119 protein-coding genes, 4 tRNA genes and 3 pseudogenes (2 of these 126 cut by a window edge) are annotated in these 111,186 nt (G+C 70.1%); 98 read left to right on the top strand and 28 right to left on the bottom strand.

Annotation, left to right across the window (positions count from 1 at the left end; all coding sequences use genetic code 11):
• The 3 genes in view from htpX to ACH54P_RS26410 are tightly spaced (at most 52 nt apart) and all read left to right on the top strand, a layout consistent with a single transcriptional unit that may run on beyond the window.
• On the top strand, window positions 1-783 hold the 3' portion of the coding sequence (gene htpX / locus ACH54P_RS26420; RefSeq protein ID WP_489906039.1) for a zinc metalloprotease HtpX. It extends 69 nt beyond the left edge of the window; the window shows 783 of its 852 coding nt (coding positions 70-852); the start codon falls outside the window, past its left edge; the stop codon is at window positions 781-783.
• A 52-nt stretch (window positions 784-835) separates the two neighbouring features.
• Window positions 836-1,921, top strand: a complete 1,086-nt coding sequence (locus tag ACH54P_RS26415) for an LLM class flavin-dependent oxidoreductase (RefSeq protein WP_489906038.1) — start codon at window positions 836-838, stop codon at window positions 1,919-1,921.
• A 1-nt stretch (window position 1,922) separates the two neighbouring features.
• A complete protein-coding gene (locus tag ACH54P_RS26410) occupies window positions 1,923-3,233 on the top strand; it encodes an NtaA/DmoA family FMN-dependent monooxygenase (RefSeq protein WP_489906037.1) in 1,311 nt (436 codons plus the stop codon).
• On the opposite strand, the gene rfbA is transcribed toward ACH54P_RS26410, so the two are convergent.
• Together rfbA and ACH54P_RS26400 are read right to left on the bottom strand one after the other, a co-directional pair.
• Complete coding sequence (rfbA, locus tag ACH54P_RS26405) at window positions 3,230-4,111, bottom strand: glucose-1-phosphate thymidylyltransferase RfbA (RefSeq protein WP_489906036.1); 882 nt, start codon at window positions 4,109-4,111, stop codon at window positions 3,230-3,232. The genes ACH54P_RS26410 and rfbA overlap by 4 nt on opposite strands.
• A 75-nt stretch (window positions 4,112-4,186) precedes the next feature.
• On the bottom strand, window positions 4,187-5,326 hold the full coding sequence (locus ACH54P_RS26400) for a sialidase family protein (RefSeq protein WP_489906035.1): 1,140 nt from the start codon (window positions 5,324-5,326) through the stop codon (window positions 4,187-4,189).
• A 198-nt stretch (window positions 5,327-5,524) separates the two neighbouring features.
• On the opposite strand from ACH54P_RS26400, the gene ACH54P_RS26395 reads away from it, so the two are divergent.
• A complete protein-coding gene (locus ACH54P_RS26395) occupies window positions 5,525-6,196 on the top strand; it encodes a hypothetical protein (RefSeq protein ID WP_489906034.1) in 672 nt (223 codons plus the stop codon).
• Between the two features lie 39 nt (window positions 6,197-6,235).
• Here the strand turns inward: ACH54P_RS26395 and ACH54P_RS26390 are convergent, their stop codons facing one another.
• Window positions 6,236-6,727, bottom strand: coding sequence for a YajQ family cyclic di-GMP-binding protein (locus ACH54P_RS26390; RefSeq protein ID WP_489906033.1), 492 nt, complete (start codon window positions 6,725-6,727; stop codon window positions 6,236-6,238).
• 129 nt (window positions 6,728-6,856) lie between these two features.
• Here ACH54P_RS26390 and ACH54P_RS26385 point away from each other — a divergent pair.
• Window positions 6,857-6,939, top strand: a tRNA-Tyr gene (locus ACH54P_RS26385).
• 149 nt (window positions 6,940-7,088) lie between these two features.
• Here the strand turns inward: ACH54P_RS26385 and lon are convergent.
• The 4 genes from lon to ACH54P_RS26365 form a co-directional block, all read right to left on the bottom strand.
• A complete protein-coding gene (lon, locus tag ACH54P_RS26380; protein WP_489906032.1) occupies window positions 7,089-9,491 on the bottom strand; it encodes an endopeptidase La in 2,403 nt (800 codons plus the stop codon).
• A gap of 100 nt (window positions 9,492-9,591) precedes the next feature.
• Entirely contained in the window at window positions 9,592-10,437 is an 846-nt protein-coding gene (locus ACH54P_RS26375) for an SAM-dependent methyltransferase (RefSeq protein WP_489906031.1), read from the bottom strand.
• A 53-nt stretch (window positions 10,438-10,490) separates the two neighbouring features.
• Window positions 10,491-11,345, bottom strand: coding sequence for an SAM-dependent methyltransferase (locus ACH54P_RS26370; protein WP_489906030.1), 855 nt, complete (start codon window positions 11,343-11,345; stop codon window positions 10,491-10,493).
• A gap of 72 nt (window positions 11,346-11,417) precedes the next feature.
• Window positions 11,418-12,356, bottom strand: a complete 939-nt coding sequence (locus ACH54P_RS26365) for a GNAT family N-acetyltransferase (protein ID WP_489906029.1) — start codon at window positions 12,354-12,356, stop codon at window positions 11,418-11,420.
• 239 nt (window positions 12,357-12,595) lie between these two features.
• On the opposite strand from ACH54P_RS26365, the gene ACH54P_RS26360 reads away from it, so the two are divergent.
• From ACH54P_RS26360 to ACH54P_RS26335, 6 genes and pseudogenes are all read left to right on the top strand, one after another.
• Window positions 12,596-15,244 carry a putative bifunctional diguanylate cyclase/phosphodiesterase gene (locus tag ACH54P_RS26360; RefSeq protein ID WP_489906028.1) on the top strand — a complete coding sequence of 883 codons (2,649 nt, stop codon included), beginning with the start codon at window positions 12,596-12,598 and terminating at the stop codon, window positions 15,242-15,244.
• 80 nt (window positions 15,245-15,324) lie between these two features.
• A tRNA-Thr gene (locus ACH54P_RS26355) sits at window positions 15,325-15,397 on the top strand.
• 128 nt (window positions 15,398-15,525) lie between these two features.
• Window positions 15,526-15,598: transfer RNA gene (locus ACH54P_RS26350), tRNA-Met, on the top strand.
• Between the two features lie 50 nt (window positions 15,599-15,648).
• Window positions 15,649-15,813, top strand: a complete 165-nt coding sequence (gene rpmG, locus ACH54P_RS26345; RefSeq protein ID WP_005152047.1) for a 50S ribosomal protein L33 — start codon at window positions 15,649-15,651, stop codon at window positions 15,811-15,813.
• Between the two features lie 79 nt (window positions 15,814-15,892).
• A pseudogene (locus ACH54P_RS26340) lies at window positions 15,893-16,333 on the top strand (MaoC family dehydratase N-terminal domain-containing protein); the annotation flags it as partial.
• Window positions 16,334-16,336: 3 nt separating this feature from the next.
• Window positions 16,337-16,735, top strand: coding sequence for a MaoC family dehydratase (locus tag ACH54P_RS26335; protein WP_489916647.1), 399 nt, complete (start codon window positions 16,337-16,339; stop codon window positions 16,733-16,735).
• An 84-nt stretch (window positions 16,736-16,819) separates the two neighbouring features.
• On the opposite strand, the gene ACH54P_RS26330 is transcribed toward ACH54P_RS26335, so the two are convergent.
• The 4 genes from ACH54P_RS26330 to ACH54P_RS26315 form a co-directional block, all read right to left on the bottom strand.
• Complete coding sequence (locus ACH54P_RS26330; protein ID WP_489906027.1) at window positions 16,820-17,725, bottom strand: SGNH/GDSL hydrolase family protein; 906 nt, start codon at window positions 17,723-17,725, stop codon at window positions 16,820-16,822.
• A gap of 35 nt (window positions 17,726-17,760) precedes the next feature.
• Complete coding sequence (locus ACH54P_RS26325) at window positions 17,761-18,717, bottom strand: hypothetical protein (protein ID WP_489906026.1); 957 nt, start codon at window positions 18,715-18,717, stop codon at window positions 17,761-17,763.
• Window positions 18,714-19,064: a GntR family transcriptional regulator gene (locus ACH54P_RS26320; protein WP_489906025.1), complete on the bottom strand. Its 351-nt coding sequence runs from the start codon at window positions 19,062-19,064 to the stop codon at window positions 18,714-18,716. The genes ACH54P_RS26325 and ACH54P_RS26320 overlap by 4 nt, the downstream gene beginning before the upstream one ends.
• Window positions 19,065-19,134: 70 nt before the next feature.
• The gene (locus ACH54P_RS26315; RefSeq protein WP_489916645.1) at window positions 19,135-20,025 is read right to left on the bottom strand and encodes a TIGR03619 family F420-dependent LLM class oxidoreductase; all 891 of its coding nucleotides are present in this window, start codon (window positions 20,023-20,025) and stop codon (window positions 19,135-19,137) included.
• A 271-nt stretch (window positions 20,026-20,296) separates the two neighbouring features.
• Here ACH54P_RS26315 and ACH54P_RS26310 point away from each other — a divergent pair.
• The 6 genes from ACH54P_RS26310 to ACH54P_RS26285 all read left to right on the top strand — a co-directional run bounded on the left by ACH54P_RS26310 (window position 20,297) and on the right by ACH54P_RS26285 (window position 23,936).
• Window positions 20,297-20,369, top strand: a tRNA-Trp gene (locus tag ACH54P_RS26310).
• A gap of 26 nt (window positions 20,370-20,395) precedes the next feature.
• The gene (gene secE / locus ACH54P_RS26305) at window positions 20,396-20,836 is read left to right on the top strand and encodes a preprotein translocase subunit SecE (protein WP_489906024.1); all 441 of its coding nucleotides are present in this window, start codon (window positions 20,396-20,398) and stop codon (window positions 20,834-20,836) included.
• 73 nt (window positions 20,837-20,909) lie between these two features.
• Window positions 20,910-21,773, top strand: a complete 864-nt coding sequence (gene nusG / locus ACH54P_RS26300; RefSeq protein ID WP_489906023.1) for a transcription termination/antitermination protein NusG — start codon at window positions 20,910-20,912, stop codon at window positions 21,771-21,773.
• 74 nt (window positions 21,774-21,847) lie between these two features.
• Complete coding sequence (gene rplK / locus ACH54P_RS26295) at window positions 21,848-22,285, top strand: 50S ribosomal protein L11 (protein ID WP_043781763.1); 438 nt, start codon at window positions 21,848-21,850, stop codon at window positions 22,283-22,285.
• 79 nt (window positions 22,286-22,364) lie between these two features.
• Window positions 22,365-23,084, top strand: a complete 720-nt coding sequence (gene rplA / locus ACH54P_RS26290) for a 50S ribosomal protein L1 (RefSeq protein ID WP_489906022.1) — start codon at window positions 22,365-22,367, stop codon at window positions 23,082-23,084.
• Between the two features lie 78 nt (window positions 23,085-23,162).
• On the top strand, window positions 23,163-23,936 hold the full coding sequence (locus ACH54P_RS26285) for an alpha/beta fold hydrolase (RefSeq protein WP_489906021.1): 774 nt from the start codon (window positions 23,163-23,165) through the stop codon (window positions 23,934-23,936).
• Window positions 23,937-23,940: 4 nt separating this feature from the next.
• Here ACH54P_RS26285 and ACH54P_RS26280 read toward each other — a convergent pair whose 3' ends face one another.
• The gene (locus tag ACH54P_RS26280) at window positions 23,941-24,756 is read right to left on the bottom strand and encodes a hypothetical protein (protein ID WP_489906020.1); all 816 of its coding nucleotides are present in this window, start codon (window positions 24,754-24,756) and stop codon (window positions 23,941-23,943) included.
• Window positions 24,757-25,217: 461 nt separating this feature from the next.
• Here ACH54P_RS26280 and rplJ point away from each other — a divergent pair, with 461 nt between their 5' ends.
• The 17 genes from rplJ to ACH54P_RS26195 all read left to right on the top strand — a co-directional run bounded on the left by rplJ (window position 25,218) and on the right by ACH54P_RS26195 (window position 48,465).
• Window positions 25,218-25,772, top strand: coding sequence for a 50S ribosomal protein L10 (rplJ, locus tag ACH54P_RS26275; RefSeq protein ID WP_410668475.1), 555 nt, complete (start codon window positions 25,218-25,220; stop codon window positions 25,770-25,772).
• Window positions 25,773-25,821: 49 nt separating this feature from the next.
• Window positions 25,822-26,208 carry a 50S ribosomal protein L7/L12 gene (rplL, locus tag ACH54P_RS26270; protein WP_489906019.1) on the top strand — a complete coding sequence of 129 codons (387 nt, stop codon included), beginning with the start codon at window positions 25,822-25,824 and terminating at the stop codon, window positions 26,206-26,208.
• A 124-nt stretch (window positions 26,209-26,332) separates the two neighbouring features.
• Window positions 26,333-26,479, top strand: coding sequence for a hypothetical protein (locus tag ACH54P_RS26265; protein ID WP_489906018.1), 147 nt, complete (start codon window positions 26,333-26,335; stop codon window positions 26,477-26,479).
• A 302-nt stretch (window positions 26,480-26,781) separates the two neighbouring features.
• Window positions 26,782-27,963, top strand: coding sequence for an ABC transporter ATP-binding protein (locus ACH54P_RS26260; RefSeq protein WP_489906017.1), 1,182 nt, complete (start codon window positions 26,782-26,784; stop codon window positions 27,961-27,963).
• Between the two features lie 38 nt (window positions 27,964-28,001).
• Entirely contained in the window at window positions 28,002-28,754 is a 753-nt protein-coding gene (locus ACH54P_RS26255) for an MlaE family ABC transporter permease (protein WP_285456228.1), read from the top strand.
• A gap of 4 nt (window positions 28,755-28,758) precedes the next feature.
• Window positions 28,759-29,595: an MlaE family ABC transporter permease gene (locus ACH54P_RS26250; protein ID WP_003060266.1), complete on the top strand. Its 837-nt coding sequence runs from the start codon at window positions 28,759-28,761 to the stop codon at window positions 29,593-29,595.
• Window positions 29,592-30,929, top strand: coding sequence for an MCE family protein (locus ACH54P_RS26245; protein WP_489906016.1), 1,338 nt, complete (start codon window positions 29,592-29,594; stop codon window positions 30,927-30,929). Before ACH54P_RS26250 ends, ACH54P_RS26245 begins: the two co-directional genes overlap by 4 nt.
• Window positions 30,926-31,954: an MCE family protein gene (locus ACH54P_RS26240; protein ID WP_489906015.1), complete on the top strand. Its 1,029-nt coding sequence runs from the start codon at window positions 30,926-30,928 to the stop codon at window positions 31,952-31,954. The genes ACH54P_RS26245 and ACH54P_RS26240 overlap by 4 nt, the downstream gene beginning before the upstream one ends.
• Window positions 31,951-32,937 (top strand): MCE family protein, encoded by a 987-nt coding sequence (locus ACH54P_RS26235; RefSeq protein WP_489906014.1) that lies wholly within the window; start codon window positions 31,951-31,953, stop codon window positions 32,935-32,937. Before ACH54P_RS26240 ends, ACH54P_RS26235 begins: the two co-directional genes overlap by 4 nt.
• Complete coding sequence (locus ACH54P_RS26230; protein ID WP_489906013.1) at window positions 32,934-34,118, top strand: MCE family protein; 1,185 nt, start codon at window positions 32,934-32,936, stop codon at window positions 34,116-34,118. Before ACH54P_RS26235 ends, ACH54P_RS26230 begins: the two co-directional genes overlap by 4 nt.
• A complete protein-coding gene (locus ACH54P_RS26225; RefSeq protein ID WP_489906012.1) occupies window positions 34,115-35,293 on the top strand; it encodes an MCE family protein in 1,179 nt (392 codons plus the stop codon). Before ACH54P_RS26230 ends, ACH54P_RS26225 begins: the two co-directional genes overlap by 4 nt.
• Window positions 35,293-36,558, top strand: coding sequence for an MCE family protein (locus ACH54P_RS26220; protein WP_489906011.1), 1,266 nt, complete (start codon window positions 35,293-35,295; stop codon window positions 36,556-36,558). The genes ACH54P_RS26225 and ACH54P_RS26220 overlap by 1 nt, the downstream gene beginning before the upstream one ends.
• 36 nt (window positions 36,559-36,594) lie before the next feature.
• Window positions 36,595-37,170, top strand: a complete 576-nt coding sequence (locus ACH54P_RS26215; RefSeq protein WP_489906010.1) for a hypothetical protein — start codon at window positions 36,595-36,597, stop codon at window positions 37,168-37,170.
• An 82-nt stretch (window positions 37,171-37,252) separates the two neighbouring features.
• On the top strand, window positions 37,253-38,224 hold the full coding sequence (locus ACH54P_RS26210; protein WP_489916643.1) for a hypothetical protein: 972 nt from the start codon (window positions 37,253-37,255) through the stop codon (window positions 38,222-38,224).
• An 804-nt stretch (window positions 38,225-39,028) separates the two neighbouring features.
• Window positions 39,029-42,532, top strand: coding sequence for a DNA-directed RNA polymerase subunit beta (rpoB, locus tag ACH54P_RS26205; RefSeq protein ID WP_489906009.1), 3,504 nt, complete (start codon window positions 39,029-39,031; stop codon window positions 42,530-42,532).
• An 88-nt stretch (window positions 42,533-42,620) separates the two neighbouring features.
• Window positions 42,621-46,532: a DNA-directed RNA polymerase subunit beta' gene (locus ACH54P_RS26200; RefSeq protein WP_489906008.1), complete on the top strand. Its 3,912-nt coding sequence runs from the start codon at window positions 42,621-42,623 to the stop codon at window positions 46,530-46,532.
• Between the two features lie 166 nt (window positions 46,533-46,698).
• Entirely contained in the window at window positions 46,699-48,465 is a 1,767-nt protein-coding gene (locus ACH54P_RS26195) for an SdrD B-like domain-containing protein (RefSeq protein ID WP_489906007.1), read from the top strand.
• Window positions 48,466-48,526: 61 nt separating this feature from the next.
• On the opposite strand, the pseudogene ACH54P_RS26190 reads toward ACH54P_RS26195, so the two are convergent.
• From ACH54P_RS26190 to ACH54P_RS26180, 3 genes and pseudogenes are all read right to left on the bottom strand, one after another.
• Window positions 48,527-48,719: pseudogene (locus ACH54P_RS26190) on the bottom strand (IS481 family transposase); the annotation flags it as partial.
• 60 nt (window positions 48,720-48,779) lie between these two features.
• The gene (locus ACH54P_RS26185; protein ID WP_489906006.1) at window positions 48,780-49,565 is read right to left on the bottom strand and encodes a M15 family metallopeptidase; all 786 of its coding nucleotides are present in this window, start codon (window positions 49,563-49,565) and stop codon (window positions 48,780-48,782) included.
• Between the two features lie 47 nt (window positions 49,566-49,612).
• The gene (locus tag ACH54P_RS26180; protein WP_489906005.1) at window positions 49,613-50,113 is read right to left on the bottom strand and encodes an Lrp/AsnC family transcriptional regulator; all 501 of its coding nucleotides are present in this window, start codon (window positions 50,111-50,113) and stop codon (window positions 49,613-49,615) included.
• Window positions 50,114-50,208: 95 nt separating this feature from the next.
• Between ACH54P_RS26180 and ACH54P_RS26175 the strand changes: the two genes are divergently transcribed.
• The 7 genes from ACH54P_RS26175 to ACH54P_RS26145 all read left to right on the top strand — a co-directional run bounded on the left by ACH54P_RS26175 (window position 50,209) and on the right by ACH54P_RS26145 (window position 56,892).
• Complete coding sequence (locus ACH54P_RS26175; protein ID WP_489906004.1) at window positions 50,209-51,387, top strand: MFS transporter; 1,179 nt, start codon at window positions 50,209-50,211, stop codon at window positions 51,385-51,387.
• 118 nt (window positions 51,388-51,505) lie between these two features.
• Window positions 51,506-51,874, top strand: coding sequence for a hypothetical protein (locus tag ACH54P_RS26170; RefSeq protein WP_489906003.1), 369 nt, complete (start codon window positions 51,506-51,508; stop codon window positions 51,872-51,874).
• A gap of 441 nt (window positions 51,875-52,315) precedes the next feature.
• Window positions 52,316-54,163, top strand: coding sequence for a hypothetical protein (locus ACH54P_RS26165; protein ID WP_489906002.1), 1,848 nt, complete (start codon window positions 52,316-52,318; stop codon window positions 54,161-54,163).
• 54 nt (window positions 54,164-54,217) lie between these two features.
• Window positions 54,218-55,903 carry a hypothetical protein gene (locus ACH54P_RS26160; RefSeq protein ID WP_489906001.1) on the top strand — a complete coding sequence of 562 codons (1,686 nt, stop codon included), beginning with the start codon at window positions 54,218-54,220 and terminating at the stop codon, window positions 55,901-55,903.
• A 26-nt stretch (window positions 55,904-55,929) separates the two neighbouring features.
• Complete coding sequence (locus tag ACH54P_RS26155; protein WP_489906000.1) at window positions 55,930-56,136, top strand: hypothetical protein; 207 nt, start codon at window positions 55,930-55,932, stop codon at window positions 56,134-56,136.
• A 12-nt stretch (window positions 56,137-56,148) separates the two neighbouring features.
• On the top strand, window positions 56,149-56,376 hold the full coding sequence (locus ACH54P_RS26150) for a hypothetical protein (protein WP_489905999.1): 228 nt from the start codon (window positions 56,149-56,151) through the stop codon (window positions 56,374-56,376).
• A gap of 54 nt (window positions 56,377-56,430) precedes the next feature.
• On the top strand, window positions 56,431-56,892 hold the full coding sequence (locus tag ACH54P_RS26145; RefSeq protein ID WP_489905998.1) for a hypothetical protein: 462 nt from the start codon (window positions 56,431-56,433) through the stop codon (window positions 56,890-56,892).
• Here ACH54P_RS26145 and ACH54P_RS26140 read toward each other — a convergent pair.
• Window positions 56,885-57,364, bottom strand: coding sequence for a GNAT family N-acetyltransferase (locus tag ACH54P_RS26140; RefSeq protein WP_489905997.1), 480 nt, complete (start codon window positions 57,362-57,364; stop codon window positions 56,885-56,887). The two genes, ACH54P_RS26145 and ACH54P_RS26140, sit on opposite strands and share 8 nt — an antisense overlap.
• A gap of 58 nt (window positions 57,365-57,422) precedes the next feature.
• On the opposite strand from ACH54P_RS26140, the gene ACH54P_RS26135 reads away from it, so the two are divergent.
• Entirely contained in the window at window positions 57,423-57,647 is a 225-nt protein-coding gene (locus ACH54P_RS26135) for a hypothetical protein (RefSeq protein ID WP_489905996.1), read from the top strand.
• A gap of 4 nt (window positions 57,648-57,651) precedes the next feature.
• Here the strand turns inward: ACH54P_RS26135 and ACH54P_RS26130 are convergent, their stop codons facing one another.
• The 4 genes and pseudogenes from ACH54P_RS26130 to ACH54P_RS26115 form a co-directional block, all read right to left on the bottom strand.
• Window positions 57,652-58,260 carry a hypothetical protein gene (locus ACH54P_RS26130; RefSeq protein WP_489905995.1) on the bottom strand — a complete coding sequence of 203 codons (609 nt, stop codon included), beginning with the start codon at window positions 58,258-58,260 and terminating at the stop codon, window positions 57,652-57,654.
• Between the two features lie 2 nt (window positions 58,261-58,262).
• Complete coding sequence (locus ACH54P_RS26125; RefSeq protein WP_489905994.1) at window positions 58,263-59,489, bottom strand: hypothetical protein; 1,227 nt, start codon at window positions 59,487-59,489, stop codon at window positions 58,263-58,265.
• 10 nt (window positions 59,490-59,499) lie between these two features.
• Complete coding sequence (locus ACH54P_RS26120; RefSeq protein ID WP_489917141.1) at window positions 59,500-59,844, bottom strand: hypothetical protein; 345 nt, start codon at window positions 59,842-59,844, stop codon at window positions 59,500-59,502.
• Between the two features lie 319 nt (window positions 59,845-60,163).
• Window positions 60,164-60,316 (bottom strand): annotated as a pseudogene (locus ACH54P_RS26115) (YbaB/EbfC family nucleoid-associated protein); the annotation flags it as partial.
• Between the two features lie 259 nt (window positions 60,317-60,575).
• Here ACH54P_RS26115 and ACH54P_RS26110 point away from each other — a divergent pair.
• The 41 genes from ACH54P_RS26110 (at window position 60,576) to truA (ending at window position 86,597) form a co-directional block, all read left to right on the top strand.
• Complete coding sequence (locus tag ACH54P_RS26110; protein WP_086857727.1) at window positions 60,576-60,731, top strand: hypothetical protein; 156 nt, start codon at window positions 60,576-60,578, stop codon at window positions 60,729-60,731.
• 763 nt (window positions 60,732-61,494) lie between these two features.
• Entirely contained in the window at window positions 61,495-61,869 is a 375-nt protein-coding gene (rpsL, locus tag ACH54P_RS26105; RefSeq protein WP_003102113.1) for a 30S ribosomal protein S12, read from the top strand.
• Window positions 61,869-62,339 carry a 30S ribosomal protein S7 gene (rpsG, locus tag ACH54P_RS26100; RefSeq protein WP_003102106.1) on the top strand — a complete coding sequence of 157 codons (471 nt, stop codon included), beginning with the start codon at window positions 61,869-61,871 and terminating at the stop codon, window positions 62,337-62,339. The genes rpsL and rpsG overlap by 1 nt, the downstream gene beginning before the upstream one ends.
• Before the next feature lie 63 nt (window positions 62,340-62,402).
• Complete coding sequence (fusA, locus tag ACH54P_RS26095) at window positions 62,403-64,502, top strand: elongation factor G (RefSeq protein WP_489905993.1); 2,100 nt, start codon at window positions 62,403-62,405, stop codon at window positions 64,500-64,502.
• Window positions 64,503-64,629: 127 nt separating this feature from the next.
• A complete protein-coding gene (gene tuf / locus ACH54P_RS26090) occupies window positions 64,630-65,823 on the top strand; it encodes an elongation factor Tu (protein ID WP_489905992.1) in 1,194 nt (397 codons plus the stop codon).
• A gap of 404 nt (window positions 65,824-66,227) precedes the next feature.
• Entirely contained in the window at window positions 66,228-66,533 is a 306-nt protein-coding gene (rpsJ, locus tag ACH54P_RS26085) for a 30S ribosomal protein S10 (protein ID WP_003102098.1), read from the top strand.
• Between the two features lie 34 nt (window positions 66,534-66,567).
• Complete coding sequence (gene rplC, locus ACH54P_RS26080) at window positions 66,568-67,224, top strand: 50S ribosomal protein L3 (RefSeq protein WP_013222604.1); 657 nt, start codon at window positions 66,568-66,570, stop codon at window positions 67,222-67,224.
• Window positions 67,221-67,910, top strand: coding sequence for a 50S ribosomal protein L4 (gene rplD, locus ACH54P_RS26075; protein ID WP_489905991.1), 690 nt, complete (start codon window positions 67,221-67,223; stop codon window positions 67,908-67,910). Before rplC ends, rplD begins: the two co-directional genes overlap by 4 nt.
• The gene (gene rplW / locus ACH54P_RS26070; RefSeq protein ID WP_003102087.1) at window positions 67,907-68,218 is read left to right on the top strand and encodes a 50S ribosomal protein L23; all 312 of its coding nucleotides are present in this window, start codon (window positions 67,907-67,909) and stop codon (window positions 68,216-68,218) included. The genes rplD and rplW overlap by 4 nt, the downstream gene beginning before the upstream one ends.
• A 15-nt stretch (window positions 68,219-68,233) precedes the next feature.
• Window positions 68,234-69,070, top strand: a complete 837-nt coding sequence (gene rplB, locus ACH54P_RS26065; RefSeq protein ID WP_489905990.1) for a 50S ribosomal protein L2 — start codon at window positions 68,234-68,236, stop codon at window positions 69,068-69,070.
• Between the two features lie 18 nt (window positions 69,071-69,088).
• Complete coding sequence (gene rpsS, locus ACH54P_RS26060; protein WP_003102083.1) at window positions 69,089-69,370, top strand: 30S ribosomal protein S19; 282 nt, start codon at window positions 69,089-69,091, stop codon at window positions 69,368-69,370.
• 31 nt (window positions 69,371-69,401) lie between these two features.
• Window positions 69,402-69,821 (top strand): 50S ribosomal protein L22, encoded by a 420-nt coding sequence (gene rplV / locus ACH54P_RS26055; RefSeq protein WP_308669974.1) that lies wholly within the window; start codon window positions 69,402-69,404, stop codon window positions 69,819-69,821.
• A complete protein-coding gene (gene rpsC, locus ACH54P_RS26050; RefSeq protein ID WP_348954113.1) occupies window positions 69,821-70,639 on the top strand; it encodes a 30S ribosomal protein S3 in 819 nt (272 codons plus the stop codon). Before rplV ends, rpsC begins: the two co-directional genes overlap by 1 nt.
• 3 nt (window positions 70,640-70,642) lie before the next feature.
• Complete coding sequence (gene rplP, locus ACH54P_RS26045; RefSeq protein WP_004558864.1) at window positions 70,643-71,062, top strand: 50S ribosomal protein L16; 420 nt, start codon at window positions 70,643-70,645, stop codon at window positions 71,060-71,062.
• Window positions 71,062-71,307, top strand: coding sequence for a 50S ribosomal protein L29 (gene rpmC / locus ACH54P_RS26040; protein WP_086675500.1), 246 nt, complete (start codon window positions 71,062-71,064; stop codon window positions 71,305-71,307). Before rplP ends, rpmC begins: the two co-directional genes overlap by 1 nt.
• Window positions 71,304-71,582, top strand: a complete 279-nt coding sequence (rpsQ, locus tag ACH54P_RS26035; protein ID WP_285456195.1) for a 30S ribosomal protein S17 — start codon at window positions 71,304-71,306, stop codon at window positions 71,580-71,582. The genes rpmC and rpsQ overlap by 4 nt, the downstream gene beginning before the upstream one ends.
• A 77-nt stretch (window positions 71,583-71,659) precedes the next feature.
• Window positions 71,660-72,028 (top strand): 50S ribosomal protein L14, encoded by a 369-nt coding sequence (rplN, locus tag ACH54P_RS26030; protein WP_004558867.1) that lies wholly within the window; start codon window positions 71,660-71,662, stop codon window positions 72,026-72,028.
• Window positions 72,028-72,342 carry a 50S ribosomal protein L24 gene (gene rplX, locus ACH54P_RS26025; RefSeq protein ID WP_013222610.1) on the top strand — a complete coding sequence of 105 codons (315 nt, stop codon included), beginning with the start codon at window positions 72,028-72,030 and terminating at the stop codon, window positions 72,340-72,342. Before rplN ends, rplX begins: the two co-directional genes overlap by 1 nt.
• Window positions 72,342-72,905, top strand: coding sequence for a 50S ribosomal protein L5 (rplE, locus tag ACH54P_RS26020; RefSeq protein ID WP_489905989.1), 564 nt, complete (start codon window positions 72,342-72,344; stop codon window positions 72,903-72,905). Before rplX ends, rplE begins: the two co-directional genes overlap by 1 nt.
• Before the next feature lie 4 nt (window positions 72,906-72,909).
• Entirely contained in the window at window positions 72,910-73,095 is a 186-nt protein-coding gene (locus ACH54P_RS26015) for a type Z 30S ribosomal protein S14 (RefSeq protein ID WP_004558870.1), read from the top strand.
• 85 nt (window positions 73,096-73,180) lie between these two features.
• Window positions 73,181-73,579, top strand: coding sequence for a 30S ribosomal protein S8 (rpsH, locus tag ACH54P_RS26010; protein ID WP_364557762.1), 399 nt, complete (start codon window positions 73,181-73,183; stop codon window positions 73,577-73,579).
• A gap of 16 nt (window positions 73,580-73,595) precedes the next feature.
• Window positions 73,596-74,135, top strand: a complete 540-nt coding sequence (gene rplF / locus ACH54P_RS26005; protein ID WP_489905988.1) for a 50S ribosomal protein L6 — start codon at window positions 73,596-73,598, stop codon at window positions 74,133-74,135.
• 2 nt (window positions 74,136-74,137) lie between these two features.
• Entirely contained in the window at window positions 74,138-74,536 is a 399-nt protein-coding gene (rplR, locus tag ACH54P_RS26000; protein WP_167379724.1) for a 50S ribosomal protein L18, read from the top strand.
• 34 nt (window positions 74,537-74,570) lie between these two features.
• Window positions 74,571-75,218, top strand: a complete 648-nt coding sequence (gene rpsE / locus ACH54P_RS25995) for a 30S ribosomal protein S5 (protein ID WP_155548876.1) — start codon at window positions 74,571-74,573, stop codon at window positions 75,216-75,218.
• 2 nt (window positions 75,219-75,220) lie between these two features.
• A complete protein-coding gene (gene rpmD / locus ACH54P_RS25990) occupies window positions 75,221-75,406 on the top strand; it encodes a 50S ribosomal protein L30 (RefSeq protein WP_005166796.1) in 186 nt (61 codons plus the stop codon).
• Window positions 75,403-75,849, top strand: a complete 447-nt coding sequence (rplO, locus tag ACH54P_RS25985) for a 50S ribosomal protein L15 (RefSeq protein WP_489905987.1) — start codon at window positions 75,403-75,405, stop codon at window positions 75,847-75,849. The genes rpmD and rplO overlap by 4 nt, the downstream gene beginning before the upstream one ends.
• A gap of 99 nt (window positions 75,850-75,948) precedes the next feature.
• A complete protein-coding gene (locus ACH54P_RS25980) occupies window positions 75,949-76,563 on the top strand; it encodes a hypothetical protein (RefSeq protein WP_489905986.1) in 615 nt (204 codons plus the stop codon).
• A 681-nt stretch (window positions 76,564-77,244) separates the two neighbouring features.
• Window positions 77,245-77,790, top strand: a complete 546-nt coding sequence (locus ACH54P_RS25975) for a hypothetical protein (protein ID WP_489905985.1) — start codon at window positions 77,245-77,247, stop codon at window positions 77,788-77,790.
• Window positions 77,791-77,829: 39 nt separating this feature from the next.
• Window positions 77,830-78,462 carry a LysE family translocator gene (locus ACH54P_RS25970; protein WP_489905984.1) on the top strand — a complete coding sequence of 211 codons (633 nt, stop codon included), beginning with the start codon at window positions 77,830-77,832 and terminating at the stop codon, window positions 78,460-78,462.
• A gap of 283 nt (window positions 78,463-78,745) precedes the next feature.
• A complete protein-coding gene (gene secY, locus ACH54P_RS25965) occupies window positions 78,746-80,053 on the top strand; it encodes a preprotein translocase subunit SecY (RefSeq protein ID WP_489905983.1) in 1,308 nt (435 codons plus the stop codon).
• A complete protein-coding gene (locus ACH54P_RS25960) occupies window positions 80,050-80,604 on the top strand; it encodes an adenylate kinase (RefSeq protein WP_489905982.1) in 555 nt (184 codons plus the stop codon). The genes secY and ACH54P_RS25960 overlap by 4 nt, the downstream gene beginning before the upstream one ends.
• Window positions 80,605-80,648: 44 nt before the next feature.
• The gene (map, locus tag ACH54P_RS25955) at window positions 80,649-81,425 is read left to right on the top strand and encodes a type I methionyl aminopeptidase (RefSeq protein WP_489905981.1); all 777 of its coding nucleotides are present in this window, start codon (window positions 80,649-80,651) and stop codon (window positions 81,423-81,425) included.
• Between the two features lie 318 nt (window positions 81,426-81,743).
• Window positions 81,744-81,965 (top strand): translation initiation factor IF-1, encoded by a 222-nt coding sequence (infA, locus tag ACH54P_RS25950; RefSeq protein WP_004558881.1) that lies wholly within the window; start codon window positions 81,744-81,746, stop codon window positions 81,963-81,965.
• A gap of 37 nt (window positions 81,966-82,002) precedes the next feature.
• Window positions 82,003-82,116, top strand: a complete 114-nt coding sequence (gene rpmJ / locus ACH54P_RS25945; protein ID WP_004558882.1) for a 50S ribosomal protein L36 — start codon at window positions 82,003-82,005, stop codon at window positions 82,114-82,116.
• A gap of 205 nt (window positions 82,117-82,321) precedes the next feature.
• On the top strand, window positions 82,322-82,702 hold the full coding sequence (gene rpsM / locus ACH54P_RS25940; RefSeq protein WP_034285908.1) for a 30S ribosomal protein S13: 381 nt from the start codon (window positions 82,322-82,324) through the stop codon (window positions 82,700-82,702).
• Window positions 82,699-82,884 (top strand): hypothetical protein, encoded by a 186-nt coding sequence (locus ACH54P_RS25935; protein WP_013222623.1) that lies wholly within the window; start codon window positions 82,699-82,701, stop codon window positions 82,882-82,884. The genes rpsM and ACH54P_RS25935 overlap by 4 nt, the downstream gene beginning before the upstream one ends.
• Window positions 82,885-82,902: 18 nt before the next feature.
• The gene (gene rpsK, locus ACH54P_RS25930; RefSeq protein WP_004558885.1) at window positions 82,903-83,310 is read left to right on the top strand and encodes a 30S ribosomal protein S11; all 408 of its coding nucleotides are present in this window, start codon (window positions 82,903-82,905) and stop codon (window positions 83,308-83,310) included.
• A 23-nt stretch (window positions 83,311-83,333) separates the two neighbouring features.
• Window positions 83,334-83,939 carry a 30S ribosomal protein S4 gene (gene rpsD, locus ACH54P_RS25925; RefSeq protein WP_489905980.1) on the top strand — a complete coding sequence of 202 codons (606 nt, stop codon included), beginning with the start codon at window positions 83,334-83,336 and terminating at the stop codon, window positions 83,937-83,939.
• 93 nt (window positions 83,940-84,032) lie between these two features.
• Window positions 84,033-85,103 carry a DNA-directed RNA polymerase subunit alpha gene (locus tag ACH54P_RS25920; RefSeq protein WP_004558887.1) on the top strand — a complete coding sequence of 357 codons (1,071 nt, stop codon included), beginning with the start codon at window positions 84,033-84,035 and terminating at the stop codon, window positions 85,101-85,103.
• A gap of 44 nt (window positions 85,104-85,147) precedes the next feature.
• Window positions 85,148-85,696: a 50S ribosomal protein L17 gene (gene rplQ, locus ACH54P_RS25915; RefSeq protein WP_489905979.1), complete on the top strand. Its 549-nt coding sequence runs from the start codon at window positions 85,148-85,150 to the stop codon at window positions 85,694-85,696.
• A gap of 73 nt (window positions 85,697-85,769) precedes the next feature.
• Window positions 85,770-86,597, top strand: coding sequence for a tRNA pseudouridine(38-40) synthase TruA (gene truA, locus ACH54P_RS25910; RefSeq protein ID WP_489916641.1), 828 nt, complete (start codon window positions 85,770-85,772; stop codon window positions 86,595-86,597).
• Between the two features lie 61 nt (window positions 86,598-86,658).
• Here truA and ACH54P_RS25905 read toward each other — a convergent pair whose 3' ends face one another.
• From ACH54P_RS25905 to ACH54P_RS25895, 3 genes are read right to left on the bottom strand one after another with little or no spacing between them, the layout of a single operon-like run.
• Window positions 86,659-87,378, bottom strand: coding sequence for a hypothetical protein (locus tag ACH54P_RS25905; protein WP_489905978.1), 720 nt, complete (start codon window positions 87,376-87,378; stop codon window positions 86,659-86,661).
• Entirely contained in the window at window positions 87,375-88,556 is a 1,182-nt protein-coding gene (gene eccE / locus ACH54P_RS25900) for a type VII secretion protein EccE (RefSeq protein ID WP_489916639.1), read from the bottom strand. Before eccE ends, ACH54P_RS25905 begins: the two co-directional genes overlap by 4 nt.
• 17 nt (window positions 88,557-88,573) lie before the next feature.
• Window positions 88,574-88,936, bottom strand: coding sequence for a hypothetical protein (locus tag ACH54P_RS25895; RefSeq protein ID WP_489905977.1), 363 nt, complete (start codon window positions 88,934-88,936; stop codon window positions 88,574-88,576).
• 253 nt (window positions 88,937-89,189) lie between these two features.
• On the opposite strand from ACH54P_RS25895, the gene eccB reads away from it, so the two are divergent.
• The 3 genes from eccB (at window position 89,190) to ACH54P_RS25880 (ending at window position 92,285) form a co-directional block, all read left to right on the top strand.
• A complete protein-coding gene (eccB, locus tag ACH54P_RS25890) occupies window positions 89,190-90,824 on the top strand; it encodes a type VII secretion protein EccB (RefSeq protein WP_489905976.1) in 1,635 nt (544 codons plus the stop codon).
• Window positions 90,825-90,888: 64 nt separating this feature from the next.
• A complete protein-coding gene (locus ACH54P_RS25885; RefSeq protein ID WP_489905975.1) occupies window positions 90,889-91,209 on the top strand; it encodes a hypothetical protein in 321 nt (106 codons plus the stop codon).
• Window positions 91,206-92,285, top strand: a complete 1,080-nt coding sequence (locus tag ACH54P_RS25880; RefSeq protein ID WP_489905974.1) for a WXG100 family type VII secretion target — start codon at window positions 91,206-91,208, stop codon at window positions 92,283-92,285. Before ACH54P_RS25885 ends, ACH54P_RS25880 begins: the two co-directional genes overlap by 4 nt.
• A gap of 35 nt (window positions 92,286-92,320) precedes the next feature.
• On the opposite strand, the gene ACH54P_RS25875 is transcribed toward ACH54P_RS25880, so the two are convergent.
• Together ACH54P_RS25875 and eccD are read right to left on the bottom strand one after the other, a co-directional pair.
• The gene (locus tag ACH54P_RS25875; RefSeq protein WP_489905973.1) at window positions 92,321-93,943 is read right to left on the bottom strand and encodes a S8 family serine peptidase; all 1,623 of its coding nucleotides are present in this window, start codon (window positions 93,941-93,943) and stop codon (window positions 92,321-92,323) included.
• A 20-nt stretch (window positions 93,944-93,963) separates the two neighbouring features.
• Window positions 93,964-95,328, bottom strand: a complete 1,365-nt coding sequence (eccD, locus tag ACH54P_RS25870; protein WP_489905972.1) for a type VII secretion integral membrane protein EccD — start codon at window positions 95,326-95,328, stop codon at window positions 93,964-93,966.
• A 324-nt stretch (window positions 95,329-95,652) separates the two neighbouring features.
• Here eccD and eccCa point away from each other — a divergent pair, with 324 nt between their 5' ends.
• The 5 genes from eccCa (at window position 95,653) to ACH54P_RS25845 (ending at window position 103,334) form a co-directional block, all read left to right on the top strand.
• Entirely contained in the window at window positions 95,653-99,666 is a 4,014-nt protein-coding gene (gene eccCa, locus ACH54P_RS25865; RefSeq protein ID WP_489905971.1) for a type VII secretion protein EccCa, read from the top strand.
• A gap of 385 nt (window positions 99,667-100,051) precedes the next feature.
• Window positions 100,052-102,040 (top strand): type VII secretion-associated protein, encoded by a 1,989-nt coding sequence (locus tag ACH54P_RS25860; protein ID WP_489905970.1) that lies wholly within the window; start codon window positions 100,052-100,054, stop codon window positions 102,038-102,040.
• A 16-nt stretch (window positions 102,041-102,056) separates the two neighbouring features.
• Entirely contained in the window at window positions 102,057-102,410 is a 354-nt protein-coding gene (locus ACH54P_RS25855; protein WP_489905969.1) for a hypothetical protein, read from the top strand.
• 251 nt (window positions 102,411-102,661) lie between these two features.
• A complete protein-coding gene (locus ACH54P_RS25850) occupies window positions 102,662-102,979 on the top strand; it encodes a WXG100 family type VII secretion target (protein WP_489905968.1) in 318 nt (105 codons plus the stop codon).
• A 61-nt stretch (window positions 102,980-103,040) separates the two neighbouring features.
• Window positions 103,041-103,334: a WXG100 family type VII secretion target gene (locus ACH54P_RS25845; RefSeq protein WP_489905967.1), complete on the top strand. Its 294-nt coding sequence runs from the start codon at window positions 103,041-103,043 to the stop codon at window positions 103,332-103,334.
• Between the two features lie 78 nt (window positions 103,335-103,412).
• Here ACH54P_RS25845 and ACH54P_RS25840 read toward each other — a convergent pair whose 3' ends face one another.
• Complete coding sequence (locus tag ACH54P_RS25840) at window positions 103,413-104,219, bottom strand: DUF4333 domain-containing protein (RefSeq protein WP_489905966.1); 807 nt, start codon at window positions 104,217-104,219, stop codon at window positions 103,413-103,415.
• A gap of 29 nt (window positions 104,220-104,248) precedes the next feature.
• Complete coding sequence (locus tag ACH54P_RS25835; protein ID WP_489905965.1) at window positions 104,249-105,142, bottom strand: hypothetical protein; 894 nt, start codon at window positions 105,140-105,142, stop codon at window positions 104,249-104,251.
• A gap of 275 nt (window positions 105,143-105,417) precedes the next feature.
• On the opposite strand from ACH54P_RS25835, the gene rplM reads away from it, so the two are divergent.
• From rplM to glmM, 3 genes are all read left to right on the top strand, one after another.
• Window positions 105,418-105,870, top strand: a complete 453-nt coding sequence (gene rplM, locus ACH54P_RS25830; RefSeq protein WP_489905964.1) for a 50S ribosomal protein L13 — start codon at window positions 105,418-105,420, stop codon at window positions 105,868-105,870.
• Between the two features lie 62 nt (window positions 105,871-105,932).
• Window positions 105,933-106,415: a 30S ribosomal protein S9 gene (gene rpsI / locus ACH54P_RS25825; RefSeq protein WP_489916637.1), complete on the top strand. Its 483-nt coding sequence runs from the start codon at window positions 105,933-105,935 to the stop codon at window positions 106,413-106,415.
• 185 nt (window positions 106,416-106,600) lie between these two features.
• Window positions 106,601-107,935, top strand: coding sequence for a phosphoglucosamine mutase (gene glmM, locus ACH54P_RS25820; protein ID WP_489905963.1), 1,335 nt, complete (start codon window positions 106,601-106,603; stop codon window positions 107,933-107,935).
• Here glmM and ACH54P_RS25815 read toward each other — a convergent pair.
• Window positions 107,921-108,808 (bottom strand): cytochrome P450 family protein, encoded by an 888-nt coding sequence (locus tag ACH54P_RS25815; protein ID WP_489905962.1) that lies wholly within the window; start codon window positions 108,806-108,808, stop codon window positions 107,921-107,923. The two genes, glmM and ACH54P_RS25815, sit on opposite strands and share 15 nt — an antisense overlap.
• A gap of 30 nt (window positions 108,809-108,838) precedes the next feature.
• On the opposite strand from ACH54P_RS25815, the gene ACH54P_RS25810 reads away from it, so the two are divergent.
• The 4 genes from ACH54P_RS25810 to ACH54P_RS25795 form a co-directional block, all read left to right on the top strand.
• Window positions 108,839-110,437: a fatty acyl-AMP ligase gene (locus tag ACH54P_RS25810; RefSeq protein WP_489905961.1), complete on the top strand. Its 1,599-nt coding sequence runs from the start codon at window positions 108,839-108,841 to the stop codon at window positions 110,435-110,437.
• The gene (locus tag ACH54P_RS25805) at window positions 110,430-110,690 is read left to right on the top strand and encodes an acyl carrier protein (RefSeq protein WP_489905960.1); all 261 of its coding nucleotides are present in this window, start codon (window positions 110,430-110,432) and stop codon (window positions 110,688-110,690) included. Before ACH54P_RS25810 ends, ACH54P_RS25805 begins: the two co-directional genes overlap by 8 nt.
• A gap of 188 nt (window positions 110,691-110,878) precedes the next feature.
• On the top strand, window positions 110,879-111,160 hold the full coding sequence (locus ACH54P_RS25800) for a hypothetical protein (RefSeq protein WP_489905959.1): 282 nt from the start codon (window positions 110,879-110,881) through the stop codon (window positions 111,158-111,160).
• A protein-coding gene (locus ACH54P_RS25795) for a WXG100 family type VII secretion target (RefSeq protein WP_489905958.1) crosses the window boundary here: on the top strand, window positions 111,160-111,186 show its 5' end (the start). 2,535 nt of this gene lie beyond the right edge of the window; only the first 27 of its 2,562 coding nucleotides appear in the window; it begins with the start codon at window positions 111,160-111,162; its stop codon lies off the right edge, out of view. The genes ACH54P_RS25800 and ACH54P_RS25795 overlap by 1 nt, the downstream gene beginning before the upstream one ends.

The raw sequence follows: 111,186 nt of genomic DNA, 5'->3' as shown, positions 1-111,186 counted from the left end.
ATCAGCGGGCTCTTCGGCCGCGGTGCCCTGGTCATCGGCCTGGTCATCGCGCTGGGGATGAACGCGTACGCCTACTTCAACTCGGACAAGCTGGCGCTGCGGGCGATGCACGCGCGACCGGTGTCCGAGGTCGAGCAGCCCGCGATGTACCGGATCGTGCGCGAGCTCGCCCAGGTCGCCCGCCAGCCGATGCCGCAGCTCTACCTCAGCCCGACCGTCGCGCCGAACGCGTTCGCGACCGGCCGCAGCCCGCGCCACGCGGCCGTCTGCTGCACCACCGGCATCCTCGACCTGCTGGACGAGCGCGAGCTGCGGGCCGTGCTCGGCCACGAACTTTCCCACGTCTACAACCGCGACATCCTGATTTCGTGCGTCGCCGGGGCACTGGCCAGCGTGATCAGCGTGCTCGCGAACATCGCCCTGTTCTTCGGCGGCAACAACCGCGACGGCAGCCCGCTGGTCAGCCTGATGCTGGTCTTCGTCGGCCCGATCGCGGCGGCGGTCATCCGGATGGGCGTCAGCCGGTCGCGGGAGTACCAGGCCGACGCGTCCGGCGCGGAGCTGACCGGTGACCCGCTGGGCCTGGCTTCGGCGCTGCGGAAGCTGGACGCGGGGACGCGCGCCCGCCCGCTGGTGGCCGAGCCGCAGCTGGTCTCGCAGTCGCACCTGATGATCGCGAACCCGTTCCGCCCGGGCGAGGGCCTGAGCAAGCTCTTCTCGACCCACCCGCCGATCGCCGACCGCATCGCCCGGCTCGAGGAAATGGCCCGCCGCCCGTTCTGATCCCAGCTGGTGGGAGCGGGAATCCGGATCGCCCGGCGGAAGTTGCGCAGGCATGGTCTCCGCAGAGCTGCACCTGGGCGTCGCCATCGACGGGGCCGGGTACCACCCGGCCGCGTGGCGTGTCTCCGCGGTCGAGCCCGCCGCGTTGTTCACCTCCGGCCACTACCTCAACTACGCGAAGCAGGCCGAAGCGGCTTCGCTCGACTTCGTCACCCTCGACGACTCGCTGGCGCTGCAGTCCGGCGGCGAGGAGGTCGTCCGCGGGCGCCTCGACGCGCTGCTGACGCTGTCCGCGATCGCGCCGTCGACCAGCCGGATCGGCCTGGTCCCGACCGTCACCACGACGCACACCGAGCCGTTCCACGTGTCGACGTCGGTCGCGACCCTGGACTACGCGAGCCGCGGTCGCGCCGGCGTGCTCGCGGTGCCGTCCCTGACCGACGCCGAGGCCGCCCACTTCGGCCGTCGCCCGGCTCCTTCGCCGGAGGACGGCGACGCCGAGACGGCCGAGGTCCTCGACGTCATCACCCGGCTGTGGGACAGCTGGGAGGACGACGCGATCATCCGCGACGCGGCCACCGGCCGGTTCATCGACCGGGACAAGCTGCACTACGTCGACTTCGAGGGACGCTTCTTCAGCGTGAAGGGCCCGTCGATCACCCCGCGACCGCCGCAGGGGCACCCGGTGACCGCCGTCTACGGCGACGCACTGCACGCGGTCGGCGCCGAGGTCGTGGTGACCAGGGCGGACCACCTCGACGCGGTCCGCGCCGCGGCCGCCCGGTTCCCCGCCGCGAAGGTGCTCGCGACGGTGTCGATCGTGCTGGCCGAGACCGAGCAGGCCGCCCGCGACCGGCAGCGCCACCTCGACACGCTGACGCCGTTCGAGCCCGCCGGGCTCGCCTTCGTCGGCACCCCCGCCCAGCTGGCCGCCGAGCTGCCGCGCTGGGCCGAGGCCACCGGGGTCGCGGGGTTCCACCTGCGGCCCGCCGTCCTGCCCGACGACCTCGACCTGCTCGCGGGCGAGGTCGTCCCGGCGCTGCGCGCCGCCGGGGCGTTCCGGGACGGCTATGACGGCACGACGCTGCGCGAGCACCTCGGCCTCGGCGTAGCCGCCAACCAGTACCAGGGGGCGTGACATGACCAAGCAGATCAAGCTCGCCGCGCACTTCCCCGGCGTCAACAACACGACGGTGTGGAGCGACCCGGCGTCGGGCAGCCAGATCGACTTCGCCTCCTTCGAGCACCTCGCCCGCACCGCCGAGCGCGGCAAGTTCGACTTCCTCTTCCTCGCCGAAGGCCTGCGGCTGCGCGAGCACGCGGGCAAGATCCTCGACTCCGACGTCGTCGGACGGCCCAACACGACCACGGTGCTGGCCGCGCTGTCGGCCGTCACGACGCACCTCGGCCTGGCCGGGACGCTGTCGTCGACGTTCAACGAGCCCTACGAGGTGGCCCGGCAGGTCGCCACCATCGACCACCTCTCCGGCGGGCGCGCGGCGTGGAACGTCGTGACGTCGCCGGACGCCTTCACCGGCCAGAACTTCCGCCGCGGCGGCTTCCTCAAGCGCGAGGACCGGTACGCGCGCGCCGAGGAGTTCCTGACCACCGTGCGTGAGCTGTGGGACAGCTGGCGGCCCGGCACCCTGGTGGGGGACAAGGAGAACGGCGTCTTCGCGCGCGACCCCGGCAAGTTCGTCCACAATGGACCGCAGTTCGCCATCCACGGCGAGTTCACGCTGCCGCGGACCCCGCAGGGGCAGCCGATCGTCATCCAGGCCGGCGACTCCGACGAGGGGCGCGAATTCGCCGCGAAGTCTGCCGACGTCATCTTCAGCAGGCACGGCACGCTCGAAGACGGCCAGGCGTTCTTCCACGACGTCAAGCGCCGCCTGGCCGCGTACGGCCGCGAGCACGACGAGCTGCTGATCATGCCGGCCGCGACGTTCGTCCTCGGCGACACCGACGCCGAAGCCGAGGAGCGCGCCCGCGAGATCCGGCTCCAGCAGGTGCGGCCGGCGACCGCGATCCAGTTCCTCGAGCAGGTCTGGAGCCGTGACCTGTCGGACTACGACGTCGACGGGCCGCTGCCGGAGGTCGACCCCGACCCGGACGCCGAGCCGCTGACCTGGGGCCGCGTCCGCCACGAGAAGGACCCGCTCGCCGTCGCGCGCAAGTGGCGGGCGATCGCGGAGGAGAAGAAGCTGTCCATCCGCGAGCTCGTGATCGAGGTCACCGCCCGCCAGCAGTTCGTCGGCACGCCGTCGACGGTCGCCGCGACGATCGACGACTACGTCCAGTCGGACGCGGCCGACGGCTTCGTGCTCGTGCCGCACCTGACGCCGGGCGGGCTCGACGAGTTCGTCGAAAAAGTCGTCCCCCACCTGCAGGAACGCGGCGTGTTCCGCACCGAGTACACCGGGACGACGCTGCGCGAGCAGCTCTTCTAGGCCGAAGCTCCCGCCGCTACGGCGACTGCCTTGACGTAGTCGCCGTAGCCGGACTTCGCCAGCTTCGCGCCCAGCGCGTAGCACTCGTCGGCGTCGATGAAGCCCATGCGCAGCGCGATCTCCTCGAGGCACGCGATGCGCACGCCGGTCCGGTGCTCCAGCACCTGCACGAACTGCCCGGCCTCGAGCAGCGAGTCGTGCGTGCCGGTGTCGAGCCAGGCGAACCCGCGGCTGAGCTCGACGAGCGTCGCGCGGTCCTGGCGCACGTAGGTGAGGTTGACGTCGGTGATCTCGAGCTCGCCACGCGCCGACGGCTTCAGCGAGCGGGAGATGTCGACGACCTGGTTGTCGTAGAAGTACAGCCCGGTGATCGCCTTGTTCGAGCGCGGCTTCTCGGGCTTCTCTTCGATGGAGACGAGCTTGCCGTCCGGGCCGACCTCGCCGACGCCGTAGCGCTCGGGATCCTTGACCGGGTAGCCGAACAGGACGCAGCCGTCCAGCTCGCGGACGGCCTGCTGCAGCCGGCTGGAGAAGCCCTGGCCGTAGAAGATGTTGTCGCCGAGCACGAGCGCCACGTCGTCGTCGCCGATGAAGTCCGCGCCGATCACGAACGCCTCGGCCAGTCCGTTCGGGCTGGGCTGCTCGGCATAGGAGAACGAGACGCCGAACTGCTCGCCGTTGCCGAGCAGCTTGCGGAAGTTCGGCAGGTCGGCGGGGGTGGAGATGACGAGGATTTCGCGGATCCCGGCCAGCATCAGCACCGAGATCGGGTAGTAGACCATCGGCTTGTCGTAGACCGGGAGGAGCTGCTTCGACACCGCCTGGGTGATCGGGTGCAGGCGTGTCCCGCTGCCTCCGGCCAGCACGATGCCCCTCATTGACTGCCTCCCTCGTCGCGACCACGAACCCCGCCCACCCTACGGGCTGGGGACTGGGGGCCCGATCGGGAAGCGCTAGAAGGCCGGCCCCTTGCCGAAGTAGGCGGCGCAGCGGCCGTCGAGCCACTCGGTGGCGATCTCCAGGACGTTCCTGCCGTCGTCGACCGGCAGGAGCGTCGAGGAGTAGTTGGGGCAGAAGTTGTTGTAGATGCCGGTGATGTGCACGGGAGCGGGCAGCTCGTACCAGTTGCCGTTGCCGAAGTCGTCGTTCGCCAGCAGCACCTGGCCGTTGTTCGGCTGCGGCCGGCCCTTCGCGTCGGTGTAGATCTGCCCGACCATGACGAGCCGCACGCCGTTCGGGCCGCCGGGGAACAGCGTGATGGTCTGGGCGTGCTGGAAGTAGTTGCCGTTCGCGGTGACGACCCGGGTGCCGGGGTCGGCCGGGTCGCCCCAGTTGGCGCCGTCGGGCGAGATCTTGAAGTACGGGTCGCAGTAGCGGTCGCCGAAGTTGCAGATCTCGTAGGCGAAGTAGTAGCGGCCGTCGGGCAGCCGCCGGATGATCGGCATGCCCGGCCGGACCCGGTCCGGCGGGATCGCCACGGTGAGCTGCTTGGTGCCCCACTCGACCCCGTCGGTCGAGGCGACGCGGTTGAGCACCTGGGCGTACTTCGGCGCCTGTGTCTCGTCGGCGTAGTGCAGCCACAGCGTGCCGCCGGCGTCGACGGTGAACTCGGGCTCCCAGATGCCGTCGATGTTGTGCGACCGGGCGGCCTCGGACAGGAACGACCACGAGCGGCCGCCGTCCTTGCTCGCCCAGATCCGGATCCCGACGCGGCGCTGCGGCCCGGCGTCCTGCCGGTACGACGCGGCCCAGAGCAGCGTGCCCGCGCGCAGCCTGCCGACGCGCTGCGGCAGTTCGTAGACGGTGCCGCAGCACATGCCGTAGCGGCCGTCGGGGTCGCGGATCTCGCCGATCCGGTGGAACGTCTCGCCCTCGTCGGTGCTCTCCATGATCGGCGTGAACTTGCCGTCGGAGTCTTCGCTGGTCAGCGACGCGATGATGCGCCCGCGTCCGACGACCGAGTGTTCGAGCCGGATCAGGCGCGCGTAGGAGCCGTAGCCGGGCAGGAGCTGCGTCCGCTCGGCGGCGCTCGCGGGCGTCACGGTCGAGCCGACCACGGCGAGTGACAGCACCAAGGCGAGCAAGCGGCGCATCCTGACCCTCTCCACGCGGTGACCGCGCGATTACAACACGCGACGCGGGTCCTCCGTGGACAGTCACACGGGGCATTCGCGCGTTCGAGGGGTTTGCTCTGCGCTTTCGGGTGGTCGATCACCCACGGCTACGGTAACGCTCCGGCAAAGAGCACCGAAAGATTCCGAGAGGGCCCGTGGTGGCCCCGAGGGGGAACGATGAACTTCCGGCTGGCCGCCGTACTGGTGGCCGCGGTGGCCCTGACGGTGGCGTGCGCGCCCGCCGGCACCGGCTACGGCGTGATCGTCGCGGCTTCGTCCGGGGTGCCGGCGCCGCCGACGTCCTCCGTGCCCGCGCCGCCGCGCGAGGTGCCTTCGGAGACGCACACGGGCACGGGCAACGGCGAGTTCGTGACGAGCTGGCCGCCCGACCAGCCGGCGTTCGTGACGTTCGACTGCCCGAAGTGCGCGTCGAACGTGTTCGTCGAAACCGACGGCTCGGACGGCCTGCTGGTCAACGCGATCGGCAAGTACCACGGAACGGCGTGGTTCAACATCTCGGAGTTCGACCGCCCGGTGACGAAGATTTCCGTCAAGGCGGACGCCCCCTGGACGGCGACGGTGGCGGATTTCCGCAGCTTGCAGTCGCTGGCACCGGGCGCAGCGACATCCGGAAAGGGCGACGCGGTGTTCCGGGTGCCACCGGGCGTGAGCCACGCGGAGTTCACGGCGAAGGGCTCCGGCCACGTGGCGCTGTGGGTAACGGCGGATGCCAGCGTCGACCTGCTGGTGAACGAGATCGGCGACCAGCAGCGCACGGTGGACCTGGTGGGGCCGGCGTACGTGCGGGTGGAGGACTGGGAAGGCAGCTGGACGATCACGCCGTCCTGACCCGCGGACGCCCCGGCCGGGCGCCCGCGGATCGGCGGTTCACCGGTAGTTGGTGAACTGCAGCGCGATCTCGAAGTCCTTGCCCTTCAGCAGGGCGATGACCTCCTGCAGCTGGTCCTTCTTCTTGCCCGACACCCGAAGCTGGTCGCCCTGGATCTGGGCCTGGACACCCTTGGGGCCTTCGTCGCGGATGAACTTGGCGATCTGCTTCGCCTTGTCCGACGCGATGCCCTGGAGGATCTTGCCCGAGATCTTGTAGCTCTTGCCGGACAGGGCCGGCTCGTCCGCCTCGAAGGCCTTCAGGGAGATGCTGCGCTTGATCAGCTTCTCCTTGAACACCTCGACCGCGGCCAGGGCGCGCTCCTCGGTCTCGGACTCGATCGTGATCGCCTCCTCGCCGGCCCAGCTGATCGTCGTGCCGGTGCCGCGGAAGTCGAATCGCGTTCCGAGCTCCTTGGCTGCCTGGTTCAGGGCGTTGTCCACCTCCTGGCGGTCGACCTTGCTCACGACGTCGAAAGAGGGATCCGCCACGTGTCCTCACACCTCGTACTCGCTTGTCAGGGGCCACCCAGCCTAGCCCCCACCGGGGGACGGGTATCCCGGTTGACCCCCGCTCGACCCCCTTGGGTAAGCTTCTCCCCGGCCGGTACGACCGGTCATGGCGGGTTACCCGAGTGGCCAAAGGGGACTGGCTGTAAACCAGTTGGCTTACGCCTACGGGGGTTCGAATCCCTCACCCGCCACCCTCGCGAAGAGGCCCCGTGACCACCTCGGTCACGGGGCCTCTTCGCGTGTGCGGTGACTCAGCCCCCCAATTCGGAGAACCGGCATAGGGGAACGGCCGGTTTCCCTTGGGGGAGAGGGAAACCGGCCGTTGTGGCGGCGCTCGGGGTTACGCCGCCTGGGAAACCGGCGTTGAAGCCGGGGTCAGGGCGAGGTCGAGGACCTCGCGGACGTTCGCCACCGCGTGGACGTCCAGCTGGGCCAGCACCTCGGCCGGGACGTCGTCGAGGTCCGGCTCGTTGCGCTGGGGGATGATCACCGTCTTCATGCCTGCCCGGTGGGCCGCCAGCAGCTTCTGCTTGACGCCGCCGATCGGGAGGACGCGGCCCATCAGCGACACCTCGCCGGTCATCGCCACGTCCGCCCGGACCACCCGGCCCGAAAGCAGCGACGCCAGCGCCGTCGTCATCGTGATGCCCGCCGACGGTCCGTCCTTCGGGACCGCGCCCGCCGGGACGTGGACGTGGATGCCCCGCTCGCGCAGGTCGCCCACCGGCAGCTCCAGCTCCGCGCCGTGCGACCGCAGGTAGGACAGCGCGATCTGCACCGACTCCTTCATCACGTCGCCGAGCTGGCCGGTCAGCTGCAGCCCGGACGCGCCGGACTCCTTGTCCGCCAGCGACGCCTCGATGTAGAGCACGTCACCGCCCGCACCGGTCACCGCCAGGCCCGTCGCCACGCCGGGGGTCGCCGTGCGCTGGGTCGACGCCGGGAGCGACGACTCCGGCAGGTGCCGCGGGCGGCCGAGGTAGGCCTCCAGGGAATCGGCGTCCACCGTGAGCGGCAGCGAAACCTCGTCCAGCGCCACCTTGGTCGCGATCTTCCGCAGCACCTTGGCGATCGTCCGGTTCGCGTCGCGCACGCCCGCCTCGCGGGTGTACTCGGCCGCGATCCGGCTGAACGCGGCGTCCGTCAGCACGACGTCCGAAGCGGCCAGCCCGGCGCGCTCCAGCTCCCGCGGGAGCAGGTGGTCGCGGGCGATGGTGACCTTCTCGTGCTCGGTGTAGCCGTCCAGCGTGACGAGCTCCATGCGGTCCAGCAGCGGGCCGGGGATGGTCTCCAGCGCGTTGGCGGTCGCCAGGAACACGACGTCGGACAGGTCCAGCTCGACCTCGAGGTAGTGGTCGCGGAACGTGTGGTTCTGCTCGGGGTCCAGCACTTCGAGCAGCGCCGCGGTCGGGTCACCGCGGTAGTCGGCGCCCACCTTGTCGATCTCGTCGAGCAGCACGACCGGGTTCATCGAACCGGCTTCCTTGATGGCGCGGACGATCCGGCCGGGCAACGCGCCGACGTAGGTGCGGCGGTGACCGCGGATCTCCGCCTCGTCGCGGATGCCGCCCAACGCGACCCGCACGAACTTGCGGCCCATGGCCTTCGCGACGGACTCACCCAGCGACGTCTTGCCGACCCCGGGAGGACCGGCGAGGGCGAGCACGGCGCCGGAACGCCGTCCGCCGACCGGGCCGAGGCCCGATTCCGCGCGGCGCTTGCGCACGGCCAGGTACTCGATGATGCGTTCCTTGACGTCGTCGAGGCCGGCGTGGTCGGCGTCCAGGACGGCCCGCGCCGCGGCGATGTCGTAGCTGTCCTCGGTGCGCTCGTTCCAGGGCAGCTCCAGGACGGTGTCCAGCCACGTGCGGATCCAGCCGCCTTCGGGGGACTGCTCGGACGTGCGGTCCAGCTTGTCCACCTCGGCCAGCGCGGCCTTCTTCACGGCGTCGGGCAGCTCGGCCGCTTCGACGCGGGCGCGGTAGTCGTCGTCCTGCGCGGTGCCGTCGAGTTCGCCGAGCTCCTTGCGGATGGCCTCGAGCTGGCGGCGCAGCAGGAACTCCTTCTGCTGCTTCTCCATGCCCTCGGCGACGTCCTTGCGGATGGTGTCGGTGACCTCGAGCTCGGCGAGGTACTCCTTGCTCCACTCGAGCGACTTCTCCAGGCGCGCGGTGACGTCCAGGGTCGACAGCAGCTCGAGCTTCTGCTCGGTGCTCAGGTACGGCGCGTTGCCGGACAGGTCGGCGATCGCGGAAGCGTCTTCGACCTGCTGGACGGCGTCGATCAGCTGCCAGCCGCCGCGCTGCTGGAGGATCGAGATGACGACGGCCTTGTACTCGGCCGCGAGCTTGGCGGTCTGGTCGTCCGTGGTCTCGGGGGCGTCCTCGGCGTGCACCCAGCGGGCCGCGCCGGGGCCGTCGGCGATCCGGCCGACGAGCGCGCGGGTCGTGCCGCGCAGCAGGACGGCGGCCTTGCCACCGGGCACGCGGCCGATGCGCTCGACCGTCGCGACGGTGCCGAACTCGGCGTACTCGCCGTGGACGCGCGGGACGATGAGGACCTCGGCCTTGCTGGCCGCGGTCGACCGGATGCCGGGGAAGGACGCCTGGCTCGGCGTCTTGGCCTGGGCGGACTCCACCGCTGCCCGGGTCTCGGCGTCGGTCAGGTCGAGCGGGACGACCATGCCCGGCAGCACGACGTCGTCATCGAGCGGGAGCACGGGCAGGAGGCGGGTGTCGGACATGTGCACTCCTCGTGTAGTTGAGTCTGCCTAGCTCAACTCTCCGATGGGTGTGTTTGTTTCCAGGAGTGCGTTCGCCCACAGCGATCAGTGAAAGCGCAGGTCAGAGCGCTGGACGCCGGGCGACGGCGCACCACGCGAAGGGGCGCGTCTCCGTGTCGATCGGCGTCGGAGGGGTTTCGGGACGCCAGTCCGGCAACGACGTCATCCCCGGCGGGAGCAGCGGCCAGCCGCCGAACCAGGGGAGCAGGTCGTCCGCCGACCGCAGCCAGGCCGGGTTCGACGTCGCCTGGTACGCCTCGATGAACCGGCGCACCTCCGCCGCGCGGTCGGGCGGTGCGTCGTCGCGGCAGGTGCCGTGGGTCAGCGCCAGCCAGCTGCCCGGCGCGAGCTTCGACCGGTAGGTCGCCATCAGGCCGTCCGGGTTGTCGGACGGGCCGATGAAGTGCATCACCGTGATCATCAGCAGGCACACCGGGCGCGACCAGTCGATGAGCGACGACGTCACCGGGTCCTTGAAGATCGCGGCCGGGCGGCGGATGTCCTGCTCGACCAGGCCGGCCCACGCCGTCGCGCCTTCGCGCTCCAGGATCAGCCGCGAATGCGCCGCCGCGACCGGCTCGTAGTCCACGTAGACCACCGACGCCCGCTCACCGGGGGGCAGCCGGTCGCGGACGATCTCGTGGACGTTCCCCGCCGTCGGCACGCCGGAGCCGAGGTCGACGAACTGGCGGACGCCGGCGTCCATCGCCGCCGAGACCACGCGGTTCATGAAGGCCCGGTTCTGCCGTGAGATCGGCCGGATCAGCGGCCACACCTTCTCCACGCGCCGGCCGAACTCGCGGTCGACCGCCCAGTGGTGCGTCCCGCCGAGGTACCAGTCGTAGACGCGCGCCGCGGACGGCTTGTCGGTGTCCACCCCGGCCGGGGCGATCGGCGCTCCTCCCATGCCCCCACCGCCACCCTCAGCGGAGGCGCCTCGCGCCCCCGCGTTCCCCGGGCTCATGCGCCGGGTTTCTCCGCGATGCCGCACCACGCGAACGGCCGGGCCTCGGCCTCCAGGGCGTTCAGCTTCCGGTCGGGCCGCCAGTCCGGCAGGTGCACGATGCCCGGCTCCATCAGCTTCCAGTCGCCGAACAGCGGCTCGATCTCCTCGCGGTTGCGCAGCCAGACCGGGTTGCTCGTCTTGCGGTACTGCTCGACGAACCAGCGCAGCCCCTCGAGCGCCTCGCCCGTCCCGTCGCCTTCGCTCATCTGCGAGATCGCCAGCCAGCTGCCCGGCGCGAGCGCGTCCCGGTACGCCGCCAGCAGGCCTTCGGGGTCGTCGTCCGGTCCGACGAAGTGCAGCACCGCCATCATCATCAGGCAGACCGGCTTCGAGAAGTCGATGAGCCGGCGCGTCTCTTCGGCGCGCAGCACGGCTTTCGCGTCGCGCATGTCGGCCTGGACGATGCCGGCCCAGTCGGTCGCCGCGCCCTCTTCCAGGATCAGCGTCGCGTGGGCGACGGCGACCGGCTCGTAGTCGACGTAGACGACCGTCGCGTCGTGCTCGTCGGGCAGCTCGGCCTCGACGACCTCGTGCACGTTGCCGGCCGTCGGGACGCCGGAGCCGAGGTCGATGAACTGCCGGATCCCGGCCCGCAGCGCCGCCCGCACCGCGCGGTTCATGAACTCGCGGTTCTGCTTCGAGCCGGGGCGCACCAGCGGCCACTGCTGCTCCATGCGCCTGCCGAACTCGCGGTCCACGGCCCAGTTCTGCGTGCCGCCCAGGTACCAGTCGTAGATCCGGGCCGCGGACGGCTTCTCCGTATCGACGCCTTCGGGCGCTCTCGGCGCGGAATCCCGCTGCTCGGTCACTTCGGCTCCCCCTCCCTCACGGTTCGGGGCCAGCCTATAAGGACCGGGCACCGACGGTAATCCTCCAGAGGTTCACCGAACGGCTGGTCGACGCTGCCAGTACGTCCACAGCGGGCGGTACCCCTGCGCGTACCAGAACGGCGTGGACAGCGGGTTCGCCGCCGCGTGGTGCAGGAGGACGACGTCGGCGCCTTCCTCGTCGAGGACGTGGTGCGCGTGGGCCGCCAGCGCCGTGCCGACACCGGACGACCGCGCGGCTTCCGCGACGGCCAGTGACGACAGGTAGCCGACGCGGGACGCGGCGACGCGGTCGCTGATCCAGCCGGTCTCGCCCGGGTGCTGGACGTTCACCATGCCGAGCGGACGGCCGTACAGCTCGGCGATCCACAGCGGCGGCTCCGGGCGGTTCAGCTGCTCGGCCAGGTCCTTGGCCATGATGTCCTCGACGCCCTTGCGCAGGTTGACCGTGCCGTACTGGGCGTCGTAGGAGTGCAGCTCCAGCCCGAGCGCGACAGCCGTTTCGAGGTCACCGGGCTCGGCCCGCCGGATCTTGACGCCGGGCGTGCCGCGCGGGCCCACCTGGACGAGCCGCTCGGCGGGCCGGACCGCGACCACCCGCAGCGGGGCGAAGCCGTGGTGCAGCATTTCGCGCGCGCCGGCGGCGTCCCGGCTGGCGCGGGGGACGACCGCCGCGGTCTCCGTGTCGCCCCGTTCGGCGACCGCGCGCAGATGTTCATCCCATCGGGTGAGGAGGGCGTCGAGCGCGGCCGCCGGCTGCGGGCCGGCGAGCTGGAGGTCGAGCCGGTGCTCGGTCAGCGCGCGCCACGGCGCGTTCGGGGCGTCGCGGTCGACCTGGACGCGGGAGGCCAGCCCGGAGGCGGCGGAGTCACCCGTCGCGACCTCCAGGACCACGGCGTTTTCGGCCGCCTCGAAGGGGGTTGAGCCGGGGAGGAGGGGATCCACCGCCGCGAGCCGTGCCGCGTGTTCGGTGGCAATCACATCGCTGTGCATGAGGCACATTCAAGCGCTACCCGGACCCTCGTGCGTAGAGAACCACTCCGGCCCGGGACACCTGATGTTTCACCCCTTGGTCCACGCAGGTCAGCGCCATCGAGGCATTGTTAACCCTGGGGTGATCTCCTACTGTCTCGAAAGGGACACGGGTACGCCCTCCGGGGTACGGTATGGCCCCTGTCCACACCCGAAGTCACGGATCATCGACCGGTGGGCAAGCCGGGAAGGAAGGTCGGATGCCGGACACCACCCACGGCGACGCCGTCGCGCAGGCGCAGCCCGGGCCCGGAGCCGCTTCCGGAACACCACCCCAGCCCGCCTCCGCCGAGGCCCGCACCGACGAACGCCGGTTCCGCGTCTACACCTTCGCCGTCCTGAGCCTCGGGCTCGTCGCCGCGTTCGCCGTCGGCTCGTGGCTGCCGTTCCACTGGGACAGCAGGCTGCTGTGGATCGGCCCGGTGCTCGCGGTCGCCTTCCTGCTCGCCGAGCAGCTCGGGATCAACGTCGACGTCCGCAGCGGCATCTCGTGGACCATCTCCTTCACCGAGATCCCGCTCGTCATCGGGTTCTTCATCGCGCCGTTCGAAGTCGTGCTGGTCGCCCACCTCGTCGCCGGCATCGGCACGCTGCTCGCGCGGAAGGTCGCCGGCCGCGTCCTTTACAACGCCGGCGCGTTCCTGCTCGAGATCACCGGCGCCTTCGCGGTCGCCGGGCTCGTGAAGTACGCCGTCGGTGCCGGCGTCGGCGACAAGATCCCGTGGGTCGCCGCGCTCGCCGGCACCCTGACCGCGCCGCTGGTGAGCACGCTGCTCGCGCTGGCCGCGGTCCGCGTCCTGCGCCGCCGCATGCGGGTCAGCACCGCCGTCCGGCTCACCGCGCGGATCCTGGTTGTCGGCTTCGTCAACGCGTCCGTCGGCCTGTCGGGCTACCTCGTCATCTCCAACACGCCCAAGGCGTGGCCGCTGGTGCTCGCCGTCTTCCTCGGCCTCACCGCGTTGTACTGGGCCTACTCCGACCTGCTGCGCGAGCAGCGGGACATGGAAGCGCTCTCCGACGTCAGCCTGATGGTGGCGCGGTCGGGCCAGCAGGCCGCGGCGCGCCCGGCCAGCCGCGCGGACGAGCTCGTCGGCGGGGTCGACGTCCGCGAGTGGGCCACCATCGCCGAGCGCATCAAGGACCAGCTCGCGGCGGGCCGCGTCGTGCTCCGGCTGCGGCTCGAACCGAAGGACACCATGCGCGTCGTCGTCGCGGGCGACGACCTGCCGCCCGCCGACCCGGCCGCCGACGACCCGCTGCTGCGGCTGCCCGGCGCGCACGTCCGGCACTTCCGGATCACCGAGGCCAATCCCGACGTCCGCGCGGCGCTGCTCGACCGCGGCGCGCAGGAGGCGCTCGTCGTCCCGCTGCGCAGCGCGAACCAGCTGCTCGGCGTCGTCGAGGCGCACGACCGGCTGTCCCGCTGGCGCGGCTTCGGCAAGTACGACGTCCAGCTGCTCGGCACGATGGCCAGCCACCTCGCGACGTCGCTGGACAACCGGCGCCTGCTCGCGACGCTGCGCCACGACGCCTACCACGACCCGCTCACCGGGCACCTCAACCGGCCGGGCTTCCGGCAGGTGGCGAAGGAACCGTTGCGGGACTTCGCCAACGCCGTGGTGCTGCGGATCGACCTCGACGTCTTCTCCACGGTCAGCGACGCACTCGGCTACGCCTGGGCCGACCGGATGGTGATCGCCGCCGGCCGCCGCATCCGCGACGCGCTCGGCCCCGACGTCCCGCTCGCCCGGCTCGAAGGCGCGTCCTTCGCGGCGCTGCTCGTCGGCTGCCCGCCCGAGGACGCCCACCACGCGGCGGAACGGCTGCGCGAAGAGCTTTCCGCGCCGTACCCGGTGGACCGGCTGTCGGTCGAGGCGAACGCGATGATCGGCTACGCGACGACGTCCGCGGACGAACCCGGCGACGTCGTCGACATCGAAGGCCTGCTGCAGCGCGCCGACGTCGCCGTCCGCGCCACGAAGGGCGGCGAAGAGGTCCGCGGCTACGTGCCGAGCATGGGCCAGATCTTCCTGCGCCGCTTCCAGATGGTCACGCAGTTCCGGCAGTCCCTCGAGGACGGCCAGGTCAGCGTCCACTACCAGCCGAAGATCACCCTGCCGAACCGGCAGGTGCAGGGCGTCGAGGCACTGGTCCGCTGGGTGCACCCGGAGTTCGGCAGGCTCGGCCCGGACGAGTTCGTCCCGGCCATCGAAGCGGCCGGCCTGATCGGCGTCCTGACGTCGTTCGTGCTCGGCGAGGCCCTGAAGCGCTGCCGCAAGTGGCTCGACGAGGGCCTGCGGATCTCGGTGGCGGTCAACCTCTCGGTGCGCAACCTCGCCGACGAGGACTTCCCGAACAAGGTCGCCCGCGAGCTGGAGCGCTTCGGCATCCCGCCCGAGCTGCTGACGTTCGAGCTGACCGAGTCCGGCGTGATGTCCGACCCGCAGAAGGCGCTGCCGATCCTGCGCGAGCTGCACTCGCTGGGGATCACCCTCGCCGTGGACGACTTCGGCACCGGGTACTCGTCGCTGGCCTACCTGCGGCAGCTGCCGGTCGACCAGGTCAAGATCGACAAGAGCTTCGTCCTCGGCATGGGCACCGACCTCGGCGACCTCGCCGTCGTCCGCTCGATCGTCGAGCTCGGGCACTCGCTCGGCCTGACGGTGGTCGCGGAAGGCGTCGAAGAGGACGTGGCGCGCGACCAGCTCGAGGCGATGGGCTGTGACGTCGCCCAGGGCTACCTGATCTCGAGACCGCTGCCGGAGGACCGCCTGGAGGCGTGGCTGCAGGCCCGCACCGCGCGTTCGCCGGGACGCCACTCCGAGACCGTGCTTACCCTGCTGACCTGAGGTTTTGTGCTAACGGGACCCCGGTTGCACGGCCGGGTGACGGGCCTTGGTAATCTTTCCAAGTCCTCGCGAGAGGCCAGGCCCCTTTAGCTCAGTCGGCAGAGCGTCTCCATGGTAAGGAGAAGGTCTACGGTTCGATTCCGTAAAGGGGCTCCGCGAGTGGGCGAGCTATGCTCGGGGAAAACCCGAGCCTAGCTCGCTTCGCGGTGTCCTTTTGGGGGCCGAGCCCCCAAACCCCCGCCGGGGGCAAGCCCCCGGACCCCGGGGGTTGGGCATGTAAGGGCGGTGTAGCTCAGTTGGCAGAGCAAGCGGCTCATAATCGCTGTGTCGCCGGTTCAAGTCCGGCCACCGCTACGCGGTAACGACGGGGCTGGCCCCCGGGACCTGAGAGAGAAGGAAACGCTGTGGCTGCCACCGACGTGCGACCCAAGATCACGCTGGCGTGCGAAGAGTGCAAGCACCGCAACTACATCACCAAGAAGAACCGGCGCAACAACCCGGATCGCCTGGAGATGAAGAAGTTCTGCCCGAACTGCGGTACGCACCGGACGCACAAGGAAACCCGCTGACGCGTAGCGCGTTCACCAGCTTCGAGAAGCCGCCCTGGGACTCCCGGGGCGGCTTCTTGCTGTTGATAGCCTCGTCGTCGTGCCCTTGGACCAGTCGTTCACCGGGCGGGTGTACCCGCCGCAGACCAGCTACGAAGTGAGCCGGGAGAAGATCCGGGAGTTCGCCGACGCGATCGGCGACACCAACCCGCTCTACCGGGATCCCGAAGCCGCGAAGGCGGCCGGCTACCCGGACGTCATCGCGCCCCCGACGTTCCTCACGATCATCAACCTCGCGTCGATCAACTCGATCGTCTCCGACCCCGAGCTCGGCCTCGACTACTCGCGCATGGTGCACGGCGACCAGCAGTTCACCTACAGCCGTCCGGCGCACGCGGGTGACACGCTGCTGCTGACGACGCACATCGACCGGATCATGGCCAGGGCCGGCAACGACTTCATCAACCTGCGCGCCGAGATCACCGACGGCGACGGCGCGCACATCGCCACCACGAAGGCGCAGCTCGTGGTGCGGGGAGAGCGCGTGAACACCGGCGACGAACTGCCCGCCCTCGAGGTCCGGATCACCCGCGAGCAGCTCGTGCGGTACGCCGGGGCGGCGCTGGACTTCAACCCCATCCACTGGAACGAGGCGTTCGCGAAGGACGTCGGCCTCCCCGACGTCATCGCGCACGGCATGCTCACCATGGCCGTGGCCGGCCGCGTCGTCACCGACTGGCTCGGCGACCCCGGCCGGCTCGTCGACTTCAGCGCCCGCTTCACGCGTCCGGTCGTCGTGCCGAACACCCCTAAAGGCGCGCTCGTCGAGATCACCGGCAAGGTCGCCGACGTCCAGGACGACGGCACGGCCCGCATCGACCTCGTCGTGAAGTTCGACGGCAAGACCGTGCTCGGCAAGCCGCAGGCGCTCGTCCGCCGCTAGGGCCGGTCCCCAAAGCAGGTGACGGTGACCTGCTTTGATCTTGGGCTGTGCTTCTGGCGCGAAGGGCGTCAGCGGGTCGAACTCTTAGGGCAGTTCCAGCACGGCCAGGACGGCGTCGGCCATGCCCCGCTCGCCGCGCGCGTTGGGGTGCAGCGGCGCGGCGGGCGAGGCGGGCAGCAGGCCCTCCACCCAGCGCTCGCCGGACGCCGAGCAGACGTCGTGGCCCTTGCCGGGCGTCGCCGTGTCGGCGTAGCCCGCGCGGTGGGCGTCCGCGGTGTCCTCGAGCATCTTGTTCAGCTTGCCGAGCGCGTCGCGGAAGTACGCGATGTCGCCGGCGCCGAAGGGCAGCGTGGGCCAGCAGCCGTCGCCGTCGGGCAGGACCGTCGGGTAGCCGACGACCACCACCTTGGCTTCCGGGGCCTTTTCGTGGATCCGGTCGAGGACCGCGCCGACCGCGGGCGCGGTGGCGTCGATCCGCTCGGCGAGCTGGTCGTGCCCGCCCGCGGTCAGCCGGTCCTTGCACGGCGACGCGGCCTGCTGCGACGTCGCGCAGGACGACGCCAGCGCCATGAAGCCGACGTCGTTGCCGCCGATCCCGAGCGTCACCAGGGTCGTCTTCGCGGTCACCGCGTCCAGCTGGGCCGGGTTCGTGCCGTTCGACGTCTTCTGCGCGGCCGTCAGGTGCGCGGTGGTCGCCCCGCTGCAGCTGACGTCGGCGAACTCGGCAGGCTTGAGCTTCGCCGAGACGAGGTGCGGGTAGTTGTCGTCGGAGCGCTCGCAGCCGGCCGGGGTCCCGGCCTGCCGCCCGGTCCGCGGCGCCGACGTGTACGAGTCGCCGAGCGCCACGTAGCGGCCGGTGCCGCCGCCGGTGTCCGCGCCGTCGGGCGGCGCCGACGAAGAGCCGTGCTGCCACTTGTAGTACCCGAAAGCCAGTAGCCCGAGCACGAGCACGACGACGAGGCAGCCGCCGCCACCGCTCTTCTTCGCCACTTCTTCGTTTCTACCGGGCTCCCGGCCGCGCCGACCTAGTCAATCCGGGTGACGCTGTGCGCGATCAGGTCGTTCAGCAGGCCCGCACCCGTCTCGGGGTCGTCGACGCTCACCAGCACGGTCCGCCCGCTTCCGAGCGACAGCGCCAAGGCCGGGCCGCCGCGCACCTTGTACGCCGTCGTGCCGGTCACCGGGTTGAAGCGAAGGCCGAGCCCGCCGTCGCCGAACGTCGCCAGTTCGCGCGCGGTCGCCTCGCGGATGTCGCCCAGCTTGACGTGCCGCCACGGGACGCCGAAGAAGCCGAAGCGGATCGTCACGCCGGTGGCGTCCACCGTCGCCGTCAGGCGGTAGGTCAACGCCGTGACCAGCACCCCGACGAACGCGATCCAGACGGCGGGCTGCCACGGGACCCCGGCGCGCTCGCCGGCGATCGCGACGGGGATCAGCAGGAGCGCCCAGAGCACCGCCGGGTTCTCCGCCCGGCTCGACCAGAACGCGCGCTGGCCCGGCCGGAGCCCGACGGTCGGCCGGTCCGCCCGGGTTTCGCGAACCGGGGCCGGCAGGCCGCCCGCGAACGCCGCCGCGACGCCGAGGACGGCCACGCCCAGCAGGAAGAGCACGACGACGGCGCCGCCGCGCGCCGCGTGCCAGTCCGGCACGCCGAGGTTCGGCACGAGCACCGACAGCAGGACGGCGGGCGGCAGGGCGGCGAACCCGGCGCCCATCCCGACGCTCAGGCGCGGCAGCGGCCGCCCGCGGCGCAGCGCGCCGACCGCCGTCACCACCAGGACCACCGTGACGACCGCGCCGAGCGCCAAGCACACGGCGACGAACAGCCCGAGCGGGCTGGCGCCGTTCGGCCCGTCCTTCCAGTGCGTCGCGAGGGGGTCGGGCAGCCGGTCCCGCCACGCGTTCGCGAGCACGCCCGCGGTGGCGAGCGCGGCGCCCGGGAGCACGGCGGTCGCGGTCAGGACCCGGATCAGCTTGGTCATGAGTACTTCTCCTTGATCAACCCGGTGAGCTCGTCCAGGCCGACGCCGGTGCGCTTCGCTTCGTCGACCAGGCCGGCGACCAGGTCGGTGAGCCGGGCCCGGGCCGGTGCGCCGCCGAGCACGACGGCGCCCCGCCGTCGTCGCAGGTCGATGAGGCCTTCGTCGCGCAGCACGGCGTACGCCCGCAGGACGGTGTGGACGTTGATCTCCAGCGCCGCGGCCAGTTCCCGGGCCGGCGGCAGCTGTTCCCCGCGCGCGGGGCTGCCGGTCGCCAGGCCGCGGCGGATCGACGCCGCCACCTGTTCGAAGAGCGGGACCGTCGAGCCCGGGTCGATGCGGACGAACATAGTTCTAACTGTACTAGAATTAACCGGCTTTGTTCGCCTGAGTTTCAGCGGTGGGGCGATGAGATCGGGGTCACATCTCGGCGCGCAGCTCAGCAGCCAGTTCGAGGGCGTGGTCGACGTCCTTCGCGACGTAGTGCAGGTCGACCAGGACCTCGGAGATGCCTTCCTCGCGGGCGACGTCCAGGCACGGCGGGACGTCGGCGACGGTGTCGACGCCGGTGCCCGCCCGCGGGTTGATCCGCAGCACCCGGCGCAGCGCGCCCGGGTCCCGTCCGGCCTTCTCCGCCGCTTCGACGGCGACCGACCAGAGGCCGTGCAGGTACTGCCGGGGCATCCAGCCCGCCAGCCAGCCGTCCGCGCGGCGGCCGACGCGGGCCAGCGCCGGCGGCGAAAACCCGCCGAGCAGCACCGGGGGCCGCGGCTCCTGCGCCGGGCGCAGGCCGACCGTCGACGGCGCGATCGTCCACTGCAGGCCGTCGTGCGCCGCCGGTTCGCCGGTCCACAGCGCGTCGAGGGCGTCGAGCACCTCTTCGAGCCGCTTGCCGCGGCCTTCCCACGGCACCCCCGCGGCGAAGTACTCCTCGCGCAGCCAGCCGAGCCCGAGGCCGACGTCCAGCCGTCCCGAGCTGGCGAGGTCGAGCGAGGTCAGGGCCCGTGCGAGCAGCACCGGGGAATAGACCGGGCCGGTCAAGGCGCTCATCCCGAGGCGGGCCGTGCGGGTCACGGCGGCGGCGGTCGCCAGTGTCGTGAACGGGTCCGCGAAGGTCTCGAACTCCTTCGGGTACGGGTGCTCCGGCGTGCCGCCGCCCGGGTAGAGGTCGGACGGCCGCAGCGGCGTCAGGATCCGGTCGCCGACCCACAGCGACGCGTAGCCGAGGTCCTCCGCCGCGGTCGCGAAGCGCGCGACGGCGGCGGGGTCGGCGAGGTTGCCGTACTGGGGGAGCGCGAGCCCGAGCCGCATCCCGCTCACCGGTCCACGACGGACGGACGTGGCGGACCGGCCGGCGACCAGTGCATGCTCGTCATGGCGGACATCCTGGCATGATCAGGTGGCCGGCGGGGAGTTTTCCGCTGGCCGACCGGGGTGCGGTGGCCGATCGGGGGGCGCGGTTGCGGGCTCTCGCGAGGCTTGCCGTAGACTTCGGGACTTGGAACGCACTACGGTCATCCCCGCCTGGATGGTGGGGATGATGGAATGCGTCCTCCGGGGCTCCGAGCGATCGGTGCTCCACAGGGGTGTAGCTCAATTGGCAGAGCAGCGGTCTCCAAAACCGCAGGTTGCAGGTTCAAGTCCTGTCACCCCTGCGTAACGGAACTGGTGGAGCGGAGGAGTGGTCGTGAGCGACAGCGACGCCAGCGGCGGCGAGCAGGATCAGGACGGCGCCGGGCAGAAGCCCGAGAGCCCGTCCCGTCCCGTCACAGCCGCTGCCCGGCGTGAGCGACGTGCGACCGCTCGTCCGGCGGGGAAGTCCGCGGCACGTGCGGACGACAAGACCCGTCCGGCCGGGAAGTCGGGGGAGAAGTCCGCTCCCGACGCGAAGGGCGCTCCGACCCCGAAGCGGGACCAGAAGCCGAAGAAGGCCTCCGTGTTCGCGCGGCTGGTGCGCTTCGTCCGCGAGGTCTGGGCGGAGCTGCGCAAGGTCATCTGGCCCAACCGCAAGCAGATGGTCACCTACACCGCGGTCGTGCTGGTCTTCGTGGTGTTCATGGTGGCTCTGGTGAGTGGCCTGGATCTCCTGTTCAAGTGGGGCATCGGCCACATCTTCGGCTGACGCGCCCCGGCGCGCGCCGATGGGGCTCAGGTCCCGGCCTGGCCCCGGCAATGATCAACTGAGAGGACGGAACGTGACCTCCGACAACGGCACATCAGCCGGTCACGACCTGACCGAGCTTTCCGACGAGCAGGTGCACGCGGCACTCGGTGACGAGGAGTCCGCGCACCTCGAGCCCGTCGAGGTGTCCGGCGAAGAGGTCGACGAAGCCGCTTCCTCCGAGGAAGACACAGCAGACGCTGCGGACGCCGAGAGCGCCGAGGACGTGGCCGAGGCCGCCTCCGACGAGCCCGAGGCCGAAGCCGCCGCGGACGACGAGGACCCGGTCGCCAAGCTGCGCGCCGAGCTCGTGGCCGCGCCCGGCGAGTGGTACGTCGTGCACTCGTACGCCGGGTACGAGAACAAGGTGAAGACCAACCTCGAGACCCGGACCCAGACCCTGGACGTCGAGGACTACATCTTCCAGATCGAGGTCCCGACCGAAGAGGTCACCGAGATCAAGAACGGCCAGCGCAAGCAGGTGCAGCGCAAGGTGCTGCCCGGCTACATCCTGGTCCGGATGGACCTGAACGACGCCTCGTGGAGCGCGGTGCGCAACACGCCGGGTGTCACCGGGTTCGTCGGCGCCACCTCGCGGCCGTCGCCGCTGACCGTGGACGAGGTGCTGAAGTTCCTCGCGCCGCGGGTCGAGAAGGAAGCCCCCGCGAAGGCGGGCAAGGGCGAGTCCACCGCGGCTTCGGCGCCGCTGGGCGGCCCGGCCGTCGAGGTCGACTTCGAGATCGGCGAGTCGGTCACGGTCATGGACGGCCCGTTCGCGACGCTGCCGGCGACGATCTCCGAGGTCAACGTCGACGGGCAGAAGCTGAAGGTCCTGGTGTCGATCTTCGGCCGGGAGACCCCGGTCGAGCTGTCGTTCAACCAGGTCTCCAAGATCTGACGGCCGCTCGCTCGGCCGCAGTCCCCACGTCCACGGCAGGTACGCGGGGAACGTAGTACAGGACAGGAAAAGAAATGCCACCCAAGAAGAAGAAGCTTGCGGCGATCATCAAGCTGCAGATCAAGGCGGGTGCGGCCAACCCCGCGCCGCCGGTCGGCCCCGCGTTGGGTCAGCACGGCGTCAACATCATGGAGTTCTGCAAGGCCTACAACGCCGCGACCGAGTCGCAGCGTGGGGACGTCGTCCCGGTCGAGATCTCCGTGTACGAGGACCGGTCGTTCGACTTCAAGCTGAAGACGCCGCCGGCCGCGAAGCTGCTGCTGAAGGCCGCGGGCGTGGAGAAGGGCTCCGGCGAGCCGCACAAGACCAAGGTCGCCAAGGTCACTTGGGACCAGGTCCGCGAGATCGCCAAGACCAAGGAGACCGACCTCAACGCGCACGACATCGACCAGGCCGCGAAGATCATCGCCGGCACTGCTCGTTCGATGGGCATCACGGTCGTCGACGCCTGACGTCTGCAGCAACACCGTGGGAGAGCCAGGTGCTGGCTCGTCACCACACTGATCCGTTTTCGAAGTTAAGGACAGAAGCATGACCAAGCACAGCAAGGCGTACCGCCAGGCTGCGGAGCTCATCGACAAGGCGCGCCTCTACGCGCCGCTCGAGGCCGCGAAGCTGGCGAAGGAGACGTCCAAGACCAAGATGGACGCGACCGTCGAGGTCGCGATGCGTCTCGGTGTGGACCCGCGCAAGGCCGACCAGATGGTCCGCGGCACCGTGAACCTGCCGCACGGCACCGGTAAGACCGCCCGCGTCATCGTCTTCGCCGTCGGCGACAAGGCCGCCGAGGCCGAGGCCGCCGGCGCGGACGCGGTCGGCACCGACGAACTGATCGAGCGCATCCAGGGTGGCTGGCTCGACTTCGACGCCGCGATCGCGACGCCGGACCAGATGGCCAAGGTGGGCCGCATCGCCCGCATCCTCGGCCCGCGTGGCCTGATGCCGAACCCGAAGACCGGCACCGTGACCCCCGCGGTCGCGAAGGCCGTTTCGGACATCAAGGGCGGTAAGATCAACTTCCGCGTGGACAAGCAGGCCAACCTGCACCTGGTGATCGGCAAGGCTTCCTTCGACACCGAGAAGCTGGTCGAGAACTACGCCGCCGCGCTGGACGAGATCCTCCGCGCCAAGCCGTCGTCGGCGAAGGGCCGGTACCTGAAGAAGGTCACCTTCACCACCACGATGGGCCCGGGCATCCCGGTCGACCCGCTGCGGACGCGCAACCTCCTCTCGGAGGAAGCCGGCGTCTGAGGTTCTGAGTCGGACATCACCGGAAAGGGCGTCCCCGCTTGCTGCGGGGGCGCCCTTTCTTCGTGTCTTATTGACGTCATGCCGACTTTCGCGTCGTTCGACGGGCTCCGGTTGAACTACACCGTGTGGGAGGGCGACGGCGCCCACCGCCCGGTGCTGCTGCAGCACGGCTTCGCGGCCGACACGAACGCGAACTGGATTTCCACGGGCGTCGTCGCGGCGCTGCGGTCGGCGGGCTTCACGGTGATTTCGCTGGACGCGCGCGGCCACGGCCGCTCCGAGAAGCCGCACGACGAGTCCCGCTACACCGAGGACAGCATGGCGCGCGACGTTTCGGCGCTGCTCGACGAACTGCGCCTCGACGAAGTGTCCCTGGTCGGCTACTCGATGGGCGCGATCATCGCCCTGACGGTGACGGCGGCCGACAAGCGCATCCGCTGCCTGGCCACGGGCGGCGTGGGCTCGGGCATCGTCGACTTCGGCGGCGTCGACCTCCGCGTCGTCAAGCCGGCCGACATCGCCTCGGCCCTGCTGGCGGAGGACCCGTCGACGGTCCCGCCTTCCGGAGTCCCCTTCCGCCTGTTGGCCGACGCAGTGGGCGGCGACCGCCAAGCCCTGGCGGCGGTGGCCCTGGCTTCGCGCGAAGGCAGCCTGCAGCTGTCAGCGATCGGCGTCCCCACCCTGATCTTGGCGGGCGACCAGGACCAGCTGGCAGCAGAACCCGAACGCCTGGCGGCAGCGATCGCAGGGGCGAGGCTGGTCCGCATCCCGGGCGACCACATGACGGCGGTGATGTCCCCGGCGTTCTCGGAAGCGCTGGTGGCCTTCCTCTCGGCCCCGCACCCCCGCTGACGGTTCAGCGAGTCGTCGTGGGCGGCGGCGGCGGCGGGCAGGGCGTGGGCTCGTTCGTGTGCGCCGTGATGAGCCACTGGCTCTTCTCGACCTTCTTCACCGTGAACGCGCCCAGCGCGGGGCCGCCGCGGATGCCGAACCGGCACGAGCTGATCGTGAAGCTGTCGCCCGGCAGGGGCTCCGAGACGTACGAGGGCATCGACTCGGCGTAGTCGTTCTTGTTGGTGACCTTGCGGTTCAGCTCGTGCACCGCGACCTGGCAGTCGGCGTACCCGAGGTCCTGGGCGAACTTCTGCTGGATGGGCTCGTCCATCCGGCCGCAGGCCTGGGGGACGAGGTTCTGCGCGATGGCGTCGTAGACCTCGCGGACCGCTTCGTACGGGCTGGTCGAAAGGATGTGGTTGGTCTGGTACTTCCCGCCGCCTTCTTGTGCCAGCTGGGCCGAGGTCTTGCCCGCGTCGTTGGGGAAGAAGTGGTTGTACAGCCATGTGCCCGCGACGCCCAGGATCACGATCGCCAGTACCCAGGCGATGACCTTCTTGCCCAGCCAGCCCAGCCAGCGGGGCGCCCGGCGGCGGCGTTCGGCCGGGACCAGCTGGTAGCCCGGCGGGATCATCGGCGGCTGGCCGGAACCCGAGCTGGGCTGTGGAAGCGGCGGCTGTGACGGCGGGGCCTGGACCACGCCGGCACCGGGCGAAGGGGCCGGCTGGTGGCCCTGCTGGGCCTGGGTGAACCTCAGGTAGTCCTGGAACTGCTGGAACTGGCGGAACTGCTCCAGCTCCGCCGGATCGATCGGCGGCTGGCCGGACGCGGCGGGCACCGGGGCGCTTCCCCGGACTGCGGGGCGGGCACCGGGGCGTTGCCCCCGGCAGACGGGGCGTTCCCAGGCGGGGCCGTGGGCGTGTTCTGTCCCGCCGGTTCGATGTCCGAGCCCGGCTTTCCGTCATCGCGCTGCTCCGCCACGTGACCATGATGCCCTCCTGGCCGCCTCGCGGAACCCCCAGCCGCCCTAAACGCTGGTCAGCGCAGGGGGGCGGAGAACCCTGGACGGACGACCAGGTATAGTTCTCGATGGTTCTACCGAAGACCGCTGGTTTTCCGAGTGCTCCCACGGGCACGAGGAACGAAGGCCCCGCATTGCCGGGCGGCCCGCGCAGGAGGAACGAGGCCCGGCCACTCTTGTGTGCCGGAAGACGCCCCGCGCCTGCTTGCGCGAGGGCGTTTCGTCGTTTCGGGGGCTCTTCGGGCCAGTGGAAACACTAGCCAAGAGAGGAGGCGACCATGGCGAAGCCCGACAAGGTGGCGGCCGTCGCCGAGATCGCGGAGAGCTTCCGCAACAGCTCGGCCACCGTCGTTACCCAGTACACCGGCCTCTCCGTGTCCCAGCTGTCCCAGCTGCGCCGCGCTCTCGGCACCAGTGCCAAGTACCGGGTCGCGAAGAACACCCTCGTCAAGCGTGCCGCCGAGGACGCTGGCGTCCAGGGGCTCGAGGACCTGTTCGTCGGCGCGACCGCCATCGCCTTCGTCGAGGGTGAAGCGGTCGACGCCGCCAAGGCGCTTCGCGACTTCGCGAAGGACAACAACGCGCTTGTGATCAAGGGCGGCTACATGGACGGCAAAGCGCTGTCCGTGGACGAGATCAACCGGATCGCCGATCTCGACAGCCGTGAGGTCCTGCTCGCCAAGGCGGCGGGCGCGTTCAAGGCGAAGCTGTCCCAGGCCGCCGCGCTGTTCCAGGCGCCGGCGTCCCAGGTCGCCCGCCTGGCTGCCGCGCTGGAGGAGAAGCAGCGCAACGCCACCGGTACCGAAGCAGCCGAAGCACCCGCCGAGAGCTGAACCACCCCCACCCCGAACGTCTAGTTCGTTTTTCTGAGAGGAAGCCATCATGGCGAAGCTGAGCACCGCCGAGCTGATCGACGCCTTCAAGGAGCTCACCCTCCTCGAGCTGTCCGAGTTCGTGAAGGAGTTCGAGGAGACCTTCGACGTCACCGCCGCCGCGCCGGTCGCCGTCGCCGCCGCCGGCCCGGGTGCCGCCGCTGCCGCCCCGGTCGAGGAGCAGGACGAGTTCGACGTCGTCCTCGAGGGCGCCGGCGACAAGAAGATCCAGGTCATCAAGGTCGTCCGCGAGGTCGTCTCGGGCCTGGGCCTGAAGGAGGCCAAGGAGCTGGTCGAGGCCGCTCCCAAGGCCCTCCTGGAGAAGGTCGACAAGGAGGCCGCCGAGGCCGCCAAGGAGAAGCTCGAGGCCGCGGGCGCCAAGATCTCCATCAAGTGATCCGGGGCGCGCAAGCGCCTCCGCACCACCTCGAGAAGGGGCGGGCACCCGAACGGGTGCCCGCCCCTTCCGCGTTGTAGCGCCCGCGCGCCCGGAAGCGACTCCGAGGCGACGAAGGAGGCGCATGACGAGCGACCGGCACCTGGAGCTCCTGGCGCAGCAGCTGTCCGCGCGCCGGCCCCTGCTGACCCTCTCGACGGCGGCCGTGGCGGCCCCCGTGCTGTCCCTGCTGGTCGTCGCGGCCCTCACCCTCCTCGCGGCGGCCCACTGAGCCCGATCCCCTAGGAGCGGTGTCCGATTGGCCCCGGGTCCCTAAATCGTGGGTTCGGGGCTTCGTTGCCCTGCGACCACGGTTTTCGTGGACTAGGTTGCTGCCAGTTGCCGATCACGGCGGGGTGACGATGAGGTCGGGGCTGGCCAGAAAAGAAAACTGGTGAGTAACCTGTTCGCACTCAGCTCGTTGCACCTGGTTGACGCGGGTTCACGGGGCCCACTGGCCCGCACCCGCCGCCGGCGTGGGGTGGCAGGGTGTGGCAGCGGGCGCAATGACGCGGAACAGCTCCTGGAGGTGCGATGGGTGCCGAGGTGGTCATCGAAGGTCTGACCAAGTCCTTCGGTAAGCAGGCCATCTGGCGGGACGTCACGCTGACGCTGCCTCCGGGCGAAGTGTCGGCGATGCTCGGTCCGTCCGGAACCGGCAAGTCGGTGTTCCTCAAGTCGATGATCGGGCTGCTCAAGCCCGACCGCGGCCGCTGCGTGATCAACGGGGTGGACATCGTCACCTGCTCCGAGCACAAGCTGTACGAGATCCGGAAGCTGTTCGGCGTCCTCTTCCAGGACGGCGCGCTGTTCGGCTCGATGAACCTCTACGACAACGTCGCCTTCCCGCTGCGCGAGCACACGAAGAAGTCCGAGACGGAAATCCGCCGGATCGTCCTCGAAAAGCTCGACATGACCGGTCTGAACGGCGCCGACAAGAAGCTCCCCGGCGAGATCTCCGGCGGTATGCGCAAGCGCGCCGGCCTCGCCCGCGCCCTCGTGCTGGACCCGGAGATCATCCTCGTCGACGAGCCGGACTCCGGCCTCGACCCGGTCCGCACGACCTACATCTCGCAGCTGTTCCTCGACGTCAACGCGCAGATCGACGCGACGTTCCTGATCGTCACGCACAACATCAACCTGGCGCGGACGGTGCCGGACAACCTGGGCATGCTCTTCCGCAAGGAACTGGTCATGTTCGGCCCGCGCGAGGTGCTGCTGACCAGCGAAGAGCCGGTCGTCAAGCAGTTCCTCAACGGCAAGATGCAGGGCCCGATCGGCATGTCCGAGGAGAAGGACAGCGCCCAGATGGCCGCCGAGCAGGCGATGTTCGAGGCCGGGCACCACGCGGGCGGGGTCGAGGACGTCAGCGGTGTGCCGCCGCAGATGCAGCCGACGCCGGGCGTGCCGACCCGGATGGGCGCGGTCCGCCGCAAGGACCGGGTCATGGAGATCATGCACCGGCTCCCGCCGGCCGCGCAGGAGAGCATCATCGAATCGCTGAGCCCGGAGGAGCAGCGCCACTACGGCGTGCGGCCGCACCGGGGGCAGCCGCAGCAGGTCGGGGCCCGCCCGCAGGGTGACGGCGTCCCGAACCAGCACCACGGCCAGCTGCCCGCCGACCAGGTGGCGCGCATCCCGGGCGGCGGCCAGCCGCAGAGACCCGGCACGCACCGGATGCCACCGCCCCGCGACAACGGGCCAGGTGGCAGGTGAGCTCTCCCGCTTCACAGGCGAAGATCCCCGGAATCGGCATGCTCCGCGAAACCGGGAACCTGTTCGCCCTCGGCCTCGACATCGTTCGTGGCATCTTCCAGCGCCCGTTCCAGCTGCGGGAGTTCATCCAGCAGTCGTGGTTCATCGCGAGCGTGACCATCCTGCCGACGGCCCTGGTGGCCATCCCCTTCGGCGCGGTCATCTCGCTGCAGTTCGGTTCGCTCGCCCGCCAGCTGGGCGCGCAGTCCTACACCGGCGCGGGCTCCGTGCTCGCCACCGTGCAGCAGGCCAGCCCGCTGGTCACCGCGCTGCTGGTGGCGGGCGCGGGCGGCTCCGCCGTCTGCGCCGACATCGGCGCGCGGACCATCCGCGAAGAGATCGCCGCGATGGAGGTGCTCGGTGTCTCCGCGGTGCAGCGGCTGATCGTGCCGCGCACCCTCGCGATGATGCTGGTCGCGCTCCTGCTCAACGGCATGGTCAGCGTCATCGGCGTGCTCGGCGGCTACTTTTTCAACGTCGTGCTGCAGGGCGGGACGCCGGGTGCGTACCTGGCGAGCTTCTCCGCTCTCGCCCAGCTGCCCGACCTGTGGGTCGGTGAGATCAAGGCGCTGATCTTCGGGTTCATCGCCGCCGTCGTCGCGTCCTACCGGGGGCTCAACCCCTCCGGCGGCCCGAAGGGTGTCGGGGACGCGGTGAACCAGTCGGTGGTCATCACGTTCCTGCTGCTGTTCGTCGTGAACTTCGTGATCACCCTGATCTACCTGCAGATCGTGCCCGGAAAGCTGGACTAGCGCCATGACGTTCCTCCAGGGCGCGAAACGCGTCGCCAACCGACCCCTCCAGACGCTGGACACCCTCGGTGACCAGATGTCGTTCTACGGCCGCGCGCTGCTGTGGACGCCGCGGACGCTGCGCCGCTACACGAAGGAAGTCCTCCGGCTGCTCGCCGAGGTGAGCTTCGGTTCCGGCTCGCTCGCGGTCATCGGCGGCACGGTCGGCGTGATGGTCGGCCTGACGCTGTTCACCGGTGTCCTCGTCGGTCTCCAGGGCTACTCGGCGCTGAACTCGATCGGGACGTCGGCCTTCACCGGCTTCCTGACCGCGTTCTTCAACACCCGCGAGATCGCCCCGCTGGTCGCCGGCCTCGCCCTGAGCGCCACGGTCGGCGCCGGGTTCACCGCGCAACTCGGCGCGATGCGGATCTCCGAGGAGATCGACGCGCTCGAAGTCATGGGCGTGCCGAGCCTGCCGTACCTGGTGACGACCCGGATCATCGCCGGCTTCGTGGCGGTCATCCCGCTCTACATCATCGGCCTGCTGAGCTCGTACCTCGCGTCACGACTGGTCGTCATCTACATCTACAACCAGTCGGCCGGTACCTACGACCACTACTTCGATCTCTTCCTGCCACCGCAGGACGTGCTCTATTCGTTCATCAAGGTGCTGTTGTTCAGCGTCCTGATCATCCTGTCGCACTGCTACTTCGGGTACCGGGCCACCGGTGGCCCGGCCGGTGTCGGCGTCGCGGTCGGCAAGGCCGTCCGGCTGTCCATCGTCACGGTGTCGATCATGAACTTCTTCATCGGGTTCGCCATCTGGGGAACCGACGTCACGGTAAGGATCGCGGGATGAGGACGCTCCGTCGCAGGCTGCTCGGCCTGCTGCTCATCGCCGTGATGGTCGGCGGGGTGGCGCTGTCCATCGCGCTCTACGACAAGGCCTTCACGCCCGTCGTCACGGTCAAGCTGGAGGCCGACAAGATCGGCAACCAGCTGATCAAGCAGTCCGACGTCAAGGTGCGGGGCCTGATCGTCGGCTCGGTCGCCGACATCAACGCCACCGACCAGGGCGCCGAGCTGACGCTCGCGCTCAAGCCGGAGTCGGCGAAGCTGATCCCGGAGAACGTCTCGGCTCGGTTCCTGCCCAAGACGCTCTTCGGCGAGCGGTTCGTCTCGCTGGAGATCCCGGAGAAGCCGTCTTCCAAGACGCTGTCCAGCGGTGACGTCATCCCGCAGGACCGCACGTCGAGCGCGGTCGAGCTGGAGCAGGCGTTCGCCCACCTGATGCCGGTGCTGCAGGCGGTGCAGCCGCAGAAGCTGTCGGCGACGCTCACCGCGATCTCGACGGCGCTGCAGGGCCGCGGCGACCAGCTCGGCGACACGCTGACGCAGCTGGGCACCTACATCGGCGAGCTGAACCCGCACGAGCCGGAGCTGCAGCACAACCTCAAGGCCCTCGCGGAGTTCTCCGACCACCTGAAGGACGCGACGCCGGACCTGGTGCAGAGCCTGGACAACCTGAGCACGACGACCCGGACCGTGGTCGACGAGCAGCAGAACCTGGCCAACCTCTACGGCAGCCTGACCCAGGCCTCGGTGGACCTGCAGACGTTCCTGCAGAACAACAAGGACAACATCATCTCCCTCGTCGACACCGCCCGGCCGACGGCCGAGCTGCTGGCGAAGTACGCGCCGGAGTACCCCTGCGTGATCTCCCAGATGGCGAAGAACGTGCCGCTGATCGACCAGGCACTGGGCAAGGGCACCGACAAGCCCGGCCTGCACGCCACCATCGAGATCATCGTGCCGCGCGCGCCGTACCAGGCGGGCAAGGAAGAGCCGCGGTTCGAGGACAAGCGCGGCCCGCGCTGCTACGACATCAAGGACATCCCGAAGCCGTTCCCGTCCGAGCCGCCGGACGGCGCGTTCAAGGACGGCACCCTGCACCAGGCCGCGCCGAAGAGCGTCGGCGAAGGCCTCAACCCGGCCAAGTTCAAGGCCGACGCGGCCGGTGGAGGCAGCGGAGGCGGTGACGGCGCTGATCAACTTGCCTACTCGACGGCGGAGCAGGGCTTCCTGGCCGACCTGCTCGGCCCGCAGCTGGGCATGAACGCGGCGGACGTCCCGGGCTGGAGCTCGCTGCTCGTCGGCCCGCTGTACCGGGGAGCGGAGGTGACGGTCAAGTGAGGGGACTGCTCGCACCGCTGATCAAGCTGGGCATCTTCGTGGTCGTCACCGTGCTGTTCACGACGATCCTCGGGATCAGCATCGCCAACATCAACACCACCAGCACCAACGCCTACAAGGCGCGCTTCACCGACGCGACGCTGCTGCTGCCCAACGACGACGTCCGCATCGCCGGCGTCCGGGTCGGGCAGGTCAAGGACGTCAAGATCGTCGACAAGCGCCAGGCCGAGGTCGAGTTCGAGGTCGACGCCGGGCGCACGCTGCCGGCCGGGGTGACCGCGCAGATCAAGTTCCGCAACCTGGTCGGCCAGCGCTACGTCTCGCTCGGCGAGGGCGACGACCCCTCCGGGAAGACGCTCCAGCCCGGCGGCACCATCCCGCTGGACCGGACCACGCCGGCGCTCGACCTGACCGAGCTGTTCAACGGCTTCAAGCCGCTGTTCACCGCGCTCAACCCGGACGACGTCAACAAGCTGTCCTACGAGGTCATCCAGGTCCTGCAGGGCGAAGGCGGCACCATCGAAAGCCTGCTCTCGCACACGGCGTCGCTGGCCACCACGATCGCCGACAAGGACCAGGTGATCGGCGAGGTCATCGACAACCTCAACTCGGTGCTCGACACGGTCAACGCGCACACCCCGCAGCTCAACGACCTGATCGTCAAGCTGCAGCAGCTGGTGTCCGGGCTGGCCGCGGACCGCAAGCCGATCGGGGACGCGATCGAGAGCCTCGGCAACCTCGCCGAGACGACGTCCGGCCTGCTGGGTGACGTCCGGGAGCCGCTGAAGAACGACATCAGCGCGCTCGGCACCCTCACCCAGCAGCTCAACAAGAACGAGCCGGAGCTGGAGCACTTCATCCAGTTCCTGCCGACCAAGGTGAGCACGCTGACCCGCACCGCGGACTACGGCTCCTGGTTCAACTTCTACGCCTGCGAGTTCTCCGGGAGCGTCAGCTTGCCCCCACTGATCAACGACGTGCCGATCCCGCTGATCCCGGCCAACCGGGAGAGGTGCTCGGGATGAAGTCCTTCCAGAAGCGCAACCCCGTCCCGATCGCGCTGGTCGGCATCGCCGTGCTGGTGCTCGCGTTCACCGCCGCGCTCAACTCCGACGACCTGCCGGTGATCGGCGGCGGCACCACCTACAGCGCCGAGTTTAGCGAGGCCTCCGGGCTGCAGAAGGACAACGACGTCCGCATCGCCGGCGTCAAGGTCGGCAAGGTCAGCGACATCGAGCTCGACGGCGCGTCGGTGAAGGTGTCGTTCAAGGTCAAGGACGCCTGGCTGGGCGACCGGACCAGCGCCGCGATCAAGATCAAGACGCTGCTCGGGCAGAAGTACCTGTCGCTGGACCCGCAGGGCGAGAACGCGCTGAACCCGGGCACCGGGATCCCGCGGGACCGCACGATGGCCCCCTACGACGTGCTCGACGCGTTCCGCGGGCTGTCGCAGACCGTGGACGACATCGACACGAAGCAGCTGGCGCAGAGCTTCGACACCATCTCGCAGACCTTCGCCAACACGCCGCAGGACGTGCGGGGCGCGCTGTCGGGGCTGTCGAAGCTCTCCGACACGATCGCCTCGCGCGACCAGCAGCTGTCGAACCTGCTGGCCAACACCCGCGAGGTGTCGCAGACCCTGGTCGACCGCGACGCCGAGGTGCAGAAGCTGCTCACCGACGGCAACAAGCTGCTCGACGAGCTGGCGAAGCGCGAGGACGCGATCACGTCGCTGCTGAACGGTTCCCGCGAGCTGGCGACCCAGCTGCAGGGCCTGATCGACGACAACGACAAGCAGCTCGACCCGGTGCTGACCCAGCTCGACCAGCTGACGTCGATGCTGCAGCGCAACCAGGACTCGCTGGCCGAGGGCATCGCGAAGTTCGCCCCGTTCATCCGCGTCTTCACCAACACCATCGGCAACGGGCGCTGGTTCGACAACTACATCTGCGGCCTGGTGCTGCCGTCGTTCGGCCCGATCAACGAAGAGGGGTGCTACACGAAATGAGTGACACCCGCTTCGGCCAGGCCCTGACCCGTGGCTTCACCATCGCGATCGTGCTCGCGCTCGTCGTCGCCGGCGGGATCTGGTGGACCCTCAAGGACGCCGGCCGCAACCACCTGACCGCGTACTTCGCCGGCGCCGTCGGCCTGTACGAGGGCAACAGCGTGCGGATGCTCGGCGTCGACATGGGCACGGTCACCAAGATCCAGCCCATGGGCAACCAGGTGAAGGTCGAGTTCGAGTACGACCGCTCGGTCGCCGTCCCGGCGGACGCGAAGGCGCTCATCGTGGCGCCGTCGCTGGTGTCGGACCGCTACGTCCAGCTCGCTCCGGCCTACACCGGCGGCCCGCGGATCTCCGACGGCGCGGTCATCGGCCTCGACCGCACCGAGGTGCCCCTCGAGGTCGACCAGCTGGCGGCCAGCCTGGCCCGGGTCAGCGAGACCCTCGGCCCGAACGGCGCCAACAAGAACGGGTCGCTGTCGAACCTGCTGAACACCGCGGCGGCCAACGTCGACGGCAACGGGCAGGCCCTCCACGACACGATCACCAAGCTCGGCCAGGCGGCCGGGACGCTCTCCGGCAACAAGGACGACCTGTTCTCCACGGTCGAGAACCTCGGCAAGTTCTCGCAGACGCTGGCCGACTCCGACAAGCAGGTCCGCAGCTTCGAGAGCCAGCTCGCCGACGTCAGCGGCTACCTGGCGTCCGAAAAGGACAACCTGGCCGCGACCGTGCAGCAGCTGGCCACCACGCTCACCTCGGTGCAGGCGTTCATCGACGCCAACCACGACCGGCTCAAGTCCAACGTGGACAAGCTGGCCGGGATCACCAAGGTGCTCGTCGACCAGCGCAGCTCGCTCGCCGAGATCCTCGACGTCGCGCCGGTCGGCCTGAGCAACCTGGTCAACACCTACAACGGCTCGGCAGGCACGCTCGACGCCCGGCCGAACCTCAACGAGCTGACCCAGCCGCCGCTGGTGATGATCTGCCGGCTGCTCAAGCAAGTCGGCACGAACAGCATTCCGGACGTGCTCGGCAACGCCTGCGAGGGCATCGCGGGCGTGGTCGACAAGGTGATCCCGCTGCCGTCCGTGGCGCAGACCGTGCAGGCTCTGCAGTCCGGTCAGCTGCCGCCGCTCCCGCTGCCCATCGCGGGGCAGCTCTACGGAGGTGGCCAGTGAAGAGGCTCCTGCCCGTCGGGGCGTTGGTCACGGTGTCCGCGCTGACGCTGTCCGGCTGCGCGTTCAACGGCATCTACGACCTGCCGCTGCCCGGCGGCGCCGACCTCGGCGACCACCCGTACACGGTGAACGTCGAGTTCCGGGACGTGCTCGACCTGACCCCGCAGGCCGGGGTGAAGGTCAACGAGGTGCCGATCGGCCGGGTCGAGAACGTCGGCCTGACCAAGGACGGCTGGCACGCGCTGGTCACGCTGAAGGTCAACGGCGACGTCAAGCTGCCCGCCAACGCGCTGGCCAACGTGAAGCAGTCGAGCCTGCTCGGCGAGAAGTACGTCGAGCTGGCTTCGCCGGGCGACGACCAGGCCCAGGGCAAGCTGGCCGACAACGCCACCATCCCGCTGGCCAGGACGAACCGCAGCGTCGAGGTCGAGGAACTGCTCGGCGCGCTGTCGCTGTTGCTCAACGGCGGTGGCGTCGACCAGCTCAACACCATCACCAAGGAGCTCAACAACGCCACGTCCGGCCGCGAGCCGGACATCAAGGCGCTGCTCGACAACGCGAACGAGCTGGTGACGAACCTGGACCGGCAGTCGCAGAACATCACCCGGGCGATCGACGGGCTCAACCGGCTGTCCTCGACCCTCAACGACCAGAAGGACAAGCTGGTCGGCGCGGTCGACAACCTCGGGCCCGGCCTCGGCGTGCTGGAGCAGCAGCGCGGCCAGCTGGTCACCATGCTGCAGGCGCTCGACAACCTCTCCGGCGTCGCCACCGACACGGTGAACAAGTCGCAGAAGGACCTCGTCGCGGACCTGAAGGCGCTGACCCCGACGTTGCAGAAGCTCGGCGAGGCGGGCAACGACCTGCCGAAGGCCCTGGAGATCCTGCTGACGTTCCCGTTCAGCGACCAGGCCGTCAACGACGTCAAGGGCGACTACTTCAACCTCTTCGCGAAGGTCGACTTGAACCTGCAGACCGTGCTCAGCAACCTCGGCAACAGCCGGCAAAACGCCCTCGCCGGGCAGCTGCCGCTGCAGGGGCTCACCGGCGGGGTCTCGGGCACGCCGGCCAACCAGGCGCCGCCGCTGCCGATCCCCGGTGCCGGCCAGCAGTCCGGGCAGTCGAAGCCCGGGCTCGGCAACCTCTTCGGGCTCCTCTCGGGAGGTGCGGGCTGATGCTGGTGCGCAAGACGAAGATCCAGCTGATCGCGTTCGTCGTCATCTCCGTCGTCGCGATCGTGTACGCGCTGATCCGGTTCGCCGGGCTCGGCAGCGTGTTCGGCAACGACGGCTACACGGTGAAGCTCCAGCTCAACGAGTCCGGCGGCATCTTCACCAACGCCGAGGTCACCTACCGCGGCTACAACATCGGCCGGGTGGGGGAGCTGCGGCTCACCCAGACCGGGCTCGAGGCGGACCTGAACATCGACCCGTCGGCGCCGCAGGTGCCGGCGGACCTCGACGCCGTCGTCGCCAACCGGTCGGCGGTCGGCGAGCAGTACGTCGACCTCAAGCCGAAGGCCGACAAGGGCCCGTACCTGGCCGCCGGCTCGGTGATCCCGGCGACCAAGACGACCACCCCGGTCAGCACCGACCGGCTGATCGGCGACCTCGACTCGCTCGCCGCGTCGGTCCCGGTCGACTCGCTGCGCACGGTCGTCGACGAGTCCTACGACGCGTTCCGCGGCACCGGCGGCGACCTGCAGAAGCTGCTCGACACCGCGCGCAGCTTCACCACGACCGCGCAGGAGTACCTGCCGCAGACGATCCAGCTGCTCGACGCCGGCGGCCAGGTGCTGGACACGCAGAACGACCAGGCGGAGAACTTCGCCTCGTTCAGCAAGAGCCTCAACGAGCTCACCGGCACGCTGAAGAACTCCGATGGCGACCTGCGCAAGCTCATCGGCATCACCCCGCAGGTGGCGTCGCAGATCAGCCAGGTGCTGAAGGAGTCGGGGCCGGGCCTCGGCGCGCTGACGGCGAACCTGCTCACCACGGCCAACCTGACCGTGACCCGGCTCGACGGCATCGAGCAGGGCCTGGTCACCTACCCGGCGCTGGCCGGCGCGGCGAGCAGCGTCGCCCCCGGTGACGGCACCGCGCACCTCGGGCTGGTGCTCAACCTGTTCAACCCGCCGGCCTGCACGAAGGGCTACATCCCGTACTCGCAGTTCCGCACCGGGGCCGAGACTTCGCCGAGGCCGGCGAAGGAGGACGCGTACTGTGCCGAACCGAAGGGCAGCCCGATCAACGTCCGGGGTGCGCAGAACGCGCCGTACGGCGGGGTGCCGGTCGCGCCGTCCGACGCCGACGTCTCGGCCAACGCGGACCGCCCGGCGGAGGAACTGGCGGAGGAGCGCAACACCCGGGGTGTGCCGGGCATCGTCGGCAGCCCCGGCGTCAGCCTGACCAGCCTTGGCTCGCTGCTCGGCCTGGCCTGACGTGGATTTGATGACCGCTACCTACCCTGGAGTGCTATGAGTTCCGACGAGCCGGCCGCCACGGCGGTTGCGGAAGAGTCCTCCCCGACGTCGCCGAAGGACTCCTCGCGGACCCTGGTGCTCGGCGCCGCGGCACTGGCTTTGGCCGGCCTCATCGCGGCGGCGATCTTCGGCGTCCAGTGGTGGGTGGCCGAGAACGACGACAACGCCGGCCTGGCGGCGTCGCGCGAGGCCGTGGTCAAGGCGGGTACCAACGCGCTGAAGGCGTACACCGAGGTCGACTACACGGATCTGGACGGCTTCTTCGCCCGGCAGAAGGCCGTGTCGGACGAAAAGATGTCGCAGCAGATCGACCAGTCGGCGCCGACGTTCCGCAAGGCGTTGTCGGACGCCAAGACGAAGGTCACCACGGACGTCCAGGACATCGCCGTCGAGGAGCTGGACGACCACGAAGGCAAGGCCAGCTTCCTCGCCGCGATCGCCACCACCGTCACCCAGGGGGACAAGAGCAGCGCGAAGCCGTTGCGCCTCGAAGTGTCGATGACCCGGGTGGGCGATGATTGGAAGCTGTCCGGCATCGACAGCGTCCCGCTCGTCGCGGCCGGCCAGTAGCGTCACCCAGAAGGAGCCTGTAGTGCCCCCCTCCCGCCGCCAGCCGCCCCGCAGCACCCCGACGCCGTCGCGGCGTCCCCGCGTGGCCGGTCTGCGCAAGCCGTCGACGGACGAGCCCGCCGCCGAGCGGACCGGGCAGCTGCCCGCCGTGCCGCCCGCCGCCGCCAAGCCGCGACCGAGGCCGGCGCCGCGTCCGGTGCCCCGGCCGGCCGCCGAGCCCGCCGAGCCGGTGGAGTCCACCAGCGGGCAGCTCGACCCGGCCTCCGCCGAGGACACGCAGGTGTTCGCAGCGGTCGAGACCGAGGACGAGCCGCAGGTCGACGCGCTGACCGGTGAGCCCGCCGAGGAGGGGGCCCCGGAACGCCCGGCGCCGCGGCGGAAGAAGCGGGACACCGGGATCGCGAAGCCGACCGAGGAATCCGAGGTCCCGGTCACCGAAGACGACGAGCCGGCGATGCCCGCGGGGCCCCGGACGCAGAAGCCGTACCTGGTGGCGGGCGCGCTGGTGCTCGTGGCGCTGGTCCTGGGCGGCCTGGCGTTCTGGTTCAAGTCCGAAGAGGTGAAGGTCTCGTCGGCGACCAGCAACACCGCGCTGCTCGACGTCGCGAAGACCGCGCAGGTCAAGGACGCCGTGTCGAAGGCGGCCGAGGCGCTGTTCTCCTACGACTTCAACAACATCAAGAAGACCGAGGACGCGGCGAACGACCTGCTCGCCAACGACGACGTCAAGAACAAGTACAACTCGCTGATGGGCGAGGTGAAGCGGCTCGCGCCGGCGCAGAAGATGATCGTCACGTGCAAGGTGACCCGGGCCGCGGTGATCATGCTCAACGGCGACCTGGCGAAGGTGATGGTCTTCGTCGACCAGACCTCGACCCGCACGGACACGAAGAAGACGACGGCGGGCACGGCCCAGCTCCACCTGAACGCCCAGCTCCAGGGCGACAAGTGGAAGATCACCGACATGGACACGTACAACGCCCCGAAGGTCCCGGCGGCCGGCCAGGCACCGTCGTCCTCGGCGCCGCCGGCATCCCCCTCGCCGACGAAGTAGCGCGTTCCGGCCGCGGCCCGCCACCCGATCCGGGTCGCGGGCCGCGGCCGTGTCCGGGGCAGCGCGGGCGGGCCGGGCAGGTGGACCAGGATCAGCGTGCCGAGGGCGTGCCCGCCGGCGGTGCTGCGGGCGCTCGCGGACGGCGAGCCTGGTCACCGCCCGGCCGAAGGCGCGACCGCCGTCGAGACCCTCCACGAGGTCCTGAGGGCCCCTGTGGCGCCCTCGGCGGCCTAGGGGCGGGTGTGTCGCCTGGGGCGGGTGTGACCTTTCTCCGGGCGCGGCGCGACGGTCACCGAAACCGGCGTGACACGCCGCCGCCGGGCGGAACCGGTGCCGTCCCGAGTGGCCTGGAACACAGGTCGCACGGGAGAAGGACCGAGCAAAACCGCAGGTCGAGCCCCACTACTGGCGCTACTCGCCGGTAACTGGAACACTATTCGGCCGCTCACGCTCCGCTGACCCTCTTCCACGCTGCGCCAACCGGCGGGACCCCCGTGTGGCATCTTGACTCTCGGGCCCGGTGGGTTCACGCTTACTCCCGACGGCGAAACCGGCGGCCCTTGCGGGAGGGACAACCGGTCCGCCTGGAGGCATACCTGAAGACGTCGCGAGGCAGGCTGGGCCCCATCGGGAGCGCCCCCTGGACAGACCGCGCCGTTCGGGCTAGACTGCCTCTTTGCGCTGCCCTCTTTCAGGCTGCCCGGAGCCGGTAGTTAGGATAGTGGGCACACGGCACCCTTGACAGTCGCTGATAGCTGTTGCTATGGCGGCCGTCACCGCTCATTGTCCCCGGAAGGACGCATCTTGGCAGTCTCTCCCGCGAACCAGGCCACTGCTGCGACCACCTCGGCTGAATCTCGCTCGGAGTCCACGGGAATCCCCGGCGCGCCCAAGCGGGTTTCCTTCGCAAAGATTCGCGAACCCCTGAACACCCCCAACCTGCTCGACGTCCAGATCCAGTCGTTCCAGTGGTTCACCGGGGACGAAGCGTGGTTCGAACGCCGTGTCGAAGAAGGAGAAGAAAACCCGGTCGGCGGCCTCGAAGAGGTCCTGAACGAGATCTCCCCGATCGAGGACTTCTCCGGTTCGATGTCCCTGTCCTTCTCCGCTCCGCGCTTCGACGAGGTCAAGGCCTCGATCGAGGAGTGCAAGGACAAGGACATGACGTACGCCGCGCCGCTGTTCGTCACGGCCGAGTTCGTCAACAACAACACCGGTGAGATCAAGAGCCAGACGGTCTTCCTGGGCGACTTCCCGGTCATGACCGACAAGGGCACGTTCATCATCAACGGCACCGAGCGTGTCGTCGTGTCCCAGCTGGTCCGCTCGCCGGGCGTCTACTACTCGAAGGACGTCGACAAGACGACCGACAAGGACGTCTTCAGCGTCCGCGTCATCCCGAGCCGGGGCGCCTGGCTGGAGTTCGACGTCGACAAGCGCGACACCGTCGGCGTCCGCATCGACCGCAAGCGCCGCCAGCCGGTCACCGTGCTGCTGAAGGCGCTCGGCTGGACCACCGAGGCGATCCGCGAGCGCTTCTCCTTCTCGGAGACGCTGCTGGCCACCCTCGAGAAGGACCACACCGCGGGCACCGACGAGGCGCTGCTCGACATCTACCGCAAGCTGCGCCCGGGCGAGCCGCCGACGAAGGAGAGCGCGCAGACCCTGCTGGAGAACCTGTTCTTCAAGGCGAAGCGCTACGACCTGGCCAAGGTCGGCCGGTACAAGGTCAACAAGAAGCTGGGCCTCGAGACGCCGTACGACACCGGGACGCTGACCGAAGAGGACATCGTCACGACCATCGAGTACCTGGTCCGGCTGCACGCCGGCGAGGACAAGATGAACGCGGCGAACGGCACCGAGATCCCGGTCGAGACCGACGACATCGACCACTTCGGCAACCGGCGCCTGCGCACGGTCGGCGAGCTGATCCAGAACCAGATCCGGGTCGGCCTGTCCCGCACCGAGCGCGTCGTGCGCGAGCGCATGACGACGCAGGACGTCGAGGCGATCACGCCGCAGACCCTGATCAACATCCGCCCGATCGGCGCGGCGATCAAGGAGTTCTTCGGCACCTCGCAGCTGTCGCAGTTCATGGACCAGAACAACCCGCTGTCGGGCCTGACGCACAAGCGGCGTCTGTCGGCCCTCGGCCCGGGTGGTCTGTCCCGTGAGCGCGCCGGCATGGAGGTCCGGGACGTCCACCCGTCGCACTACGGCCGGATGTGCCCGATCGAGACGCCGGAAGGCCCGAACATCGGCCTGATCGGCTCGCTCTGCTCCTACGCGCGGGTCAACCCGTTCGGCTTCATCGAGACGCCGTACCGCAAGGTCGTCGAGGGCCGGGTCACCGACCAGGTCGACTACCTGACCGCGGACGAGGAGGACCGGTACGTCAAGGCGCAGGCCAACGCGCCGATCTCCGACGACGGCACGTTCGTCGAAGACCGGGTCATGGCGCGGCGCAAGGGCGGCGAGGTCGAGCTGATCGACCCGCTCGACATCGACTACATGGACGTCTCGCCGCGGCAGATGGTCTCGGTCGCGACGGCGATGATCCCGTTCCTCGAGCACGACGACGCGAACCGCGCCCTGATGGGTGCGAACATGCAGCGCCAGGCCGTGCCGCTGCTGCGCAACCAGGCCCCGTACGTGGGCACGGGTGTGGAGCTGCGCGCCGCGGTCGACGCCGGTGACGTGCTCGTCGCCGAGCAGTCCGGTGTCGTCGAGGAGCTCTCGGCGGACCTGATCACGATCATGCACGACGACGGCACGCGGAAGAGCTACGGACTGTACAAGTTCCGCCGCTCGAACCACGGCACCTGCTTCAACCACCGCCCGATCGTCAACGAGGGCGACCGGGTCGAGCAGGGTCAGGTCATCGCCGACGGCCCGTCCACCGAGAACGGTGAGATGGCGCTCGGCAAGAACCTGCTCGTCGCGGTCATGCCGTGGGAGGGCCACAACTACGAGGACGCGATCATCCTCTCGGAGCGCCTGGTGCAGGACGACGTGCTGACGTCGATCCACATCGAGGAGCACGAGATCGACGCCCGCGACACCAAGCTGGGCGCCGAGGAGATCACCCGGGACATCCCGAACGTCTCCGAGGAGGTGCTTGCTGACCTCGACGAGCGCGGCATCATCCGCATCGGTGCCGAGGTCCGCGACGGCGACATCCTGGTCGGCAAGGTCACGCCGAAGGGCGAGACCGAGCTGACCCCGGAGGAGCGCCTGCTCCGCGCGATCTTCGGCGAGAAGGCCCGCGAAGTCCGCGACACCTCGCTGAAGGTGCCGCACGGCGAGACCGGCAAGGTCATCGGCATCCGCGTGTTCTCGCGCGAGGACGACGACGAGCTGCCCCCGGGCGTCAACGAGCTGGTCCGCGTCTACGTGGCCCAGAAGCGCAAGATCCAGCCGGGCGACAAGCTCGCCGGCCGGCACGGGAACAAGGGTGTCATCGGCAAGATCCTGCCGGTCGAGGACATGCCGTTCATGGAGGACGGCACGCCCGTCGACATCATCCTGAACACCCACGGTGTGCCGCGACGGATGAACATCGGCCAGATCCTCGAGCTGCACCTGGGCTGGCTGGCGTCGCAGGGCTGGGAGATCAAGGGCAACCCCGACTGGGCGAAGAACCTCAACGAGGAGCTCTACGACGTCGCGCCCGGCACGAACACCGCCACCCCGGTGTTCGACGGCGCGAAGGAAGAGGAGCTCACCGGGCTGCTCGGGGCGACCAAGCCGAACCGCGACGGCGAGCGCATGGTCAAGGAGAACGGCAAGGCCACGCTGTTCGACGGCCGCTCCGGCGAGCCGTACCCGTACCCGGTCGCGGTCGGCTACATGTACATCCTGAAGCTGCACCACCTGGTCGACGACAAGATCCACGCCCGCTCCACCGGCCCGTACTCGATGATCACGCAGCAGCCGCTGGGTGGTAAGGCGCAGTTCGGTGGTCAGCGCTTCGGTGAGATGGAGTGCTGGGCGATGCAGGCGTACGGCGCTGCCTACACGCTGCAGGAGCTGCTGACGATCAAGTCGGACGACGTGGTCGGCCGCGTCAAGGTGTACGAGGCCATCGTCAAGGGGGAGAACATCCCCGAGCCGGGCATCCCGGAGTCGTTCAAGGTGCTCCTCAAGGAGCTCCAGTCGCTGTGCCTCAACGTCGAGGTGCTCTCCAGCGACGGTGCGGCGATCGAGATGCGCGACTCCGACGACGAGGACCTCGAGCGCGCCGCGGCCAACCTCGGCATCAACCTGTCCCGCAACGAGTCGCCCTCGGTGGACGACGTCGTGCACTGATCGCGAGCTGAGGCGGGCCCTGCCTCCCGCGGGGCCCGCCTCGCCCGCCAACCCCCTCTAGCCGAAACAACCCCAAGGGGATCTAGACGTGCTGGACGTCAACTTCTTCGATGAGCTCCGCATTGGTCTCGCCACCGCTGACGACATCCGCCAGTGGTCCTACGGCGAGGTCAAGAAGCCGGAGACCATCAACTACCGGACGCTCAAGCCCGAGAAGGACGGCCTCTTCTGCGAGAAGATCTTCGGTCCGACCCGGGACTGGGAGTGCTACTGCGGCAAGTACAAGCGAGTCCGGTTCAAGGGCATCATCTGTGAGCGCTGCGGCGTCGAGGTGACCCGCGCCAAGGTGCGCCGTGAGCGGATGGGCCACATCGAGCTGGCCGCGCCGGTCACCCACATCTGGTACTTCAAGGGTGTTCCGTCCCGCCTTGGCTACCTGCTGGACCTGGCGCCGAAGGACCTCGAGAAGATCATCTACTTCGCTGCTTACGTCATCACGGGCGTGAACACGGAGCTGCGCCACAACGACCTGCCGACCCTCGAGAACGAGATCGGCGTCGAGCGCAAGAACCTCGAGACCAAGCGTGACGCCGACATCGAGGCCCGCGCGCAGAAGCTGGAAGCCGACCTGGCCGAGCTGGAGGCGGAGGGCGCCAAGTCCGACGTCCGCCGCAAGGTCAAGGAGGGCGGCGAGCGCGAGATGCGCCAGCTGCGTGACCGCGCCGGTCGCGAGCTGGACCGCCTCGAGGAGGTCTGGACGACCTTCACGAAGCTCGACACCCGTCAGCTGATCGCCGACGAGCTGCTCTACCGCGAGCTCGTCGACCGCTACGGCGAGTACTTCACCGGCGGCATGGGCGCGGAGGCCATCCAGAAGCTGGCCACCGAGTTCGACGTCGCCGCGGAGGCCGAGAGCCTGCGCGACACGATCCGCAACGGCAAGGGGCAGAAGAAGCTCCGCGCGCTGAAGCGGCTCAAGGTCGTCGCGGCGTTCCAGGCCACCGGCAACGACCCGCGCGGCATGGTGCTCGACGCCGTCCCGGTGATCCCGCCGGACCTGCGCCCGATGGTGCAGCTGGACGGTGGCCGCTTCGCGACCTCCGACCTGAACGACCTGTACCGCCGGGTCATCAACCGGAACAACCGCCTCAAGCGGCTGATCGACCTCGGCGCGCCCGAGATCATCGTCAACAACGAGAAGCGGATGCTGCAGGAGGCCGTCGACGCGCTGTTCGACAACGGCCGCCGCGGCCGTCCGGTCACCGGCCCGGGCAACCGGCCGCTGAAGTCGCTGTCCGACCTGCTCAAGGGCAAGCAGGGCCGGTTCCGCCAGAACCTGCTCGGCAAGCGCGTCGACTACTCGGGCCGTTCGGTCATCATCGTCGGCCCGCAGCTGAAGCTGCACCAGTGCGGTCTGCCGAAGGACATGGCGCTCGAGCTGTTCAAGCCGTTCGTCATGAAGCGGCTGGTCGACCTGAACCACGCGCAGAACATCAAGTCCGCCAAGCGGATGGTGGAGCGTTCGCGGCCGCAGGTGTGGGACGTGCTGGAAGAGGTCATCACCGGCCACCCGGTGATGCTGAACCGCGCGCCGACCCTGCACCGCCTCGGCATCCAGGCCTTCGAGCCGCAGCTGGTCGAGGGCAAGGCCATCCAGCTGCACCCGCTGGTCTGCGAGGCGTTCAACGCGGACTTCGACGGTGACCAGATGGCGGTGCACCTGCCGCTGTCGGCCGAGGCGCAGGCCGAGGCCCGGATCCTGATGCTGTCGGCGAACAACATCCTGTCGCCGGCGTCGGGCCGTCCGCTCGCCATGCCGCGGCTGGACATGGTGACGGGTCTGTTCCACCTGACCCGCCTCAGCGAGGACGCCGAGGGCGCGGGCAACGCGTACTCGTCGACGGCCGAGGCCATCATGGCGTACGACCGCAAGGCGCTGAGCCTGCACGCTCCGGTCAAGATCCGCATCACCGACCGTCAGCCGGCGAAGGCCGACGAGCCGGCGCTCGCGGAAAAGGGCTGGGAGCCGGGCAAGGCGTGGCTGGCCGAGACGACCCTGGGCCGCGTGCTGTTCAACGAGCTGCTGCCGGCGGACTACCCGTTCATCAACGAGCCGATGCCGAAGAAGCGGCAGGCCGCGATCGTGAACGACCTCGCCGAGCGGTACTCGATGACCCAGGTCGCGCAGACCCTGGACCGGCTGAAGGACGCCGGTTTCTACTGGGCGACCCGGTCGGGTGTCACCGTGGCGATCTCCGACGTCCTGGTGCCGAAGGGCAAGCAGGCCATCCTCGACGAGTACGAGGGCAAGGCCTCCCAGGTGGAGAAGCGCTACCAGCGTGGTCAGCTGTCGCACGCCGAGCGGAACAACGAGCTCGTCAAGGTGTGGACGCAGGCCACCGAAGAGGTCCACAAGATCATGGAGACGGCGCTGCCGGACGACAACCCGATCGCGATGATCGTGAAGTCCGGCGCGGCGGGCAACATGACGCAGGTCCGGTCGCTGGCCGGTATGCGTGGCCTGGTGTCGAACCCGAAGGGTGAGTACATCCCGCGTCCGATCAAGGCCAACTTCCGTGAGGGCCTGTCGGTGGCGGAGTACTTCATCGCGACGCACGGTGCCCGGAAGGGCCTGGCGGACACGGCGCTCCGCACCGCCGACTCGGGTTACCTGACCCGGCGTCTGGTGGACGTCTCGCAGGACGTCATCGTCCGCGAGACCGACTGCGGCACCACCCGCGGCATCATGATGCCGATCGGCGAGGACCTCGGCGACGGCCGCGTGCTGCGCGACCAGCACGTCGAGACCTCCGTGTACGCGCGGAACCTCGCGACGGACGCGGTGGACGCCAAGGGCAACGTCGTGCTGAACGCGGGCGACGACATCGGCGACCCGGCCATCGACAAGCTGCTCTCGAGCGGCATCTCGAAGGTCAAGGTCCGCTCGGTGCTGACCTGCGAGTCGGCCGTCGGCATCTGCGCGACCTGCTACGGCCGCTCGATGGCGACCGGTCAGCTCGTCGACGTCGGCGAGGCCGTGGGTATCGTCGCGGCCCAGTCGATCGGTGAGCCGGGTACGCAGCTGACGATGCGTACGTTCCACCAGGGTGGTGTCGCCGGTGACGACATCACGACCGGTCTGCCCCGTGTCCAGGAGCTGTTCGAAGCCCGGGTCCCGAAGGGCAAGGCGCCGATCGCCGACGTCGATGGCCGCGTGCGCATCGAGGAGAGCGAGCGGTTCTGGAAGATCACGCTGATCCCGGACGACGGCGGCGAAGAGATCGTCTTCGACAAGCTGTCCAAGCGTCAGCGGCTCGCGAACACCCCGAACGGCCCGCTGGGCGACGGCGACCACGTCAACGTCGGTCAGCAGCTGCTCGAGGGCACGCCGGACCCGCACGAGGTCCTGCGGGTCATGGGGCCGCGCGAGGCGCAGATGCACCTGGTGGACGAGGTCCAGAAGGTGTACCGGGCGCAGGGTGTGTCGATCCACGACAAGCACATCGAGGTCATCGTCCGGCAGATGCTGCGCCGGGTGACGATCATCGACTCCGGGGCCACGGACTTCCTGCCGGGCGAGCTGCCCGAACGCACGAAGTTCGAGGCGACGAACCGGGCGTCGGTCGCCGAAGGCGGCGAGCCGGCTTCGGGTCGTCCGGTGCTGATGGGGATCACGAAGGCGTCGCTGACCACGGACTCGTGGCTGTCGGCGGCCTCGTTCCAGGAGACCACGCGAGTCCTGACCGACGCGGCGATCAACGGCCGCTCGGACAAGCTCGTGGGCCTCAAGGAGAACGTGATCATCGGTAAGCTGATCCCGGCCGGTACGGGCATCAACAAGTACCGCAACATCCAGGTGCAGCCGACGGAAGAGGCCCGGGTCGCGGCGTACGCGATCCCGTCCTACGACGACGGTTACTACACCCCGGACGTGTTCGGTACGGGTACCGGTGCCGCGGTGCCGCTGGACGACTACGACTTCGGCCGCGACTTCCGCTGAGGTTGAACCACGAGAAGGCCCCCGCCGGTTCCGGCGGGGGCCTTTTCGTTTCCGAAGCGTCACTCCATCGGGTATTCACCATCCAGGAATATCGCTAGATTGATGCGGTTCTACGCGGTTCGGGGGCTTTCGCGCGTTTCACTGCGCTACCTAGGGGTGACTTTTCGTGAACAAATCGAGAGGCGCGAGACCCGTCGCGCGCTACTTCGCCACACTCGCGGCTGCGGCCGTGCTGACCAGCGTGTTCGCCACACCGGCGGGCGCGGAGGAGCCGGACCCGACGCCGACCTCCGCCGCACCCGCCACGGCCGAACCGCCGGCCTCCTCCGCGCCGGCCTCGTCCGAGCCCGCGAGCGAGCCCGCCGCGAAGCCGCAGGACGAGCCCGCGCCGCAGCGGGCCGAGGTCAAGACCTCCCTCGTCTTCGACAAGACGACCTACCGGACCGACGAGGACGTCCACTTCACCTTCAAGCTGACGAACGTCGGCGAGGTCCCCGCGGTCGGGCTCTGGGTCGCCCAGTCCATCTACGGGTCGACCGACCTGGACGTCCCGAACGAACCGGGCTGGGGTCCGCTCGCGCGGGGTGGGAAGGGTCTGGACCTCGCGCCGGGCGAGACCTTCGAGCTGGCGGTCACCGGGAAGATCCGGGCCATCGACGAGAAGACCCTCGTCGTGCGGGGCGTCGTGTTCGACCACACCGGCTACAACGTCAGTCCCGACTTCAGCTACTCGGCGGACGTCACCAGGGTGGCCGGTCGCGCGGCCGGCGTCCTGTACGGCGACAAGAACGGCAACGGCAAGCTCGACGAGGGCGAACAGCTGCCCGGCATCGTGCTGACCCTGCGGTACGTCCACGACACCGGCAACAGCACGTACACGGCCACGAGCGGCGAGGACGGGAAGTTCAGCTTCGACCTCCCGGCCGCGGAGTACTACCTCGACGGTACTGTGGCCGGCGGCTGGCTGATCCCGTTCGACACCCTGCGGATCGGGCCGGACACCGAGGACCTGCTGGTCCGCGCGGTGCCGCCGCTGAACGACGCCCTGAAGGCGTCGATGGCCTTCACCCAGGACACCTACAAGCCGGGCGACCTCGCGCACGTCACCGTGACGCTGTCCAACTCCGGCACGATCCCGCTCACCGGCATCGTGGCCGCGTGTGACCGCTTCGGCGCCGCCCACGCCCTGAAGGGCAGCGGCCCCGGGTGGGGTGACCTCGCGTGGACGCGCGGCGGCGTCACGATCGCGCCGGGCCGGACGCAGACCTTCGACGTCACCGAAACCGTGCCTGAAGGCGCTTTCAACAGCGGCTTCGTCTCGGTCTCCTGCGACTTCGGCTACCGCGAAGTCGACGTCGAACACCACCCGAACGCCGGGGACAAGGCGGCCGTGCCGGGTGGGAAGGCGACCGTCAGCGGTGACGTGATCCGGTACCTCGGGCCGGGGCAGCCGCAGGAGGGCGTCGCCGGGGTGAAGGTCGTGCTCGTCTCCGACCAGCAGTGCCCGGTCGTCGGCGAGCAGACGACGGACGCGAAGGGGCACTTCGAGTTCCACGACGTCGTCCCGGGGCCGGAGTACCGCCTGTACCTCCTGCCGCCGCAGGGCTGGAAGATCACGAACCAGAACCCGGAGTCGATCTACGTCACCGGGCCGGCGGACCACCCGGCCCAGGTGTGGATCTCGGCCGAACCCGGTGACGCGCCGTTGCCGACGGTGCCGACCAATCCCGCGGAGTGCAGCGCGTCGGCCACCCCGACGTCGACCACGGGCGCGGCGGCCGGCACCGGCGGCGGCCAGACCGGCGGCAGCAGCGGCGGCCTGGCCAGCACGGGCGTCGACGTCCTCGGACTGGGAGCCCTGACGCTGGCGGCCCTGGCCCTCGGCACGGCCCTGGTGTTCGGCGCACGCCGTCGCCGCCACCCGGCCGAATAACGGCTGAACGAAACGCGCCCCCGGTCCACTGTGGACCGGGGGCGCTTTCGGTTTCGGGGGAGAGCCGGTTGATCCGGCCGCGGGTCAGCACCGCGTGCACGGTCGAGGCGGGCAACCCGAGCCGTCCGCCGATCTGGGGCGGGCCCAGCCGTTTGTGCCACGGCAACCCGCACGATCTGCCGCGCTGCCGGGACGGGGGTGCGGTTCGGGCTGTGGCGTGGACGGCAGCTGCGGTCGGTCGTCCCGGCCACACCTGCGGTTGGCTCATCGACGAGCGGTTGGGCGGAGACCATGAACCTCCCCGGACAAGACACCTAGAGGCCGCGGCGGGAGACCGGGAAGTCGAAGTACGTGTCCGGGTACGGCTCGTCGTTCAGCGTGTAGTGCCACCACTCCTCGGGCAGGTTGCGGAAACCCGCCGCGGCCATCGTGTTCTTCAGCAGGTCGCGGTTCTGGCGCGCCACGCCGGTGATCGCCGGGTTGTCGGTGTGGGCCAGCGGGTCGAAGCAGTCGAAGCCGGTGCCCATGTCCACCATGTTGTCGGGGAAGCGCTGGTCCCGCGGCGCGAAGCACGGCACGAGCGGCTCGCCCGGGACGTACGGCCGCTGGGGCCGCGCCGGCAGCCTGACGATCGTCAGATCCATCGTGCTGCCGCGGCTGTGCCCGGACTTCTCGGCGATGTACCCGTCGGCGAAGAGCCGGTCCTTGGCGACGTTCGGGTAGAACTCGGCCTTCGTCTTCTCGTCGGCGAGGTCCTTCGCCCACCGCACGAAGTGGTCGACCGCGCGCTGCGGCCGGTAGCAGTCGTAGACCTTGAGGGTGTAGCCCTGCTTCCTCAGCTGCGCCTGGACTTTCCGCAGGCCTTCGGCGGCCTGCCGGGTGAGGATGCAGAGGGGGGCGCGGTACCCGTCGATCCGCCGGCCGACGAAGTTGTGCTGCGTGGCGTAGCGGATGTCCTGCAGGATCGACGGCGCGACGTCGGAGAGGGCGACGAAGCCGGCCGAGGTGGTGGCAGCAGCAGCCGGAGCGGGGACGGCGACGGTGGTCATGGCGATGAGGGCGACGGCGAGCGCGCGCACCCTCCGGGGGACGATCGGCATCCCTCTCGTCTAGCAGCTGAACCCCCGGCGCACAGCCGCTCTTCGGGTCACGACCAGCCTTCCGGCGTGCTCGCCCGCAGGAAGTCGTCCGACGGCGGCTGCACCGGCCGCCCCTCGAACTGCGTCGAAAGCACCACCGACGACCGCAGCTCACCGTGCTTCCCGAGCCGCTCCAGCAGGCCCTCGAAGTGCTCCAGCGACGCCGCCCGGATCTTCAGCATCGTGCAGTGGTCACCGCTGAGCCGGTGGATCTCGACGACCTCCGGGTAGTCCTCGGACTTCGACGTCTTCAGCAGGCAGCTGCTCAGCGCGCACCGCATCTCGACGAACGCCTGCAGCGGCTGGCCCGCCCGCCGCGCGTCGACCTGGGCGCGGTAGCCGGTGATCACCCCGGTCTCCTCGAGCCGCCGCACCCGCTCGGCCACCGCCGGCGCCGACAGGTTGATCCGCCTGCCGAGCTCCTTGAACGACAACCTCCCGTCGGCCTGCAGCAGGTCCAGCAGCCGCCAGTCGACGTCGTCCAGGGACTTTTCCGAACGAAAGGTCATGGCGCCCATCTTCCTTCCGAACTACGGCCCGGGCGAGCGAATTGCCGTTGATCGGCCCTTCGAAGCGCGGCCGGAAATCCCTAACGTTGCTGGTCATGGGGACATTGACGGTGACCGGCCGGACCCGGTCCGTGGGAGCGCTGTTCGCCGGCGTCGCGCTGCTCAACACGGCCATGGTCGGCCTTACCACCGCGGCCACGCTGATCGTCGCCGCGGGCAGCGGTGCCGGCCTGAGCGGGCTGCCGAGCGTGGCGAGCGTGCTCGGCACCGCGGCCGGCGCGCTCGGCGCCGGGCTGCTGCTGCCGGGCCACGGCCGCCGCCGCGTCCTGGTGTCCGGCTACGGCGTCGCGGCGATCGGCGCGCTCGTCGCGTTCGCCGCCGCGCTGGCGACGGCGGTGGTGCCGTTGCTGCTCGGGATCCTGCTGGTCGGCATCGGCAACGGCGGCGCGCAGCTGTCCCGCTACCTCGCCGCCGACCTGTACCCGGAGGAACGCCGGGGCCGCGCGCTGGCGACCGTCGTCTGGGCGGGGACGGTCGGCGCGCTCGTCGGCCCGGCGTTGATGGCGCCGGCGGCGCACGTCGCGACGGGCTTCGGCTGGCCCTCGCTGTCGGGCCCGGTCGGGGTCGCGGTCCTGGCGACGGCGGGCGCGGCGATGGCGGCGGCGTTCCTGCCGCGGCACATCCCGCCCCCGCGGGAGACTCCGGTGGTCACCGCGCGCGGCCCGGTGCGCTCGGCCGCCGTCGTGCGCCCGCTGGTCGCGATGGTCGCCGCGCAGCTGACGATGGTCGCGGTGATGACCATGACGCCGTTGCAGCTGCAGAGCCACGGGCACGGCCTCGAAGTCGTCGGCTGGGTGCTGAGCGCGCACATGATCGGCATGTTCGCGCTGGCGCCGCTGTCCGGCCGGATCGCCGACCGCTGGGGCCCGCGCGTGACGGTCAACGCGGGCCTGGGCGTGCTGGCCCTGTCGACGGCGACCGCCATTGCGGCCCCGACGGCGCACACGTCGGGCCTGCCGGTGGCGTTGTTCCTGCTCGGGTACGGCTGGAACCTGGTGTTCGTCGGCGGCAGCGCGCAGCTGAGCCGCGACCTCGCGCCGGAAACGCGCAGCCGGGTGCAGGGCGTCGTCGACGCGGTCGTCTGGTCGGCGTCCGCGCTGGCCGGGCTGGGGTCCGGGCAGCTGTTCGCCGGCGGCGGGTACGCGCTCGTCGCCGTGGTCGGCGGGGTGCTGGCCCTGCTCCCGCTGGCGTTGCTGGCGCCGCCGCGGCCGTGACTTCGGGTAGCCGGACCGTTGTCGGCCAATCTCTCGTCGCCGCGAATTCCGCTGCGAACGCTGCGGCAACGGCTTCCGGTCCGCCTTCCAGCGCGACAACGTCGAGACCGGGCGAAGCGTGCTTCGCGCCGTCGGCTCGTTCTTCGGCGGGACCCTGCGGGACCTGAGCAACTCGGCCGACCAGTGGCGTTACGACCGCGCGACGAACTCGCCGGCCAAGGACAAGGCGCTGGCCGCGGCGGTCGAGGAGATCACCCCGAGCTTCCGCCAGTGCCGGGGCTGCGGCGACTGGATGTGCCACGACCAGTGCTGGAACGAGGAGATCGGCCAGTGCCTGCGGTGTTCGCCGAGCGTCCCCGAGGAGATCTCGCGGGCGCAGGCGGCGGCCCAGCGCGACCAGATCTGGGAGAAGGCCCGCGAGAAGGACTGGACGGCCGGCCTCGACCTCGACACCCGCGCGAAGGTCAGCTGTCCGGCTGCGGCCTGAAGGTCGACGGCGGGAAGTTCTGCTCGTCGTGCGGCACGGCGCTGGCCCTGAAGGTCCGCTGCGGTGGCTGCAGCAACGAAGGCAACAAGCCCGGCGCACTGTTCTGCGCGGACTGCGGCACCAAACTCTGACCGGGAGTTCCCGGCACTTCATAACGAATCGATAACCAGCAGCCCCGGCGTTCAGGCGCCGGGGCTGTGCCGTTGTGACCAACCGTGACACCGCCGGTTGGTCTAGCCACCATGCTCACCCATTCGGCGCAATAGGGCGCGTCAACTCGGCCCACTTCGTGGGAGATTGACCCTTTCGGGTCGCGTCTCATTCTTTGATCACGGCTGGACCGTTCGCGTGTTGGGCGCGAATATCCCGTTCAGGTCGGCTGACGTCAGCTTTCCGTTGTGTCCCAACGGTTTTCGTCCGTGAGAAAGAACAGGGAGAACCATGCGATCAATCCCGTTGCGCCCGGGCCGGTGGCGAAAGGTGGTGACCGGCGCCGCGGCACTCGCCCTCGCGGCCGGCGCGGTCACGTACACCGGTTCGGCCACCGGCGCCTACGCCGACGTCCAGACCATCACCGACGCGAAGACCGCCTCCGACGGCAAGCAGTACTGGGTGCAGAACCACCTGGTGTCCAAGGATCTCGCGCGGTCGGAGAGCGGCACGCCCAAGAAGTGGCTGCTGGTCTGGGCCGGCGACGAGAACATCGCCGACACGCTCGTCAAGGACGTCAAGAACCTGCCGGGCACCCTCGGCGGCGGGCTCAACAAGGTCAAGAACGCCCTGCCCGGCCCGGACTTCCTCGCCGTGATCGACGCGACGCAGGGTTCGCCGACGTACGGCAAGGTCGTCAACACCGCGACCGTCGGCCCGCTGGTCGAGAACGAGCCGCACCACATGCAGTACGTGTGGCACCAGGGCGACACGATCTACGCCGGAGCGCTGTTCGCCGCCGCGACGTACGCCTTCGACGTCAGCGCGCTGCCGCAGCTGAAGCTCAAGGGCGTCAGCCTGCCGACCAACACGCTCGGCGGCTCGGTCCCGGACGCCTACTGGGTGCTCAATGACGGCACCGCCTACGGCACGTACATGGGGGGTCCGGTGGTCCCCGGCCCGCACGCCTACGCCGACGGCTCCACCCAGATCGGCAACGGCTTCGCCGGCAGCCCGGGCGAGGTCGTCCACTTCGGACAGAACGCCGAGGTCCTTTCGGAGTCCCCGGCGGCGACCCCGCAGGGCGACAACCAGAAGCTGTGCGACAACCTGCCGCAGCTGGGCAAGCCGACCTGCGCCAACCCGCACGGCATCCAGGCCCGCGAGGACCTGAACACGCTCGTGACCAGCGACTACGCCGAGCCGCGCAACATCATCCTCGACCCGGTGAAGCAGCCGTCGCCGTACCTGCGCCGGCCGACCGTGCGGACCTGGGACATCTCCGACCGCAACCACCCGAAGCTGAAGTCCGTGTCGTACCTGGCCGATGGGCCGCGCGCCGACCCGGCCGACCCGCTGCACGCCGAGAGCCGCGCGGTCATGGAGACGACGGTGACCAACCTGCCCGGCCACAAGGGCGCGTTCGCCCAGACCATGCAGGGCGGCGCGGTGTTCTACACGCCGGACATCACGGCGGCCGAGCCGCACTGGATCGAGGTGTTCGACGACGGCGCCGCGAACAAGGCCATCTACGCCAACAACGACTCGAACGGCGCCAGCTCGAACGGCGGCTGGATCCAGACGAGCCCGGACGACAAGTACCTCTACCGCGCGATCGTCGGGCGGCAGAAGGGCACCCTCTCGGCCGACGACCCCGGCACCACCGGCGGCGTCTACGTCCTCGACATCCAGAAGCTGGTCAACGCCGGCGACCGGATCGAGGACATCGAAGGCCGGGTCGACACGAAGGCGAAGGCGCAGCAGGGCGGGGGCGGCGACCTGCCGACCGTCGTCGGCGCGGCCCCGGTCAACCCCGGCACGCCGGGCGCGGGCCCGCACTGGGGCGCCTACGACAACTGGGCGCTCGGCAGCGACGGTTTCTACCACGAAACGACGTCGCCGCAGCACCTCGCGGTGTCGAACTACTTCGTCGCCCGGTCCGGTTTGGACGGTGACCACAAGGTCAACCTGCTGAACCTCGGCCCGGACGGGAAGGTCTCCGTCGACCAGAACTTCCGGGACGAGTTCACCGGGCAGGTCGGCATCAACTTCAACCGCAAGTCGTGGCCGCACGGGGACTTCGGCAACGCCAAGCCGCACTCCGAGCTGTTCGTCGTCGCGGACGCGGACATCAAGTAACCGACGCGGGCGGGGCCGGTCACGACCCCGCCCGCTCCTCCCCGGAAGGTCCCGATGGATCACCCCCACCCCGCGGCCACCGGTTCGTCCACTGTGGACGTCCTGGCGCTGGTGCTCCGGCTGGCCCTGTTGCTGTCCACGGCGTTCCTCGCCGGGAGCGGCCTGCTGCGCCCGCCGGGGCAGCGGCCACAGCTCACGCTTCACGTCCTCGGCGGGGTTTCGGCGCTGCTCGCCGTGGTGTCGGCCTTCGCCGTCGACGTCAACGTGGTCGCGCTGGCGATCCACGTGGTGCTCGCGGTGGCGGTGCCGGTCGTCCCGCGGGCCACTCGCTGGACGTCGGCCGCGCTGCTGGCGCTGGTCGTGCTGGAGACGTCGCTGGGTGGTTCCGGCATCGGGTTCGCGATCGACACGGTGTTCGTCGCCGGCGCGGCCGTGTGGTTCGGCTTCGCGCTGCTCGGGCCGGTGACGACGTCGGCCGTCCGGCCCGGACCGCTCGCGATCACCCTCGGCGGCCTGCTGGTCCTGGCCGGCGCGGTGCGGTTCGGGCTCTCCGGCCTCGGGTTCGACCGGCGGCTCTTCAGCACGCTGTTCGGGCTCGCGGTGCTGGCCGTCGTGGTCCTGCCGCTCGCGGTGAGCGGGCTCGCGGTCGTGCTCCGGGGCCGCGCCTACCGGTTCGGCGCCCTCGGCGTCGCGCTCGGGTTCCTCGCGTGGAGCGCGCTGGGAGCGATCCCGGTGCCGCCGCCGCTGCCCGTGCCGGGTGTGCCGCTGCTGGCCGTCGAGCCGGGGTTCCCCGTGCTGGTCAGCCCGCAGCGGCCGGGGCACAACGTCGTCCACTTCCCGGCGAGCGCGGGCGGCGACCTGTCCGCCGGCGTCCGCGGGGGCCTCGTCACCCAGGCCGTCGCCCGGCCCGGCGCCGAAGGCACGTGGGCCGACGTCGACCTGCCGCCCGGCCGCAGCGACCTGGAGATCCGCCGCGGCGGCACGACGACCGTCGTCGAGGTCGACGCGGGCGGCGCGCCCGGCCCGTCGATCGCCGAAGCCGACGCGCCGGAATGCGCGTCGGCGGGACTCGGCGGCCTGGTCGCGGGCCGCGCCGACGTGCTGACGGCGTGCCCGTCCGACGCGCTGACGCCGGAGGACGGCGGGGCCCTGGTCAAGCTCGTCGAGTTCCTCGCCGGGCGGAAGCCGTCCGCGATCACGCTGGTCGAGGACGACTCCCCGCGCGGCGCCGCGGCGGCGAAGCTGGTGCGCGAGACGGCGGCGCGGACCGGGCTGGCCGTGCGGCCGGACGCCGGGCCCGACACCGCGCTGGTCGTCGTCTCCGGCTGGGCGCCTGCCTACCTGGCGATGACGCGGGCGGCCGAACTGCAGCGCCTCGAACCCACCCACCAGTACGGGCTCTACCTGGCGCCGTGGCTGCTGACCGGGCCGATCGTCAACGCCGTGGCCAGCGCGTCACTGCCGTTGCGGTTCGACCCGCGGGAGGCGGCGGCGGTCGGGTACGCCGTCGCGGTCGGCGACCGCTTCGGCGGCGAAAGCCCGACGCTCGGCGGCTTCCGGAGCTGGCTGGGCGCCGAACCCACCGCGGGCGACGTGCGGATCTTCGCCGCCGCCCAGGTCAACGCCATGCCGATGTACCCCTCCGAACCCCACGCCGCCGGAATGGTGATGGACCGCGACTACGCCGGCCAGTGGGTGCCCGACGGAACCATCGTGCCGATCACGTCGGTTCTCCGCTGAAAACCCTTGGGATGAAAGGAAAATCCATGAAGCGTCTTGCTGCCCGCGTGCTGCTGCCGCTCGCCGCGGCGACGGCGTTCACCGGCCTGACCGCCGGCGTCGCCGGCGCCGACCCGACCGACGGCTCGGTCTGGCTCGTGCCCGGCGTAGACCTCGGCAGCGTGCTCGGCCCGCTCGGCCAGCCGGTGGACCTGCTCGCCCCCGTCTTCGGCCTCATCACCGCGATTTCCTGAAAGGTGCGAACCATGAAGAAGAACCTCGTCCGCGCGGCCGGTGCCGCGGTCCTCACCGGAGCGGCCCTGTTCGGCGCGGCCGCGCCGGCGCTCGCCGACACCCCGGGTGTCGTCGTGGTCGACGAGCCGGACACCAGCGGGTTGACCAACATCTGGACGTTCGCGCCGCTGGGTGTCCCGGTGCTCGGCCTGCTCCAGTCGGTCAACGGCGTCCCGGGCAAGCTCCTGCCATCCTTCTGACCGGCGGGCGGCCCCTCGGTTCCTCGGGGGGCCGCCCTTTCCCTGGGAGTCCTCATGAACCGGCAGTTCGTCGGCAGGCTCGGCATCGCGGTGATCACGATCGCCGCGGTGACGGCCGGCGTCTTCATCCTCGGCGACGACGACTCGCCCGCCCCGCCGTCGTCGTCGGTCGTGGTGGTCGGTGAGCCGTCGCCGTCGTCGGTCCCGCCGCGCACGATCATGGCGACGGTGACGTCCACCTCGAACCCGGCGCCGCCGCCGGGTTACCAGGTGACGTACGAGCTGACCGGTACCGGCACCGCGACGGTCGTCTACGACTCGAACGGCCTCGGCCTGGTGCACCAGGAGCTCGACGTCCCGCTGCCCTGGCGCAAAGAGTTCACCTGGCCGTCCGCCGGGGCGATCCAGCTGCTCGGGCAGGGGAGCGGCGCGGTGCAGTGCCGCGTCTCGGTCGGCGGCCGCGTGGTGACGACGCGGAAGTCCGCGCCCGGCGACGTCGCCGCGTGTGTCAGCTGAGGGCTTTCGCGAACCAGTGTTCGGCGAACTGCTCGTTGTTGAACGGCTCGACCTCGGCGTAGCCGGTCTTCGCGTAGAGCGCGCGGGCCTCGACGAGGTCGTGGCGGGTGTCGAGCCGCATGAGAGCCGAGCCGAGCCGCCGCGCGGCGTCCTCCGCGGCCGCCACCAGCCGCGGCCCGCCACCCGTGCCGCGGTGGGCCGGCTTGACGAACACCTTCGTCAGCTCGGTGATCCCCGGCGCGACGACGCGGGTCCCGGCGCAGCCCCCGACCACGCCGCCCCGCCGGCCGAGGAGGAAGGCCCCGGTGGGCGCGACCAGGTCGGTGCCGGGTTCCTCGGCGACGTACTTCGTCAGCTCCGCTTCGGTGACCGGGCGCCCGAAGTAGCGCGAAGCGACTTCGTCCATGTACTCGCGCATGATCGCGATCGCGTCCGGGTGGTCGACGGGGACCTCGGTGATGTTCCACTCCACGCCCCCATCCTGGGGACGCTGTCCAGCGAATTCGCCGGCCCCCGGGCACCATGGGGACATGACGGCAGTCACGAAGCGCCTGGCGGTGGTGGCGGTCCTGCTGATCACGGTGGGGGCGATCCTGCTGGCGGTGGGAGCGATCGGCTTCCGGGCCACATCCGACCAACCCGACGCGAACATCGGGGCGGGGTTCGCCTTGCTGGCGGGCCCGTACGTCGTCGGCTTGGGGCTGGTGTTCGCCCTGTCGGCGGGCCTCACGCACCTGACGACGCGGCGCCGCTGACTTCTCAGCGCTGTTGCCACAGGGCCGGGGGCAGGTGGTCGGCCAGCTCGGCCAGGTACTCGGCTTCGGCGGTGAGGTTCTGCCGGGTCGCGCAGCCCTGACCCCAGGTGCGCGCGGACCCGTTCTCGATCACGACCTCGCGCTGCCCGAACCTCGGGTTCGCCGCCAGCCACCGCGCCAGCTCCGCATCCAGCCCCGAATCCGGGGGCAGTGTCGGCATCGACAGCGGCTTGCCCGGGACGATCCGCAGTTCCGGGCACGGCGGCACCCGCACCTGCGTCACGTGGAGGTCGCGGAAGTACGTGTGGTCGTCGAAGTGCCGGTACGACTCCTGCGTGTCGAGACCGATCACCGGCCGGTCGCCGAGGCGGAACTCGACCCACGTCTCCTGGGGCCAGGCGGCGAGCGGTCGCCCGGTCGGGTGAACCACGCCGAACGTCGGGGGCGGGCCGGCGGCGGTTCCGCTGTGGAACGTGCCGCCCCGCTCCGCCGCGAACGCCTTGAACCAGTGCTCCTCGCGGCTCGCCACGAACTTCTTGTGCGACCGCCACCAGATCGCGGCGGCCACCGCGGCCACCACGACGACGAGCGCGATCGTGAAGACGGTCTCCATCGTCAGAAGTCCAGGTCCTCGCGGGTCTCTTCGACCGGCTGGTCGGCGCCCGTCCCGTCGTAGCCGCTCGCCTTCTTGGCGTTCTTGACGTGGCTGTTGAGCTTGCCGAGGTGGTCGTTCACCGTCTTGGCCGGGTTGTCGCCGGGGTTGGCCGGGTTGTACCCGAGCACGCCCTTGACCGCCGCTTCGCCGCCCTTCTTCAGGGCTTCGGTGGCGCCGGCCTTCAGCATCGTCTTCCGGTAGTCGACCTTGCCCGCGGCGTCGAGCACGGGGTTCTCGAACGCCTTCGCCCAGCGCTTGCCGATCATGCCCTGGTCGCCGACGGCCTTCTGGAGGAGGTCCTTGCCCTCGTTCTCCTGCGCGATCTTCGTGAGCGACTTCCCGAGCTTCGTCTGGGCGAGCTTCGCCTGCAGCTTCCGCAGCCAGTCGAGCACCTTCTGCAGGAGCTCGCGCAGCTTGTTGACCTTCTTCGTGGTCGTCGCGGTCGTCTGGACGGCCTTCGCCTCGGACACCGGCGCGGCGGCCGACAGCGAGGCGCCGCAGGTCGGCACCGCGGCCGCCAGCGCCGGCACCCACAGCATGATCAGCCAGGTCACGAACTCGGTGAGGATCGCCTTGATCAGGTCCTCGACGAAGCTCATCAGCATGCTGTTGAGCTGCAGCATCCGCGCCAGGTCGCCGGACTTGCCCGCGACGCCCTCGATGCCGTGCGCGAACTCGCCCAGCGCCGCCCTCGCCGCGTTGCCCGCGTCGCCCTGCCAACCCTTCAGGGAGTCGTCGGAGACCTCGGCGAAGTTCTTCGCCAGCTTGTCCAGCCCGGTCGCGATCGCCCCGAAGTTCTCCGCCGCGACGCCCAGCGCCGGCCCGTCGCCGCTGACGAAGTGGATCGCGTCCTGGATCGGCTGGACCGCGTTGACCAGGAAGTTCAGCCCCTGCCCGACCAGCCAGCCGAGCGGGTCGGTGGCGATGTCGGTGATCGTGCTCGAACTCGACTGGATGAAGCCCGCCGTGTCGGTCGCGATCGAGCCGAGCGCCAGGGTGATGTCCGCGCCGTCCTTCTGCGGCGCGAACAGCGCGTTCTTCACCGAGACGAAGTCCTTGCCGACGGTGACCGCGCTCCCGGCGAAGGGGGTGGCCTTGACCGCGTTGTCGACGTTCACGCCGAGCACCGTCTTCGGGTCGTCCGACTTGACGGTGATGCCGCTCGCGACGTCCTCTACCTCTGCCACCGCGTCCCCCTCAGTGCTTCTTGCCCGGGCCGTCGAGCAGGACCTCGACCTGCCCGAAGAACGTCTTGTGGTCGTCTTCGACGCCCTGGTAGACGTTCGCCGCGTCGGTGAGCTTGGCCCGCGCCGAGTCCAGCCCGTCCGCGATCGACGCCAGCAGGGACTGCAGCTCGCGCAGGGTGTCGTCGTAGCCGCCCTTGGTGAAGATGCCGACCACGCCCCACGACTTGTCGCCGACGTCGGCCTGGCCGACCTTCTCGGTGATCTTGGCGCCCTGGTCCTGGTACTGGCCCAGTGCACCGACGTACTTGTGCAGCGCGTCCACCTGGACCTGGTAGCCGCCGGCTCCGTCGGGCATCAGTCCTCCTCCTCGTCGAACAGGGTGCGCGCAGGAAGGTGTCGCCCGCGGACCCGCCGCCCGGCGGCGCCTGCGGTGGCGGCGGGGTGTCGGCCTGGCGCAGCACGCGCTGCTCGGAGAAGTCCTCGGGCGCGGACGGCCGCTCCCGGCGCGGCATCTCTTCCGCCAGCTTCGACCGCATTTCCTCGACGCTGGTTCCGAACGCCGCGGCCTGCGTCTCCAGGACCTGCTCGACCAGGTCGAGGCCGTCACCCATGTTCTCCTGGACGATCACCGCCTGCCGCCGGGCCGCCTCCCCGACGGCTTCACGCAGGGTCGTCAGCAACGCCGCCGACAGCGCCTGCGGGCCCTTGGCGAGCGCCGCGTCCGTGAACTTGACGTCGAGCACCGCGCCACCCGGACCGGTGACGACGGTCACACCGCCGTCCGGCGACGACGCGCTCGCGCGCAGCTCGGTCAGCTGCTGCTGCATCGCGCCGAGCCCCGCGAACCGGTCGTCGACGTTCCTGACGCTCGACTGGAACCGCTCGAACTCGGTGACCAGCTGCTCGAATTCGGCCGACATGTGCTCGTTCCTCCCCGTCCGCCCGGTGTGCCGCTGACCCATCGTGGCCCTTCGGCGACGGTGTGACGCACGGAACGGCCGATCCGATCCCACTGCATCACCCGACCGGGTAATGGGTAGGTTCCGGCGGCAAGGGGAAGCAGGGATGAACCGCTAGGAGTGTGTGATGACCAGCACCGAAGGGGCCGGACGGCCCGACGAAGAACCGAAGTCGACCGGCAGTCACGCGGCGCCCGAAGGAGCTGGGGTGCACCCGCTGATCGATCTCTCGCGCGACCCGAACCCGGGGAAGCCGGACCACGCCAAGCCGGACGAGGACTGAGGTCCCTGGCGCGCTGACGGAGCTGCGCGGCTCCGCCGGGGGAGGGTTGCGGACGGGGCCGCGCTGGGAGGCGCGGCTTCGCCGGGGAGGGCCGCTTCGCCGGGGAGGGTGCGGACGGGGCTGCGCTGGGAGGCGCGGCTTCGCCGGGGAGGGCCGCTTCGCCGGGGAGGGTGCGGATGGGGCTGCGCTGGGAGGCGCGGCTTCGCCGGGGAGGGGCCGCTTCGCCGGGGGCCGCGGACGGGGTAGGGCTTCCCCGCGCGGCCACGCCGGGAGGGGCGGTTCCGCCCGGGAGGCGCGCCGACCCGAGGCGCTGACCGGCTGCGCTGCCAGGTGGGCGCGGTGACCGGGCTGGGCGGCCCGGCGGGGCTTCACCAGCCCTGCTGGCGCGCCCTGTCCCGGCCGCGGCACCCTCCCGCACGACTCGGCCGCGACCTGGGTGTCCGCGGGCCGGAACATCCGACGTTCCTCCGCTGTTGAGAGGTACGCTGGGGGTTCTCCGACCTTCGCACCCCCCGCCGCGTTCGTCCCGGACCCGGGCGGGTATCTTTGGAGACCGTGCCCGGCATGCGTCGGGCCGCTCCGCGTGCCGTGCGGCATGGGCGGGGTGCTCAGGCACCCGGTCACCGGCTTCGGCAGGTCGGGGTTCCGACGGAAAATCCCTCCGGGAAGTTACCGGTCGAGAGACCGTGACGCGGGCCGACACGCCCGACCGCGGGGGCCGGTGAAGACACGAAGAAGCAGATCACGACAGGAAGCTGGTCCATTGCCCACGATCCAGCAGCTGGTCCGCAAGGGCCGCCAGGACAAGGCTGCCAAGCAGAAGACCGCGGCCCTCAAGGGGAGCCCGCAGCGGCGTGGCGTGTGCACTCGCGTGTACACCACGACCCCCAAGAAGCCGAACTCGGCGCTGCGCAAGGTCGCGCGTGTGAAGCTGACCAGCGGCATCGAGGTCACCGCCTACATCCCCGGTGAGGGCCACAACCTGCAGGAGCACTCGATGGTGCTCGTGCGCGGTGGTCGTGTGAAGGACCTTCCGGGTGTCCGTTACAAGATCATCCGCGGTTCGCTCGACACGCAGGGTGTCAAGAACCGCAAGCAGGCGCGCAGCCGGTACGGCGCGAAGAAGGAGAAGAGCTAATGCCCCGCAAGGGTCCGGCCCCGAAGCGGCCGCTGATCTCCGACCCCGTCTACGCCTCCCCGCTGGTCACCCAGCTGGTGAACAAGGTGCTGAAGGACGGGAAGCGGTCCCTGGCCGAGCGCATCGTGTACGGCGCGCTCGAAGGCGCTCGCGAGAAGACGGGCACCGACCCGGTCGTCACGCTGAAGCGCGCCCTCGACAACGTGAAGCCCACCATCGAGGTGAAGAGCCGCCGCGTCGGTGGCGCCACCTACCAGGTGCCGATCGAGGTCAAGCCGGGTCGCTCCACCACCCTGGCGCTGCGCTGGCTGGTCTCCTTCTCGCAGGCCCGCCGCGAGAAGACGATGATCGAGCGCCTGCAGAACGAGCTCCTGGACGCTTCCAACGGCCTCGGTGCCTCCGTGAAGCGTCGCGAGGACACGCACAAGATGGCCGAGTCCAACCGGGCCTTCGCGCACTACCGCTGGTGATGACCGCCCGGCTGTCGACCAAGCCATGCCGGGCCCCAAGCTTGAGAACAGGGGAACACTCTCGTGGCACGTGAAGTGCTGACCGACCTGAACAAGGTCCGCAACATCGGCATCATGGCCCACATCGACGCCGGCAAGACGACCACCACCGAGCGGATCCTGTTCTACACCGGGGTCAACTACAAGATCGGTGAAGTCCACGACGGCGCCGCCACCATGGACTGGATGGAGGAGGAGCAGAAGCGGGGTATCACCATCACCTCGGCTGCCACCACCACCTTCTGGGACGACCACCAGATCAACATCATCGACACCCCCGGGCACGTCGACTTCACCGTCGAGGTGGAGCGCAACCTCCGGGTGCTCGACGGTGCGGTCGCCGTCTTCGACGGCAAGGAAGGCGTCGAGCCGCAGTCCGAGCAGGTCTGGCGGCAGGCGGACAAGTACGACGTCCCGCGCATCTGCTTCGTCAACAAGATGGACAAGCTGGGTGCGGACTTCTACTACACCGTGAAGACCATCGTGGACCGCCTCGGCGTGCGCCCGCTGGTCATCCAGCTGCCGATCGGCGCCGAGAACGACTTCGAAGGCGTCGTCGACCTGGTCCGCATGAAGGCGCTGACCTGGCGCGGCGAGGTCCAGAAGGGCGAGGACTACTCGGTCGAGGACATCCCGGCCGACCTGGCCGAGAAGGCCGCGGAGTACCGCGAGAAGCTCGTCGAGACCGTCGCCGAGGCGGACGACGCGCTGATGGAGAAGTTCCTCGAGGGTGAGGAGCTGACGGAGGCCGAGATCAAGGCCGGCATCCGCAAGCTCACCATCACCAGCCAGGTCTTCCCGGTGCTGGCCGGTTCCGCGTTCAAGAACAAGGGCGTGCAGCCCATGCTCGACGCGGTCATCGACTACCTGCCGACCCCGCTGGACGTCCCGGCCGTCGAGGGCCTGCTGCCCGACGGCGAGACCGTGGCGTCCCGCAAGGCGTCGGTCGACGAGCCGTTCGCCGCGCTCGCGTTCAAGATCGCCGCGCACCCGTTCTTCGGCAAGCTGACCTACATCCGGGTGTACTCGGGCAAGGTCGCCGCCGGCGCCCAGGTCGTCAACGCGACCAAGGAGCGCAAGGAGCGCATCGGGAAGATCTTCCAGATGCACTCCAACAAGGAGAACCCGGTCGACGACGCCCAGGTCGGCCACATCTACGCGGTCATCGGTCTGAAGGACACCACCACGGGTGACACCCTGGCGGACCCGCAGAACCCGATCGTGCTGGAGTCGATGACGTTCCCCGAGCCGGTCATCCGGGTCGCGATCGAACCGAAGACGAAGGCCGACCAGGAGAAGCTGTCCCTGGCGATCCAGAAGCTGGCCGAAGAGGACCCGACGTTCCAGGTCAAGCTGGACGAGGACACCGGCCAGACGATCATCGCGGGCATGGGCGAGCTGCACCTCGAGGTGCTGGTGAACCGGATGAAGTCCGACTACAAGGTCGAGGCGAACATCGGTAAGCCGCAGGTCGCCTACCGGGAGACCATCAAGAAGACGGTCGAGAAGCTCGACTACGTCCACAAGAAGCAGACCGGTGGCTCCGGCCAGTTCGCGAAGGTCATCGTGAAGCTGGAGCCGCTCGAGCGCACCGACGGTGCACTCTACGAGTTCGAGAACAAGGTCACCGGTGGCCGCGTGCCGCGGGAGTACATCCCGTCGGTGGACGCCGGTGCGCAGGACGCCATGCAGTACGGCGTGCTCGCCGGATACCCGCTCGTCGGGTTGAAGTTCACCTTGTTGGATGGCGCGTACCACGAGGTCGACTCTTCGGAGATGGCGTTCAAGATCGCCGGTTCCATGGCGATGAAGGAAGCCGCGAAGAAGGCCGGCCCGGTGATCCTGGAGCCGATGATGGCGGTCGAGGTGACCACGCCCGAGGACTACATGGGTGACGTCATCGGTGACCTCAACTCCCGCCGTGGTCAGATCCAGGCCATGGAGGAGCGGGCGGGCACCCGCGTCGTGAAGGCGCTGGTCCCCCTGTCGGAGATGTTCGGCTACGTCGGCGACCTGCGGTCCCGTACCCAGGGCCGGGCGAACTACTCCATGGTGTTCGACTCCTACGCCGAGGTTCCCGCGAACGTCGCGAAGGAAATCATCGCGAAGGCGACGGGGGAGTAGTTCCCCCTAGCGCGCGGGCATAAGGAACACTCCTGAACGTCCGCAGCACCGACGAAGGAACATTCGTGGGCCGGCAGCCACGCCGGCCCACGAGCACAAAGCGAAATCAGTCCAGGAGGACATTCCAGTGGCGAAGGCGAAGTTCGAGCGGAGCAAGCCGCACGTCAACATCGGGACCATCGGTCACGTCGACCACGGCAAGACCACGCTGACCGCGGCGATCACCAAGGTTCTGCACGACAAGTACCCGGATCTCAACGAGTCGCGTGCGTTCGACCAGATCGACAACGCGCCCGAAGAGAAGCAGCGCGGCATCACGATCAACATCTCGCACGTCGAGTACCAGACCGAGAAGCGTCACTACGCGCACGTCGACGCCCCCGGTCACGCGGACTACATCAAGAACATGATCACCGGTGCCGCCCAGATGGACGGCGCGATCCTGGTGGTCGCCGCGACCGACGGCCCGATGCCGCAGACCCGTGAGCACGTGCTGCTCGCCCGCCAGGTCGGCGTGCCCTACATCGTGGTCGCGCTGAACAAGGCCGACATGGTCGACGACGAGGAGATCCTCGAGCTCGTCGAGCTGGAGGTCCGTGAGCTGCTGTCCTCGCAGGAGTTCCCGGGCGACGACGCCCCGGTCGTGCGCGTTTCGGGCCTCAAGGCGCTCGAGGGCGACGAGAAGTGGGCCGAGGCCGTCCTCGAGCTCATGACCGCCGTCGACGACAACGTGCCGGACCCGGTGCGCGAGCTCGACCGGCCGTTCCTGATGCCGATCGAAGACGTCTTCACGATCACCGGCCGCGGCACCGTCGTGACCGGCCGCGTCGAGCGTGGCGTGGTCAACGTGAACGAAGAGGTCGAGATCGTCGGCATCAAGGAGAAGTCGCAGAAGACGACTGTCACCGGTGTCGAGATGTTCCGCAAGCTGCTCGACTCGGGCCAGGCGGGCGACAACGTCGGCCTCCTGCTCCGCGGCATCAAGCGCGAGGACGTCGAGCGCGGCCAGGTCGTCGTGAAGCCGGGTACCACCACCCCGCACACCGACTTCGAGGGCCGGGTCTACATCCTGTCGAAGGACGAGGGTGGCCGTCACACCCCGTTCTTCAACAACTACCGCCCGCAGTTCTACTTCCGCACCACGGACGTGACCGGCGTCGTGACCCTCCCCGAGGGCACCGAAATGGTCATGCCGGGCGACAACACCGACATCTCGGTGCAGCTGATCCAGCCGGTCGCCATGGACGAGAACCTGCGCTTCGCGATCCGCGAGGGCGGCCGCACCGTTGGTGCGGGTCAGGTCACCAAGATCATCAAGTGATTCGGCGCCCCGCCCGGGGGTGATACACCCCCGGGTCAGGGGCGTCAAATCACGTGTGCGACACTATTCAGGTTGCTCGTCCTGGGGCGGCCGATCCTCATCGGGTTTTCTCGAGAGAGGTCCGGCCGCTCCCGTGCGAGTGGCCACGGTCCGCGGAGCTCTTTCCTTCGGGTGAGGCGAGCGGGCAAAGGCAGTGAGACGGTCAGCCGGCTCATAGCCTCCTCACGTTGAGGAAGACCAGGCAAGACGACGATCCCGCGGGATCCGTCTGTGCGTCGGGCGCGACACGCCCGACCGCGTGGACCGGGGACAGGGCCGTTGAACTGCGGAAACCCAGGCAGGGCGGAGACGCCGGCCGGGTTTGTGAGATAGCGGCACGAGACGACAAGGAACGAGCAGCCACCATGGCGGGACAGAAGATCCGCATCCGGCTCAAGGCCTACGACCACGAGGCGATCGACACCTCGGCGCGCAAGATCGTGGAAACGGTCACGCGCACCGGCGCCCGTGTTGTCGGGCCGGTGCCGCTGCCCACCGAGAAGAACGTTTACTGCGTCATCCGCTCGCCGCACAAGTACAAGGACTCGCGCGAGCACTTCGAGATGCGCACGCACAAGCGTCTGATCGACATCCTCGACCCGACGCCGAAGACGGTCGACGCGCTCATGCGCATCGACCTGCCGGCGAGCGTCGACGTCAACATCCAGTAGTAGCGGCGGGCGAGCGGCGGAGAGTAAGAGACTCATGTCTGACAGGCAGATGAAGGGCATCCTGGGCACCAAGCTCGGCATGACCCAGGTCTTCGACGAACAGAACCGGGTTGTCCCGGTCACCGTCGTGAAGGCCGGTCCGAACGTGGTCACCCAGGTTCGGACCCAGGACAAGGACGGCTACACGGCCGTGCAGCTGGCGTTCGGCGCGGTCGACCCGCGCAAGGTGAACAAGCCGCGCACCGGCCACTTCGACAAGGCGGGCGTGACGCCGCGCCGGTTCCTCGCCGAGCTGCGCACCACCGACGCCGAGACGTACGAGGTCGGGCAGGAGATCACCGCCGAGGTGTTCGCCGCCGGCGTCGAGGTCGACGTGACCGGTACCAGCAAGGGCAAGGGCTACGCGGGCGTCATGAAGCGCCACGGCTTCAAGGGCCAGGGCGCGAGCCACGGTGCCCAGGCCGTGCACCGCAAGCCGGGTTCCATCGGTGGCTGCGCCACCCCCGGCCGCGTCTTCAAGGGCCTGCGCATGGCGGGCCGGATGGGCAACGACCGGGTCACCACGCAGAACCTGACCGTGCACGCCGTGCGTGCCGACGACGGCCTGCTGCTGATCAAGGGCGCCGTGCCCGGTCCCAAGGGCGGCGTGCTGTTCGTTCGCAGCGCCGCGAAGGGTGGTAACTCCGAATGACAAGCGTCGAGCTGAAGACCCCGGCCGGTAAAGCCGACGGCACCGTGGACCTCCCCGAGGAGATCTTCGACGTGCAGGCCAATGTCGCGCTGATGCACCAGGTCGTGGTGGCCCAGCAGGCCGCCGCGCGCCAGGGCACGCACGACACGAAGACCCGTGGTGAGGTCTCCGGTGGCGGCAAGAAGCCGTACCGGCAGAAGGGCACCGGTCGTGCCCGCCAGGGTTCGACCCGCGCGCCGCAGTTCGTCGGCGGTGGCGTCGTCCACGGCCCCACGCCGCGTGACTACTCCCAGCGCACCCCGAAGAAGATGAAGGCCGCCGCTCTGCGTGGCGCCCTCTCCGACCGGGCCCGCGCCGGCCAGCTGCACGTCGTCACCGAGCTGGTGACGGGCGAGAAGCCGTCCACCAAGGCCGCCAAGGCCGCCCTCGCCGCGGTGACGCAGGCGAAGCGCGTGCTCGTGGTGCTGCACCGGGACGACGAGCTGAGCTGGGTTTCCCTGCGGAACCTGCCCGAGGTGCACATCCTCTGGGCCGACCAGCTCAACACCTACGACGTGCTGGTCAACGACGACGTCGTGTTCACCAAGGCCGCGTACGACGTGTTCGTCGCCGGCCCCGCCCGCGGCAAGACCGTCAAGGCTTCGGCGCGGTCGGGCGAGGTCACGGAAGGGAGTGACGAGAAGTGAGTTCGGTCGCCATTCCGGACCCCCGCGACATCCTGCTCGCGCCGGTCATCTCCGAGAAGTCCTACGGGCTGCTCGAGGACCACAAGTACACGTTCATCGTCCGCCCGGACGCCAACAAGACCCAGATCAAGATCGCGGTCGAGAAGGTGTTCGGCGTCAAGGTGGTCAGCGTCAACACGGCCAACCGCCAGGGCAAGCGGAAGCGGACTCGCGCAGGCTTCGGCAAGCGCAAGGACACCAAGCGCGCCATCGTGACTCTTTCGCCCGAGAGCAAGGCGATCGAGATCTTCGGCGGACCCACCGCGTAAAGGACTGAGCTGACAATGGGCATCCGCAAGTACAAGCCGACGACCCCGGGTTGTCGCGGTTCGAGCGTCTCGGACTTCGCCGAGATCACCCGCTCCACTCCGGAGAAGTCGCTTCTTCGTCCGCTGAGCGGTTCGGGCGGTCGCAACTCGTCCGGCAAGATCACCACCCGGCACAAGGGTGGTGGCCACAAGCGCGCCTACCGCGTCATCGACTTCCGTCGCAATGACAAGGACGGCATCCCCGCCAAGGTGGCGCACATCGAGTACGACCCCAACCGGTCCGCTCGCATCGCGCTGCTGCACTACGCCGACGGCGAGAAGCGCTACATCATCGCGCCGGAGAAGCTGAAGCAGGGCGACACCGTCGAGAACGGCCCGCGGGCCGACATCAAGCCGGGCAACAACCTGCCGCTGCGCAACATCCCCGTCGGTACCGTGATCCACGCGATCGAGCTCCGCCCCGGTGGCGGCGCGAAGATGGCGCGGTCGGCCGGCGCAAAGGTGCAGCTCGTCGCCAAGGACGGTCCGTACGCCCAGCTGCGTCTCCCCTCGGGCGAGATCCGCAACGTGGACGTGCGCAACCGCGCCACGGTCGGCGAGGTCGGCAACTCCGAGCACGCCAACATCAACTGGGGCAAGGCGGGTCGTAACCGCTGGCGCGGCAAGCGCCCCACGGTCCGTGGTGTCGTCATGAACCCGGTCGACCACCCGCACGGTGGTGGTGAGGGTAAGACCTCCGGTGGTCGCCACCCGGTCAACCCGAACGGTAAGCCCGAGGGTCGTACGCGCCGGCGCAAGCCGAGCGACGCCCTCATCGTCCGCCGCCGGCGTACCGGCAAGAACAAGCGCTGAGCAGGGAGGTAGAACCAAATGCCACGTAGCCTCAAAAAGGGCCCGTTCGTGGACGACCACCTGCTCAAGAAGGTGGACGCGCTGAACGAATCGGGCAAGAAGACCGTGATCAAGACTTGGTCGCGGCGCTCCACGATCATCCCGGACTTCCTGGGTCACACGATCGCGGTGCACGACGGCCGCAAGCACGTCCCGGTGTTCGTCACCGAGGCGATGGTGGGTCACAAGCTGGGCGAGTTCGCCCCGACGCGGACCTTCAAGGGCCACATCAAGGACGACCGCAAGTCGCGCCGCCGCTGAGCGGGCACGAGAGAGAACAAGGGAAGTAGCGATGAACGCCCAGAACGACGCGACGACCGAGGCTGAACTGCCTACGGCGTACGCGCGGGCTCGCTTCGTCCGGGACTCGCCGACCAAGGTGCGCCGGGTGATCGAGCTCATCAAGGGACGTAGCGCCGCCGACGCCTTGGCCGTGCTCCGGTTCGCCCCGCAGGCGGCCAGCGAGCCGGTCGCGAAGGTGCTCGCCAGCGCCGTGGCCAACGCCGAGAACAACCTTCAGCTGGACCCGGACACCCTCTGGGTCAAGAACGCGTACGCCGACGAGGGCCCCACCCTCAAGCGCATCCGCCCGCGGGCCCAGGGCCGCGCGTACCGGATCCGCAAGCGGACCAGCCACATCACCGTCGAGGTGGAGTCGCGTCCGGCCGTCGCGCAGAAGGCTCAGAGCAAGAAGAAGGCAGGTGGCCGGTAGTGGGCCAGAAGATCAACCCGCACGGTTTCCGCCTGGGTATCACCACGGACTGGAAGTCGCGCTGGTACGCCGACAAGCAGTACGCCGAGTACGTGGCCGAGGACGTCAAGATCCGCAAGCTGCTGGCGACGGGCATGGAGCGCGCCGGCATCTCCAAGGTCGAGATCGAGCGCACCCGTGACCGCGTCCGCGTCGACATCCACACCGCCCGGCCGGGCATCGTCATCGGCCGCCGCGGCGCGGAGGCCGACCGGATCCGCGGCGCGCTGGAGAAGCTGACCAAGAAGCAGGTCCAGCTGAACATCCTCGAGGTCAAGAACCCCGAGGCCGACGCCCAGCTGGTCGCCCAGGCGGTCGCGGAGCAGCTCTCCAACCGCGTGGCGTTCCGCCGCGCGATGCGGAAGGCGATCCAGACCTCCATGCGCTCGCCGCAGGTCAAGGGCATTCGCGTGCAGTGCGGCGGTCGTCTCGGCGGTGCCGAGATGTCCCGCTCCGAGCACTACCGCGACGGCCGGGTCCCGCTGCACACGCTCCGCGCCGACATCGACTACGGCTTCTTCGAGGCCAAGACGACGTTCGGGCGCATCGGCGTCAAGGTGTGGATCTACAAGGGTGAGCTCGTCGGTGGGCTGAAGGCCCGCGAAGCCCGTGACGCCGCCGAGCGCGCGCCGCGTCGCGAGCGCAGCGACCGGCCGTCCCGCCCGCGTCGTTCCGGCGCCTCGGGCACGACCGCCACCTCGACCGAAGCCGGTCGCGCCGCCGCTGCCGCCACCGAGGCGGCCCCGGCCACCGAGACCGCAGAAAAGACGGAGGGCTGAGACGTGCTCATCCCGCGCAGGGTCAAGCACCGGAAGCAGCACTCCCCGAAGCGCCACGGCGCCGCCAAGGGTGGCACGAAGGTCAGCTTCGGCGAGTACGGCATCCAGGCGCTTGAGCACAGCTACGTGACGAACCGGCAGATCGAGTCCGCTCGTATCGCCATGACCCGTCACATCAAGCGTGGCGGCAAGGTGTGGACGACCATCTACCCGGACCGCCCGCTGACGAAGAAGCCGGCCGAGACCCGCATGGGTTCCGGTAAGGGTTCGCCCGAGTGGTGGATCGCCAACGTGAAGCCGGGCCGCGTGATGTTCGAGATCAGCTTCCCGAACGAGGAGACCGCCCGCGAGGCGCTCCGTCGCGCGATCCACAAGCTGCCCATGAAGTGCCGCATCGTGACCCGTGAAGGTGGTGAGTTCTGATGGCGAACGCAGGTGCTTTGGCATCGGAGCTGCGTGAGCTCACCGCGGAAGAGCTCGTCCTGCGTCTGAAGGAATACAAGGAGGAGCTCTTCAACCTCCGCTTCCAGATGGCGACCGGGCAGCTCGACAACAACCGCCGTCTGCGCACCGTCCGCACGGACATCGCGCGGATCTACACGGTCATGCGCGAGCGCGAACTCGGCCTGTCCGTTGCCCCCGACGCCGAGAGTGAAGGTGCCGCATGAGCGAGCCCACCACCGAGACGCCGGCCCGGAACGACCGCAAGGTCCGCGAGGGCTACGTCGTCTCGGACAAGATGAACAAGACGATCGTGGTCGAGCTCGAGGACCGCAAGAAGCACCCCCGTTACTCGAAGGTCGTCCGCACCACCTCCAAGGTGAAGGTGCACGACGAGAACAACGAGGCGGGCGTGGGCGACCGGGTCACCCTGATGGAGACCCGCCCGCTGTCGGCGACGAAGCGGTGGCGCCTGGTGCAGATCGTGGAGAAGGCCAAGTAAGCAGGGCTCTTTAAGAGTTCTTAGTTCCGCAAGGCTCGCTCGTCGGGCGAGAACCGGCGCGACATACAGGAGTTGACGTGATCCAGCAGGAGTCGCGGCTTCGGGTAGCCGACAACACGGGTGCGAAGGAAATTCTCTGCATCCGCGTTCTCGGTGGCTCCGGGCGGCGCTACGCCGGCATCGGCGACATCATCGTCGCCACCGTGAAGGACGCCATCCCGGCCGCCGGGGTGAAGAAGGGCGACGTCGTCAAGGCCGTCATCGTCCGCACGGTGAAGGAGCGTCGTCGTCCGGACGGTTCCTACATCCGGTTCGACGAGAACGCAGCCGTGCTCATCAAGAACGACAATGAGCCCCGGGGCACCCGCATCTTCGGCCCGGTGGGCCGCGAGCTGCGCGACCGAAAGTTCATGAAGATCATTTCGCTCGCGCCGGAGGTGCTGTGATGAAGGTGAAGAAGGGCGACACGGTCGTCGTCATCGCCGGCAAGGACAAGGGCGCCAAGGGCAAGGTCATCCAGGCTTACCCGGAGCGCGAGCGCGTGCTGGTCGAGGGCGTGAACCGGATCAAGAAGCACACGCGGATCAGCCAGACCCAGCGCGGCGCGCAGTCCGGTGGCATCGTCACCCAGGAGGCGCCCATCCACGTCTCGAACGTGATGGTGGTCGACTCGGACGGCAAGCCGGCCCGGGTGGGTTACCGCATCGGCGAGGACGGCAAGAAGGTCCGGATCTCGCGCCGGAACGGTAAGGACATCTGATGACCACCGCAGAGAAGATCGCGCCGCGCCTCAAGGTGCGGTACCGCGAGGAGATCAAGGGACAGCTCCAGGCGGAGTTCTCCTTCTCGAACGTCCACCAGATCCCGGGCGTCGTGAAGGTCGTCGTGAACATGGGTGTCGGTGACGCCGCCCGCGACAGCAAGCTGATCGAGGGCGCGGTCCGCGACCTCGCCGCGATCACCGGCCAGAAGCCGGAGGTCCGGAAGGCCCGCAAGTCCATCGCGCAGTTCAAGCTGCGCGAGGGTCAGCCGATCGGTGCGCGCGTGACGCTGCGCGGCGACCGGATGTGGGAGTTCCTCGACCGGCTGCTGACCATCGCTCTGCCGCGTATCCGCGACTTCCGCGGGCTTTCGCCGAAGCAGTTCGACGGCCACGGCAACTACACGTTCGGTCTCAACGAGCAGTCGATGTTCCACGAGATCGACCCCGACGCCATCGACCGCCCGCGCGGCATGGACGTCACCGTCGTCACGACCGCTACGAACGACGACGAGGGCCGGGCGCTGCTGCGCAAGCTCGGCTTCCCGTTCAAGGAGAACTGAGCCGATGGCCAAGAAAGCACTGGTCCACAAGGCCGCGAAGAAGCCGAAGTTCGCCGTGCGCGCCTACACCCGCTGCCAGCGGTGCGGCCGCCCGCACGCCGTGTTCCGCAAGTTCGGGCTCTGCCGGATCTGCCTTCGCGAGATGGCGCACGCGGGCGAGCTGCCCGGTGTCCGCAAGTCCAGCTGGTAAGAGCGTTTTTAAACTCCACTTCGCCACAGGCCCCGCCCCTCTTTACGGGGCGGGGAACCAGGGCGAGAAAGGTTGACAGGTCACCATGACGATGACCGACCCCATCGCAGACTTCTTGACGCGTCTGCGTAACGCGAACTCGGCGTACCACGACGAGGTCAAGCTCCCGCACTCGAAGCTCAAGGCGAACATCGCCGAGATCCTCAAGCGCGAGGGTTACATCGCGGGTTACCGCGACGAGCCGGGCGAGAAGCACAAGAACCTCGTCGTCGAGCTCAAGTACGGCCCCAACCGCGAGCGCAGCATCGCCGGCCTCCGGCGCGTGTCCAAGCCCGGTCTGCGGGTCTACGCAAAATCGACCGAACTGCCGTCCGTTCTCGGTGGCCTCGGCGTCGCGATCATCTCGACGTCGTCCGGCCTCCAGACCGACCGTCAGGCCAAGCGCAACAGCGTGGGCGGCGAAGTCCTCGCCTACGTCTGGTAAGGAAGGGGGCACAGACATGTCACGCATCGGAAAGCTGCCGGTCGCCGTCCCCTCCGGGGTCGAGGTGACCATCGACGGTCAGCACATCAGCGTCAAGGGCCCCAAGGGCACCCTCGAGCACACCATCGCCGAGCCGATCACCGTCGAGCGCGACGAGGACGGCACCCTGCTGGTCAAGCGCCCGAACGACGAGCGCACCAGCAAGGCCCTGCACGGCCTCACCCGCACGCTGGTGAACAACCTCGTGGTGGGCGTGACCGCCGGCTACGAGAAGAAGCTCGAGATCCACGGCGTCGGTTACCGCGTGCAGGCCAAGGGCTCGGACCTCGAGTTCGCCCTCGGCTACAGCCACCCGGTCAAGATCGAGGCTCCGGAGGGCATCACCTTCAAGGTGGAGACCCCGACCCGGTTCTCGGTCTCCGGCATCGACAAGCAGAAGGTCGGCCAGACGGCTGCGGTCATCCGCAAGCTGCGGCGCCCGGACCCGTACAAGGGCAAGGGCCTGCGGTACGAGGGTGAGAAGATCCGCCGCAAGGTCGGAAAGACGGGTAAGTGATCATGAGCGACACGACTACGAAGCGCAAGCCGGTGGGCAAGGACATCTCGACCCGCCGCCGCGTTGCGAAGGCCCGTCGGCACTTCCGGCTCCGCAAGAAGGTCTCGGGCACCGACCAGCGTCCGCGCCTGGTCGTCAAGCGGTCCTCGCGGCACATCGCCGTGCAGGTCATCGACGACCTCGCCGGCCACACGCTGGCTTCGGCGTCCACCCTCGAGGCGGACGTCCGGGCGCTCGACGGCGACAAGAAGGCCAAGGCCGCCAAGGTCGGGGAGCTCGTCGCCGCGCGTGCCAAGAACGCCGGGATCTCGGCTGTGGTGTTCGACCGTGGGGGCAACGCCTACCACGGCCGCATCGCCGCGCTCGCCGACGCCGCCCGTGAGGCGGGGTTGGAGTTCTGACGATGCAGAAGCTTGTTAACGGAAGGAAAGCCTGATGCCGGGACGTACACGGCAATTCGGCGGCGGACAGGGCGGACCCGGCGGGCAGGGCGGCAACGACCGCAATGACCGCCGCGGTGGCGGCCGGGACCGGCGCGACAGCGGCCGTGGCGGGGCCGGCCAGGACAAGACCCCGCACCTCGAGAAGGTCGTGACGATCAACCGCGTCGCCAAGGTCGTCAAGGGCGGTCGTCGCTTCAGCTTCACCGCTCTGGTGGTCGTCGGTGACGGCGACGGTCAGGTCGGCGTCGGCTACGGCAAGGCCAAGGAAGTTCCCGCGGCCATCGCCAAGGGCGTCGAGGAAGCGAAGAAGAACTTCTTCCGCGTTCCCCGCGTCGGTGGCACCATCCCCCACCCGATCCAGGGTGAGGAGGCCGCCGGTGTGGTGCTGCTCCGCCCGGCTTCGGCCGGTACCGGCGTCATCGCCGGTGGTCCGGTGCGCGCCGTGCTGGAGTGCGCGGGTGTCCACGACGTGCTGTCGAAGTCGCTCGGCTCCGACAACGCGATCAACATCGTGCACGCGACCGTGGCGGCCCTGAAGGGTCTGCAGCGTCCCGAAGAGGTGGCGGCCCGCCGTGGCCTGCCGCTCGAGGACGTCGCTCCGGCCCGGATGCTGCGCCAGCGTGCGGGCCAGGGGGTCTGATCATGACTCAGCTCAAGGTCACCCAGGTCAAGAGCAAGATCGGCACGAAGCACGCTCACCGCGAGTCGCTGCGCACCCTCGGGCTGCGCAAGATCCGCCAGAGCGTCGTGCGTGAAGACACCCCCCAGGTGCGCGGCCTGATCCACACCGTCCGCCACCTGGTGGAGGTCGAGGAGGTCAAGGCATGACGGCCATCAAGATCCACCACCTGCGTCCGGCCCCTGGCGCCAAGCGCGACAAGATGCGCGTCGGCCGTGGTGAGGGTTCGAAGGGCAAGACGGCGGGTCGCGGTACCAAGGGCACCAAGGCCCGGAAGAACGTTCCCGCCGGGTTCGAGGGTGGGCAGATGCCCATCCACATGCGGCTCCCGAAGCTTCGCGGCTTCAAGAACCGCTTCCGCACCGAGTACCAGCCGGTGAACGTGGGCGACATCGCCCGCATCTTCCCGGACGGCGGCAAGATCGGCGCCGAGGAGCTCGTCGCGGGCGGTCTCGTCCGCAAGGGCAAGCTGGTGAAGGTCCTCGGCAACGGCGACCTCAACGGCGTCAAGCTGGACATCACGGCGGACGCCTTCTCCGGCTCCGCCAAGGAGAAGCTCGAGGCGGCCGGCGGTTCGGCCACCACCAACTGAGCACCTGCAGCACCCCGAAGGCCCGCCTGGTTCCGCCAGGCGGGCCTTCGGCGTTGTGGGCCCTTGTGGTGGCCGCGGTCCGGCGGAAGGATCGACGCGGTGGATGCCTCCCCTCAGCCGCCCTCGCCGCACCGGCCCGCCCGCGGCTTCCTCGCTCCCGCGCTCACGGCGCTCGCGCTGCTGCTGACGGTCGCCGGGACCTTCCTGCCGCTGTTCCGCACCGAGGATGCGGTGGGTTCCGGCGCCGTGCGTTCGGTACTGGGCGCCTGGGGGACCGAGCTCTCGATCCCCGGCCGCGACGAGCCGAGCACGGCGTTCGCGCCGCTGGGGGTGTCCCTGCTCGTGGCGGCCGCGATCCTGCTGGCGGCGGCGGTGCTGGGAGTCCGCCAGGCGGTGACGCGCCGGCCGGCCGCGGCCGTGGGCCGGACGACGCTCGCCGGGGTCGCCTTCCTCCTCGGCGCGGTCTGCACGATCACGATGCTGGCCGCGCCCGTGCTGGTCGGCTCGGGAACCTCGGACGCCAAGACGACGGTCGAGACGGGGATGTGGCTGCTCTTCGCCGCGGCGGTGGTCGCGGTCGTGGCCGCGGTGCTGAGCCTCCGCGCGCCGGCCGCGGGACGCCCGGAGTGGGCGGATCCTCAGGTGGCCTTCGCGGACACCACGACGCCGCCGTCGGGTGTCGCGATCACGTCGCTGCCGCCCGAGCGGGACTGACCGGACAGATCCCTTGCCGCGGCGGGAATCCGGACGGAAGATCACAGGGTGGACAGACCGTCGCAGGAGCCGCCCGAGGGGACCGGCCCGCCGCCCGGTGCCGCCGAGTCGCCGCTGAGCTTTCCGGTCGAGGCGCCGAAGCTCGCGGGGGTGGAGCCGGGGACGGGATCGCCGCTGAGCTTCCCGGTGGAGGCCCCGCCGCCCGCGGACCTGGTCTTTCCGGCGGAGGCCAGCGCTGCGACGCCGCTCTTTCCTACGGAGGCTGCCGCAACGCCGCCACCGGCAGCCTCGCTCTTCCCGCCAGGGGCCGCCGCAGCGCCGCGGCCCGCGGACCCGCTGTTTCCTGCGGAGCCCACCGCAACGCCCCGGCCCGCGGAGCCGCTCTTCCCGGCAGAGGCCGCCCCGGCGCCGCCACCGGCAGCCCCGCTCTTCCCGGCGGAGCCCACGGCCACGCCGCCCGCAGCACCGCTCTTCCCCGCGGAGCCCACCGCAGCGCCTCCCGCAGCGCCGCCACCCGCGGAGCCGCTGCCCTTCCCGGTCGCCGAACTGCCCGGCGCCGCGGCCGTACCCCAGCCCGGTCCCGGGCCCGAGCCGGAAGCCGAGCCGGATCTCCTGGCCGAAGGGGCCGCCGCCGGGCTTCTTCGCTTCGTCCCGCCGGTCCTCACCACCATCGCGGCCCTGATGGCGCTCAGCGGCTGCTTCCTCCCGCTGTTCCGGCTCCAGCAGCACATCAGCACCCGCCAGCGGTTCTTCGAGGCCCAGCTCACCCTCACCGAAACCGCGTGGGGCAGCCGCATCGACATCCCCGGGCAGGAGTCCACCGACCAGGCGTCCTCGCCGGTGGGCGTCCCGCTGGTCGTCGCCGTCCTCGTGCTGGCCGTCGCGGCGCTCCTGACCTTCTCGCGGCCGGAGCGCGGGCTCGGCCGGTGGCTGACCGCGGCGGGGGCCGTCTTCACCGCCGGCGTGGTCGCGACGATCGGCATGGACGGCCTCGGGTGGTCCGCCATGGCCGAGAACGAAAACCTCGAGGTCGTCACCGCGTCCGGCATGTGGCTGCTGATCGGGGCCACCGTCGTGGTCGCCGTCGCGGCGGTCGTGGCCTACCTGCCCGCGTGGCGGCGCGCCACCGAGGACTGGGGCGACCCGGCGCTCGCCTACACGGACACCCCGACGCCGCCGTCCGGCGTCGCGATCACGCTGCTCCCGCCGGAAGACCAGCGCGACTGACCCGCGTTCGCCGCTACGGTGGGGGCGGAGGTGGTCGTCGTGTCGTGGCTGCTGGTCTTCTTTTCCGCGTCCGTGTTGATCGCGCTTACGCCGGGCGCGAACAACCTGCTCGGGCTCCACCACGGCATGACGCACGGTGTTCGCCGGGGCCTCGCCGGACTGGGTGGCCGGCTGGTCGCGTTCACGCTGTTGATCACCGCCGTCGCGGCCGGGCTGGGGCAGCTGCTGGCCGCGTCCGAGACGGCGCTGACGATCATCAAGTGGGCCGGCGCCGCCTACCTGCTCTGGCTCGGCCTCCGCATCCTGTGGTCCACGGTCCGCGGCGGGGCCGAGGACGCCGGCACCCCCGAAGAGCCCGCCGAGCCGACGACCGCGTGGCGGGTCGCGCGCAAGGAGTTCGGCGTCGCGATCACCAACCCGAAGGCGATCCTCATCTTCACCGCCTTCGTCCCGCAGTTCATCGACGCAGGTCACGGGCCCTTTTCGGCCCAGATCGCGCTGCTGGGGGCGGTGTACCTGCTGGCGGAGTTCCTGGCCGGCTCGGCCTACGTCGGCGTCGGCGCCGCCGTGAAGTCGATCAAGCTCACCCGCCGGGCCCGGCGCAACGTGGACCGGGGGACCGGGGTGGTCCTGGTCGGCCTCGCCGGGGTCCTCGCGACCTCGAACGCCTGACCCGCGGACCCCCGGATCCGTCCGCACGCAGGGCGGGTGTGTCAAGGAATACGGCCAAGACGGCGATGTGGATCAACCCGCCGGAGCAACCTTGGTACGGAAAACGCACACGGACTGCGGACACGCCCTGTGAAGCTGTTAGAGTCGGCGACACGCTTCGGGACGAGTGTGCCCCGAAGCGTTCCTGGCTTGCGTGCCAGTAGTGCTGTGTTCCCGCCGGCCACCGTGCCGGCCAAGCCGATCGTCGGTTAGGACAGCCGACGACGCCGAGGAGGTCCCCCGCGTGCTCAGCGCCTTCCGCTCGGCTCTCGCGACGCCGGATCTACGCAAGAAGATCCTGTTCACGCTAGCCATCGTCGCGGTTTACCGAATCGGTGCGACCATTCCGGCCCCCGGCATCTCGTACGGTGCCGTCCAGGCTTGTAGCTCCCAGGCGCAGCAGGAGGGCGTCTACCAGCTGCTGAACCTGTTCAGCGGTGGTGCGCTGCTGCAGCTGTCGCTCTTCTCGACCGGCATCATGCCGTACATCACGGCGAGCATCATCATCCAGCTGCTCACCGTGGTCATCCCGCGGTTCGAGGAGCTGAAGAAGGAAGGCCAGTCCGGCCAGGGCAAGCTGACCCAGTACACCAGGTACCTGACGATCGCGCTGGCGATCCTGCAGGCCACCGGTGTGGTCGCGCTCGCGGACCGCAAGCAGCTCTTCCCGGACTGCGACTCGCCGATCATCCCGGACAACAGCGTCTACTCGCTGGCGATCATCGTCATCACCATGACCGCGGGCACCGCCGTCATGATGTGGCTGGGCGAGCTGATCACCGAGCGCGGCGTCGGCAACGGCATGTCCGTCCTGATCTTCCTGAACATCGCCGCGCGCATCCCGGTCGAGGGCGGCAACATCCTGTCCAACGGCGGTGGCATCGCGCTGACGATGATCTGCGTCTTCGGCCTGGTGATCATCGCGAGCGTCATCTTCGTCGAGCAGGGGCAGCGCCGGATCCCGGTGCAGTACGCCAAGCGCATGATCGGCCGCCGGATGTACGGCGGCACGTCGACCTACCTGCCGATCAAGGTGAACCAGGCCGGCGTCATCCCGGTCATCTTCGCGTCGTCCCTGCTGTACCTGCCGGACCTGATCAGCCGCCTCGTCGGCGACCAGAACAGCAACTCCGGCTGGCAGGTGTTCATCAAGAACTACGTCGTGAACCAGTCCAGCTGGGTGCACATCGCGCTGTACTTCGCGCTGATCATCTTCTTCACGTACTTCTACATCACCATCACGTTCAACGTGGACGAGCGCGCGGACGAGATGAAGAAGTTCGGTGGCTTCATCCCGGGCATCCGCCCGGGCCGTCCCACCGCGGAGTACCTGAGCTACGTGCTCGGCCGGATCACCCTGCCGGGCTCGCTGTACCTGGGCATCATCGCGATCCTCCCGAACTTCTTCCTGTCGGTGACCGGTAGCGGGAACAACCAGAACTTCCCGTTCGGTGGCACGGCTGTGCTGATCATGGTCGGTGTCGGCCTCGACACCGTGAAGCAGATCGAAAGCCAGCTGATGCAGCGCAACTACGAAGGGTTCTTGAAGTGACGCGCCTGGTTCTCGTCGGACCGCCCGGTGCGGGCAAAGGCACGCAGGCGGTGGCCCTGTCCGAGCAGTTGCGCATCCCGCACATCTCCACCGGTGACCTGTTCCGCGCCCACGTCGGCCAGGAGACGCCGCTGGGCCAGGAGGCGAAGCGCTACCTGGACTCGGGCGAGCTCGTGCCCGACTCGGTGACCAACGAGATGGTCCGTGAGCGGCTGGCCGAGCCGGACGCGAAGGTCGGCTTCCTGCTCGACGGGTTCCCCCGCAACACCAAGCAGGCCGAGGTCCTCGGCGAGATCCTGAACGACTCGGACGTCTCGCTCGACGCCGTGATCCAGCTGCAGGTCCCGGAGGACGTCGTCGTCGGACGGCTCATGTCGCGCGGCCGCGCGGACGACACCGAAGAGGTCATCCGCCGCCGCCAGCAGATCTACGTGTCGGACACCGCGCCGCTGCTCGAGTACTACGCCGACATCCTGGTGACCGTCGACGGCGTCGGCAGCGTCGAGGAAATCTCCGGCCGGGTGCTGAAAGCGCTGCGCGACCGCACGTGAATCTCGGAGGATTGCGTGTTCTGCAAGTGCTCCGGCGTGGGCGCATGATCGAGGTCAAGACCCCTGACGAGCTGCAGGCGATGCGGGCCGCGGGGCTCGTCGTGGCCCGCACGCTGGCGGCCGTCCGGGCCGCCGCGGTCCCGGGTGTCAGCACCGCCGAGCTCGACGAGCTGGCCGAACAGACGATCCGGGACGCCGGCGCGGTGCCGTCGTTCAAGGGCTACCACGGTTTCCCGGCGTCGATCTGCGCCTCGGTGAACGAACAGATCGTCCACGGCATCCCGGCGAAGACCCAGGTGCTCGCCGACGGCGACATCATCTCCGTCGACTGCGGGGCGATCCTCGACGGCTGGCACGGCGACTCCGCCGTGACGCTGGCCATCGGCAAGGTCTCCGACGCCGACCTCGCGCTGTCCGCGGCGACCGAGGCGGCGATGTGGGCCGGGATCGAGGCGGTCAGCGCCGGCGGCCGGCTCACCGACATCTCCTACGCCGTCCAGTCCGCCGCCGAGCGCGCGGGCCGCGACGACGGCATCGAGTACGGGATGATCGTCGAGTACGGCGGCCACGGCATCGGCCGCCAGATGCACATGGACCCGTTCCTGCCGAACGTCGGCAAGCCGGGCAAGGGCCCGCGGCTGAAGACCGGCATGGCGCTGGCGATCGAGCCGATGCTGACCGGCGGCGGCGGGGAGACCCGCGAGCTGGACGACGGCTGGACGGTCGTCACGGCCGACGGCTCCCGCGCGGCCCACTGGGAGCACACGGTGGCGATCACCGACGACGGCCCCTGGGTTCTCACCGCCCCGGAAGACGCCTGATGCCTTTCGGGGGTCCGGGTGGCGGAGCTCCCGGCTCGGGGCGCAGCCCCGCACGGCACTGACCTGCGGGTTTGCCTGTTGGCGCCGTGTCAGCGCGGTGATCTCCTACCATGGTCACCCCCGGTTTGGGGGTCGCGACACGGGTTGCGTACACTGTCAAGTCGGCGCACTTATCGCGCCCGGATCCTGCGCGCTCGTGAATTCACGGTCTTGGGAGCCGGGCACCAGTGTGCCATGCACCGCCCAACCCAGCACTAGTGCTCAGGTTGGTCACAGACTGTAGCGACAGACAGTGTCGACAAAGGAAATGCGGAGGACATGGCGAAGAAAGACGGGGCCATCGAGGTCGAAGGCCGCGTAGTCGAGCCGCTCCCCAACGCGATGTTCCGCGTCGAGTTGGAGAACGGTCACAAGGTCCTGGCACACATCAGCGGCAAGATGCGGCAGCACTACATCCGCATCCTGCCGGAGGACAGGGTTGTCGTGGAGCTCTCGCCCTACGACCTCTCTCGTGGTCGCATCGTCTACCGCTACAAGTGATCACGAAGAGCAGCTCAGAAGCAGGAGAGCAGAAGACGTGAAGGTCCAGCCGAGCGTCAAGAAGATCTGCGACAAGTGCAAGGTGATCCGCCGCCACGGCCGGATCATGGTGATCTGCGAAAACCTGCGGCACAAGCAGCGGCAGGGCTGATCGCCCGCACTCGACCAGAGTGGATTGACGGCTACACAACCTCCCCGCACCTGCCGGGTCACGCGAGTGAGCCGGTTCACCCCCGGGCTTCAGGCCGGGGCCGGGACACCCGAAGCGCAAGCCGAGGGCACGACAGGCGAGTCGGTCCCGGAACCGGACGGGGAGCAGACCTGAAGATGAAACCGAAGAAGGAGCATCAACGCCAATGGCACGACTCGCTGGCGTAGACCTCCCCCGCGAAAAGCGGTTGGAGATCGCGCTTACCTACATCTACGGCATCGGCCGTACCCGCTCGAAGCAGCTCATCAAGGCTGCCGAGCTCAACGCGGACACCCGCGTCAAAGACCTCAGCGATGACGACCTCGCGAAGCTGCGTGTGTACATCGAAGAGAACTTCAAGGTCGAGGGTGACCTTCGCCGCGAGGTGAACGCCGACATCCGTCGGAAGATCGAGATCGGGTGCTACGAGGGCCTTCGGTGGCGTCGCGGACTTCCCGTCCGTGGTCAGCGCACCAAGACCAACGCCCGTACCCGCAAGGGTCCGAAGAAGACGGTCGCCGGCAAGAAGAAGGCTGGCAAGAAGTGAGCGTCCAGGGCAAGAAGGTCGTGCAGATGGGTGGCGTTCAGCGCCGCGGCTCGGCTTGTGTCTCGCCCAAGGCGCTCTACGCCCGCCCGATGGCGCTCCGCAACCTGTACACCGACGCCGGTTCGATCATCCGGCGCGGACAGGCCGAAGCGGTCGCCGCTCACCAAGAGAACGCGCGCTAACAGGAGAACCCTCAGAACATGCCACCGAAGTCTCGCACTGCGGCGGGGGCCAAGAAGGTCCGCCGCAAGGAAAAGAAGAATGTTGCGCACGGTCACGCGCACATCAAGAGCACCTTCAACAACACCATCGTCTCGATCACGGACCCGACCGGTGCCGTGATCGCGTGGGCGTCGAGTGGGCACGTGGGCTTCAAGGGCTCGCGCAAGTCCACCCCGTTCGCCGCGCAGATGGCCGCCGAGAACGCTGCCCGCAAGGCCGCCGAGCACGGCATGAAGAAGGTCGACGTCTTCGTGAAGGGCCCGGGTTCGGGCCGCGAGACGGCGATCCGCTCGCTGCAGGCGGCCGGCCTCGAGGTCGGCACCATCCAGGACGTGACCCCGCAGCCTCACAACGGCTGCCGCCCGCCCAAGCGGCGCCGGGTCTGAGGAACGGGGAGGAGTAAGAAGAAATGGCTCGTTACACCGGCCCCGCGACGCGTATCTCGCGTCGCCTCAAGGTTGACCTCATCGGCGGTGACCAGGCTTTCGAGCGTCGCCCCTACCCGCCGGGCCAGCACGGCCGCGGGCGCATCAAGGAGTCCGAGTACCTCCTGCAGTCGCAGGAGAAGCAGAAGGCTCGCTACACCTACGGCGTTCTCGAGCGTCAGTTCGTCCGGTACTACAAGGAAGCCGTCCGGCGTCCGGGCAAGACCGGTGAGAACCTGCTGCAGATCCTCGAGTCCCGCCTGGACAACGTGATCTACCGCGCCGGCATCGCCCGCACCCGCCGTCAGGCGCGGCAGCTGGTGAGCCACGGCCACTTCCTGGTCAACGGCGTCAAGGTCAACGTCCCGTCCTTCCAGGTCTCGAAGTGGGACATCATCGACGTGCGGCCGAAGTCGTTCTCGATGCTGCCCTTCGTCGTGGCGAAGGAGTCCTTCGGTGACCGCCCGGTCCCGGCGTGGCTGCAGGTCGTCCAGTCCAACCTCCGCGTGCTGGTCCACCAGCTGCCGGAGCGTGCGCAGATCGACGTTCCGGTTCAGGAACAGCTGATCGTCGAGCTCTACTCGAAGTAATCGAGTTACGGGCGGCGGCGCCCACAGTGCGCCGCCGCCTCGCCATCCCTTCGACGTCATATGGCGGGCGTCGTCTGGAAAGGAAAACAAGGAATGCTGATTTCCCAGCGGCCGGCTCTCGGCGAAGAGACGGTCAACGAGACCCGCTCCCGGTTCACCATCGAACCGCTGGAGCCCGGCTTCGGCTACACCCTCGGCAACTCGCTGCGGCGCACGCTGCTGTCGTCCATCCCGGGCGCGGCCGTGACGAGCATCCGCATCGACGGCGTGCTGCACGAGTTCACCACCGTCCCCGGGGTGAAGGAAGACGTCACCGACATCATCCTGAACCTCAAGGAGCTCGTGGTGTCCTCGGAAGAGGACGAGCCGGTCACCATGTACCTGCGCAAGCAGGGCCCTGGTGAGGTCACGGCGGCCGACATCGTGCCGCCGGCGGGTGTCACCGTGCACAACCCGGACCTGCACATCGCGTCGCTGAACGGCAAGGGCAAGCTCGAGATCGAGCTCGTCGTCGAGCGCGGCCGCGGTTACGTTCCGGCCCTGCAGAACAAGCAGGCGGGCGCGGAGATCGGCCGGATCCCGGTCGACTCGATCTACTCGCCGGTGCTGAAGGTGACCTACAAGGTCGAGGCCACCCGTGTGGAGCAGCGCACCGACTTCGACAAGCTGATCCTGGACGTCGAGACCAAGCCGTCGATCACGCCGCGCGACGCGGTCGCGTCGGCCGGCAAGACGCTGGTGGAGCTGTTCGGTCTCGCCCGCGAGCTGAACGTCGACGCCGAGGGCATCGAGATCGGCCCGTCGCCGCAGGAAGCGGACACCATCGCTGCCTACGCGATGCCGATCGAGGACCTGGACCTCACCGTCCGGTCGTACAACTGCCTCAAGCGCGAGGGCATCCACACGGTGGGCGAGCTGGTCTCGCGCAGCGAGGCGGACCTGCTCGACATCCGCAACTTCGGCGCCAAGTCGATCGACGAGGTCAAGCTCAAGCTCGTCGGCCTCGGCCTCGCGCTGAAGGACAGCCCGCCCGGGTTCGACCCGACCGCGGCTGCCGCCAGCTACGACGGTGAAGGCTGGTCGGAGGGTGTCGGCGGCATCGCCGACGGGATTTCGGACGGCCACGACGATGGCCAGGACTACGCAGAGACCGAGCAGCTCTGAGGCTGTGTGCCTGGACGCTGTGAGCTGAACTAGTAGGAGAACCAATGCCCACCCCTACCAAGGGAGCCCGGCTCGGCGGGTCGTCCGCGCACGAGCGGCTGATCCTGGCCAACTTGGCCACGCAGCTGTTCGAGCACGGCAAGATCACGACAACCGAGGCGAAGGCCCGCCGGGTGCGCCCGCTGGCCGAGAAGCTGATCACGAAGGCGAAGCGGGGCGACCTGCACAACCGTCGTCAGGTTCAGCGCGTCGTCCGTGACAAGGACGTCGTCCACAAGCTGTTCGCCGAGATCGGTCCGCACTTCGCGGAGCGTCCGGGCGGTTACACCCGGATCACCAAGACGATGCCGCGCAAGGGCGACAACGCCGCCATGGCCGTCATCGAACTGGTGGCCGAGAAGACCGTGACTTCGGAAGCCGAGCGCGCTCGGAAGACGAAGTTCGCCAAGGACGAGAAGCCCGCCGCCCCGGTTGCGGAGGAGACCACCGAGGCTCCGGCCGAAGAGGCTCCCGCCGCCGAGGAGGCCAAGGCCGAGGAGACCACCGAGGCTCCGGCCTCGGAGGAGACCGACGCCGACGCCAAGAAGGACTGACGTCCTGACGGCCGATTCGACACCGGACGAGCCCGCCACTCCCGCTGGGGAGGGCGGGCTCGTTCGTCTGCGCCTGGACGTCTCCTACGACGGCACCGGCTTCTCGGGCTGGGCCCGGCAGCCGGGCCGCCGCACGGTCCAGGGCGTCCTGGAGGAGGCCCTGCACCGGCAGCCGCCGGGGGCTTCCGTGCCGCGGTCCGTGGTCGTGGCGGGCCGCACGGACGCCGGGGTGCACGCGACCGGCCAGGTGGTGCACGTCGACGTCGTGCCCCTTTCGGCACCTTCCGGCCGGATCCCGGTCTCTCCGGAGGGCATCCCGGACCTGACCCGGATGGCGGGCCGCTGGAACCGCCTCCTGCCGGCTGACGTCCGCGTGCTGGGCGCCCGGGTGGCCCCGCCGGGCTTCGACGCCCGGTTCTCGGCGATCCGCCGGCACTACCGGTACCGCGTGTCCGACGCGCCGTGGGGCGTGGACCCGTTGCGCCGCCACGACACGCTGGCGTGGAACCGTCCACTGTCGACGGACGCGATGAACGCCGCGGCCGCGTCCCTGCTGGGACTGCAGGATTTCGCGGCGTACTGCAAGCAGCGCGACACGGGCACGACGATCCGCGAGCTGCAGCGCCTGGAGTGGCGCCGGGTGGACGAGCACCTGCTGGAGGTCGCGGTCTCGGCGGACGCGTTCTGCCACTCGATGGTCCGCAGCCTGGTGGGGGCCCTGCTCCTGGTGGGCGACGGCCGCCGGACGGAGGACTGGCCCGGCGAGGTCCTGGCGAGCGGAGTCCGCGACAGCGCGGTGGCCCCGGCCCACGGCCTGACGCTCTTGGGCGTCGACTACCCGCCGGACGAGGACCTGGCCGCCCGGGCGGAGCAGACGAGGAACGTCCGCACCTCCCTCTGACGAACGAAAAGCGGGTGGCTCCCCGAGGGGAACCACCCGCTTCCAGCTGTCCGGGAAGACTTCAGTCGCCGCGGCGGACGGGGCCCAGCAGTTGCTGCTCCTTGCCCGTCGTCACCAGCCTCAACGGGCGCCAGAGGTTGCGGCCCAGCGCCACCACCTGGTCGTCCTTCAACGTCGTCAGCTGACGCATCATCTGGGGCGGGAGGCGCCAGATGCGGGCCGCCAGCTCGGCCTGGCCCGCCGGGAGGCGCTGCATCAGCACCAGGTCCGCCGCGTTGGCCGTCGCGCCCGCCTGGGGGTGCAGGTACGGGAGCACGTAGATCGTCGTCTGCCACGGTGAGCGGGGCGGGAACAGGTCCTGCGGCGTGGGGCCGCCGTCGGTCACCACGAGCAGCGGTGCGTCCTCCGACGGCCGCGGGAGCTCGACCGGCGACAGGCGGCGGATCTGCACCAGCGGCGAAGGACGGCCGTCGCGGCTGCCGGCCGCCTGGGAGAGCACCTGCCAGGCCGTCGGGCGGCCCGTCGCCACCACGACCCAGGCGCCGACCGCCATCGCGCGCATGGCCACCTGACGGGCCAGGTACAGCCCGCCCACCAGCACGATCCGGGTCGGCGTCGAACGGAGCGCCGAGATCGTCAGCGGCTCACCCTTCAGCCCCGAGCCGAGCACGATGCCACCGCGGTCGCCCGAGGGGCTGACCGCGTCGAGCATCGCGGGGTCCACGGTGAACTCCGGCGCCACACCGGTGTTCTGCCCGGCGTCACGGACGCGGGAAGTCATGCCGTACCTCCGATCGGCAACGTCGCGGCGAACGCGGAGACCTGCAGCCCGCGCAGCGGCGTCAGATCCACTCCCAGCCGCTCGGACAGCCCGTGCAGCCGCTGTTCCGCGGCGTCGAGCTCACGCGGGTTGCGCGCGCTCAACCGGACCACGCCGCGCAGGCCGATCTTGCCCTCGTCGGACGCCGGGGAGATCGACATCGCGAGCGTCGCCGACAGCGCGCGGACGCTCGTCAGCGCGTCCAGGCTGCCGGTGATCTTGCCCTTCGGCCAGCCGGTGATCGCGAAGCTCGCGTGGCCGATCCCGGCCGCGGTCACGCCGGACCAGCGTTCCTGCAGCGTCACCTTCGTGGGTGAACCCGCGACGGAGGTGAGCTCCGCGGCCGAAATGCTCGCCCGCAGCAGCTCGTCCGGGTCGAGCGGCCGCGTCGGCACGCCCTGCGACTCCAGCGCGTTGCGCACCCGCGAAAGCGCGCCGATCAGCGCGCGGTGGGCGCCGACGACGCCGCCGCCGCGCTCCCGGATCGCCGCCGGGCACCGCTTCGGGTCCAGCCGGATCGCGACCCACGTCGTCCGCCGCGCCGCCGCGGGCAGCGGCCCGAGCACCTCCATGTAGGAGCTGAGCGCCGGCGAATCGGACGGCAGCGCCGCGCTGCCCGGGTAGCAGTGCCAGATCATCTGGATCGAGTCGAGGACCACACCGCGGTCCTCGAGGCAGGGGGCGAGCGCCGCCAGGGGCAGGCTCGGCGCGCCGCCGGCCTGGGTGATCAGCGCCGGCGTCGGCTCGACGAGCAGCACGGCCGTCCAGGTGCCGTCGTTCCAGGCGAGCCCGACCTGCTGGCGCTCGTGGTCGACGCCGTGCGCCACGACGAGGTCCGGCACGGCGATGCGGAGCAGGTTCACGCGGGCGTCGTCCGGGCCGGTCACCGTGGTCTCTTCGGCGGCCAGCTCCTCGACGGTGCTCGGCGGCAGCGGGTTCGCGACGCGGTCGTGGTTGCGGAAGGAGTAGCGCAGCGTCAGCCCGATCCACTGGGTGAACCAGCGGCCGCGCCACCGCAGCAACGCGACGATGAGGGCGAAGCCGAGGATGCCGATGCCGACGTACTTCAGCGACATGTCGATCGCGAGCAGCACGAGCCCGACCGCGAGGGCCACCTCGAGCACGACGAGGTTCGCCACGGGGAGCGGGCCGAGGTTCACCCCGGAGGACCGGCGCCGCGCGGGCGGGGCGATCCGGGCCGGGGCCGGGGGAGTGGACGCGCCACCGGGGCCACCGCTGTCGGGTCCCTGCGGGCCACCGGGGCCGCCAGGCCCGCCGGGCCCACCCGGGCCACCGGGACCGCCGGGCCCACCTGGGCCGCCGGGACCTCCTGGGCCGCCGGGCCCACCCGGGCCGCTGGGTCCGCCGGGGCCACCCGGACCACGCGGGGGCACGCCGGGACGACCGGGGCCGCCTCCGGGAACGCCACCAGGTCCACCGGGGCCGCCGGGAACTCCCGGACCACCGCCGGGGACGCCACCGGGGCCGCCGGGAACGCCACCGGGTCCGCCGGGACCACCCGGTCTGCCCGGCCGCGGCGGCGGGCCCGGCGGACGGCCACCGGGCGGCGGGGGCCCGGGCGGGCCAGGCGGACGTGGAGGAGTGGTGACGGACATCCGCGCTTTCTCTTCCCCTCGTGCTTGCTGCGTACCCGGAAGCCGGGTCCCGGGGTGCCCGACACTAGCTTGAGTTGGTAGAAACCCCACACCAGACGGTCCCCGTACGGCTATCCTGCGGAACCGTACCGCGACGGGGAGAGCTGTAGGTCGAGAATGCCATCAACACCCACGACTAAGTCTCAGGTTCAGGCGTATCAGTTCGTCCTACGGCGGATGCAGTCGGCGCTGGTCCGGCGGGACGCCGTGATGCTGCACGACCCCATGCGCACCCACACGAGGGCCACGATCGTGGGAGTCGTGCTCGGGGCGCTCGGCATGATCGTCTTCGTCGTCTGGGGGCTGCTGAGCCCGGCACCGTCGGTGCCGGAGGCCGGCAACATCGTGATCGGCGAGCAGTCGGGCACGGTCTACGTCGTGATGGGGAACCCGAAGATGCTCGTCCCGACGTTCAACCTCGCGTCGGCGCGGCTCCTGTTGCTGGCGCAGCAGCAGAAGCAGCCGAGCGCGGGCAGCGCCGGCGGCGCGGCGCCGGCCCCGGCCGCGGCGAGCACCGCGAGTGTGAAGAATCCCACGGTCGTTTCCGACGACCAGTTGAAGGACATTCCGCGCGGAAAGCTGACCGGCATTCCGGACGGCCCGCAGCTGATTCCGACGGATTCCCAGCGGATTTCTCCGAACTGGGCGGTGTGCGACCAGGTTCAGCTCGATCCGACCCAGCCGATCCCCGACACCGGCAAGACCAACACCTACGTGTTCGGCGGCGTCGCGCCGAGCGGTCTCGGGACCGAGCTGGGCGAGAACGAGGCCCTGCTGGCGACCGCCGACAACGGCAAGACGTACCTGATCTACCGGCTGCCCAGCTCGCGGAACCGGCCGAACGCCAACACCGTGCGCGCCGAGATCGACGTCAACAACGTCAACGACGCCGTCCGCGCCGCGCTCGGGCTGCAGCAGAAGCCGCGGAAGATCACGCAGGGCCTGCTGAACGCGATCCCCGAGGTCGCGCGCCTGACGCCGCCGCAGATCACGGACGGCCCGCCGCCCGCCGACTTCGACGGGCTGACCGCGGGCGACGTCTTCTCCACGCAGCCGACCGGTGACCAGCCGAAGTACTGGGCCGTCACGACAACCGGCATCCAGCAGGTGTCGAACGCGGTCGCCGACGTCATCCGCGTCGCGAAGCACGGCAGCGCGAGCAAGCTCCGGACGCTGGGTCTCGACAAGCTCGCCGGGGTGCGCGTCCTGCAGCCCAGCGACCCCGACTACATCCCGGTCGACGACTTCCCGCGCTCGGTCCCGACAGTCCTGGACGCGTCGAAGAACTCGTCGGTCGCGTGCCTGGGCTGGTCGCTGGTGGGCTCCGGCCCCGACCAGGACGCGCACACCTCGGTGTACGTCGACACGCAGCTGCCCGGCCAGAAGGCCACGGGGGACAAGTTCACCCCGATGACGGTCACCACGCCCGGCCCGAACCGCGTGCCCATCAACGGTTTCTACCTCAAGCCCGGGTTCGCCGCGGTGGTCCAGTCGGCCACCGGCAAGGCCAGCTTCGGCAAGGGCGCGATCCAGCTGATCTCCGACCGGGGGGTCCGCTACAGCGTGCCGGAGGCCGCGACGGCGGACGCGATCGGCCTGAACAACCGGCAGCCCGCGCCCGAGTCGATCATCGGGCTGCTGCCCACCGGGGCTTCGCTGAACACGCAGGACGTGCTGAAGCAGTTCGACTCGGTGCCGATCGACCCCAACGCCGGCGCGTTCCCGACGCCGACGCAGCCACCGGGGAACTAGCCGGAACCGCCGGCCCGCAGTGGGCGTCACACGCTCGAAGAGTCCTGGGTGAGCGGAGGGTGCCGTGGCCGGCTTGAGAATGGACGGCGTCGTCGTCGCGGACTACGCCAAGACGGCCGAGGAGGCCGCTGCCGACCTGGATGCGGCGGCGGCCGAGGTCGGGGGCGAAGGCGTCTCCGCGGAGTCCTACGGCGCGCTGGGGGCCCAGATCGGGCTGCCTGAGTCGTACGGGCGCGCCGCGGGAGCGTTGCGGCGTCAGCTGACCGACGGCGCGGAGGCGCTGCGGTCGGCCGCCGAGGCCCTGCGGCAGGTCACCGTGCGGCACGGCGGGCAGGACGAGGAAGCCGCCGAGCTGATCAGGCGGGCCGGGAGGCTCGACGGATGATCGCCGAAAGCTCGACCGAGTCCATCCCGCACCCGCTGGCGAAGGGGACCGCTCCGGCGGCCGTCGCGGTGCCCGGTGGCGAGGACATCACGGCCCGGGCCGAGCCGTACCTGGGCTACCTGAGCGACCTCGCGCGGCAGCTCGGCGTGATCGACCCCGTCGAGACGTACTTCCGGCCGTTGCTCGGGCGCTGGGCCGACCTCGGCGCCGAAGCCGACCGGCTGCGCCAGGCGGCCGGCGCGGCGGCCGACGTCTCGGCCCGCCTCGACGAGCGGCTCGGCCGGCTCGACGCCGGCTGGGAGGGCCGCGACGCGGACTCGTTCGTCGCGTACGTGCGGGAAATCGGCGCCGCGGGCGGAGACCTCGAAGAAGCGCTCAACGCCCTCGCCGGCGCGCTCGACGAAATGGTGACGACGCTCCGGCACGTGGTCGTCGACCTCGTCGAGGTGCTGGTGGACGCCGCGGAGCTGACGTCGGAAACGATGCTCCTCCCGAGCGGCGGCACCCGGCGGGCCCGCGCCCAGCTGCACGAGACGCAGGACTCGGCGAAGGCGCTGTACGAGACGGCCCGCGACGTCATGGAGGCGTTCGACCGGCTGTGCGACGGCGTCGACGACCCCGACGCGGCTTCCCGGAGCATCGAGATCCGCCACCGGTACCCGCAGGAGAAGTTCAAGCTCCACGACGGTGCGCTGAACGAAGCCGGTGAGCAGGCCTCGGAGCAGGCTTCGTCGGCGCCCGCGTCCGCCGACGAGGTGATGACGCCGTCTTCGGCCGCCGACCCGGCGCAGGGGCGGCACACCGGAGCGGGCACCCCGCCGGACGCGGCACCCGCCGACGCGCCCGCTCAGCAGGCCCCGCCCGCGCAGGACAACCACGGCATGTCGGGCGTTCCGATGATGCCGATGATGGGCTTCGGCGCGTTCGGGGGCGGCGGCGGAGGCCGTCGCCCGTCGAAGACGCGGCCGATGACGAAGTCGTCGGAACTGCTGGGGGAACCCGGTCTGGTGGCGCCGCCGGTGATCGGCGAAGACGAGAACCCGCCGCCGAAGCCGGAGAAACCGCCCGCCAAGTGACGTGGACCCCCGGCTCCGGCCGGGGGTCCCTCGCGTCAGCGGCGGGCCGGGCCGGTGTCGGCCGGGCGGTTGCGGCGGATGGTGCGCATCACGAAGAGCGTGATCAGCAGGGCGACCAGGCCGCCGGCGGTGCCGGCCAGCGCCACGACCACCGGGGTCGAGCTGCGGTCGTTCGCCGGGGGGAGCTGGGCCATCTGCGGCTTCGGCATCGGCGCCAGGCCGCCCACCTCCGACGGGAGGCTCTGCGTCAGCGCCGCCACCGGGTCGATGACCCCGTAGCCGACGAAGTTGTCGCGCCCGCCCGGCGCGGCCGGGTGCTGGGCCGTCTCCTTGATGCGGTTGACGATGGCCCGCCCGCTGAGTTCCGGGTACTTGGCCTTGACCAGCGCCGCCAGGCCGGCGACGTACGGCGCGGCGAAGCTCGTGCCCTGGATTTCGCTGGCCTTGTCGCCGTTTTCGAACGTCAGGTTGGCCAGGCCGTTCGAGCCTTCGGCCGGGTCGAGCGAGACGATCTTCGTGCCGGGCGCGGCGACGCCGACCCAGGGGCCGTGGACGCTGAACGCCGCCACGCTGCCGGACTCGTCGATCGCCCCGACGGACAGCACGTCGTCCGCGAACCACGGCGGCGTCACGATCGTCTTCGGCTTCTTCGCGTCCGGCTGGTCGTTCTGCGGGCAGGTGTCGGTCGCGTTGCCCGCCGCGGCGACGACGACGATGCCGGCCTCGGCCGCGAGGTGCACCGCGGCCTGGACCTGCTGTTCCCCGTCGGAGATCGTCCCCGTCGCCGTCCGGCAGTTGTCGACCGACATGTTGATGACGTCGGCTTCGTGCCGGTCGGTGATCCCGCGGATGATCTCGGCCAGCGTCTTCAGCGTGCCCGCCGTGCCGGCCTTCTCCAGCTGACGTCCGCCGTTGGACTGCCCGGGGGACGTCTGGTCGCCTTCACCGGCGCCGCCCCCGCCACCGCTCGGCGGCAGCGAAGACTCGGACCCGGTGGGCGGGGTGGTGCTCGACGACGGGGCGCCGCCGGAGGTGCTGCTCGCCGGCGGGGTCGCGGTCGAGGTGTCCGGCTCGTAGTTCTCGCTCAGCTGCCGGTAGGACACGATCGTCGCGTCCGGGGCGACGCCGATGAACCCGACCTCGGGGTTGTCCGGCTTGCCGGCGATGATGCCGGCGACTTCGGTGCCGTGGCCGTCGCAGTCTTCGAGCCCGTCCGGCTGCCCGCTCGTGGGCTTCGAGACGTACTCGCCGCCGCTCTGGAGGTTGGGCAGCCAGGGGTGGCGCGTCACGCCGGTGTCGATCACGGCGACCCGGACGTTCTTGCCCACGCCGCCGTTCGTGGCCGCCCGGACGATCTCCTGCGCCTTCGAGATCTGCAGGTACTCCTGCCCCCACGGCCGGTTCTTGAGGACGATGTTCTCGCCGAGGCTGCGCCGGACGCAGCCCTTGGTCTGCTTGTACTTCTTGTCCGGCTGGCGCGAATCCGGGATCAGCTTGCTCATGTCGACCGGGGGCGGGCTCGCGAAGTAGCCTTCGGCCGGTGCCGACTGGGCCTGCGCCGTCACCACGCCGCCGAGCGGGGCCAGGACGCCGATCGTGCCGGCGAGCAGGGCCGTCGTGGTGCGCCGGGTCGTGTTGAAACGGCGTCCTACTGCCATCCGAGATTCACCCGATCCGGTCACTTGAAGTTCAGGTGCCGCAGGGTCGTGTACAGGTCCATCACACCCAGGGCGAGCGGGAGCACGGAGGCGATGCAGATCGCCTCGATGATCTCGACGGTGCGGCGCAGCGGCGGCGAGAACCGCTGGTTCGGGAAGATCACCCCGACCACCAGCGCGCCCGCGGCCAGCAGGATCAGCACGCCGAAGACGTAGAGCAGGCGGTTCTGCGCGCTCGCCGTGACCAGCCAGCCGACGGCGATCCCGGTCGCCGCGACCAGGCCGGTGGTGAGCAGGGCGATCGCCTGGCTGCCGTTGGCGTAGGCGCGGGCCCGCAGGAGCAGCACGAGCGTCGCGACGACGCCCAGGATGATCCCGAACGTGCCGGGCGAGGTGGCGGCGATGACCGCGGACACCGCGACCGTGCTGCCGCAGCCGACCATCAGGCCGGTCATGTAGTTGTGCGCGACGGCCGTCCGGCGCTCGATCGCCCGGTAGTCGGGGAAGCCGGAGTCCTCCTTGAGCTCCTCCGCGCTGCCCGGCACGTGCGGCAGCGGCAGCTTCGCGAGCCAGATGGTGGCGCGCGGGAGGATCGAGATGCAGGCGAGGGCGACCGCGACCGTGCCGGCCGCGATGCCGGCCGCCGGGTGCGCGACGAGCGTGCCGAACAGGAAGGCCAGTGCGCCGAAGGTGCCCGCGGTGGCCGCGGCGATGAACGTCGTGATGCCGGCGCCGATGACCATGATGCAGACCGAGGCGACGATGATCACGAGGACCGCGCCGAGCAGCAGGTTCGCCCGCAGGGACAGCCCGGGCACGGTGTAGAAGCCGCTGACGAACGCCAGCGGCAGGCCGCCGGCCGCGGCGATCAGGACGCCGGTCGCCTCCGCCTGGTACGCCTTGGCGAGGGTCGCGCCGACCGCGACGCAGGCGATCGCGCCGATGCCGCCGGCGATCGCTGCGCCGAGCGCGCTGCCGCCGTAGAACGACCCGCTCATGAACAGCGCGATCGCGGCGACAACCAGCGCCAGCCCGCCCGCGACGTGCCCGAAGCGGTTCGCCGTCTCCTTCGTCCAGGGGCGGAAGCTGTCCGGGGACGACTCGGCGATCGCGTCGACGACGTCGTCGTAGAGCGGCGGCGGCGGGTTCTCGTTGCGCTTGCGCAGCTGCAGCAGCTCGCCGTCGACGACGCCGAGCGAGGCCAGCGTGCGGCTCGGGTCGAGCGGGGCGTCGCCGAGCTTCGCCAGCGCCCAGCCGCCGTGGCGGGCGCCGCCGTCGGGCGACGACTCCTTGGCCATGTCCAGCAGCATCGGCAGGAGATCGGCCACGGCGACGTCGGCGGGCAGCGCCACGTCGATCCGCGTGGAGGGCGCGACGACCGTCACCCTGCTGAAAACTGTCGTGCCCGTAGCCACTGCACTGCCCCCGCTCTGATGAGACTGCTCCCGGGGGAACTTATACCGAAGCCCCGCGCCGGCATCATCGAACGTCCGAAATTCACCGGCAATCCCAGGTCGCGGGCCGGAGGGCGCGATTACTGTCGGTGGGGAGCCGTACACTCGCCGAGCGAGGACAGGATCAGGGCCAGGGGCTCACGAGGGCGGTTCCGGCATCCGCCGGAATTCCCCCGCGGCGTTCGATAGGTTGTTCCGCGCACCTTGCGCACTAAACGGTGGCCGCCATCGTCGAGTTTGAAGAGGGGTCCTTCGATGAGCACGCTGCAGTTCAAGAAGTCGCCGCGGCTGGCGGCACCGCGCCCGCCGGGCGGCGAGGTGCACCTCGAGCCGCCGCCCGAGGTGCCCCGGGTCATCCCCGGCAACATCGTCATGAAGGCGCTTCCGGTCGTCATGATCGTCGCGTCGCTCGGGATGATGGTCTTCATGTTCCAGGCCAGCAACCGGAACCCGATGATGATGGCCATGGGCGGCATGATGGTCGTCGGGACGCTCGGGATGATGGCCGGCGGTGGCGGCAAGGGCGGCGGCGCCAAGCGCGCCGAGATGGACGAGGACCGCAAGGACTACCTGCGCTACCTGGGCCAGATGCGTGACCGCGCCCGCGAGGCGATGGTCGACCAGCGCGCCGCGCTCGAGTGGGTGCACCCCGACCCCCAGTCGCTGTGGTCGCTGGCGGCGAGCCGCCGCATGTGGGAGCGCCGGCAGAACGACCAGGACTTCCTGCACCTGCGCGTCGGGCGCAGCTCGCACCGCCTCGCGACGCGGCTGGTCCCGCCGCAGACGGGGCCGGTCGACGAGCTGGAGCCGATCGCCACCCTCGCGCTGCGCCGGTTCGTGCGCGCGCACTCGATCGTGCCGGACCTGCCGACCCAGATCACGCTGCGCGGGTTCGCCGCGGTGAGCATGCAGGGCGACCGGACGCTGACCCGCGGCCTCACCCGCGCGATGCTCGCGCAGCTCGTTTCCTTCCACAGCCCCGACGACGTGCTGATCGCGGTCGCCACCGCGGGCCGGGCGAAGGAGGAGTGGGAGTGGGCGAAGTGGCTGCCGCACGTGCAGCACCCCACGATGTCGGACGGCATCGGCCAGCTCCGCATGATGGCCGGTTCGCTGGCCCAGATCGAAAACTGGCTCGACGAAGAACTGCGTGACCGCCAGCGCTTCTCCCGCAACGCCACGCCGGCGCCGGACCAGCCCCACGTCGTGATCATCATCGACGACGCCGAGGTGACCCGCGAGGAGCAGATCATCCTCGAGGAGGGTCTGGTCGGCGTCACGCTGATCGACCTGTCCGATTCGATCGGCAACCTCGCCGCCCGCCGTGGCCTCCGCCTGGTGGTGGAGTCGGACCGGCTCGGTGCGCGCAGCGCCGGCGGTGTCGAGTGGTTCGGGCGTCCGGACACGTTGAGCGTCGTGGAAACCGAGTCGCTGGCCCGGCTCATCTCGCCGTACCGCGTCGGCGGTGGCGGCGGCCAGGACACCAGTGACGAAGAGCCGCTGCTGTCGAACCCGTCGTTGCTGGAGCTGCTCGGCATTCCGGGTGACCCGATGACGTTCGACGTGCAGCAGGCGTGGCGGCCGCGCCCGATCCGTGACCGGTACCGGGTGCCGTTCGGCGTGGGTGAGTACGGCCAGCCGGTGGAGCTGGACATCAAGGAAGCCGCCGCCGAAGGCATGGGCCCGCACGGCCTGTGCATCGGCGCGACCGGTTCCGGTAAGTCGGAGTTCCTCCGCACGCTGGTGCTGGGCATGCTGGCGACGCACTCGTCGTCGACCTTGAACTTCGTCCTGGTCGACTTCAAGGGTGGTGCGACGTTCCTCGGTCTGGACAAGGCCCCGCACGTCTCCGCGGTGATCACGAACCTCGCGGACGAGGTCACGCTGGTCGACCGGATGAAGGACGCGCTGGCCGGGGAGATGAACCGGCGTCAGGAGGCGCTGAAGAACGGCGGTAACTTCAAGAACGTCTGGGAATACGAGAAGGCCCGCGAAAACGGCGCCGACCTCGACCCGCTGCCCGCGCTGTTCATCGTCTGTGACGAGTTTTCCGAACTCCTCGCCGCGAAGCCGGACTTCATCGACTTGTTCGTCGCGATCGGCCGGCTGGGCCGGTCGCTGCAGATGCACATGCTGCTGGCCTCGCAGCGCCTGGAAGAGGGCAAGCTGCGCGGCCTGGACTCGCACCTGTCCTACCGGATCGGCCTCAAGACGTTCTCGGCGGCGGAGTCCCGCGCCGCGATCGGCGTGCCGGACGCGTTCGAGCTGCCCTCGGTCCCCGGTGGCGGGTACCTCAAGTACGACACGTCGACCCTGGTGCGGTTCAAGGCCTCCTACGTCTCGGGCCCGTACCGGCCGGCGGGGATCCAGGCGGCGGGCCCGGCGGCGACCGTGGTCCGCGCGGACAAGCGGCCGCAGCTGTTCGTCCCGGACTTCGTGGAGCTGCCGAAGGAGCCGGAACCGCAGCTGATCGAGGCGCCGGTGCAGGAAGAGCAGCGGCAGCCCGAGGAGGCGGTCGAGCCCAGCGAGCTGGACGTGATCGTGTCACGGCTGATCGGGCAGGGCCCGCCGGCGCACGAGGTCTGGCTGCCGCCGCTGAAGGACCCGAACTCCCTCGACACGTTGCTGCCGAACCTGAACCCGACCGACGACCGGGGTCTGTCCCCGGTCGGGTTCTTCGGCAACGGCCGGCTGCAGGTGCCGCTGGGCATCATCGACCGGCCGTACGAGCAGCGGCGTGACCCGCTGTGGGCCGACTTCTCCGGCGCGGCCGGGCACGGCGTGATCGTCGGCGGCCCGCAGTCGGGCAAGTCGACGATGCTGCGGACGCTGATCATGTCGATGGCGCTGACCCACACGCCGGAAGAGGCGCAGTTCTACTGCCTCGACCTCGGTGGTGGCACCCTGGCCGGCCTGGCCGACCTGCCGCACGTCGGCGGCGTGGCCGTGGCCCGGCGCGAGCCGGACAAGGCACGGCGGATCGTGGCCGAGCTGACCACCCTGCTCACCGAGCGGGAAGGCCGGTTCGGGGCGATGGGCATCGACTCGATGACCGAGTTCCGCAACCGCAAGCGGCGCGGCGAGATCCGCGCGGACCAGGACCCGTTCGGCGACGCGTTCCTGATCGTCGACAACTGGCGCGCCCTGCGGGACGACTTCGAAGAGCTGGAAACGACGATCACCCGGCTCGCCACCCAGGGTCTGTCCTACGGCGTGCACGTGGTGATCGCGGCGAACCGGTGGGCGGACATCCGCCCGGCGATCAAGGACATGATCGGCACCCGGTTCGAGCTGCGGCTGGGTGACCCGACCGAGTCCGACATCGACCGCCGCGTCGCGGTGAACGTCCCGCCCGGGCGCCCGGGCCGTGGCCTGACGCGGGAGAAGCTGCACCTGCTCGGCGGTCTGCCGCGGATCGATGGGTCGAGTGACCCGGAGACCATCGCGGCCGGTGTCGCCGATGCGGTGGCGAAGATCAAGGGTGCCTGGCGGGGCCGGGTCGCGCCGCAGGTCCGCCTGCTGCCGGAGATGATCACCTACGACGACGTGCTGAAGCTCGACACGGCCCGCGATTCCAAGCTGATCCCGATCGGGGTCAACGAGGAGGACCTGCAGCCGATCTACCTGGACTTCAACGCCGAGCCGCACTTCTACGCCTTCGCCGACGGCGAGTCCGGGAAGACGAACCTGCTGCGTCAGATCGCCCGCGGGATTTCGGAGCGGTTCACCGCGAAGGAAGCGTTGATCCTGCTGGTCGACTACCGGCGCACGATGCTCGGGTTCATCCAGGGCGACTCGCTGCTCGGCTACGCGGTGTCGGCGGCGCAGCTGGAGAGCATGGTCAACGACGTCTTCAACTCGATGACGCGGCGCCTGCCGGGCCCGGACGTCACGCAGGAGCAACTGAAGACGCGGTCGTGGTGGAAGGGGCCGGAGCTGTTCATCCTGGTCGACGACTACGACCTGGTCGCGACCTCGACGAACAACCCGCTGCGGAAGATCTCCGACTTCCTGCCCCAGGCCAAGGACGTCGGCCTGCACCTGGTGGTCGTGCGGCGCACCGGTGGTGCGTCGAAGTCGATGTACGACCCGATCATCGGCAAGCTCAAGGAGATCGCGGCCCCGGGCATGGTCATGAACGGCTCCCGCGACGAAGGCGCCCTGGTCGGCAACATCAAACCGTCCGCGATGCCACCCGGCCGAGGCAACCTGCTCACCCGCAAGAACGGCAAGCAGCTCATCCAGGTCTCGTGGATCCAGCCGGACTGAGCCGGACCGGTGGTTCCCGGTCCGGCCAGGGCCCAACGGTTCCGGGCCACCGGTTGGCGACTCCGGGGCGGGCGGCCTGCTTCCGGCTGAGCTGGGCCGGTGGCTCTCACGGTCACGGCCCAACGGTTCCGGGGCAACGGTTGCGGACCCCGGGGCGGGCGGACTGCTTCCGGCTGAGCTGGGCCGGTGGTTCCCGGTCCGGCCACGGCCGAACGGTTCCGGGCCACCGGTTGGCGACCCCGGGACGGGCGGCCTGCTTCCGGCCGGATCGGGAACGTGCGGCGGGGCACGCCGCGGCGGAGGGTAGGTTCCTCCCCGAGGGTGCGCCCCGCCGGCCTCGCCGGCCGGGTGCGGGGGAACGCGACAAGATCTGCGGGAGCTGCTGGTGACGGTCCGGGTTGCGGTGGACTTCGGGACGTCGAGCACCTGTGTCGTCGCGTCGGTGAACGGGCGCGAGCCGCAGGTCGTGGTGATCGACGGCCAGCCGCTGATGTCCTCGGCGGTGTTCGCGGCGGCGGACGGGACGCTGTTCGTCGGCCAGGAGGCCGAGCGGCAGGCGGCCGTCGACCCGTCGCGGTACGAGCCGAACCCGAAGCGCCGGATCGACGAGGGCGAGCTGCTGCTCGGCGACAGCGTCCTGCGGGTCACCGACGTCGTGCACGCCGTCCTGGGCCGGGCCGTCGCCGAGGCGCGCCGGCTGGCCGGCGAGGCCGAGATCGACCTGCTGGTGCTGACCCACCCCGCGGACTGGGGCGCGATCCGCACCCGGCTGCTGCGGCAGGCCGCGGGCGGGCTGGCGCGCGAGGTCGCGCTGGTGCCGGAGCCGGTCGCGGCGGCGGTGTACCACGCGGCGACGTTCGCCCCAGCGGACGTTGCCGGCGATCGCACGGTGGAATTCAGCGGACGCCCCGGTGACGCGCTCGCGGTGCTGGACCTGGGCGGCGGCACGGTCGACGTCAGCGTCGTGCGACGGCTCCCGCCGGACACCGCGCGGGACCGCGCCGGGCGTCCGCAGCGCGGCGGCTTCCAGGTCCTCGCGACCCGGGGCGACCCCGGGTTCGGCGGCGCGGACATCGACCAGGCCCTGCTGGAGCACGTCGGTTCCCTGGTGTCCGCGGCGGACCCGGACGCGTGGCGCCAGCTCGTCGAAGGGCGTGAGCTCGTCGACCGGCGCCGGCGCCGGGTGCTGCGCCAAGACGTCCGGGGCGCGAAGGAGACGCTGTCGCGGCACGCCTACACCGACGTGCCGATGCCGCCGCCGTTCGCCGACGCGCACGTCACGCGCGAGGACCTCGAACGGCTGATCGCGGCGCCGCTGGGCCGCGCCGTGGAGCTGACGGTCGCGGCGATCGGGGACGCGGGCCTGCGGCCGAAGCAGCTCACGGCGATCTTCCTGGTCGGCGGATCGAGCCGGATCCCGATGATCTCGCGGCTGGTGCACGAACGCACCGGCGTCGTGCCGACGAGCCTCGACCAGCCGGAAACGGTCGTCGCGCGCGGTGCCTTGCGGGCGGTCCTGGTGGACCCGGACCGCACGGGCGCGCTCCCCGGCGAGGCGATGGCCCGCCTGGGCGCCGTGCCGGGCGGCGCGCACAACCCGGCGGCGCAGCGCACGGAGGTCGTCCGCCCCGGCGACGTCGCCCCGCGCCCGAACCCGCCGCGCCCGTCGTTCACCCCGCCGCCGAACGCGAACCGCCCGGTGCCGCCGGCTTCGCCGCCCCACGGCCAGCCCGCGGCCCGTCCGTGGACGCCACCGGCCGGGCAGCCCGTCCCGCCCAGCGGACCGGCCGGCGCCCGGCTCACGCCGGAACCGGCCGAGAAGAGCCGCCGGAAGCTGTGGGGGCTCATCGCCGCCGCGGTGGTCGTCGTGGCCGCGCTCGTCGTCGGCGGGATCTTCGTGTTCAGCGACTCCGGTAGCAAGGCCGAGACCGGCCGGACGCTCTCGCAGTACGACTTCAAGTTCGTCTCGCCCGAAGACTGGGTCCAGACCGACGACCGGGTCGCCGACCGGCAGGTCGTCATCCACCCGCAGGAGTCCCGGGAGGGCAACGACCTCCTGGTCGCGCAGGAGTACGTCATGGACTACGACGCGACGGCCGACCCCCAGAAGCTCGTCGACGAGCTCAGGCACATCGCGGACAGCAACACCGACCGCTGGAGCGCGTTCACCCCGAACCTGTCGTACGCCGGCCGGACCGTGATCGGGTACCACGAGAGCAAAACGGACCGGCCCGACCTCCAGGTCGACTGGTACGTCGTGGCGAAGGGCAAGATCCGGGTCCACGTCGGCTGCCAGTACGCCACGGCGCAGCTGCGCGACCGGGTCGCCGCCGCCTGCACGCAGGCCGTGCGCACGGTCGAGATCGTCAACTGAGAGAGGAGGGCACGCGGTGCCGTCCGAAGAGTTCGAAAGCGCCGCGGCGTCCTTCAAGCGGATCGGCCAGGACGCCGTGACGCACGCGCGGCGCGTCGCCGGGAACGCCGTCGCGCGCAGCAAGCGCCACCACAGCGAAAACGCCGAGCTGCTCAAGCGAGGCGGCCGCGGCGCGAAGCCCGGTGACCCGACCCCGGGCACGTTGCGCGCCGCCGCCGAACGGTTCCGCCGTGCCCGGGGGTTGGCCGTTCCGGTTCCCGATCCCGCCGATTCGGTTCCTTCGCGTTCGCAATCTCCCGCCCGGCCCCCTCGAACGGGTGACGAGGACGAAGACTTTTCCCAGATGCGAATCATGAAACGCGAGGGATGAGTTCACCTCGTGTTCGCTGTGCGTGTGCTAACTGCGCTGGTGGAGAACGCTTTTCCGGGTGACGCACCGCCAGTTCGGGGCGAACGCGGAATACCCGCGGCGACCGGTTCCCGATGCGGGCGTTCACGCAAGCAACTACTTGGGGGCAAACCACGACAAGGCGGAACCGGACGTGGCAGTGTCTCCGTCGTAGGGCCGTACAAACGAACAAGCCCGGTACGGCCAACCACACTTACGAAGGGGGTTCCAGCATGGCTGGATTCCAGGGAACACCGCAGCAGTTCACCGAGGCCGAGGGTCGCGTGACCGAGGTCCGCTCCGGCATGGACAGCAACCTCGCGACGCTGCGCGACCGCATCGAGGCCACCCGCGCCGGCTGGCAGGGTGAAGCGCAGAAGGCGTTCGACCACGTGATGATGCGGTTCGACGACGACGCCCGCCAGATGAACCAGGCCCTGCAGCGCATCGCCGACCTGCTCCGCGAGGCCGGTTCGAAGTACGAGCGTTCCGAGCAGCAGCAGCAGGAGACCATCGCGGCTCTCAACAAGGGCTTCGAAGCGCTCGGCTGAGCTCCACCCCTGAACTTCCTTTCCACCACCCCAAAACTTCTCAGCACAGAAGGAGCACATCATGCCCGATGGCGCCGGCATTGTCGTCAATTACGCCACCATCCACGCGGCCGCCGAGGACTGCAGCAGCACCGGCAACGAGCTGCAGCAGGCGTTCGACCGCCTGAAGGACGACCTCAAGCCGCTGGTCACCACCTGGACCGGTTCGGCGAAGGAGCAGTACGACGCCGCCCAGCGCACCTGGGACCAGAAGTTCGAGGACCTGAAGCAGGTTCTGGCGCAGATCGCCGCCGCCCTGCCGCAGATCGCCGACGGTTACCAGAGCACGGACAAGGCCGTCGAGGGCCTGTTCTGAGCCGGTAGCCCCGGAAACCACGGCGGGCCCGCACTCCGGTGCGGGGCCCGCCGTTTTCCGTTTTCCGGTAAGGAAAACTCAGTGCGGTGCGCCGACCTCGTACTCGGGCCGGTCGTTGAGCACCCGCACGGTGACCTTCTTCGCCTGCCCGCCGATCGTCACGGTGCAGTCGAAGGTCGTCCCGTTCTCGGCGGCTTCGTTCGCCGGGCACTGGGCGTTCTTCACGTCCGGCTCGCCGTAGTTCTCGTTGAGGACCTTCACCACACCGTCCTCAAGGGACCGTTGGTCCAGGACGTCCCCGCGGAAGGCACCCAGCAGCCACGCGGCGCCGCCGCCGAGCACGAGCACCAGGACGGCGGCTCCGGCGATCAGCAACGGCTTCTTCGACTTCGGCTTCTTCTCCGGCTCGGCGGCGAACGCGCCCAGCCCGCCGTACTGCGTCGGCTGGAACCCGCCCCCGTACGGCTGAGGCGCGCCCTGGCCGGGCGTGGGCGGCTGCGCGGGCCAGCCGCCGCCGGGCGTACCCGGCTGCTGCTGCGGCTGCTGTGACGGCGGCTGCCACGGGCCGCTGTTCGGCTGCCCCGGCTGCCCCGGCTGCCCGGGCTGGCCTGGCTGGCCCGGCTGCCACGGGCCGCTGTTCGGCTGCCCCGGCTGGCCCGGCTGCCACGGCCCCGAGAACGAGCCCGTCGAGGCGGGCTGTCCCTGGTTCCACTGGCCCGTGTAGGAGCCCGTGACGGCGCCCGGGTCCGCGTTCGGCTGCCACTGCCCGGCGTGCGGGCCGGTCGCCTGCTGCTCCGGCTGCCACGCCGGGGCCTGCGGCTGCTGCGGGTTCGCGTTCGGCTGCCACCACTGCGGCTGCTGCTGGGGGTCGGGCGGCTGGGTCATCGGAGCTCACCTCGGGTCGTGGCCACGCCTCAGCTGCCCTGCGCTTCGCCGAGGCGGCGGTAGAAGTCCTTCTTGGCTGTGTCGTCGGCCAGGACGGTGATCTGGGACGCGTCGGGCAGCTTCGGCATGTCCTGCAGGCTCGCCTTGCCGGTGAACCGGAAGTCGTACTTGAGCTCGAGCTGGTGGCCGTCGCCGGTGAACTTGGCCTCCATCACGAACGAGACCAGGCTGCCGTCCGGGTTCAGCGTGATCGTGGTCGGGACCGCGGCCTTCTTCAGCTCCGGCCCGATCTGGTCGACCAGGCTCTGCGGCAGGATCTCGACCCGGTTCTTGACGAAGACCTCGAACGGCACGTTCACCGTCAGCGCGGTCTTGCCGTCGCCGAGGCTCTTCGCCCCGCGGACGGCGCGCTTGTCGGCCTGGTAGGCGTCGACGGTCGAGTCCGCCATCCGGCACGGGGTCAGCACGCCGCCCCAGACGCACGGCTGGACCAGGCCCGCCTCCAGCTTCGGCATCGAGACCCAGGCCGTCGGGGAGACGCCCTTCTGCACGTAGACCGGGCCGAGGTAGGTGTACTCCACCGCGCCGTCCGCGGGCGTGTACGTGTCGATGATCTCGTCGGGGTTCTTCAGCGAGCGGTGCCGCACGGCGCGGCTCTCCGGGCTGCCGGTGCGGGCCGACGTGACGACGCTGTGGATCCACTTGTCGTCGAACTTGAAGTAGGCGTCGAGCGAGTTGGTGACGTCGCGGGTGTCGGTGATGGCGTTGCCGAGCTTGCCGATCACCTGCTCGAACTTGGCGCCGACGTAGTCCGCCGCGTCGTCGCCCTTCGGCAGCGCGGTGCCCGCCTTCGCCTGGCCGCACGCGCTGACCAGGGCCAGGACGGCGGCCAGCACGAAGATCGCCGTCGGTCGTTTCCTCATCGCGTCCCCATGCTCGACAGTGCCCCGTGTTCCGGCCCGCCCGGATCGTCTCATCCTCGCGTGTCGGGGCGACGCGTGCAGGCACTTCGGCGGGAAAACCGGGTACAGTGCACGCTGCGCCCGGGCCGCACGGAGCCTGGAATGGGCGCTTCCACCACCCCCGATGCGCGGGTGCGGTGACCGTGGGGGTATCTTCATATGTCGTTGTGCGCTGCGGCGCGTAAGCGCTAGGCCCGCACAGAACCCACACGCAATGTTGACGACGAGGTAGACCCTTGCCCACGTACAGCCCCAAGCCCGGCGACGTCACTCGTGCCTGGCACGTGATCGACGCCGAGGATGTCGTGCTCGGAAGGCTGGCGACCGAGGTCGCCACGCTGCTGCGCGGCAAGCACAAGCCGACCTACGCCCCGCACGTGGACACCGGTGACTTCGTCATCATCGTCAACGCCGAGAAGGTCGCGCTCACCGGAAACAAGCGCGAGCAGAAGTTCGCGTACCGGCACAGCGGTTACCCGGGCGGTCTGCGGAAGCGCTCGTTCGGCGAGCTGCTCGACACCAAGCCCGAGCACCTTGTCGAGAAGGTCGTCAAGGGCATGCTGCCGAAGAACAAGCTCGGCCGCGCTCAGGCGAAGAAGCTGAAGGTGTATGCCGGCCCGCAGCACCCGCACGCCGCGCAGCAGCCGCAGGCGCGCGATATCACCAAGATCGCGCAGGTCGCGCAGTGAGTGAGGAACAGTCTGTGACCAGCCCCGAGACCGAGACCCCCGAGGTCACCGAGGTCACCGAGGTGGCTCCGGCGGCCGAGACCGGCGCCGTCGCCACCAGCGAGACCCCCGTCGCGACCAGCGAGACCGCTGCCGCGCCGCGTCCGTCGCGTGCCGCCGGTGGCAACGCGCAGACCGTCGGCCGCCGCAAGGAAGCCGTCGTCCGCGTCCGCGTCGTGCCGGGCACCGGTGAGTTCAAGCTCAACGGCCGCACCCTCGAGGAGTACTTCCCGAACAAGGTGCACCAGCAGCTCATCAAGGACCCGCTGGTCCTGGTCGAGAAGCCGGACTCGTTCGACATCTTCGCCAACCTCCACGGTGGCGGCGTCTCGGGTCAGGCGGGCGCGCTGCGCCTGGCGATCGCCCGTGCGCTCATCGAGGTCGACGCCGACAACCGCCCGGCCCTCAAGAAGGCCGGCTTCCTGACCCGTGACGCGCGCGCCACGGAGCGGAAGAAGTACGGCCTCAAGAAGGCCCGCAAGGCCCCGCAGTACAGCAAGCGCTGATCGCGCCCCGAGGCGCAACCCACCGGAGCGCCCATCCGTCCATCGGATGGGCGCTCCGGCGTTTTCGGGTGGTGTGTCGTTTCCGGAGCTCGGAGCGACATCCCAGGGGTGGGGGAAGGCGGCCCGTACGGGTCGCTAGGTTGTCGTGGTGGTCGCACTGGTGTGACCGCAGAGGAGGTCGACTGATGGCACGCCTGTTCGGTACCGACGGGGTTCGTGGCCTGGCCAACGCCGAGCTGACGCCGGAGCTCGCGATGGCGCTGGCGGCCAGCGCCGCCCGCGTGCTCGCCGCGCACGACCGCTCGCACCGGCCGGTCGCCGTCGTCGGCCGCGACCCGCGCGCCAGCGGTGAGATGCTCGAGGCCGCCGTCGTGGCGGGCCTCACGTCCGCCGGGGCCGACGTGCGCCGCGTCGGCGTCCTCCCCACGCCGGCCGTCGCCTACCTCGTCGGCTCGCTCGAGGCCGACCTCGGCGTGATGATCTCCGCGTCCCACAACCCGATGCCCGACAACGGCATCAAGCTCTTCGCCGCGGGCGGGCACAAGCTCCCCGACGGCATCGAGGACGAGATCGAAGCCGGCCTCGCCGCCGACGCGGTCCGCCCGACCGGTGCCGGCGTGGGCCGCGTCACCGACGTCGAAGACGCGCTCGACCGCTACGCCACCCACCTCCTCGGCGCCACCCCGCACCCGCTCGCCGGGCTCAAGGTCGTCGTCGACTGCGCGAACGGCGCTTCGTCCGCCGCCGCGCCCGAGATCTACCGCCGGGCCGGTGCCGAGGTCGTCGCGCTCTACGCCGACCCGGACGGCGTCAACATCAACGAGCACTGCGGCTCGAACCACCCCGAGAAGCTGCGTGAGGCCGTCGTCGCGCACGGCGCCGACCTCGGCATCGCGCACGACGGCGACGCCGACCGCTGCGTGGCCGTCGACTCCGCCGGCGAGCTGGTGGACGGCGACCAGATCATGGCCGTGCTCGCGCTCGCGCTCGCCGAGTCCGGCGAACTGGCGAAGGACACGCTCGTCGCGACCGTGATGAGCAACCTCGGCCTGCACCTGGCCATGCGCGCCCACGGCATCACGGTCGTCACCACCGCGGTGGGTGACCGGTACGTCCTCGAGGAGCTCCGCTCCAGCGGCTTCGCCCTCGGCGGCGAGCAGTCCGGCCACGTCGTGCTGCCGGCGCACGCCACCACGGGCGACGGCCTGCTCACCGCGCTGCGCCTGATGAGCCGCATGGCCGAGACGGGCAAGTCGCTCGCCGACCTGGCCGCCGTGATGAACCGGCTGCCGCAGGTGCTGGTCAACGTCCCGGTCGCCGACAAGGCGGCGGTCGCCGGTTCGACCGAGGTCCGCGACGCCGTCGACCAGGTCGAGGCCGAGCTGGGCGAGGAAGGCCGGGTGCTGCTGCGCCCGTCCGGCACCGAGCAGCTGGTCCGCGTGATGGTCGAGGCCCCGGCCCAGGCCACCGCCCAGGCCGCGGCGGACCGCCTGGCGGGCGTCGTCTCAGCGGTTTCCTGACGCGAGGGTGACCGCGGCCTTCGCCAGGCCGTGGAACACCGGGTGGTTCTTCCACCGCACCTCGCCGACCCGGCACCCGCCGGCGAGGACCTTCGACAACGCCCCGAGCGCGAGCTCGCCCTCGGCCAGTGCCACGCCCGAACCCGGGCACGCGTGCCGGCCCAGGCCGAACGGCAGGCCGTCGGTCAGGGAGATCGCCACCGGGCCGTCCGGGCCGAAGCGCAGCACGAACCGGGCCGGGCCGATCGCCGTCACCAGCTCGCGCGCACTGGGTGTCGCCGAGGCGGCCGCCAGTTCCAGGCCCGCGCAGGCCAGGAAGTTGAGCGAGTTCTCGTACGCCGCGTGGGCCAGCACCACCGGGTTGAACATCAGCTCGTCGTCGTCGAGCCGGCCGGCCGCGTGGGCGGCCCGCAGCGCCGTCAGGCCACCCGGCCCGGCCGGTGCCCGGCTGAGCTGCACCGCCAGCCGGAACGCCGACGCCTGCCCCGCGCGGTCGGTGCCGCCGAAGACGTCGAGGTTCGCCGTCGTCGCCTCGAGGTGGTCGAAGAAGACGTCGTCGAGCGGGACGCCGAGCACCGCCGACGTCACCGCGCCCGCCACCGGCCGCGCGAAGTCGCGCACGAGGTCGAACGACCCGCCCAGCCCGGCCACGACGGCTTCGATCGACGCGCGCAGGGAGTCCGGCAACGGCTCCAGCCCGGCGATGATCTCCCGCAGCACCCCGCGAAGCCGGGTGTGGTCCTCGCCGTCGCGCAGCAGGACGCTCGGCGAGCCGGTGCCGGGATCGGACGTCAGGTCCGGCGACCGGAGCGCCCGTGCGGCCGCGTCACGGCCGGAGACCACGGCGATCCCGTGCCGCTCGAACTCGTCCATGGGATCCACACCGTAGGGCAGGATGGGGCCGTGCCGCCCGCAGACGTCCCGGATGAGGTTCTCACCACGCCGTTCACGGACTACCTGCTCCGCAACGCCGCCGAAGACCGTCCCGCGTTCACGTGCCGCACCTTCCCGGCATCGGCCGACGACACCCTGACCTGGCCCCAGCTGCTCGCGCGCGTCCGGGGCGTCGCCCGCGCACTGCGGGGCCGCACCCGGCCGGGTGACCGGGTGGCGATCGTCGCCCGGCAGGACCTCGGCTACGTCGTCGCCTTCCTCGGCACGCTCTACGCCGGGCTCGTCGCGGTGCCGCTGTCCGTCCCGACCGGCCGCACGAACCGCGCCCGGCTCGAATCCGCCTTCGCCGACGCCACGCCGGCGGTGTGCCTGACCTCGAAGAACCTCCTGGGGAGCACCGCGACCCTGGCGTCCCGGCCGGACGTCGTGCTCGCCATCGAGGACATCCAGGACATCGAGCCCGACGACGCCGAGCCGCCCGCCGAGGTGGCGATGACCGATCCGGCCTACCTGCAGTACACGTCGGGTTCCACGCGGAGCCCGGCCGCGGCCGTCATCTCGCACCGCGCGCTGGTGGCCAGCTGCTGGCAGACCACCCGGTGCTACCACGCCGGCCCGTCGACGCCCCTGACCGGCTGGGTCCCGTTCTTCCACGACATGGGGCTGGTCCTGCTCATCGGCACGCCCGTCTTCCTCGGCTCGCGCTCGGTGTTCTTCACGCCGATGGAGTTCGTGCGCGACCCGCTCCGCTGGATCCGGCTGCTCGCCGACCACCCGGGCGCGGTCACCGCCGCCCCGAACTTCGCCTTCGACCTGGCCGCCGAGGCGGCGGGGGAGCTGGAAGACGCCGACCTCTCGCACGTCAACTCGGTGCTGAACGGCAGCGAGCCGGTCCGCGCGGCCACGATCGCGGCGTTCGAGCGGGCCTTCGCGCCGTTCGGGCTGCCGCGCGCGGCGGTCAAGCCGTGCTACGGGCTGGCCGAGGCGACGGTCTTCGTCACGAGCGCCGGCGACGAGGGCGCCACCGTGACGACGTTCGGCGGCGAGCCGCTGGTGTCCGTGGGCCGGCCGTACGGGCAGCGGATCCGCATTGTCGACAAAGAGACCGGCGAACTCCGGCCCGACGGGCAGGTCGGCGAGATCCAGGTGTCCGGTCCGAACGTCGCCGACCGCTACTGGGGGCAGGACGGCCCCTTGGCGGTCGACGGCTGGCTGTCCTCCGGCGACCTCGGCTTCGTCCACGACGGCCTGCTCTACGTCGCCGGCCGGCTCAAGGACCTGATCATCGTCGACGGCCGCAACCACTACCCGCAGGACATCGAAGCCACCGTCGAGGCCGCGCACCCGGCCGTGCGGGCCGGCCGCGTCGCCGCGTTCGCCGTGGCGGACGGCCGCGGCGAGGGTGTCGCGGTCGTCGCCGGCTGCGCGACCCCGGACGACGCGGCGGTCGGGGCGGCCGTCCGGCGGGCCGTCTCGGCGGGCCACGACCTGCCGCTGCGCGGCCTGTGGCTGGTCCGGCCGGGTGAGGTGCCGCGGACCTCCAGCGGCAAGGTGTCCCGCGCCGCGGCCCGCGACCGGTGGTGGGACGAGAATGGGCGCCATGACTGACCCGGACGCCTACGTCGACGAGATCAGGGAGATCGTCTGCTTCGCGCTGGACATCCCGCCCGAGCAGCTCACCGACACGACGACGTTCGACGACATCGGCATGACGTCCCGGCAGCGGATCCAGCTCCTTTCGCGGGCCGAAGTCACCTACGGCGTCTCGGTCGACCTGGACGAGCTCGACCGGCTGGTGGACGTCCGCGGCGTCGCCGAGGTCATTTCCGAAGCGGTCGCCGCGCAGCGCGCCACCGGGTGAGTCCCGGGCGGGTGCACTTCACGGAAGCCCAGGTCCGCCGCTCGGCCGAACGCTAGACTCTGTGTGCATCTGCGACGGCACCGAACGGTGTCCGGGCGCGTCACAGTCCCGAAACCCGAAGCCGGGGACTGTGGGATCGAAGGGGGCAGCGACCAATGCCAGACGGTTATGCAACGAGTTCCGAGGCGATGACGCGGGCGCAGATCCGCCTCGCGGACGCCGCCGACGACCCGGCAGCCGAAGCGAAGAAGGTCGCGCCGACCGAAATCGTCGCCGGTGACTTCGGTCGCGTGCACCAGGAGAGCTTCGGCAAGTACAAGTCCGGGATCGACGAAATCGGCGCGGGCATGACCGGGCTGTCGAACGCCCTCGTGAATCTCGGCAGCGGAATCGGGACCGCAGGCTCGAAGTACAGCGCGCAGGAAACGAACGCCGGTGCGCAGGCGAACCAGGCCGGGGGTAACCGCTGATGGCCGAATGGGCTGACATCAAGAAG

It is taken from the genome of Amycolatopsis sp. N2S4-7 (assembly GCF_058119595.1).
Note: the sequence above shows the minus strand (reverse complement) of the source record. Positions and strands in the feature narration are given on the sequence as shown.

Bases quoted from the DNA above. Each gene is read 5' to 3' on its own strand.
- ACH54P_RS26415 (WP_489906038.1), top strand. From the start codon at position 836: ATGGTCTCCGCAGAGCTGCACCTGGGCGTCGCCATCGACGGGGCCGGG.
- ACH54P_RS26410 (WP_489906037.1), top strand. From the start codon at position 1,923: ATGACCAAGCAGATCAAGCTCGCCGCGCACTTCCCCGGCGTCAACAAC.
- rfbA (WP_489906036.1), bottom strand. From the start codon at position 4,111: ATGAGGGGCATCGTGCTGGCCGGAGGCAGCGGGACACGCCTGCACCCG.
- ACH54P_RS26400 (WP_489906035.1), bottom strand. From the start codon at position 5,326: ATGCGCCGCTTGCTCGCCTTGGTGCTGTCACTCGCCGTGGTCGGCTCG.
- ACH54P_RS26395 (WP_489906034.1), top strand. From the start codon at position 5,525: ATGAACTTCCGGCTGGCCGCCGTACTGGTGGCCGCGGTGGCCCTGACG.
- lon (WP_489906032.1), bottom strand. From the start codon at position 9,491: ATGTCCGACACCCGCCTCCTGCCCGTGCTCCCGCTCGATGACGACGTC.
- ACH54P_RS26375 (WP_489906031.1), bottom strand. From the start codon at position 10,437: ATGGGAGGAGCGCCGATCGCCCCGGCCGGGGTGGACACCGACAAGCCG.
- ACH54P_RS26365 (WP_489906029.1), bottom strand. From the start codon at position 12,356: ATGCACAGCGATGTGATTGCCACCGAACACGCGGCACGGCTCGCGGCG.
- ACH54P_RS26360 (WP_489906028.1), top strand. From the start codon at position 12,596: ATGCCGGACACCACCCACGGCGACGCCGTCGCGCAGGCGCAGCCCGGG.
- ACH54P_RS26325 (WP_489906026.1), bottom strand. From the start codon at position 18,717: ATGACCAAGCTGATCCGGGTCCTGACCGCGACCGCCGTGCTCCCGGGC.
- ACH54P_RS26320 (WP_489906025.1), bottom strand. From the start codon at position 19,064: ATGTTCGTCCGCATCGACCCGGGCTCGACGGTCCCGCTCTTCGAACAG.
- ACH54P_RS26315 (WP_489916645.1), bottom strand. From the start codon at position 20,025: ATGCGGCTCGGGCTCGCGCTCCCCCAGTACGGCAACCTCGCCGACCCC.
- rplK (WP_043781763.1), top strand. From the start codon at position 21,848: ATGCCACCCAAGAAGAAGAAGCTTGCGGCGATCATCAAGCTGCAGATC.
- rplA (WP_489906022.1), top strand. From the start codon at position 22,365: ATGACCAAGCACAGCAAGGCGTACCGCCAGGCTGCGGAGCTCATCGAC.
- ACH54P_RS26285 (WP_489906021.1), top strand. From the start codon at position 23,163: ATGCCGACTTTCGCGTCGTTCGACGGGCTCCGGTTGAACTACACCGTG.
- rplJ (WP_410668475.1), top strand. From the start codon at position 25,218: ATGGCGAAGCCCGACAAGGTGGCGGCCGTCGCCGAGATCGCGGAGAGC.
- rplL (WP_489906019.1), top strand. From the start codon at position 25,822: ATGGCGAAGCTGAGCACCGCCGAGCTGATCGACGCCTTCAAGGAGCTC.
- ACH54P_RS26265 (WP_489906018.1), top strand. From the start codon at position 26,333: ATGACGAGCGACCGGCACCTGGAGCTCCTGGCGCAGCAGCTGTCCGCG.
- ACH54P_RS26260 (WP_489906017.1), top strand. From the start codon at position 26,782: ATGGGTGCCGAGGTGGTCATCGAAGGTCTGACCAAGTCCTTCGGTAAG.
- ACH54P_RS26255 (WP_285456228.1), top strand. From the start codon at position 28,002: ATGCTCCGCGAAACCGGGAACCTGTTCGCCCTCGGCCTCGACATCGTT.
- ACH54P_RS26250 (WP_003060266.1), top strand. From the start codon at position 28,759: ATGACGTTCCTCCAGGGCGCGAAACGCGTCGCCAACCGACCCCTCCAG.
- ACH54P_RS26245 (WP_489906016.1), top strand. From the start codon at position 29,592: ATGAGGACGCTCCGTCGCAGGCTGCTCGGCCTGCTGCTCATCGCCGTG.
- ACH54P_RS26235 (WP_489906014.1), top strand. From the start codon at position 31,951: ATGAAGTCCTTCCAGAAGCGCAACCCCGTCCCGATCGCGCTGGTCGGC.
- ACH54P_RS26230 (WP_489906013.1), top strand. From the start codon at position 32,934: ATGAGTGACACCCGCTTCGGCCAGGCCCTGACCCGTGGCTTCACCATC.
- ACH54P_RS26220 (WP_489906011.1), top strand. From the start codon at position 35,293: ATGCTGGTGCGCAAGACGAAGATCCAGCTGATCGCGTTCGTCGTCATC.
- ACH54P_RS26215 (WP_489906010.1), top strand. From the start codon at position 36,595: ATGAGTTCCGACGAGCCGGCCGCCACGGCGGTTGCGGAAGAGTCCTCC.
- ACH54P_RS26185 (WP_489906006.1), bottom strand. From the start codon at position 49,565: ATGCCGATCGTCCCCCGGAGGGTGCGCGCGCTCGCCGTCGCCCTCATC.
- ACH54P_RS26180 (WP_489906005.1), bottom strand. From the start codon at position 50,113: ATGACCTTTCGTTCGGAAAAGTCCCTGGACGACGTCGACTGGCGGCTG.
- ACH54P_RS26175 (WP_489906004.1), top strand. From the start codon at position 50,209: ATGGGGACATTGACGGTGACCGGCCGGACCCGGTCCGTGGGAGCGCTG.
- ACH54P_RS26165 (WP_489906002.1), top strand. From the start codon at position 52,316: ATGCGATCAATCCCGTTGCGCCCGGGCCGGTGGCGAAAGGTGGTGACC.
- ACH54P_RS26160 (WP_489906001.1), top strand. From the start codon at position 54,218: ATGGATCACCCCCACCCCGCGGCCACCGGTTCGTCCACTGTGGACGTC.
- ACH54P_RS26155 (WP_489906000.1), top strand. From the start codon at position 55,930: ATGAAGCGTCTTGCTGCCCGCGTGCTGCTGCCGCTCGCCGCGGCGACG.
- ACH54P_RS26150 (WP_489905999.1), top strand. From the start codon at position 56,149: ATGAAGAAGAACCTCGTCCGCGCGGCCGGTGCCGCGGTCCTCACCGGA.
- ACH54P_RS26145 (WP_489905998.1), top strand. From the start codon at position 56,431: ATGAACCGGCAGTTCGTCGGCAGGCTCGGCATCGCGGTGATCACGATC.
- ACH54P_RS26135 (WP_489905996.1), top strand. From the start codon at position 57,423: ATGACGGCAGTCACGAAGCGCCTGGCGGTGGTGGCGGTCCTGCTGATC.
- ACH54P_RS26130 (WP_489905995.1), bottom strand. From the start codon at position 58,260: ATGGAGACCGTCTTCACGATCGCGCTCGTCGTCGTGGTGGCCGCGGTG.
- ACH54P_RS26120 (WP_489917141.1), bottom strand. From the start codon at position 59,844: ATGCCCGACGGAGCCGGCGGCTACCAGGTCCAGGTGGACGCGCTGCAC.
- ACH54P_RS26110 (WP_086857727.1), top strand. From the start codon at position 60,576: ATGACCAGCACCGAAGGGGCCGGACGGCCCGACGAAGAACCGAAGTCG.
- rpsG (WP_003102106.1), top strand. From the start codon at position 61,869: ATGCCCCGCAAGGGTCCGGCCCCGAAGCGGCCGCTGATCTCCGACCCC.
- rpsJ (WP_003102098.1), top strand. From the start codon at position 66,228: ATGGCGGGACAGAAGATCCGCATCCGGCTCAAGGCCTACGACCACGAG.
- rplC (WP_013222604.1), top strand. From the start codon at position 66,568: ATGTCTGACAGGCAGATGAAGGGCATCCTGGGCACCAAGCTCGGCATG.
- rplD (WP_489905991.1), top strand. From the start codon at position 67,221: ATGACAAGCGTCGAGCTGAAGACCCCGGCCGGTAAAGCCGACGGCACC.
- rplB (WP_489905990.1), top strand. From the start codon at position 68,234: ATGGGCATCCGCAAGTACAAGCCGACGACCCCGGGTTGTCGCGGTTCG.
- rpsS (WP_003102083.1), top strand. From the start codon at position 69,089: ATGCCACGTAGCCTCAAAAAGGGCCCGTTCGTGGACGACCACCTGCTC.
- rplV (WP_308669974.1), top strand. From the start codon at position 69,402: ATGAACGCCCAGAACGACGCGACGACCGAGGCTGAACTGCCTACGGCG.
- rpmC (WP_086675500.1), top strand. From the start codon at position 71,062: ATGGCGAACGCAGGTGCTTTGGCATCGGAGCTGCGTGAGCTCACCGCG.
- rpsQ (WP_285456195.1), top strand. From the start codon at position 71,304: ATGAGCGAGCCCACCACCGAGACGCCGGCCCGGAACGACCGCAAGGTC.
- rplX (WP_013222610.1), top strand. From the start codon at position 72,028: ATGAAGGTGAAGAAGGGCGACACGGTCGTCGTCATCGCCGGCAAGGAC.
- rplE (WP_489905989.1), top strand. From the start codon at position 72,342: ATGACCACCGCAGAGAAGATCGCGCCGCGCCTCAAGGTGCGGTACCGC.
- ACH54P_RS26015 (WP_004558870.1), top strand. From the start codon at position 72,910: ATGGCCAAGAAAGCACTGGTCCACAAGGCCGCGAAGAAGCCGAAGTTC.
- rpsH (WP_364557762.1), top strand. From the start codon at position 73,181: ATGACGATGACCGACCCCATCGCAGACTTCTTGACGCGTCTGCGTAAC.
- rplF (WP_489905988.1), top strand. From the start codon at position 73,596: ATGTCACGCATCGGAAAGCTGCCGGTCGCCGTCCCCTCCGGGGTCGAG.
- rplR (WP_167379724.1), top strand. From the start codon at position 74,138: ATGAGCGACACGACTACGAAGCGCAAGCCGGTGGGCAAGGACATCTCG.
- rpsE (WP_155548876.1), top strand. From the start codon at position 74,571: ATGCCGGGACGTACACGGCAATTCGGCGGCGGACAGGGCGGACCCGGC.
- rpmD (WP_005166796.1), top strand. From the start codon at position 75,221: ATGACTCAGCTCAAGGTCACCCAGGTCAAGAGCAAGATCGGCACGAAG.
- rplO (WP_489905987.1), top strand. From the start codon at position 75,403: ATGACGGCCATCAAGATCCACCACCTGCGTCCGGCCCCTGGCGCCAAG.
- ACH54P_RS25975 (WP_489905985.1), top strand. From the start codon at position 77,245: ATGGCGCTCAGCGGCTGCTTCCTCCCGCTGTTCCGGCTCCAGCAGCAC.
- map (WP_489905981.1), top strand. From the start codon at position 80,649: ATGATCGAGGTCAAGACCCCTGACGAGCTGCAGGCGATGCGGGCCGCG.
- infA (WP_004558881.1), top strand. From the start codon at position 81,744: ATGGCGAAGAAAGACGGGGCCATCGAGGTCGAAGGCCGCGTAGTCGAG.
- rpsM (WP_034285908.1), top strand. From the start codon at position 82,322: ATGGCACGACTCGCTGGCGTAGACCTCCCCCGCGAAAAGCGGTTGGAG.
- rpsK (WP_004558885.1), top strand. From the start codon at position 82,903: ATGCCACCGAAGTCTCGCACTGCGGCGGGGGCCAAGAAGGTCCGCCGC.
- rpsD (WP_489905980.1), top strand. From the start codon at position 83,334: ATGGCTCGTTACACCGGCCCCGCGACGCGTATCTCGCGTCGCCTCAAG.
- ACH54P_RS25920 (WP_004558887.1), top strand. From the start codon at position 84,033: ATGCTGATTTCCCAGCGGCCGGCTCTCGGCGAAGAGACGGTCAACGAG.
- rplQ (WP_489905979.1), top strand. From the start codon at position 85,148: ATGCCCACCCCTACCAAGGGAGCCCGGCTCGGCGGGTCGTCCGCGCAC.
- ACH54P_RS25905 (WP_489905978.1), bottom strand. From the start codon at position 87,378: ATGACTTCCCGCGTCCGTGACGCCGGGCAGAACACCGGTGTGGCGCCG.
- eccB (WP_489905976.1), top strand. From the start codon at position 89,190: ATGCCATCAACACCCACGACTAAGTCTCAGGTTCAGGCGTATCAGTTC.
- ACH54P_RS25880 (WP_489905974.1), top strand. From the start codon at position 91,206: ATGATCGCCGAAAGCTCGACCGAGTCCATCCCGCACCCGCTGGCGAAG.
- ACH54P_RS25875 (WP_489905973.1), bottom strand. From the start codon at position 93,943: ATGGCAGTAGGACGCCGTTTCAACACGACCCGGCGCACCACGACGGCC.
- eccCa (WP_489905971.1), top strand. From the start codon at position 95,653: ATGAGCACGCTGCAGTTCAAGAAGTCGCCGCGGCTGGCGGCACCGCGC.
- ACH54P_RS25850 (WP_489905968.1), top strand. From the start codon at position 102,662: ATGGCTGGATTCCAGGGAACACCGCAGCAGTTCACCGAGGCCGAGGGT.
- ACH54P_RS25845 (WP_489905967.1), top strand. From the start codon at position 103,041: ATGCCCGATGGCGCCGGCATTGTCGTCAATTACGCCACCATCCACGCG.
- ACH54P_RS25840 (WP_489905966.1), bottom strand. From the start codon at position 104,219: ATGACCCAGCCGCCCGACCCCCAGCAGCAGCCGCAGTGGTGGCAGCCG.
- ACH54P_RS25835 (WP_489905965.1), bottom strand. From the start codon at position 105,142: ATGAGGAAACGACCGACGGCGATCTTCGTGCTGGCCGCCGTCCTGGCC.
- glmM (WP_489905963.1), top strand. From the start codon at position 106,601: ATGGCACGCCTGTTCGGTACCGACGGGGTTCGTGGCCTGGCCAACGCC.
- ACH54P_RS25815 (WP_489905962.1), bottom strand. From the start codon at position 108,808: ATGGACGAGTTCGAGCGGCACGGGATCGCCGTGGTCTCCGGCCGTGAC.
- ACH54P_RS25805 (WP_489905960.1), top strand. From the start codon at position 110,430: ATGACTGACCCGGACGCCTACGTCGACGAGATCAGGGAGATCGTCTGC.
- ACH54P_RS25800 (WP_489905959.1), top strand. From the start codon at position 110,879: ATGACGCGGGCGCAGATCCGCCTCGCGGACGCCGCCGACGACCCGGCA.